General features: G+C 70.7%; 98 protein-coding genes (2 of these 98 cut by a window edge). 42 read left to right on the forward strand and 56 right to left on the reverse strand.

All coding sequences use genetic code 11. The annotated features are described in order from the left end of the window. Positions 1-179, reverse strand: partial view of an ATP-binding protein gene (locus AQJ27_RS30595; RefSeq protein ID WP_067375618.1) — the beginning only. It extends 241 nt beyond the left edge of the window; only the first 179 of its 420 coding nucleotides appear in the window; the start codon lies at positions 177-179; its stop codon lies beyond the left edge, outside the window. A gap of 158 nt (positions 180-337) precedes the next feature. Between AQJ27_RS30595 and AQJ27_RS30600 the strand changes: the two genes are divergently transcribed. Together AQJ27_RS30600 and AQJ27_RS30605 are read left to right on the forward strand one after the other, a co-directional pair. Continuing rightward, entirely contained in the window at positions 338-1,603 is a 1,266-nt protein-coding gene (locus AQJ27_RS30600) for an NsdA family TPR-like regulatory protein (RefSeq protein WP_483027181.1), read from the forward strand. After that, a complete protein-coding gene (locus AQJ27_RS30605; RefSeq protein ID WP_067375622.1) occupies positions 1,588-2,127 on the forward strand; it encodes a GNAT family N-acetyltransferase in 540 nt (179 codons plus the stop codon). Before AQJ27_RS30600 ends, AQJ27_RS30605 begins: the two co-directional genes overlap by 16 nt. Here the strand turns inward: AQJ27_RS30605 and AQJ27_RS56520 are convergent. Next, complete coding sequence (locus AQJ27_RS56520; RefSeq protein WP_159064423.1) at positions 2,099-2,668, reverse strand: hypothetical protein; 570 nt, start codon at positions 2,666-2,668, stop codon at positions 2,099-2,101. The genes AQJ27_RS30605 and AQJ27_RS56520 overlap by 29 nt on opposite strands. 195 nt (positions 2,669-2,863) lie before the next feature. Here AQJ27_RS56520 and AQJ27_RS30610 point away from each other — a divergent pair, with 195 nt between their 5' ends. Continuing rightward, on the forward strand, positions 2,864-3,337 hold the full coding sequence (locus AQJ27_RS30610; RefSeq protein WP_067375624.1) for a DUF4429 domain-containing protein: 474 nt from the start codon (positions 2,864-2,866) through the stop codon (positions 3,335-3,337). Positions 3,338-3,438: 101 nt separating this feature from the next. Here the strand turns inward: AQJ27_RS30610 and AQJ27_RS57960 are convergent, their stop codons facing one another. From AQJ27_RS57960 to AQJ27_RS30630, 4 genes are all read right to left on the reverse strand, one after another. Beyond that, the gene (locus AQJ27_RS57960; protein ID WP_201264432.1) at positions 3,439-3,990 is read right to left on the reverse strand and encodes a hypothetical protein; all 552 of its coding nucleotides are present in this window, start codon (positions 3,988-3,990) and stop codon (positions 3,439-3,441) included. 96 nt (positions 3,991-4,086) lie between these two features. Further along, entirely contained in the window at positions 4,087-5,025 is a 939-nt protein-coding gene (locus tag AQJ27_RS30620; protein WP_067375626.1) for a hypothetical protein, read from the reverse strand. A gap of 40 nt (positions 5,026-5,065) precedes the next feature. Further along, positions 5,066-5,635 (reverse strand): hypothetical protein, encoded by a 570-nt coding sequence (locus AQJ27_RS30625; RefSeq protein WP_067375628.1) that lies wholly within the window; start codon positions 5,633-5,635, stop codon positions 5,066-5,068. A 242-nt stretch (positions 5,636-5,877) separates the two neighbouring features. After that, the gene (locus AQJ27_RS30630; protein WP_159064424.1) at positions 5,878-6,213 is read right to left on the reverse strand and encodes a hypothetical protein; all 336 of its coding nucleotides are present in this window, start codon (positions 6,211-6,213) and stop codon (positions 5,878-5,880) included. Between the two features lie 169 nt (positions 6,214-6,382). Here AQJ27_RS30630 and AQJ27_RS30635 point away from each other — a divergent pair, with 169 nt between their 5' ends. The 4 genes from AQJ27_RS30635 to AQJ27_RS60870 all read left to right on the forward strand — a co-directional run bounded on the left by AQJ27_RS30635 (position 6,383) and on the right by AQJ27_RS60870 (position 8,606). Continuing rightward, positions 6,383-6,892: a hypothetical protein gene (locus AQJ27_RS30635; RefSeq protein WP_235613774.1), complete on the forward strand. Its 510-nt coding sequence runs from the start codon at positions 6,383-6,385 to the stop codon at positions 6,890-6,892. A 421-nt stretch (positions 6,893-7,313) separates the two neighbouring features. Next, a complete protein-coding gene (locus tag AQJ27_RS30640; RefSeq protein WP_235613775.1) occupies positions 7,314-7,721 on the forward strand; it encodes an abortive infection family protein in 408 nt (135 codons plus the stop codon). Between the two features lie 110 nt (positions 7,722-7,831). Next, positions 7,832-8,182 (forward strand): hypothetical protein, encoded by a 351-nt coding sequence (locus AQJ27_RS30645; protein WP_067375633.1) that lies wholly within the window; start codon positions 7,832-7,834, stop codon positions 8,180-8,182. Beyond that, a complete protein-coding gene (locus AQJ27_RS60870) occupies positions 8,154-8,606 on the forward strand; it encodes a trypco2 family protein (RefSeq protein ID WP_369693330.1) in 453 nt (150 codons plus the stop codon). The genes AQJ27_RS30645 and AQJ27_RS60870 overlap by 29 nt, the downstream gene beginning before the upstream one ends. On the opposite strand, the gene AQJ27_RS30650 is transcribed toward AQJ27_RS60870, so the two are convergent. Together AQJ27_RS30650 and AQJ27_RS57965 are read right to left on the reverse strand one after the other, a co-directional pair. Then, positions 8,527-8,763: a hypothetical protein gene (locus AQJ27_RS30650; protein WP_067375635.1), complete on the reverse strand. Its 237-nt coding sequence runs from the start codon at positions 8,761-8,763 to the stop codon at positions 8,527-8,529. The two genes, AQJ27_RS60870 and AQJ27_RS30650, sit on opposite strands and share 80 nt — an antisense overlap. Then, positions 8,760-9,989: a recombinase family protein gene (locus AQJ27_RS57965; protein WP_079065374.1), complete on the reverse strand. Its 1,230-nt coding sequence runs from the start codon at positions 9,987-9,989 to the stop codon at positions 8,760-8,762. Before AQJ27_RS57965 ends, AQJ27_RS30650 begins: the two co-directional genes overlap by 4 nt. Before the next feature lie 98 nt (positions 9,990-10,087). Here AQJ27_RS57965 and AQJ27_RS30660 point away from each other — a divergent pair, with 98 nt between their 5' ends. Continuing rightward, entirely contained in the window at positions 10,088-10,531 is a 444-nt protein-coding gene (locus tag AQJ27_RS30660; RefSeq protein WP_067375639.1) for an SRPBCC family protein, read from the forward strand. Positions 10,532-10,595: 64 nt separating this feature from the next. Then, positions 10,596-13,553 (forward strand): SpoIIE family protein phosphatase, encoded by a 2,958-nt coding sequence (locus AQJ27_RS30665; RefSeq protein WP_067375642.1) that lies wholly within the window; start codon positions 10,596-10,598, stop codon positions 13,551-13,553. Between the two features lie 48 nt (positions 13,554-13,601). On the opposite strand, the gene AQJ27_RS30670 is transcribed toward AQJ27_RS30665, so the two are convergent. The 5 genes from AQJ27_RS30670 to AQJ27_RS30690 form a co-directional block, all read right to left on the reverse strand. Beyond that, positions 13,602-14,753, reverse strand: coding sequence for an XdhC family protein (locus AQJ27_RS30670; protein WP_067375644.1), 1,152 nt, complete (start codon positions 14,751-14,753; stop codon positions 13,602-13,604). A gap of 54 nt (positions 14,754-14,807) precedes the next feature. Beyond that, complete coding sequence (locus AQJ27_RS30675; protein WP_060901053.1) at positions 14,808-16,265, reverse strand: NCS2 family permease; 1,458 nt, start codon at positions 16,263-16,265, stop codon at positions 14,808-14,810. A 110-nt stretch (positions 16,266-16,375) separates the two neighbouring features. Continuing rightward, positions 16,376-18,760 (reverse strand): xanthine dehydrogenase family protein molybdopterin-binding subunit, encoded by a 2,385-nt coding sequence (locus AQJ27_RS30680; RefSeq protein ID WP_067375646.1) that lies wholly within the window; start codon positions 18,758-18,760, stop codon positions 16,376-16,378. A 2-nt stretch (positions 18,761-18,762) separates the two neighbouring features. Then, a complete protein-coding gene (locus tag AQJ27_RS30685) occupies positions 18,763-19,347 on the reverse strand; it encodes a (2Fe-2S)-binding protein (protein WP_067375648.1) in 585 nt (194 codons plus the stop codon). Beyond that, complete coding sequence (locus AQJ27_RS30690) at positions 19,347-20,237, reverse strand: FAD binding domain-containing protein (protein ID WP_067375649.1); 891 nt, start codon at positions 20,235-20,237, stop codon at positions 19,347-19,349. The genes AQJ27_RS30685 and AQJ27_RS30690 overlap by 1 nt, the downstream gene beginning before the upstream one ends. Before the next feature lie 343 nt (positions 20,238-20,580). On the opposite strand from AQJ27_RS30690, the gene AQJ27_RS30695 reads away from it, so the two are divergent. Further along, on the forward strand, positions 20,581-22,308 hold the full coding sequence (locus AQJ27_RS30695) for a PucR family transcriptional regulator (protein WP_067375651.1): 1,728 nt from the start codon (positions 20,581-20,583) through the stop codon (positions 22,306-22,308). 149 nt (positions 22,309-22,457) lie between these two features. Then, on the forward strand, positions 22,458-23,231 hold the full coding sequence (locus AQJ27_RS30700; RefSeq protein WP_067375973.1) for a hypothetical protein: 774 nt from the start codon (positions 22,458-22,460) through the stop codon (positions 23,229-23,231). A gap of 89 nt (positions 23,232-23,320) precedes the next feature. On the opposite strand, the gene AQJ27_RS30705 is transcribed toward AQJ27_RS30700, so the two are convergent. Then, complete coding sequence (locus AQJ27_RS30705) at positions 23,321-23,620, reverse strand: hypothetical protein (protein ID WP_067375654.1); 300 nt, start codon at positions 23,618-23,620, stop codon at positions 23,321-23,323. Between the two features lie 132 nt (positions 23,621-23,752). Further along, the gene (locus AQJ27_RS30710) at positions 23,753-24,631 is read right to left on the reverse strand and encodes a GntR family transcriptional regulator (RefSeq protein ID WP_067375657.1); all 879 of its coding nucleotides are present in this window, start codon (positions 24,629-24,631) and stop codon (positions 23,753-23,755) included. Between the two features lie 156 nt (positions 24,632-24,787). Here AQJ27_RS30710 and AQJ27_RS30715 point away from each other — a divergent pair, with 156 nt between their 5' ends. Further along, complete coding sequence (locus AQJ27_RS30715) at positions 24,788-25,666, forward strand: (2Fe-2S)-binding protein (RefSeq protein ID WP_067375659.1); 879 nt, start codon at positions 24,788-24,790, stop codon at positions 25,664-25,666. A 318-nt stretch (positions 25,667-25,984) separates the two neighbouring features. Continuing rightward, entirely contained in the window at positions 25,985-27,034 is a 1,050-nt protein-coding gene (locus AQJ27_RS30720) for a DUF2637 domain-containing protein (RefSeq protein WP_067375661.1), read from the forward strand. A gap of 64 nt (positions 27,035-27,098) precedes the next feature. On the opposite strand, the gene AQJ27_RS30725 is transcribed toward AQJ27_RS30720, so the two are convergent. The 3 genes from AQJ27_RS30725 to AQJ27_RS58930 all read right to left on the reverse strand — a co-directional run bounded on the left by AQJ27_RS30725 (position 27,099) and on the right by AQJ27_RS58930 (position 31,875). Further along, the gene (locus AQJ27_RS30725) at positions 27,099-27,581 is read right to left on the reverse strand and encodes an ATP-binding protein (protein WP_235613776.1); all 483 of its coding nucleotides are present in this window, start codon (positions 27,579-27,581) and stop codon (positions 27,099-27,101) included. A gap of 458 nt (positions 27,582-28,039) precedes the next feature. Beyond that, the gene (locus tag AQJ27_RS30730) at positions 28,040-29,782 is read right to left on the reverse strand and encodes a pyruvate dehydrogenase (RefSeq protein ID WP_067375663.1); all 1,743 of its coding nucleotides are present in this window, start codon (positions 29,780-29,782) and stop codon (positions 28,040-28,042) included. An 83-nt stretch (positions 29,783-29,865) separates the two neighbouring features. Beyond that, on the reverse strand, positions 29,866-31,875 hold the full coding sequence (locus AQJ27_RS58930) for a protein phosphatase 2C domain-containing protein (RefSeq protein ID WP_235613777.1): 2,010 nt from the start codon (positions 31,873-31,875) through the stop codon (positions 29,866-29,868). A 476-nt stretch (positions 31,876-32,351) separates the two neighbouring features. Between AQJ27_RS58930 and AQJ27_RS30740 the strand changes: the two genes are divergently transcribed. From AQJ27_RS30740 to AQJ27_RS30750, 3 genes are all read left to right on the forward strand, one after another. Next, complete coding sequence (locus tag AQJ27_RS30740; RefSeq protein WP_067375665.1) at positions 32,352-33,332, forward strand: TrmB family transcriptional regulator; 981 nt, start codon at positions 32,352-32,354, stop codon at positions 33,330-33,332. 36 nt (positions 33,333-33,368) lie between these two features. Further along, positions 33,369-33,851, forward strand: coding sequence for a DUF456 domain-containing protein (locus AQJ27_RS30745; RefSeq protein WP_067375667.1), 483 nt, complete (start codon positions 33,369-33,371; stop codon positions 33,849-33,851). Between the two features lie 184 nt (positions 33,852-34,035). Next, complete coding sequence (locus AQJ27_RS30750; RefSeq protein ID WP_067375669.1) at positions 34,036-36,348, forward strand: glycosyl hydrolase family 95 catalytic domain-containing protein; 2,313 nt, start codon at positions 34,036-34,038, stop codon at positions 36,346-36,348. On the opposite strand, the gene AQJ27_RS30755 is transcribed toward AQJ27_RS30750, so the two are convergent. After that, positions 36,345-37,598: an SGNH/GDSL hydrolase family protein gene (locus tag AQJ27_RS30755; RefSeq protein ID WP_067375671.1), complete on the reverse strand. Its 1,254-nt coding sequence runs from the start codon at positions 37,596-37,598 to the stop codon at positions 36,345-36,347. The genes AQJ27_RS30750 and AQJ27_RS30755 overlap by 4 nt on opposite strands. A gap of 196 nt (positions 37,599-37,794) precedes the next feature. On the opposite strand from AQJ27_RS30755, the gene AQJ27_RS30760 reads away from it, so the two are divergent. After that, the gene (locus tag AQJ27_RS30760) at positions 37,795-38,163 is read left to right on the forward strand and encodes a PPOX class F420-dependent oxidoreductase (RefSeq protein ID WP_067375673.1); all 369 of its coding nucleotides are present in this window, start codon (positions 37,795-37,797) and stop codon (positions 38,161-38,163) included. A gap of 36 nt (positions 38,164-38,199) precedes the next feature. Beyond that, positions 38,200-38,940 (forward strand): Type 1 glutamine amidotransferase-like domain-containing protein, encoded by a 741-nt coding sequence (locus tag AQJ27_RS30765; protein WP_067375675.1) that lies wholly within the window; start codon positions 38,200-38,202, stop codon positions 38,938-38,940. 25 nt (positions 38,941-38,965) lie between these two features. On the opposite strand, the gene AQJ27_RS30770 is transcribed toward AQJ27_RS30765, so the two are convergent. From AQJ27_RS30770 to AQJ27_RS30845, 17 genes are all read right to left on the reverse strand, one after another. Then, positions 38,966-40,333 carry a bifunctional transcriptional activator/DNA repair enzyme AdaA gene (locus tag AQJ27_RS30770; protein WP_067375677.1) on the reverse strand — a complete coding sequence of 456 codons (1,368 nt, stop codon included), beginning with the start codon at positions 40,331-40,333 and terminating at the stop codon, positions 38,966-38,968. A gap of 667 nt (positions 40,334-41,000) precedes the next feature. Beyond that, the gene (gene rsgA, locus AQJ27_RS30775) at positions 41,001-42,155 is read right to left on the reverse strand and encodes a ribosome small subunit-dependent GTPase A (protein ID WP_067375979.1); all 1,155 of its coding nucleotides are present in this window, start codon (positions 42,153-42,155) and stop codon (positions 41,001-41,003) included. Between the two features lie 232 nt (positions 42,156-42,387). Further along, entirely contained in the window at positions 42,388-45,105 is a 2,718-nt protein-coding gene (locus AQJ27_RS30780) for a SpoIIE family protein phosphatase (RefSeq protein WP_079065375.1), read from the reverse strand. 73 nt (positions 45,106-45,178) lie between these two features. Next, positions 45,179-47,386 (reverse strand): hypothetical protein, encoded by a 2,208-nt coding sequence (locus AQJ27_RS56530; RefSeq protein WP_159064425.1) that lies wholly within the window; start codon positions 47,384-47,386, stop codon positions 45,179-45,181. After that, positions 47,383-49,518, reverse strand: a complete 2,136-nt coding sequence (locus AQJ27_RS30790) for a protein kinase family protein (RefSeq protein ID WP_235613779.1) — start codon at positions 49,516-49,518, stop codon at positions 47,383-47,385. Before AQJ27_RS30790 ends, AQJ27_RS56530 begins: the two co-directional genes overlap by 4 nt. Positions 49,519-49,576: 58 nt before the next feature. Further along, positions 49,577-52,180, reverse strand: coding sequence for a hypothetical protein (locus AQJ27_RS30795; protein ID WP_067375681.1), 2,604 nt, complete (start codon positions 52,178-52,180; stop codon positions 49,577-49,579). Then, positions 52,177-55,686, reverse strand: coding sequence for a tubulin-like doman-containing protein (locus AQJ27_RS30800; RefSeq protein ID WP_067375683.1), 3,510 nt, complete (start codon positions 55,684-55,686; stop codon positions 52,177-52,179). The genes AQJ27_RS30795 and AQJ27_RS30800 overlap by 4 nt, the downstream gene beginning before the upstream one ends. A gap of 136 nt (positions 55,687-55,822) precedes the next feature. Further along, complete coding sequence (locus tag AQJ27_RS30805; protein ID WP_235613780.1) at positions 55,823-58,096, reverse strand: VWA domain-containing protein; 2,274 nt, start codon at positions 58,094-58,096, stop codon at positions 55,823-55,825. 99 nt (positions 58,097-58,195) lie between these two features. Then, complete coding sequence (locus AQJ27_RS30810; protein WP_067375687.1) at positions 58,196-58,744, reverse strand: Pycsar system effector family protein; 549 nt, start codon at positions 58,742-58,744, stop codon at positions 58,196-58,198. Further along, a complete protein-coding gene (locus tag AQJ27_RS30815) occupies positions 58,741-59,838 on the reverse strand; it encodes a hypothetical protein (RefSeq protein WP_235613781.1) in 1,098 nt (365 codons plus the stop codon). Before AQJ27_RS30815 ends, AQJ27_RS30810 begins: the two co-directional genes overlap by 4 nt. After that, positions 59,831-62,353, reverse strand: a complete 2,523-nt coding sequence (locus AQJ27_RS30820; protein ID WP_067375689.1) for an ICP22 family protein — start codon at positions 62,351-62,353, stop codon at positions 59,831-59,833. The genes AQJ27_RS30815 and AQJ27_RS30820 overlap by 8 nt, the downstream gene beginning before the upstream one ends. A 5-nt stretch (positions 62,354-62,358) precedes the next feature. Beyond that, complete coding sequence (locus AQJ27_RS30825) at positions 62,359-63,195, reverse strand: hypothetical protein (protein ID WP_067375691.1); 837 nt, start codon at positions 63,193-63,195, stop codon at positions 62,359-62,361. 114 nt (positions 63,196-63,309) lie between these two features. Beyond that, on the reverse strand, positions 63,310-64,023 hold the full coding sequence (locus tag AQJ27_RS30830; RefSeq protein WP_067375693.1) for a Crp/Fnr family transcriptional regulator: 714 nt from the start codon (positions 64,021-64,023) through the stop codon (positions 63,310-63,312). Between the two features lie 412 nt (positions 64,024-64,435). After that, the gene (locus AQJ27_RS30835; RefSeq protein ID WP_067375695.1) at positions 64,436-65,959 is read right to left on the reverse strand and encodes a cellulose-binding domain-containing protein; all 1,524 of its coding nucleotides are present in this window, start codon (positions 65,957-65,959) and stop codon (positions 64,436-64,438) included. 280 nt (positions 65,960-66,239) lie between these two features. Then, a complete protein-coding gene (locus AQJ27_RS30840) occupies positions 66,240-67,586 on the reverse strand; it encodes a radical SAM protein (RefSeq protein WP_067375697.1) in 1,347 nt (448 codons plus the stop codon). A gap of 82 nt (positions 67,587-67,668) precedes the next feature. After that, positions 67,669-67,818, reverse strand: coding sequence for a hypothetical protein (locus tag AQJ27_RS56535; RefSeq protein WP_159064426.1), 150 nt, complete (start codon positions 67,816-67,818; stop codon positions 67,669-67,671). A gap of 761 nt (positions 67,819-68,579) precedes the next feature. Next, entirely contained in the window at positions 68,580-69,587 is a 1,008-nt protein-coding gene (locus AQJ27_RS30845) for a hydroxyacid dehydrogenase (protein WP_067375699.1), read from the reverse strand. 239 nt (positions 69,588-69,826) lie between these two features. Here AQJ27_RS30845 and AQJ27_RS30850 point away from each other — a divergent pair, with 239 nt between their 5' ends. The 10 genes from AQJ27_RS30850 to AQJ27_RS30895 all read left to right on the forward strand — a co-directional run bounded on the left by AQJ27_RS30850 (position 69,827) and on the right by AQJ27_RS30895 (position 82,479). Beyond that, entirely contained in the window at positions 69,827-71,077 is a 1,251-nt protein-coding gene (locus AQJ27_RS30850; RefSeq protein ID WP_067375702.1) for an FAD-binding protein, read from the forward strand. Between the two features lie 93 nt (positions 71,078-71,170). Continuing rightward, on the forward strand, positions 71,171-72,406 hold the full coding sequence (locus AQJ27_RS30855; protein WP_067375983.1) for an ROK family transcriptional regulator: 1,236 nt from the start codon (positions 71,171-71,173) through the stop codon (positions 72,404-72,406). Between the two features lie 207 nt (positions 72,407-72,613). Next, positions 72,614-73,876 carry an ABC transporter substrate-binding protein gene (locus AQJ27_RS30860; RefSeq protein WP_067375705.1) on the forward strand — a complete coding sequence of 421 codons (1,263 nt, stop codon included), beginning with the start codon at positions 72,614-72,616 and terminating at the stop codon, positions 73,874-73,876. Positions 73,877-73,905: 29 nt separating this feature from the next. Continuing rightward, a complete protein-coding gene (locus AQJ27_RS30865; protein ID WP_067375707.1) occupies positions 73,906-74,868 on the forward strand; it encodes a carbohydrate ABC transporter permease in 963 nt (320 codons plus the stop codon). After that, a complete protein-coding gene (locus tag AQJ27_RS30870; protein WP_067375709.1) occupies positions 74,865-75,746 on the forward strand; it encodes a carbohydrate ABC transporter permease in 882 nt (293 codons plus the stop codon). The genes AQJ27_RS30865 and AQJ27_RS30870 overlap by 4 nt, the downstream gene beginning before the upstream one ends. Before the next feature lie 42 nt (positions 75,747-75,788). Beyond that, positions 75,789-78,656, forward strand: coding sequence for a glycoside hydrolase family 2 TIM barrel-domain containing protein (locus tag AQJ27_RS30875; protein WP_067375711.1), 2,868 nt, complete (start codon positions 75,789-75,791; stop codon positions 78,654-78,656). Then, the gene (locus AQJ27_RS30880; RefSeq protein ID WP_067375713.1) at positions 78,649-79,818 is read left to right on the forward strand and encodes an MFS transporter; all 1,170 of its coding nucleotides are present in this window, start codon (positions 78,649-78,651) and stop codon (positions 79,816-79,818) included. Before AQJ27_RS30875 ends, AQJ27_RS30880 begins: the two co-directional genes overlap by 8 nt. Beyond that, positions 79,815-80,810, forward strand: a complete 996-nt coding sequence (locus AQJ27_RS30885; RefSeq protein ID WP_067375715.1) for an ABC transporter ATP-binding protein — start codon at positions 79,815-79,817, stop codon at positions 80,808-80,810. Before AQJ27_RS30880 ends, AQJ27_RS30885 begins: the two co-directional genes overlap by 4 nt. Positions 80,811-80,881: 71 nt before the next feature. Continuing rightward, positions 80,882-81,616: an ABC-2 family transporter protein gene (locus tag AQJ27_RS30890; RefSeq protein WP_079065397.1), complete on the forward strand. Its 735-nt coding sequence runs from the start codon at positions 80,882-80,884 to the stop codon at positions 81,614-81,616. A 20-nt stretch (positions 81,617-81,636) separates the two neighbouring features. Beyond that, positions 81,637-82,479, forward strand: coding sequence for an ABC transporter permease (locus AQJ27_RS30895; RefSeq protein WP_067375985.1), 843 nt, complete (start codon positions 81,637-81,639; stop codon positions 82,477-82,479). Here the strand turns inward: AQJ27_RS30895 and AQJ27_RS30900 are convergent. Then, the gene (locus tag AQJ27_RS30900; RefSeq protein WP_235613782.1) at positions 82,469-83,812 is read right to left on the reverse strand and encodes an MFS transporter; all 1,344 of its coding nucleotides are present in this window, start codon (positions 83,810-83,812) and stop codon (positions 82,469-82,471) included. The genes AQJ27_RS30895 and AQJ27_RS30900 overlap by 11 nt on opposite strands. Positions 83,813-84,204: 392 nt before the next feature. Between AQJ27_RS30900 and AQJ27_RS30905 the strand changes: the two genes are divergently transcribed. Beyond that, positions 84,205-84,414, forward strand: coding sequence for a hypothetical protein (locus tag AQJ27_RS30905; protein ID WP_067375719.1), 210 nt, complete (start codon positions 84,205-84,207; stop codon positions 84,412-84,414). A gap of 404 nt (positions 84,415-84,818) precedes the next feature. On the opposite strand, the gene AQJ27_RS30910 is transcribed toward AQJ27_RS30905, so the two are convergent. Beyond that, positions 84,819-85,838, reverse strand: coding sequence for a thaumatin family protein (locus AQJ27_RS30910; RefSeq protein WP_079065376.1), 1,020 nt, complete (start codon positions 85,836-85,838; stop codon positions 84,819-84,821). A gap of 190 nt (positions 85,839-86,028) precedes the next feature. Between AQJ27_RS30910 and AQJ27_RS30915 the strand changes: the two genes are divergently transcribed. Then, positions 86,029-87,942, forward strand: a complete 1,914-nt coding sequence (locus AQJ27_RS30915; protein ID WP_067375721.1) for a sigma-70 family RNA polymerase sigma factor — start codon at positions 86,029-86,031, stop codon at positions 87,940-87,942. A gap of 52 nt (positions 87,943-87,994) precedes the next feature. Here AQJ27_RS30915 and AQJ27_RS30920 read toward each other — a convergent pair whose 3' ends face one another. The 5 genes from AQJ27_RS30920 to AQJ27_RS30940 form a co-directional block, all read right to left on the reverse strand. Continuing rightward, positions 87,995-89,014, reverse strand: coding sequence for a thaumatin family protein (locus tag AQJ27_RS30920; protein WP_079065377.1), 1,020 nt, complete (start codon positions 89,012-89,014; stop codon positions 87,995-87,997). 385 nt (positions 89,015-89,399) lie between these two features. Next, on the reverse strand, positions 89,400-89,705 hold the full coding sequence (locus AQJ27_RS30925) for a hypothetical protein (protein WP_159064427.1): 306 nt from the start codon (positions 89,703-89,705) through the stop codon (positions 89,400-89,402). Positions 89,706-89,989: 284 nt separating this feature from the next. Continuing rightward, a complete protein-coding gene (locus AQJ27_RS30930) occupies positions 89,990-90,568 on the reverse strand; it encodes a hypothetical protein (protein WP_067375994.1) in 579 nt (192 codons plus the stop codon). Further along, the gene (locus tag AQJ27_RS30935) at positions 90,565-92,289 is read right to left on the reverse strand and encodes a PHP domain-containing protein (protein ID WP_067375725.1); all 1,725 of its coding nucleotides are present in this window, start codon (positions 92,287-92,289) and stop codon (positions 90,565-90,567) included. The genes AQJ27_RS30930 and AQJ27_RS30935 overlap by 4 nt, the downstream gene beginning before the upstream one ends. Positions 92,290-92,423: 134 nt before the next feature. After that, the gene (locus AQJ27_RS30940) at positions 92,424-92,861 is read right to left on the reverse strand and encodes an ATP-binding protein (protein WP_067375997.1); all 438 of its coding nucleotides are present in this window, start codon (positions 92,859-92,861) and stop codon (positions 92,424-92,426) included. Positions 92,862-92,975: 114 nt separating this feature from the next. On the opposite strand from AQJ27_RS30940, the gene AQJ27_RS30945 reads away from it, so the two are divergent. From AQJ27_RS30945 to AQJ27_RS30955, 3 genes are all read left to right on the forward strand, one after another. Beyond that, on the forward strand, positions 92,976-93,812 hold the full coding sequence (locus AQJ27_RS30945; protein WP_067375726.1) for a helix-turn-helix domain-containing protein: 837 nt from the start codon (positions 92,976-92,978) through the stop codon (positions 93,810-93,812). Continuing rightward, positions 93,809-94,072: a DUF397 domain-containing protein gene (locus AQJ27_RS30950; RefSeq protein ID WP_067375727.1), complete on the forward strand. Its 264-nt coding sequence runs from the start codon at positions 93,809-93,811 to the stop codon at positions 94,070-94,072. Before AQJ27_RS30945 ends, AQJ27_RS30950 begins: the two co-directional genes overlap by 4 nt. Before the next feature lie 450 nt (positions 94,073-94,522). After that, the gene (locus tag AQJ27_RS30955; RefSeq protein ID WP_235613783.1) at positions 94,523-95,023 is read left to right on the forward strand and encodes a hypothetical protein; all 501 of its coding nucleotides are present in this window, start codon (positions 94,523-94,525) and stop codon (positions 95,021-95,023) included. Between the two features lie 135 nt (positions 95,024-95,158). Here AQJ27_RS30955 and AQJ27_RS56540 read toward each other — a convergent pair whose 3' ends face one another. Further along, positions 95,159-95,830: a maleate cis-trans isomerase family protein gene (locus AQJ27_RS56540; protein ID WP_159064428.1), complete on the reverse strand. Its 672-nt coding sequence runs from the start codon at positions 95,828-95,830 to the stop codon at positions 95,159-95,161. A 503-nt stretch (positions 95,831-96,333) separates the two neighbouring features. On the opposite strand from AQJ27_RS56540, the gene AQJ27_RS30960 reads away from it, so the two are divergent. Next, positions 96,334-96,699, forward strand: coding sequence for a transposase (locus AQJ27_RS30960; RefSeq protein WP_483027182.1), 366 nt, complete (start codon positions 96,334-96,336; stop codon positions 96,697-96,699). A gap of 29 nt (positions 96,700-96,728) precedes the next feature. Here the strand turns inward: AQJ27_RS30960 and AQJ27_RS30965 are convergent, their stop codons facing one another. Beyond that, positions 96,729-97,358, reverse strand: a complete 630-nt coding sequence (locus AQJ27_RS30965; RefSeq protein ID WP_067375730.1) for a TetR/AcrR family transcriptional regulator — start codon at positions 97,356-97,358, stop codon at positions 96,729-96,731. Between the two features lie 70 nt (positions 97,359-97,428). Here AQJ27_RS30965 and AQJ27_RS30970 point away from each other — a divergent pair, with 70 nt between their 5' ends. After that, complete coding sequence (locus AQJ27_RS30970; RefSeq protein WP_067375732.1) at positions 97,429-98,298, forward strand: ketopantoate reductase family protein; 870 nt, start codon at positions 97,429-97,431, stop codon at positions 98,296-98,298. Positions 98,299-98,402: 104 nt separating this feature from the next. On the opposite strand, the gene AQJ27_RS58935 is transcribed toward AQJ27_RS30970, so the two are convergent. Continuing rightward, complete coding sequence (locus tag AQJ27_RS58935; RefSeq protein ID WP_235613789.1) at positions 98,403-98,735, reverse strand: hypothetical protein; 333 nt, start codon at positions 98,733-98,735, stop codon at positions 98,403-98,405. On the opposite strand from AQJ27_RS58935, the gene AQJ27_RS58940 reads away from it, so the two are divergent. Then, complete coding sequence (locus AQJ27_RS58940) at positions 98,652-98,825, forward strand: DUF397 domain-containing protein (protein ID WP_235613788.1); 174 nt, start codon at positions 98,652-98,654, stop codon at positions 98,823-98,825. The genes AQJ27_RS58935 and AQJ27_RS58940 overlap by 84 nt on opposite strands. On the opposite strand, the gene AQJ27_RS30980 is transcribed toward AQJ27_RS58940, so the two are convergent. The 3 genes from AQJ27_RS30980 to AQJ27_RS30990 form a co-directional block, all read right to left on the reverse strand. Then, the gene (locus AQJ27_RS30980; RefSeq protein WP_067375735.1) at positions 98,747-100,084 is read right to left on the reverse strand and encodes an MFS transporter; all 1,338 of its coding nucleotides are present in this window, start codon (positions 100,082-100,084) and stop codon (positions 98,747-98,749) included. The two genes, AQJ27_RS58940 and AQJ27_RS30980, sit on opposite strands and share 79 nt — an antisense overlap. Then, entirely contained in the window at positions 100,081-100,752 is a 672-nt protein-coding gene (locus AQJ27_RS30985; RefSeq protein WP_079065398.1) for an ArsR/SmtB family transcription factor, read from the reverse strand. Before AQJ27_RS30985 ends, AQJ27_RS30980 begins: the two co-directional genes overlap by 4 nt. 71 nt (positions 100,753-100,823) lie before the next feature. Next, positions 100,824-101,918 carry an alanine racemase gene (locus AQJ27_RS30990; protein WP_067375736.1) on the reverse strand — a complete coding sequence of 365 codons (1,095 nt, stop codon included), beginning with the start codon at positions 101,916-101,918 and terminating at the stop codon, positions 100,824-100,826. A 136-nt stretch (positions 101,919-102,054) separates the two neighbouring features. Here AQJ27_RS30990 and AQJ27_RS30995 point away from each other — a divergent pair, with 136 nt between their 5' ends. Both AQJ27_RS30995 and AQJ27_RS31000 read left to right on the forward strand, forming a co-directional pair. Further along, complete coding sequence (locus AQJ27_RS30995) at positions 102,055-102,648, forward strand: TetR/AcrR family transcriptional regulator (protein WP_067375738.1); 594 nt, start codon at positions 102,055-102,057, stop codon at positions 102,646-102,648. Continuing rightward, complete coding sequence (locus AQJ27_RS31000; protein WP_067375740.1) at positions 102,641-103,489, forward strand: alpha/beta fold hydrolase; 849 nt, start codon at positions 102,641-102,643, stop codon at positions 103,487-103,489. Before AQJ27_RS30995 ends, AQJ27_RS31000 begins: the two co-directional genes overlap by 8 nt. A 21-nt stretch (positions 103,490-103,510) precedes the next feature. On the opposite strand, the gene AQJ27_RS31005 is transcribed toward AQJ27_RS31000, so the two are convergent. Beyond that, positions 103,511-104,017: a CAP domain-containing protein gene (locus AQJ27_RS31005; protein ID WP_067375742.1), complete on the reverse strand. Its 507-nt coding sequence runs from the start codon at positions 104,015-104,017 to the stop codon at positions 103,511-103,513. A gap of 418 nt (positions 104,018-104,435) precedes the next feature. Between AQJ27_RS31005 and AQJ27_RS31010 the strand changes: the two genes are divergently transcribed. Next, positions 104,436-105,083, forward strand: a complete 648-nt coding sequence (locus AQJ27_RS31010; RefSeq protein WP_067375744.1) for an HD domain-containing protein — start codon at positions 104,436-104,438, stop codon at positions 105,081-105,083. Positions 105,084-105,265: 182 nt separating this feature from the next. Here AQJ27_RS31010 and AQJ27_RS31015 read toward each other — a convergent pair whose 3' ends face one another. The 3 genes from AQJ27_RS31015 to AQJ27_RS31025 all read right to left on the reverse strand — a co-directional run bounded on the left by AQJ27_RS31015 (position 105,266) and on the right by AQJ27_RS31025 (position 107,346). Further along, a complete protein-coding gene (locus AQJ27_RS31015) occupies positions 105,266-105,790 on the reverse strand; it encodes a CAP domain-containing protein (protein ID WP_159064429.1) in 525 nt (174 codons plus the stop codon). A 248-nt stretch (positions 105,791-106,038) separates the two neighbouring features. Continuing rightward, positions 106,039-106,830 carry an isocitrate lyase/PEP mutase family protein gene (locus AQJ27_RS31020; RefSeq protein ID WP_067375746.1) on the reverse strand — a complete coding sequence of 264 codons (792 nt, stop codon included), beginning with the start codon at positions 106,828-106,830 and terminating at the stop codon, positions 106,039-106,041. Positions 106,831-106,887: 57 nt separating this feature from the next. Then, on the reverse strand, positions 106,888-107,346 hold the full coding sequence (locus AQJ27_RS31025; protein ID WP_067375748.1) for a hypothetical protein: 459 nt from the start codon (positions 107,344-107,346) through the stop codon (positions 106,888-106,890). Between the two features lie 106 nt (positions 107,347-107,452). On the opposite strand from AQJ27_RS31025, the gene AQJ27_RS31030 reads away from it, so the two are divergent. After that, positions 107,453-108,853, forward strand: coding sequence for a hypothetical protein (locus AQJ27_RS31030; protein WP_067375750.1), 1,401 nt, complete (start codon positions 107,453-107,455; stop codon positions 108,851-108,853). Here AQJ27_RS31030 and AQJ27_RS31035 read toward each other — a convergent pair. Both AQJ27_RS31035 and AQJ27_RS31040 read right to left on the reverse strand, forming a co-directional pair. Beyond that, positions 108,798-110,513 (reverse strand): DUF2264 domain-containing protein, encoded by a 1,716-nt coding sequence (locus AQJ27_RS31035; protein WP_067375753.1) that lies wholly within the window; start codon positions 110,511-110,513, stop codon positions 108,798-108,800. The two genes, AQJ27_RS31030 and AQJ27_RS31035, sit on opposite strands and share 56 nt — an antisense overlap. Positions 110,514-110,591: 78 nt before the next feature. Beyond that, complete coding sequence (locus AQJ27_RS31040; RefSeq protein ID WP_067375755.1) at positions 110,592-111,638, reverse strand: rhamnogalacturonan acetylesterase; 1,047 nt, start codon at positions 111,636-111,638, stop codon at positions 110,592-110,594. Positions 111,639-111,827: 189 nt separating this feature from the next. Here AQJ27_RS31040 and AQJ27_RS31045 point away from each other — a divergent pair, with 189 nt between their 5' ends. Next, positions 111,828-113,498, forward strand: coding sequence for a rhamnogalacturonan lyase B N-terminal domain-containing protein (locus AQJ27_RS31045; protein ID WP_067375757.1), 1,671 nt, complete (start codon positions 111,828-111,830; stop codon positions 113,496-113,498). 2 nt (positions 113,499-113,500) lie between these two features. Here the strand turns inward: AQJ27_RS31045 and AQJ27_RS31050 are convergent, their stop codons facing one another. Then, positions 113,501-114,910, reverse strand: coding sequence for an RICIN domain-containing protein (locus AQJ27_RS31050; protein WP_067375759.1), 1,410 nt, complete (start codon positions 114,908-114,910; stop codon positions 113,501-113,503). A 159-nt stretch (positions 114,911-115,069) separates the two neighbouring features. Between AQJ27_RS31050 and AQJ27_RS31055 the strand changes: the two genes are divergently transcribed. After that, positions 115,070-115,343, forward strand: partial view of an autotransporter gene (locus tag AQJ27_RS31055; protein WP_067375761.1) — the 5' portion only. It continues 1,844 nt past the right edge of the window; only the first 274 of its 2,118 coding nucleotides appear in the window; the start codon lies at positions 115,070-115,072; the stop codon falls past the right edge of the window.

Raw genomic sequence — 115,343 nt, forward strand, 5'->3', positions numbered from 1 at the left:
GCGTTGGAGACTAACTCGGTGATCAGGTTCAGGGCGTCGTCGACCATGTCTTCCTGCCCCCAGGCGGTGAGCGCGGTACGGACCAGGCTGCGAGCAACGCCCGCGCTCTCCGGTACGCGTTCGAGAGTCTGCGAGTAACCGGGGTGCCCCGTGGGGCGTGGCGTTGCCGTCACAGTCATCAGGACCTCAGGGGGTGCGGGTGTGAGTGGCCTTACCTGAGTGAACGGCTCCTGGCTGCTGAGGGGCAGGAAAAATCGGTCGGCTGTGCATTGAGCTGGACCGGAAATTTCTGTGCGTTCCTGCTTACGGACAGAGACTCACTGCCTACCGTGGGTATGTGGACGGCAATGAGCGCCTCATCAGCGCGATGGACGAGCGGGGTATGACCCAGGTCGAGTTAGTGGACGCGATCAACGCCCGCTTGATCTGTGCCGGACACGAGGGGACGGTCAGCGACCGGACCATCCGCAACTGGCGGACCGGAAAAACTAGGTGGCCTCACCCCAGTCAACGGCAGGCGCTGGAGGCAGTATTCGGATGCACGGCCGAGGGGCTGGGGTTCAGCCCTCCGGCCCGAAGACGATGTCCCGCCAGCGAACCGGAGCCCCCTGTGGACCGCAGGAACTTCCTTACCGCCACCGCCGGCACGACGGCCTCCGTGGTCGTCCCCTTCGTCGGTGCCCCTCCCCAGGTCGGCACCTCCGACGTCATCCGGCTCCGTAGCGGGCTGGACGCCCTGATGGCGCTGGACCGCAACAGAGGAGGCCACGAGGGCCTGGAGAGGGCCGCGTTGGCCGGGGCGGCCGAGGCCCTGGAGAAGCAGAAGCTCGGCGCCACCCAGCGCATCCGCCAGAGGCTCTTCTCGGTGTCCGCCGACTACACCGCCACGGCCGCCTGGAGCGCGATCGACGCCCGGCAGATGGATCGTGCCTCCCAGCTCCTGGGCCGGGCCCTGTACCTGGCCGGGATGGCCAAGGATCCCGTCGCCGAGATGCGGGTCTGGAACTCGTATGCGATGCTCGCCCACCACCGGGACGAATACGCCGAAGCCGTCGATGCCGCCTACGCGGCCCAGGGGACAGCCATCGCCCGGCGCGAGCCCCTGTACAGCTCCCTGGCCCACGCCCGTACGGCCATCGGCCACTCGAACCTGGGCAACCGTCAAGCCGCCCTGCGCTCCCTGGGACACGCCCAGGAGGCCCTGGGCAAGGCAGAGACGGCCGAGCCCAGGCCGTCGTGGATCGCCTTCTACGGGCTGTCTGAGCTGATGGCCATCACTGCCATCGTCCGGGACCGGATCGGGGACTCCGCCGAGGCGGAGGCCGCCTCCCACAAGGCTCTCGGGGCGATCCCGAAGGCGTTCCGCAGGAACCGGGCTCTGGCCACCGCGCGGCTCGCCCTGGCCCAGCTCCACCAGCGCGACGTCGACCAGGCGTGCACCACGGCCTCCACGGTCTTCAAGCTGATGGCCGGCCACCCGATCCCTGGACGGATTCGGTCTCTGCTCGGTGACTACTACCGGGACTTGATCACTCTTGCACCAGACGCCACGATCGCCCGAGAGTGGGGCGACCGTTACCGATCCGAATGGAGCCGACTGTGAGCGCCGCTGGGCTGGAAATCCGCCGCTTCGGGCATGACGACCTGCCGCAGATCCGGCAGACGATCATCGATCTGCACGCCGCAGCGGCGGGCCCCGACCGGGACGACGACTTCAAGAAGAAGTTCCCCTGGTTCGTGGACCACTGGGGCGGTAACGCCGACTTCGCCTGTGTGCTCGCGTACGACGGTGACGAGACGGTGGGCTTCGCCTACGGCGCTCCTGCGGTCCCTGGCCGTGAGTGGTGGCGCGAGCACCTCGACCAGGCGCCGGAGAAGGCGGTGACCTTCTCGTACTCCGAACTGGCCGTCAGCCCGAACTGGCGGAAGAAGGGCGTGGCGGACCTGCTCTCCCGGGCTCTTCTGGAGGAACGGGACGAGGACCTCGCCGTCCTCCTGGTGGACGTCGAACACCCGCGGGTGCAGGCCCTGTACGAGGACTGGGGCTTCCGCAAGGTCGGGGAGCGCCAGCCCTTCCCGGACTCCCCGGTGTACGCCGTCATGCTCGCGGAGCTGCCGTTGAGGTAGGGCCCTCATGTGGGTGGCCCTCGTCCTCCAGCGCTGTCCGTGCCGCCTTGGTGAAGGCGTCCAGCGGACGTTCGAGTTTGTGCTTGTGGTTGAACGGGTGGCCACGAAGAGCCCCGTGCGCCAGTCCGTTTCTGAAGTCCCTTACCTCGTCGGCGAACTCCCCGGCGGCTCTCACTACGGACTCTGGCCCGGCGATGGCGACGTGCGATCGGCGCATGCGGATGTTTGCCTGAAGGGCTTCGAATGTGGAGAGGAAATCCTGCTGGCCCCGCCCGTACAACGAGTCGATTAGCTCTTGGCCAGCGGCGACGAAGTCCGCGTACGCCTGTGAGCGCGGTCCGCGCCTCTCGGTGAGACTCTCGAAGCGCCGTTGCCGAGCAGCTTCCGACTCCTGGAACTGAAGCTGAAGACGAGCTGTTCGGAGACCGAACAAGCCTGTCCCGACAGCCGTGAGCCCCGTCAGACCTCCACCGATGGCCGCACCCAGGACGGCCGCAACTCCTGCATCCACGGCGAGATTCTCACTCTTCAAGCCGATCAATGCGGGGGGAATGCAGAAGAGCCCCCCCGCCGGATCCTAGGGGGCGCTTCGTGGTACTGGTCGGGAGGGCCGAAGGTCGTCGATACATGGGATGGGCACATTTTTGCCACATGTTGGCCCCGCGCTCTCCACATCAAGGGTTTGACCTGCCACGATGGCGCCTCCAGCAGCACCATCGTGAGAAGAGAACGCCACGTGATCGAGGTCCAGGGCAAGGGCGGACAGATTCAGTTCGACGGCCAGTACGTGACTATCACCCGCAAGGGGCTCCTGGCCCGAGCCATCGTCGGTAAGGGCGAGAAGCGCCTTCACATCAGCCAGATCGCCAGCGTCCAGTGGAAGCCTGCCGGAGCCATCGTCGAGGGCTTCATCCAGTTCGGACTTCCCGGCGGCGTGGAAAGACGGTCCAAGGCCGGAACCCAGACCCAGAGCGCCAGGGGCGACGAGAACTCAGTGCTGTTCACGAAGAAGCAGATGCCAGCGTTCGAGGAACTCCGCAAGGCCCTGGATGTCGCTATAGCCCAGCAGCACGCACCGCAGCAGCCCACCGGAGCACAGTCTCCGTCCCTCGCCGACGAGTTGGCCAAACTCGGGCAGTTGATGCAGCAGGGCATTCTCACCCAAGCCGAGTTCGAGCAGCAGAAGGCGCGCCTCCTCGGCGGCCAGTAGCACCCCAGAACACAGAAAAGCGCCCCTCACCTCCCGAAGGAGATGAGGGGCGCTTTGTGTGTCCTGCCAGAGACACAAGGGGGTCGATCGTACTGGTGTGATCAGCCCTTGAGGACCTTCAACTCGGCCCAACTCGCTGGGCCCGGAGGCCAGGTAGCGGCCGAGCCGGTGAAGCCCAGATTGCGCTGGAACGCCTCGTACGAGGCGACGTCGCCGGAGCCGATGGTGTCCTTGTTCGAGGTGCTCTGGTATCGGCTGCCCTCCGCCACGAGGCGGTCGTGCATGCGGGCCACGACCGGGCACTTACGGCCCATGGAGAACCAGGGGCCCGGGAGGGGTTCGTACTGCTTGGCCGGCTGGGTGCCCTCGGGGCGGGGAGCGCCCTTCTTCACCCAAGCGTAGAGCGGACCGCCGGGGCACTCGGTGGCGTACCCGTCATGGCGGCCGAGCTTCTCGAAGGCCTCGCGCCAGTTGTCCTTCTCGCGGGTCAGGGCGTGCATGGCCCACTTGGGGACGATGACGCCGATGATCAGCAGGACCACCATCAGGCCGATGAAGCAGTGCTGGACGAAGCTGCCGATCATCTTGCCGATGTCGGGCCCTGCGCCCGCCTCTTCGGCTGCGGCCAGGGACCTGAGCAGCTCAGATATCAAGAGGACCTCCTTGCGGGGGTGTGCGCAGGAAGGTCCGACGCGGTTCTGGACATGCGAAAGCCCCGGCCGGGGAACCGGGGCTTCGAGTGGGCCTAGTCAGCCCGTGCGGGTCTCACCGAGGCGGACGGCTGAGCGCCTCGCGTAGGCCTCGGCCAGGGGTGGTATCGAGACCAACTTCCTGCCGACGCTGGCCAGCTCGCCGCAGGCGGCCATCTCCTCACGGCCCTGCAAGTTCAGACCGCACAGGTGGCAGATGAATCCCTCTGGGACGAAGTTAGGGCGGGGGACCATTCTGTCGGTCGGCACAAGGGTCATCATGGCGGTTGCGGTGCAGGCGGGGCATTTTACCTGGGACATAACGAGCAGGACGTCGTCCCCATTCAGCACGGTCATGTCGCCGACCCAGAACCGTCCGTTCTCTGCCGGAGGGACGCCGAGGACTCCATCTTTTGCTCCATCAGGTAGGCCCTTGAACCTGTCGTCGAAGAGGTGCCTCGCTTGCTTGATCTTGATCTCCACTTCGCGCTGAATCTCGTCGCGCTCCTTGTCGACCGCCACATTCACCGCGCTGGTCCAGCGGCCCCAGAACGCGTCCATGGGCTGTCCAATGTGCTTCAAGAGCGTCTCGACGTTCTCGGCGAGCGTGGGGAGCAGGGCCTTCGCCTCATCGCCGACAGTCGTGTGCGCTGTGCCGTTACGAAGGGCGATCAACTGATCGAGTTGTTCATCCTGCGGGAGCACCTTCATGCGCCGGAGCCGCGCAATGGCTTCCGAGGCGCCGACGGTACGAACCTTCTTGGCGTCCAGATCCACGTCACCGCAGAGGTACAGCAGCATGTCCGAGTTGCCGTTGCGCATTTCGACCAGGTAGGCCGGGTTCTTCGAGACGAGGACCGCTTTGGCGAGCTTCTCGAAGGCGACACCCCCGTGAAGGGCGAACTCGTCGTACTCGCCACGCGCGTGGTCGTCCATGGCCTTCTGGGCGGCAGTTCTGGCCGCTGCAAGGAAGCTCTCGAACGAGAGCGAATCGTCCATGGACGGACGGTAGCGGCGCCTGTACTACAAACGCGACGGGTTATGTGCGGTTCGTAAGCGTTGCCGGACGCGCCCACTGAATCGGCAGAGTGGTTGGGCGGGCGATGGCCGCCATGTGGTCTGCTGGCAACTGCCTCGGCGGTGGCCACGTCAGCGCAGCGCCGACAGGCCACAGTGGATGGAACATGGGATGAGGATCGAAGGGCGCAAGGATCTGATCGTCATCGAGGGACCCGGCCCGGACCAGCTGGATCAAAAACCAGCCGATCCTCAGCGTCGAGACATACGTCGGGTTGGCGGTAGGGGTTGGCCAGCTGTACTGAGGGCAAATAAATTCGATCGTGGCTGAACCCTCATCGCCTTTCCAGGGCTCCATGGCACCGATTCTGGCGATCATGAAGCGGCTGGGCTCACGATCGCGATAGAAGGCGGCGCAGTCCTTCAGCGGCAGCATCTCCAACCTGGGATGCTTGTTCTGGCCCGCGAACATGAACATGGTCTTGAGGGACCAAGAGGCCAGCGCTTTCTGGTCATCTGGGGTCAGTTCGGCGTCTCGTCCGTTGATCAAGTCGGGCAGGAACGAACGCACCTCGTCTTCGAGTCTGTTCATCCATCCGTTGTTGCAGGACGCACAAACGATCTTGACTGTGGAGTTAACCGCCGATGCGACGTGTTGATCCCGGGTTGATTCTGTCTCTCGGACGTGGAGGGCCCGAGAGCCGCCTGGCGGCAACACAGACTTGAGCCACTTGGGAAGTGTGTGCTCCTTCGTCAGCGGAGTGGCGCCACAGAAGACACAGGTACGAGCCATGCCGGGACGGTAACCGCCCCTGTGGTACAGGGTGATGGAATTCAAAAAGACTCGGCCCCAGGGCGAACCACACCCAGGAGCTCCCGGGGCCGGGGGCTTGTGTCAGTCCTCGTGGGGGTGCGCGTGGCGTTCACCGCGCTGTGGGTGTGGACCGTCCACCGGAAATAGTTGGTAAAGGTGCTGGTCCCGATCAGGAACTCCAGACGGTCCAGGTGCGTGACGTCGTCGACCTTCAGGATGAGCCGGATCAGCTTGCCCGTGAGATTCATGGCGGACCCGGCGAGCTTGCGGACCTCCCTCTGCGGAACTTCCTCCCGCGGATGGCCTGTTGCGTTGCGGCCCGACAAAGCCGCTGCGGCAAGGGACCGAAGAGCCATCAGAGGATCCGTCGAGGGCAGGCGCTTAGCCCTCAGGCAGCAGGGATCGGTACACGCTTGACCTTCGCCCGGGTGGCCATCTCGGCCCTCGCGACGTCGAGATGGCGGAAGAGCGGTCAGGAGCTGACGGTCGTCAGGCGCTGCTTACGGTCAAGATCACAGTTGTGGCATGAGTGTAGACCCCATGAAGATTTTGGGGATAGCTTGCGCTGCCCGACTCTTCGCGCACGGTGTCGTTGCCGGTCAGGGCTCTGAGGGGGTTGCCGTGAATCGGGTTCGGTACCGGTGGCGGGATGAGTACGAGGGTGATCCGGAGTACCAGCGCATCCTGGCGGCGGTGGAACGACCCTGGTGGAAGCGGCCGGTGACCATCATCGGAGGCGTGGTCGCTGTCACCGTCGCTTCGTTCCTCCTGGGTGGCGCGCTCATGGGCTCTGGGGGTAGCTCGGGCACATCTTCGCCGGACCCCTGGGTGCAAGGGCAGGGCGACGGCCAGTCGCAGAACAACCAGCAGCAGAACAATCAGCCTGTTGGGATGTCCGCCGCGCAGAAGTTTCAGCTTCTGAACCAGTTCTGCAATCAACAGGCTGGCGGCCCAACCAACGTGGACGAAGCCGCGCTCTTGGAGTGCAACAACAGCTACTACGTGACGGATCAGGGCCAGGTCCTGCCGAAGTAGCCCAGGGCCCCAGGGGCAGGCAGCAGGGACCAGCACGCGCACTTGGCCTTGGTTCGGGTGGCCATCTCGGCCCTAGCGACGTCGAGATGGCAGAAGAGCTTCTGGCCTCGGTGATCGAGGTACTCGACTTCAGATGTTTTCGGCGGACCCACGAATAGACCGTCACGGTGCTGACGCCCGTCAGCTTGGCGGCCTTGCGGGCGGTCAGCCAGAGTTCGCCCTTCACTGAAGCCCTCCCGAACATGCGAAAGGCCCCGGTCCGCCAGTGGCGTCGGGGCCTGCATGAGGACGTACGCGTCCTGCTGATCGCGATCAGGCGGTGCACTAGACAAAGTGCAAGCACCTGTTCTGACGGGCGTCATGACGCGGCTTCGGCCTCGTCAGCCGACGGCTGCGCAGGATGCGGGATGCGGGATGCGGGATGCGGGATGCCGAGGTACTCCCGGATCTTCCGGGCTTCCTCCTTGCCCTCTTCATCCAGTTCGCCACGCTCCGCTTCGAGGTTGAGCGAGTCCAGCTCCTTCCGTGCTCGCTCGCGGTTATCGGCACTGTCCACAGGGAGCTGAAGCTCGACGCCGCTTCCGCTCCGGAAGGCCCGGACGGCAGCAAGGCGATCAAGAAGATCCTGTCTGGTGCTGTCAACATCGCCGCGGGTGTCGCCGAGCTGCGTAACCAGGGGTTCGGCAGCAGTCACGGACAGGCGAGTGTGCCGTCAGGACTCGGGGTCCGCCATGCACGACTGACAGTCAACGCTGCTGTGACGTGGTGTGAGCTGATTCTCGACACTCTGGGCGACCCTGCTGCCCCGTGGCGCAAGGGCAAGGCGTGATCACTTGCGGAGGAGTTGATCAAGATCGCGATGAACGCCACAGAATCCCCGGGTTGAGCTGATCACCCCAACTGCCTGACACTGTCAGTCCGCCAGGGACGAGGGGCATCGTGGGCGACGCGCAGTACCACCAGCAGAACCTCCACCAGCTCTATGACGACATGGCGCACGATGATCTGGCAGGGGAGGGGATCTTCGCCTCCGGCGGATCCAGCACCCGGAGATGGCCCTATGCCGAAGAGGGGCCAGCGAACCGGGACAAGATCTGGAATCACACGGAGCGCAAGGAAGCCCAGGAGCGGGCCCACGAGTTGCTCTTGAGGAGCTTGACCGAGGAGCAGGCGGACGCGCTGTTGATCTGTTCTATGGACAAGGACGTTCTGGATGACCTGATCGGGGCCCTCTGGAAGCAGTACCAGCGCGGCGTCATTGATGGAGCCCCCAAGATCGTGGGCACGTAGGTCACTTCCAGAAGATCCTGACAGTGCAGGTGGAGGCAGCGCCGTGGCGAAGATCGGACTCAAGGAAGCCATCCAGGCCGCATACGACGAGTTGTACGCAGCGATCACGGAGATCCCTGTCCGTCACGGTCTGAACTTCGAGTACCAGGCGATCGACATGGAGTTCACGGTCGAGATGGCGGAGTCCAAGGAGAGGTCCGGAGGCGTGAAGGTCTGGGTGGTAGAAGGGGCGGCCAAGGGCGCGACCGAGGAGCGGACGACCCACACGATTCGTCTATCCATCGCCCCGCGAGGCCCCGGGTGGGAAGGGTCCGACTTCGCGGATATCGTAGTTACCGACGAGATCACTTCCAGAGGATCTCGACCCGGTCCGGGTTCCACACGTCGAGGAGCCGGATCGCAGGGTGAACCAGGATCTCTCTGATCAGGCGCCGGTACACGGACTGCTTCCGGGCCACGGAGCAGTCCTTCCACTCCTTGCGGAGCTGGGCCGAACTGATCTCGGATAGGTTGGCCTTGACGCTGTACTCCGCCATCTCCCGACGGATGTCCGCCATCCGCATGTTGAGCTTGTCGATCACGTTCTGAATCTCCCGAGCCGGATGGTCGCCGTCCAGGAGTTCGTCCTCCAGCTCCTTCTTCCGCTTCTCGTCGCGGACGAGCTTGGCCTCCAGAGCCGGCCGGGGTCGTTGACGTCCTCCTCGTCCGCCACCTCGACCTCCTCCAGCCGCTTGAACAGCGGCTTCTCCACGAGGGGTTCGAGGTCAGGGATCTGGATCGTCCGGCCGCCACAGCCGCCCCCGTCCTTCTTGCACGTATAGATGGCCATGTCCTTGTCCCCGCGCTGGCCCGTGCTCACCTTGTGGTGCTGCGTCCTCTCCTTCTTGCAGGAGCAGGGCTGGCCCACGACGTGCGGGACCTGCCAGGTGCACCGGAGCAGGCCCGAGTGCGGGTACTTCAGGGCCGTGGCGTCGAGCTCCCCGAACTCCGCCTTGCACTCCTCGGACCGCTCGCCCAGCAGGGCCCGGAGGGCGTCGCTCTTCTCCGACGAGATGATCGCGGGCCAGACGGCCTTCCCCTTGATGACGCCCTTGTGCTCCTTGCGGCCCGAGATCCGGGCGGACATGAGCATGGCCCGCGTCCCCTGATACGAGAAGTCGCCCCCGGTGGTGGTCTTCACGCCGTTGTCGATGGCGTCCATGACCGGGCTGTACAGCTTCTCGCCCTCCAGGGCCCGGTCCGCCCAGCGCCCGATCCACTTCGCCTCCCACTCGTTGACGGTCTCGTGGGTGATCTTTCGGCGCGGGCCCTCACCGTCGAAGTGCCGGTCATGACCGAAGGCCCGGTGGCCGGAGTTGTCGATCTTTCCGGCGGCCACCAGCTCCTCGGCCTTGCGGAGGATGCGCTCCTGCTTGTGTTCCACCTCGTACTTCGCGATGGCCCCGAGCATCCGGGCGACCAAGCGGCCCGTGGGGGTGCTCAGATCGAGATCGCCCGCATTGACGGTCGCGATCTCGGTCTTGTGGTCCTCCACGATGATGATCAGATCTTCCAGCTCTGCGGGCCGGCGGTACATGCGGTCCGGGTGCCAGGTCACGATGGCGTCGATGTTGCCGGACTTCACGTCCTCCAGCATTCGCAGGTATTCCTTGCGCTTCTTCCGCCGGTCAGCGGCGGTCGTGTCGTCGTCCTTATAGAGGTCGACGAACTTCCAGCCGAGCTTGGCGATCTCCTGTTCGCAGTCCTCCCGCCGGCGCTTCGTACCAAGCCCGCCTCCCTCACGGTCATCTGAGATGCGGACGTAGATCCCGACGCGGCGGCCCCCTTCATGCCGTCAAGGTTGGGCGAGTAGATGCCCTCCAAGGAAGGTGCGACACGGCCGCTCAGGCCGCCTACGATCCGTTCGTGGTCCTCTTCCAGCTGGAACGCGTGTCCCCTTCTTCCGTCGAAGAGAGCTGGCGTCGGCTCACCGACTGGCCCCGGCATGCGGCCGTCGTCCCGCTGACCCGGGTCACCGTGCGCACCCCGCCGCCGACCGGCGAGGGCACGGTGTTCGTCGCGCGGTCGGGGGTGGGTCCGTTGGTCTTCGACGATCCGATGGAGGTCGTCATCTGGCGGCCACCCCAGGACGGGGGCGCGGGAAGGTGCCGGCTGGTCAAGCGCGGCACGTTCGTCACGGGGTGGGCCGAGATCGAGGTCCGTCCGGTGGCGGGCGGGGGCTCGCGGGTGCTCTGGCGGGAGGACCTGGACGTACGGTGGCTGCCGCGGTTCTTCGACCGGCCCCTGGGGTGGGCGGGGCGGTGGATGTTCGGGCGAGCGGTGGGAGGGCTGCTGCGGCCGGAATCCTGACGCTCCGTGCGCGCGGCGGGTCGCGCACCTATGTGTGAAACGGGAGAATTGTAGTCTTTACATCATGAATACACGGCTGGCTCTGCTCAGCGCGGTGGACCCTGGTGTCACGGAGAGTGAGATCTTCCGGCTGGCGCTCCAGCACGCGGTGGGGGAGCTGGGTGCCCTGGGGGGAATGATCCATCTGCGGGGCCCCATGTCCGCGCTGCGCCTGGTGTCGACGACCGGCCTTCCCGCGGTCCTCACCCGGCCCTGGGAGATCATCGACCAGGAAGGCCCGCTGGCCCCGGCCCGGGCCCTGCACCAGGGCCGGGGTGTGTGGATCGCGCCGGGATCCGGCGAACAGCCCGGATCCGGTGCGGTCTCATGGCCCGGGACCGGGCTGGCGGCCGTGCCGGTGTTCAGCGGTGACCGCGGTATCGGCGCGCTCACCGTGGTGATGGGCGGCCAGGGGGAGCCGACCGTCGAGCAGTGGGGTTTCCTCCAGGCCGTGATCGCCTGGACCGAGGAGCGCATGCAGCAGGCACCGCCGCCCGCTCGGCCGCCCCGGGAGGAACTGAGCGGTGACCGGCTGCGGCAGGCTCTGGAGGAGGTCCGGGTCGGCTCGTGGGACTGGAACGTCGAGACCGGCCAGCTGGTCTGGGACGAGGCCGCCCTTGAGCTCTACGGCACCAGGCCGACCGAGTTCACCGGCAGGATCGAGAACTGGATGAGGATCGTCCACCCCGACGACCTGGCGCCGACCCTGGGGGCGGCGCAAAAGGCGCTCCGGGACCGTACCGTGTTCGAGGCCGAGTACCGGGTGCGCCGCCTGGACGGCACCTACGGATGGACCCAGGCCCGCGCCCGGGCGACCTACAACGCTCAGGGCGAGCCCGTACGGATGATCGGCGTCGGATGGGAGAGCAACGAGTCCCGCTCCGCCCGCGACGCGCTCAGCCGCGCTCTTCGCCACATGAGCGACGGCTTCCTCGCCGTGGACGACCGGTGGCGGATCACCTTCCTGAACCTGGCGGCCGAGCGCATGCTGGGCTCCTCCGAGGAGGAGCTGTTCGGCCGCGTCCTTTGGGAGCTTCCCTCCGTCCGGCAGGTCCCCGATCTGGAGAAGCGCTGCCGGGAGGCCGCCGCCGCGCAGCAGCCCGCCGGCTTCGACATGGACACTCCGGACACCGGGCGCCGCCTCCACCTGCGGCTGGTCCCGGGACCCGACGGCCTCACCCTCTACTTCACCGACGTGACCGAGATCCGGCGGCACGAGGACGAACGGTCCGCCGCCGAGCAGGCCGCCGCCGAGCGCGCCGCCCGGATCGCCGAGCTGACCGCGTCCCTCGCCAAGGCGACGACCTCCCGGGACGTGGTGGACGCCGTCGCACGGCGCGTGCTGCCGCCGTTCGGCGCCACCGGCCTCGTGGTGCAGGCCATCGAGGACGACCGGGCGTACAACGTCGGGGCCGTCGGCTATTCGCCCGCCTTCCTCGACACGATCGACGGCCGTGCGCGGGTGGCCCGCGACCCGGTCTGGGACCCGATCCTGAGCGGCGAGCCGCTGTTCCTCTCCTCGCGCGCCGAGTACGTGGCCCGCTACCCCGAACTCGCCGCCCGGCCGCCCCAGGCGGGCAAACAGGCCTGGGCGTTCATGCCGCTGACCGCGTCCGGGCACACGTTCGGGGTGTGCGTGGTCTCCTTCGACCGGCCGCGCCGTCTCAGCGACGAGGAGCGCACCCTGCTGACCACGATCAGCGCCCTCGTCGCACAGGCCCTGGAACGGGCCCGGCTCTACGACGCCGAGCACACCCGTTCCCAGGAACTCCAGCGCAGTCTGCTCCCCAGCGGCCTGCCCGAACTGCCCGCGTGCACCGCTGCCGCCCGCTATCTCCCCGCCGGACAGGGCATGGACGTCGGCGGCGACTGGTACGACATCATCCCTCTCTCCGGCGGTCGGGTCGCCCTGGTCGTCGGTGACGTGATGGGCCACGGGCTGCCCGAGGCGGCCACCATGGGGCGGCTGCGCACGGCGGTGCACACCCTGGCCGACCTCGAACTTCCCCCCGACGAGATCATGAGCCACCTCAACGACATCGTCGGCGGCATGGCGGAGGAGTCCTACGCCACCTGCCTGTACGCGCTCTACGACTCCACCACCCAGATCTGCTCCGTCGCCCGCGCCGGACACCCCCCGCCCGCCGTGGTCCACCCCGACGGCAGTGTGCACTTCCCCGGCCCCGCCCCCGATCCGCCGCTCGGCGCGGCGGAGCCGCCCTTCGAGACCTTCGAGATGGCGGTGCCGGACGGGAGTCTGCTCGTCCTCTACACCGACGGCCTGGTCGAGTCGGCCACCCGCGAGATCGACGACGGCATGGCCGAACTCGCCCGGCTGCTGCGGGCCGCGCACGAGGGCCCCGGTGACGTGGCCGCCGACCTGGAGCGCCTCTGCGACACCGTCACCGCGGGACTGCTCCCCGCCGAGCACTCCACCGCCGACGACGCGGCCCTCCTCATCGCCCGCCTCCACGCACTGACCGCCGACAACATGGCTTCCTGGCTGCTCCCCGAGGACCCGCGAGCGGCCGGGCAGGCCCGCCGCCACATCCGCGAGCAGCTCCACACCTGGGATCTGGACGACCTGACGCCGACGACGGAACTCCTCGCCAGCGAGCTGGTCGGCAACGTCGTGCGCCATGCGAAGGGCCCCGTGCGGCTGCGCCTCCTGCACGGCCCCGAGCTGGTCTGCGAGGTCTTCGACGGGAGTCTGACCATGCCGCGCATCCGCCGGGCGTCGGAGACCGACGAAGGCGGACGCGGACTCCAACTCGTCACCGCGCTCTCCCGGCGCTGGGGCACCCGCTACACGGCGACCGGAAAGTGCATCTGGACCGAGCAGCCACTGTTCGGCCCGGAGAGCCCGACCGGCCTGCCCACCGACGTCCTGGACCTCCCGTTCCTGGACACCGAGGAGTTCGCCCGCGACCTCGACGCGCTCACCTCCGGGGACCAGGAACTGCCGGGCCCGGCCCCCCAGTAGCCGACCGGCGGCCGCATCACCCCCGCACTCCCCCGACACCGAACCGGCTCAGGCCACCGACCCGATCCGCCGCGCCGGGACCGACGTCGCGTCGTGGTGGATCGGCGTGTGTGCCCCCGTGAGCGACACCCCGCTCCCCCCGCGCCGGTTGGCCACGATCTCCGAGGCGATGGACAGGGCCGTCTCCTCCGGAGTGCGGGCGCCCAGGTCGAGGCCGATGGGGGACCTGAGGCGCGCCAACTCCAGCTCGGTGACGCCGACTTCGCGCAGACGGTCGTTGCGGTCCAGGTGCGTGCGCCGGGAGCCCATCGCGCCGACGTACGCGACCGGAAGCCGCAGCGCGAGGCGCAGCAGCGGTACGTCGAACTTGGCGTCGTGGGTGAGGACGCACAGGACGGTCCGGGCGTCCACCTCCGTGCGCTCCAGGTACCTGTGGGGCCACTCGACGACGATCTCGTCGGCGTCGGGGAAGCGGGTGGCGGTCGCGAAGACCGGGCGGGCGTCGCACACCGTGACGCGGTAGCCGAGGAACTTGCCCATGCGGACCAGCGCCGACGCGAAGTCGATCGCGCCGAACACGATCATGCGCGGGGGCGGCACGGACGACTCGACGAGAACCGTGAGCGGCGCTCCGCAACGAGAGCCCTGCTCTCCGATCTCCAGGGTGCCGGTGCGGCCCGCGTCCAGGAAGGCGCCCGCCTCGCCGACCACCGTGCGGTCCAGCTCGGGATGGGCGCCGAAGCCGCCCTCGTACGAGCCGTCGGGACGGACGAGCAGCGCCCGGCCCCGCAGTTCGGCGGGACCGCCGACGATCCGCGCGACCGCGGCTGCCTCCCCCCTCGCGGCGGCGGCCAGCGCGGAGCCGAGCACCGGCCGGGCGGGGTCGCCCGCCCGGACCGGCGTGACGAGGATGTCGATGATGCCGCCGCAGGTCAGACCGACGGCGAAGGCGTCCTCGTCGCTGTATCCGAAGCGGTCAAGGACACTCTCGCCGTCCTCGAGCGCCTGCCGGCACAGTTCGTAGACCGCGCCCTCCACGCACCCGCCGGAGACCGAGCCGATCGCCGTGCCGTCGGAGTCGACGGCGAGTGCGGCGCCGGGCCGGCGGGGCGCGCTGCCGCTGACGGCCACCACGGTGGCCACGGCGAAGTCGCGTCCCTGCTCGACCCACCGGTGCAGCTCTTCGGCGATGTCCAGCATGTCTCGGTCTCCTTAACAGGGGTGCGTGGAGGGTCGTCGGCCGGAAGGGGCGTGTCAGTGCACGCCCATCCAGCTCTCGATCGGGTTCAGGGCGAAGAAGACGAGGAAGATCGCCGCCAGGCCCCACATGAACGCCCCGATCTCCCGGGCCTTGCCCTGGGCGATCTTGATGGCGACGTACGACAGCACTCCGGCCGCGACGCCCGCGGTGATGGAGTACGTGAACGGCATGACGACGACGGTCAGGAAGACCGGGATCGCGGTGGCGCGGTCGGCCCAGTCCACATGGCGGGCGTTCATCATCATCATGGCGCCGATGACGACCAGTGCCGCCGCCGCGACCTCGCCGGGGACGATCGCCGTCAGCGGGGTGAAGAAGAGGCAGGCCGCGAAGAACAGGCCCGTGACGACGGAGGACAGGCCCGTACGGGCGCCCTCGCCGACCCCGGTCGCGGACTCGACGAAGACCGTCTGGCCCGACGCGCCCGCGACCCCGCCGACCGCCCCGCCCGCGCCGTCGATGAACAGCGCCTTGGACAGGCCCGGCATCCGGCCCTGCGCGTCGGCGAGCCCCGCCTCCGTGCCGACGCCGATGATGGTGGCCATCGCGTCGAAGAACCCGGCGAGGACGAGCGTGAAGACGATCATGCCGACCGTCATCACTCCGACGTCGCCCCAGCCGCCGAACTCGACCTTGCCGAAGAGCGAGAAGTCCGGCATCGAGACGGCGCTGCCGTGCAGTTCGGGGGCGCCGCTCGCCCACTGCTTGGGGGCGATGACGCCGAGGGCGTTGAGGACCACCGCGAGTACGGTGCCGCCGACGATGCCGATCAGGATCGCGCCGGGGATGCCGCGCGCCTGGAGCATGAAGATGGCGAGCAGCGTGGCGGCGAAGAGCAGGACCGGCCAGCCGGCGAGTTCACCGGCCGGGCCGAGGGTGACCGGGGTGGACTTCCCCTGGTGCACGAAACCGGCCTTGTAGAAGCCGATCAGCGCGACGAACAGGCCGATGCCCATGGTGATGGCATGCTTCAGCGCCAGCGGGATCGCGTTCATGATCATCTCGCGCAGGCCGGTGACGACCAGGAGCATGATGACCACTCCGTAGATCACACACATGCCCATGGCCTGCGGCCAGGTCATCTGCGGGGCGACCTGCGAGGAGAGCACTCCTGAGACGGAGAGTCCGGCGGCGAGGGCCAGGGGCACCTTGCCGAAGAAGCCCATCAGGAGGGTGCTGAAAGCCGCCGCGAACGCGGTCGCGGTGATCAGCGCGTTCTGGCCGAGTGTGTGACCCGCCGCGTCCTTGCCGGACAGGATCAGGGGGTTGAGCAGGAGGATGTACGCCATCGCCATGAAGGTGGTGACGCCGCCGCGCACCTCACGCGCGACCGTGGATCCCCGCTGGGATATGTGGAAGTAACGGTCGAGCCAGGACCGCCCGGCCGGGACGCGGGTACCCGCACCCGCGTCGTCGGCGACGGTCCTGGGCTCCACTGACTGCTGGGTCATGGTGCCATCTCCCAAGGTTCACAGGGGCACCCGCGTCAGCAACCACGGTGGTTGCTGCGGGATTTGGGATGTGCACGACCCGGGGGACGGCCCGAGACGAACAGAGGGTGTTACTTGCCGGTCAGGTGCTCGGGGCGTACCGGCGTCCTGTTGAGCTCCAGACCCGTCGCGTTCCGGATCGCCGCGAGGACGGCCGGGGTGGACGACAGGGTCGGGGCCTCGCCGATGCCACGGAGCCCGTACGGGGCGTGGTCGTCGGCGAGTTCGAGCACGTCGACCGGGATGGTCGGCGTGTCGAGAATCGTGGGGATCAGATAGTCCGTGAAGGAGGGGTTCTTCACCTTCGCGGTCTTGGGGTCGACGATGATCTCCTCCATGACCGCGATGCCCAGACCCTGGGTGGTGCCACCCTGGATCTGGCCGAGGACGGACAGCGGGTTGAGGGCCTTGCCGACGTCCTGGGCGCAGGCCAGCTCGATGACCTTGACCAGCCCGAGTTCGGTGTCGACCTCGACGACCGCGCGGTGCGCGGCGAACGTGTACTGGACGTGGCCGAAGCCCTGTCCGGTGCGGAGGTCGAAGGCCTCGGTCGGGCGGTGCCGCCACTCGGCCTCGATCTCGACGGACTCGTCGCCGAGCACGTCCACCAGGTCGGCCAGGACCTCGCCGCCGTCGGTGACGACCTTGCCGCCCTCCAGGAGCAGCTCCGCGGTCGCCCAAGCGGGGTGGTACGTACCGAACTTGCGGCGGCCCAGCTCCAGGACCTTCTCGCGGACGAGCTCGCAGGAGTTCTTGACGGCGCCACCGGTGACGTACGTCTGCCGGGACGCGGACGTCGAACCGGCGCTGCCCACCTGGGTGTCGGCCGGCTGGATGGTCACCTGGGCGACGCCCAGCTCGGTGCGGGCGATCTGCGCGTGGACGGTGACACCGCCCTGGCCGACCTCGGCCATCGCGGTGTGCACGGTCGCGACCGGCTCGCCGCCGACGACCTCCATGCGGACCTTGGCCGTCGAGTAGTCGTCGAAGCCTTCGGAGAAGCCGACGTTCTTGATGCCGACCGCGTAGCCGACACCGCGTACGACGCCCTCGCCGTGCGTGGTGTTGGAGAGGCCGCCCGGCAGCTGCCGTACGTCGGCGGCCTCGCCGGCGGTGAGCCACTGCTGCTCCGGCGGCATGGGCATCGCCTTGACGCGGCGCAGGAGTTCGGCGACCGGGGCCGGCGAGTCGACGACCTGCCCGGTCGGCATGACGGTCCCCTGCTCCATCGCGTTGAGCTGACGGAAGGCCACCCGGTCCATGCCCACCTTGTCGGCGAGCTTGTCCATCTGGGCCTCGTAGGCGAAGCAGGCCTGGACCGCGCCGAAGCCGCGCATGGCGCCGCAGGGCGGGTTGTTGGTGTAGAGGGCGATGGCCTCGATGTCGACGTCGTCGACGACGTACGGGCCCGCGCCCAGCGAGGAGGCGTTGCCGACGACCGCGGGGGAGGCGGAGGCGTAGGCGCCGCCGTCCAGGACGATCCGGGCCTTCAGGTGGGTGAGCTTGCCGTCCTTGGTCGCCCCGTGCTCGTAGTAGAGCTTCGCGGGGTGGCGGTGGACGTGCCCGAAGAAGGACTCGAAACGGTTGTAGACGATCTTGACGGGCTTGCCGGTGCGCAGGGCGAGCAGGCAGGCGTGGATCTGCATCGACAGGTCCTCGCGTCCGCCGAACGCGCCGCCGACGCCCGAGAGCGTCATCCGGACCTTGTCCTCGGGCAGGCCGAGGACGGGTGCGATCTGGCGCAGGTCGGAGTGCAGCCACTGGGTGGCGATGTAGAGGTCGACGCCACCGTCCTCGGCGGGCACGGCGAGACCGGACTCGGGGCCCAGGAACGCCTGGTCCTGCATGCCGAAGGTGTACTCGCCCTTGACGACGAAGTCGGCCTTCTTGGCGGCCTCTTCGACGTTGCCGCGGACGATCGGCTGGCGGTGCACGATGTTCGGGTGCGGGACGTGGCCGATGTGATGGTCGTCGCGGCCCTCGTGGATCAGGATCGCGTCCGGCGCGGTCGCGGACGCCTCGTCCGTGATGACCGGCAGCTCGCGGTACTCCACCTTGATCTTGGCGGCGGCGCGGCGGGCGGTCTCCGGGTGGTCGGCGGCGACGATCGCGACCGGCTCACCGTGGTGGCGGACCTTGCCGTGCGCGAGGACCGGGGTGTCCTGGATCTCCAGGCCGTAGTTCTTCACCTCGGTCGGCAGGTCGTCGTACGTCATGACGGCGTAGACGCCGGGCGTCGCGAGGGCCTCGCCGGTGTCGATGGAGACGATCTCGGCGTGGGCGACCGTGGAGCGCAGGATCTGGCCCCAGAGCATGTCCTCGTGCCACATGTCGGACGAGTACGCGAACTCGCCGGTGACCTTGAGGATGCCGTCCGGGCGGAGCGTCGACTCGCCGATGCCGCCCCTGGTCCTGGAGCCCTGCGTGAGGTTGGTGGGTGTACCCGTGGTTCCCATGGTCAGACCGCCTCGGACTGCCGGGCGGCCGCGAGGCGGACCGCGTCCATGATCTTCTCGTAGCCGGTGCACCGGCACAGGTTGCCGGAGAGCGCCTCGCGGATGTCCGCGTCGGTCGGCGTGGGGTTGCGCTCCAGCATCTCGTCGGCGGCGACCAGCAGACCCGGGGTGCAGAAGCCGCACTGGACGGCGCCGGCGTCGATGAACGCCTGCTGGATGGGCGAGAGTTCTCCGCCCTCGCCGGTGTGGGAGTCCTGGGGCTTCGACTCCCAGCGCCTGGCCTCGTCCAGCGAGGTGCCGCAGGAGCCGGTCGCGCAACCGCCGTGCTCCGCGCGCTGCTTGGCGAACTCCGCGAGGCCCTCGACCGTGACGACCTCGCGGCCCTCGACCTGGCCGGCCGCGACCAGACACGAACACACCGGCACACCGTCGAGGCGGACCGTGCAGGAACCGCACTCGCCCTGCTCGCAGGCGTTCTTGGAGCCGGGCAGGCCCAGGCGCTCGCGCAGCACGTACAGCAGGGACTCGCCCTCCCACACGTCGTCGGCTTCCTGCGGACGGCCGTTGACCGTGAAATTGACGCGCATTACGCGACTCCCTCCGTGTGAGCGGCGGTGCCGCGGTACGACTCCCAGGTCCAGGTCAGGGTGCGGCGGGCCATGATGCCGACCGCGTGGCGGCGGTAGCTCGCGGTGCCCCGGACGTCGTCGATCGGGTTGCAGGCGGCGGAGCAGAGGTCCGCGAACTGCTTGGCGACCGACGGGGTGATGATCTTGCCGTTGTCCCAGAAGCCGCCCTCGTCGAGCGCGGCGTTCAGGAACTCCTCGGCGGCCTTGGCGCGGACCGGCGTGGGCGCGGCGGAGCCGATGCCGGTGCGGACCGTCCGCGTCTCGGGGTGCAGGGCCAGGCCGAAGGCGCAGACCGCGATCACCATGGCGTTGCGGGTGCCGACCTTGGAGTACTGCTGGGGGCCGTCGGCCTTCTTGATGTGGACGGCGCGGATCAGCTCGTCGGGCGCGAGCGCGTTGCGCTTCACGCCGGTGTAGAACGCGTCGATCGGGATCAGCCGCGTGCCCCGTACGGACTCGGCCTCGACCTCGGCGCCGGCCGCGAGGAGGGCGGGGTGGGCGTCGCCGGCCGGGGAGGCGGTGCCGAGGTTGCCGCCGACACCGCCGCGGTTGCGGATCTGGGGAGAGGCCACGGTGTGGGAGGCCAGGGCCAGGCCGGGAAGCTCGCCGCGGAGGTTCTCCATGATCCGGGTGTACGGGACGGAGGCGCCCAGGCGCACGCTCTCCTCGCCGACCTCCCACTCGCTCAGCTCGCCGACGCGGTTCAGGTCGAGGAGGTACTCGGGCCGGCGGTGATCGAAGTTGATCTCGACCATCACATCGGTGCCACCCGCAATCGGCACAGCGGTGGGGTGCTCGGCCTTCGCGGCGAGCGCCTCCTCCCAGCTGGCGGGGCGAAGGAAGTCCATGAGTGGCTCTCTTCTTCGTATCGTGGGTCGTTCTGATCAAGCCAGATCGTGTGCGGCGGCCCGGGCTCGTTCATGAGTTGTTCACGTGGAGTGAGGTCAGTACACCGCGCTGTCGTCCACCGGGGTCAGTCACCGAAACCATGAAGGAGTTGGCTGGCCAGGGCGGTCATCTTGTAGATTCGTATGAACGGAGGTCATCAGTAACCTCCTCGTTTTCCTAATGGAAACGACAGGAAACATCCAGCACACGCTGGGACCAGGGAGTACGGCTCGCGGATCCGCTCGCCCATTGCTCACCTTCAGATCCATCGTAGATTTCGAGACAAGAACGGCGGCGACGAGAATGCGGCTGCGCGCACTGCTGGACACCGACGCGCTGGGCCTGCGGCTGCTCGGCGGCGAGGACGAGCTGGACCGCACCGTACGCGGTGTGATGACCACGGACCTCAAGGACCCCAGCCGCTACCTCTCCGGCGGCGAACTGGTCCTCACCGGCCTGGCCTGGCGGCACGGCGCCGCGGACTCCGAGCCCTTCGTACGGATCCTGGCGGCCGCCGGGGTCGCGGCCCTCGCCGCCGGTGAGGCGGAGCTCGGCGACGTCCCGGAGGACCTCGTCCTGGCCTGCGTGCGGCACCGGCTGCCGCTGTTCGCCGTGCACGAGTCGGTGGCGTTCGCGACGATCACCGAGCATGTCGTACGACAGGTCTCGGGCGAGCGCGCCGGGGACCTCGCGGCCGTGGTGGACCGGCACCGGCGGATGATGACGTCCGGCCCGGCGGGCGGCGGCCCCGACGTGGTCCTCGACCTGCTCGGCACCGACCTGGACCTGCGGGCCTGGGTGCTCTCCCCCACCGGCCGCCCCATCGCCGGTTCGAAGCTCGCCGGGGCCGCGCTGCCCGCCGACGTGTCCGCGAAGCTGGCCGCGGAACACCTCGCGGCGGCGCGCACCGGGCGACGCGGACCACACCGGGCGCTCGTGGGCACGACGACCTACTCCCTCTTCCCGATCCGCTCCTCCGGGCGCTCCGCGGCCGCCTCCCGCGATGTGCGCGAGACCGTGCTCTCCGACTGGCTGCTCGCGGTCGAGGCGGACGCCGGGGACTGGCCCGCGGAGCGGCTCGACCTGCTCCAGGGCGTCACCCAGCTGATCGCGGTCGAGCGGGACCGGCGGGACGCGGCGCGCACGGTACGGCGCCGGCTCGCGCAGGAGGTCCTCGAACTGGTGCAGACGGGGGCTGCCCCCGCGGAGATCGCGGCCCGGCTGCGCGTCGCCGCGCCGGTGCTGCTGCCCGGGCTCGGCGCCGCACCGCACTGGCAGGTGGTGGTGGCCCGCGTCGAGTGGGAAGAAGTGGGGGGCGGGCCCGCAGGGCCCTCGGTCGAGGGTGGTGGCGGGAGACGGGCGGGCGGGATCGAGGGCGGGCCGGTCACCCAGTCGCTCCTGGAGGAGATCCTCGTCGACCCGCTGACCAGCGGCCCCGAGCACTCCGACCGGATCGCCGTCGCCCATACGGGTGAGGAGGCGATCGCGCTCGTACCTCTCCCGGCGGTCTCCGCGGAACACGACGGCTCCGAGTCGGGCATCCTCGCGGACACCCTCCTGGAGGCCGTACGCGACCCGCTGTCGGCCGGCCTGAACGACGACGGGCGGCTCACGCTCGGCGTCAGCGCCGCCGTGCACTCGGCCGAGGGGCTGCGCGGCGCCCTGGAGGAGGCCCGGCACGCGCGCCGGGTCGCCGCCGCCCGCCCCGGCCGGGTCTGCGCGGCCGGACACCAGGAGCTGGCCTCGCACGTCCTCCTGCTGCCCTTCGTGCCGGACGACGTACGCCGCGCCTTCACCGCGCGCCTGCTCGACCCGCTCCGGGACTACGACCGCCGCCACCGCGCCGAACTCATCCCCACCCTGGAGGCGTTCCTCGACTGCGACGGCTCCTGGACGCGCTGCGCCACGCGGCTCCACCTGCACGTCAACACACTGCGCTACCGGGTGGGCCGCATCGAGCAGTTGACGGGCCGGGACCTCTCCCGCCTCGAGGACAAGCTCGACTTCTTCCTCGCGTTGCGCATGAGCTGAGGTCACGGGTCCGTGCGGCGCGTGTCAGCAAGTGCCGCACCAGTCCCACGACTTTGTGAAATCCTTCACCCACCCCCTTGGCCGGGTACCGCGATCCGTGCTGAGATGCCACCACTCAACAGCTCAATGGCGTGCTCGGGGAGGGCAACGTGGCGCATACCGCCATGTCTGGTTCCGGAACGAACGCAGGGGACGATCCACTCCAGACCGCGGTATGGCGGCTGCGCTCGCGCGCCTGCTGGGTCGACGCGGCCGCACTGCTCCAGCCCGGGACGGCGGGTCCCGCACTGCAGAGAGCCTCGCTCCTCGTCGAGCGGTGCCTGTACACCGAGCAGGGCTGGGCCGAGGCGGAGGACGCGCTGCGGACGGCGGAGGCGGTGGCCCAGAGCGACGACGAACGCGGGGCGGCGGCCTGTGAGCGCGGCCAGCTCGCGTACGCGGCCACACTGCTCGGGGTGCGCGACCGGGCGGACGAGGCGCGGGCCGCGCTCGGGCGGGCCGCCGCGCTGATCGCCCCGGGGGCGCCGGGGCGGGCGCTGCTGGACTTCCGGCGCGGGCTGCTCGCCGAGAACCTCGCGCAGTCGCCGCAGGCCGCGCGGGCCGCGTACCGGCGTGCCCACGCGGGCGCTGTCGCCCAGGGCGACCCGCTCCTGCTCTCCTTCACCTGGCGGCACCTCGCCGGACTCGCCCTGCGGGAAGGGGAGTTGGCGGAGGCCCGGCACGGGTTCGGTGAATCCCTGCGGATTCGGGAGGAGTTGGGGTACTTGGTGGGCACGGCTCCGGCATTGGCCTCGCTCGCGGATGCCGAGACCGAGCCGGAGGCGACTCGATTGCGGGCGGAGGCGGGACGGTTGTTCCGGTTGCTCGGGGGTGTGCCGACGTGGCTGGCGCGGCAATTGACCCCGCCCGCCGCGACCGCTTGAGGTTGTGCGGAGGGAGCGGGTGAATCGTGGCTGGTCGCGCCCGCGCGGCGGAGCCGCATGTGTCACGGCCCCGCGTTCGCCGGACCGGGTCAGCTGCTCTGGACGTGCGCCAAGAGGTTGCGGGCGAAGTTCCCCACCGCGGTGCGCAGTTCGGGGTCGTGGGCGACGTAGACCACGACCCCGACGATGATGATCAGGACCAGGAGGCCGCGCAGGCCGCCGCCCCGGGCGCCGGTGTGCGGCACGGGGCGGTGCGTGTGGGGTGCGCCGGTGTGACGGGCGTGGGCCCGGGCCATGTCGTGCGCCGCACGGTGGTGGCGTACGTGGTTCTGGTGGATCTGCTGGGCCTGCTGCGCTTGCTGCATCGCCTGCCAGGACGGGTCGGGCATCGTCTTCTCCCCCGGTGTGCTGCTGGTACCGGGGGACACGCGTGCGGGGCCGTCCGGGTTCCCGGCGACGCGTCCTGTTGCCCGGCGTCCACGGAGCCGTGACGTCCGTCAGGGGAAGGGCACGTACCGGACCTAGCTGTCGGCGAAGTGCTCTCGTACGAGGGACTGGACGGCCGGGAGGTCCTGGGCGGTCAGGGCGTCCAAAAGGGCGAGGTGCTCGGCGGCGTCGGCCATGAGGTCCGCGCGGCCGCGCGGGACGGGGCCGCCCACGAGGGGCCACTGGGCGCGGCGGTGCAGGTCGTCGGCGATCTGCACGAGCTGGTCGTTGCCGGCGAGGGCGAGGATCGCGTGGTGGAAGGCGCGGTCGCACTCGGCGTAGGTGGCACGGCACCCCGCGGACGCGGCGCGCGCCGCCGCCTCGGCGAGCGGGCGCAGTTCGGCCCAGCGCGCGGCGGGCACCGTGCGGGCGAGGCGCAGCACCACCGGGACTTCGAGGAGGGCGCGGATCTCGGCGAGTTCGGCCAGCTCGCGCGTCCCGCGCCGGACGACCCGGAAACCCCGGTTCGGTACGACCTCGACGGCGCCTTCGAGGGCGAGCTGCTGCATCGCCTCGCGTACGGGTGTGGCGGACACCCCGAAGCGTTCGCCGAGCACGGGCGCCGAGTACACCTGGCCGGGGGCGAGCTCGCCCGCGACGAGGGCGCTGCGCAGGGCGTCGAGGATCTGCCCGCGGACCGAGGCCCGCTGGACCACGGGGCGCGCGGTCTCCACGGGGCGGCCCGTCTCCACAGGGCGCGCCGTCTCCACGCGGGGGTGCGGGATGGGCGGCTCGCTGTGGGTGTGCTCGCCACGGGCCCCGGAGGCGGACCGGGACTCGTCGGAGGCGACGCCCCGCTCCCGCTCGACGTCCGCCGCCCGCGCCTGTGCGGGCACCCGGACGGACGCCGTACGGATGTCCGGGGCCGCCGACCCGGTGGAACCGCGCGCGCCCAGCGAACCGGCCTGCTCCACGGGGTCCTCCTCCGGGCTTGGTGGTACTTGGGGGTCATTGCGGCGGTTGTTACCCGTCCGTCAAGCACCATAGGCGCACATGGCCCCAGTTCAAACATCCGATATTGAGGGTAAGGTAAGCCTAACCTTTCAACGATCGTGAAGCGGGGTACCCGTATGTCCGCTCCCGCCCTGGCCACAGGCGCCCCGGGCCTCGCCGACGGCCACCCCGCCCGCTCCGCCGTCACGGACGCGTACACCCGGCTGACCGAGGTCTTCCCGGAGCTGAGCGTGCGGGAACTGGGACACGGGGAAGCGGCCCCGCAGGGCGACGGCTGGGTCGGCGCCGCCGGGCTCGCGGCGGGCGGGGCGGACCTCGACACCTTCCTCGCCTGGGACGAGGCGCAGGTCATCAGGGACTACGGGCAGCGGGCGCGCCCGGACGTGGTGGCGAGCTTCGGGCTGCACCGGTACGCCTGGCCGGCCTGTCTGCTGATCACCGTCCCGTGGTTCCTGCTGCGCCGGGTGCCCCGCCTCCCTGTGGAGCGCGTCACATTCCAGCGCACACTCGGCCGGATGGCGGTGCGGGTCGAGGAATTCGCCTGCCTGCCGGGCGACCCGGCGGCCCGGCTGCCCGGTGCCCGGGTCGTCCCGGACGAGGAGGCACTGCGGGCCGAGGTGCGGGCGGCGGCGGCCGAACACCTGGAGCCGGTCCTCGGCGGCTTCGGCCCGCGCATGCGACGCCGCGGCCGGGCCCTGTGGGGCATGGCGACCGACGAGGTCGTCGAGGGCCTCTGGTACGTCGCCGAACTGCTCGGCGAGGAGCGGCGCGCGCGACGCGAGCTCGAGCTGCTGCTGCCGGGGGCGACCCGGCCGTACGTCGGTTCCGCCGCGTTCCGGGAGCTGAGCGGCCCGAACGGGGAGTCCCTGCCCACCCGCGACCGGGCGAGCTGCTGCTTCTTCTACACCCTGAATCCCGAGGACACCTGCGTCAACTGCCCGCGCACCTGCGACACGGACCGCATCGCCAAGTTGACGGCCACCGCGACGGATTGAGCGCCGGCACCGCCGTACGGACGGGCCTCCCGGGTGCTCTAAGATCAACTCCGATAGAGACTCCCGACGGGTGCCCGACAGATGACAGGCACTTCACAACTTCCTCACTTGTCGCAGGAACTTTCCGTAGAACCATCCGTACGGGTAATCTTATTCGCACTCAGCTCCCGTCCCTCGCGCGGCAGTTCGAGCAGAATGTCGCCCTGCGCATCCCCTTGCACTCTCTTGGCGGCCTCTTGCCCCGAAACCCCCTGAGGGTCGACGGGCGTGGGCCAATATGGCGGGCGTTACGCCCTATCCCAATGCAAGGGACCCCAGATGAGATTGACCGACATATCGCTGAACTGGCTGCTTCCGGGCGCCGTTTTGCTCCTGGGACTGCTGGCGGCGGTGGCGGTGCTCGCGCGCAGCAAGCGGTCCGGGGAGAACACGAGCAGCAGCAACGACGACTCGTGGGAGCGCAGCGAGGAGCGTCGCAGGCGTAAGGAAGCCGTCTACGGTACGGCCTCCTATGTGCTGCTCTTCTGCTGTGCCGCGGTCGCCGCGGCGCTCTCCTTCCACGGCCTCGTCGGCTTCGGCCAGCAGAACCTCGGACTCACCGACGGCTGGGAGTACCTCGTCCCGTTCGGTCTGGACGGCGCGGCCATGTTCTGCTCCGTCCTCGCCGTGCGCGAGGCCAGCCACGGTGACGCGGCGCTCGGCTCCCGGATACTCGTGTGGACCTTCGCCGGTGCCGCCGCCTGGTTCAACTGGGTGCACGCTCCGCGGGGTGTGGACCACTCGGGCGCTCCCCAGTTCTTCGCGGGCATGTCCCTGTCGGCCGCCGTGCTGTTCGACCGGGCGCTGAAGCAGACCCGCCGTGCCGCGCTGCGTGAGCAGGGCCTGGTTCCGCGTCCGCTGCCGCAGATCCGTATCGTCCGCTGGCTGCGCGCGCCCCGTGAGACGTACAGCGCCTGGTCGCTGATGCTCCTGGAGAACGTCCGCACGCTGGACGAGGCGGTCGAGGAGGTCCGCGAGGACAAGCGCCAGAAGGAGCAGAACCGCCTGCGTCGGCGGAACGAGGAGCGGGTCGAGCGGGCGCACCTCAAGGCGCTCAGCCGCGGTCACCGGGGCCTGCCCGGCCGTGGTGGCGGCGGCGGTGGCCGGCAGCAGCTGGAGACGACCGTGGAGCGTGCTCCCGCGCAGGCCACCGCGGAGCCTGCCATAGCGCCGGAGCTGCCCGTACGCTCACGGCCCTCCCTTCAGCCCGTCCGCAAGAGTGGTGACCCGATCACCGTCGATCTCACCGCGGAGGACGACACCATGGCCCTGCCGCGACTCGACTCCCTGGAGCGCAAGCTCAAGGACCTGGAGCAGCAGTTCGGCTGAGACACCGGGGTGGTCCGGCCGTTGAACGGCCGGACCCCGGACAGGAATCACGGCGGCGCGGTGACTACACCGCGCCGCCGTCCAGTTCGAACCAGACCGACTTGCCCACGCCGTGGGGGCGTACCCCCCAGGCGTCCGCGAGGGACTGGACCAGGACGAGGCCTCTGCCGTGCGTACCGTCGTCGGCGATCGGTACCCGCAGTCTGGGCCTGCGTCCCACGAAGTCCCGTACCTCCACGTGGAGTCCGCGGGGTCCGACGGTGGCCGTCAGGACCGCGTCGTGGTCGGTGTGGATGAGGGCGTTGGTGACGAGTTCGCTGGTCAGCAACTCGGCTATCTCGGACTTCTCCGGCTTCCCCCAGTGCCGTAAGAGTTCCCTCAGCGCTCTGCGGGCCTCTGGCACCGCCCGCAGATCGGCCCTGGCCAGCCGCCGCCTGAGCTGCGCGGCGGCCGGGTCCCTCGTGCCGTCGGTCGCTTCTTCCTCCACTGCCTGTGCCGAGGAGGCCCCGATGGCCACGGGACCGCCCCCTCGTACCTGCCTCTTCATGACCCCCGCCTGCATGCCGATGTCGGGTTCCCCTCCTGATCGAACATGTTCACGGGAATCCATGCCCCATCGGGGACGCGGCAGTCATGTCGAATGGTCAACCACCAGCCAATCCCGAGCGGAAGCACGGCGTCGCGCCGAGGCGGTGGCTCGTGGGGCGCCTCAGCCCGTACGTCGGGGCTCTGCGGGGCCGGCCCGCGCGACGGCGATCCGCCCCGTGGAAAGCCCTGCTTGCCCTGCTCAACGCCTGTTGAGGCGCACGGCTGGGCCCCGGCGCACGGAGGCGGCGCGCCCGGCGGGACCGCACCACCCGGCGCCTCCCCTCCCGGGCGACGTGTTGACCGCGGGCGCTCGGTCCATCTACCGACACTCGGCTGCGGGTATGGCCGTACTCGACGGGGAGTCGGCACCGCGGTCCCCCACCCGCCGCGACGGCCGGGCCAGGAGACGGTCGGCGGTCAGGGACGCGGCACGTTGCGCAGGTTGGAGCGGGCCATCTGCACCATCCGGCCGACGCCCCCGTCCAGGACCATCTTCGACGCCGACAGGGCGAACCCGGTCACCATCTCCGCGCTGATCTTCGGAGGGATGGACAGGGCGTTGGGGTCGGTGACGATGTCGACGAGGGCGGGGCCCTTGTGCTTGAAGGCGGCCTTCAGGGCGCCGGTGAGGTCCTTGGGCTTCTCGACACGCACGCCGTACGCCCCGCACGCGCGCGCGACGGCCCCGAAGTCGGGATTCTTGTTCGTGGTCCCGTACGAGGGCAGCCCGGCGACCAGCATCTCCAACTCGACCATGCTCAGTGCGGAGTTGTTGAAGAGGACGACCTTCACGGGCAGGTCGTACTGGACGAGGGTGAGGAAGTCGCCCATCAGCATGGCGAACCCGCCGTCTCCGGACATCGAGACGATCTGGCGGCCCCGGTCGGTGAACTGGGCCCCGATCGCCATCGGCAGCGCGTTCGCCATCGAACCGTGCGAGAACGAACCGATGACCCGGCGGCGGCCGTTGGGCGAGATGTAGCGGGCCGCCCACACGTTGCACATCCCGGTGTCGACCGTGAACACCGCGTCCTCGTCGGCGAGTTCGTCGAGGACGGAGGCCACGTACTCGGGGTGGATCGGCACGTGCTTCTCGACCTTGCGCGTGTACGCCTTGACGACACCCTCGAGCGCGTCCGCGTGCTTCTTCAGCATCTTGTCGAGGAAACGGCGGTTTCCCTTGGGCTTCACCCGGGGCGTCAGACAGCGCAGGGTCTCCTTCACATCGCCCCACACCGCCAGATCCAGCTTGGAGCGGCGGCCCAGGCGCTCGGGCCGGACGTCGACCTGGGCGATCTTGACGTCGTCCGGGAGGAAGGCGTTGTACGGGAAGTCGGTGCCGAGCAGGATCAGCAGGTCGCACTCGTGGGTGGCCTCGTAGGCGGCGCCGTAGCCGAGCAGACCGCTCATACCGACGTCGTACGGGTTGTCGTACTGGATCCACTCCTTGCCCCGCAGCGCGTGTCCGACCGGGGACTTGATCTTCTCCGCGAACTCCATGACCTCGGCGTGCGCGCCCGCCGTGCCGCTGCCGCAGAAGAGCGTGATCCTGTCGGCCTCGTCGATCATCGCGACGAGCTTGTCGATCTCGGTGTCTCCGGGGCGGACAGTGGGCCGGGAGGTGACGAGGGCGGTTTCCAGGGTCTTGTCCGGGGCGGGCTCGGAGGCGATGTCGCCGGGGAGGGAGACGACGCTGACGCCCGACTGGCCCACCGCGTGCTGGATGGCGGTCTGCAGCAGCCTCGGCATCTGCTTCGGGTTGGAGATCATCTCGTTGTAGTGACTGCACTCGCGGAAGAGCTGGTCCGGATGGGTCTCCTGGAAGTAGCCGAGGCCGATCTCGCTGGAGGGGATGTGCGAGGCGAGGGCGAGAACCGGGGCCATGGAGCGGTGGGCGTCGTACAGGCCGTTGATGAGGTGCAGGTTGCCGGGGCCGCAGGAGCCGGCGCAGGCGGCGAGCTTGCCGGTGATCTGGGCCTCGGCGCCCGCGGCGAAGGCAGCCGTCTCCTCGTGCCGGACGTGGATCCAGTCGATCGCCGCGTTGCGCCGGATCGCGTCCACCACCGGGTTGAGGCTGTCGCCGACGACGCCGTACAGGCGCTTGACGCCCGCGCGGACGAGGATGTCGACGAACTGCTCGGCGACGTTCTGCTTGGCCATGCTGCACGCACCCCTTTGTGATCCATGGATCCCGCGGGTCCCTTGGTTCGACCTTTGGGTCCATGAATTCACACGGCGCGCCCTTACGCCTCCCAAACGGCCGCGACGGTCCGGTCGTCGGCGTATCCCTTGACCCGTACCTGGGTGTCGGCGAGGAACGCGGCGAGGCCGGGCGGCTCGCCCGCCGACCACCGCGCCGTCAGGTGCTCGCAGAACTGCGGTTCGCCGCGCAGGGGCTCCGCGAGGCCGCCGGTGCACAGCAGCAGCGTGTCACCCGGTCGGGCGACGGAGGCGCGGAAACGGAAGGGTTCGCGGGGCGGTTCGGTGGGGGTACCTCCCTGGTCGAGCGCAGCCGAGAGCTTGGGGGACGGTTCGTACGGGCTCGGGGGCGTGGTGATGCCCAGGTCCATGGTGAGCCGGTCGCCCTCGGGGGTCTCGTGCGGCAGCGATCCGAAGCCGACCACGGCCTCGCCGGTGGTCTCGGCGACCCGCGGCTCGATGTCCTGCCACTCGCCGTCCCGCAGCCGGAACAGACCGCCGGCGCCGACTCCGAAGAAGACGCGTGTACGGCACTCGGGGTCCCCGGTGAGCAGCAGGCAGCGCAGTCCGGCGGTGTACTCCTCGGGTTCTATGCCCTGTTCGGCGGCGCTCGCGCGCAGCTTGCCGAGAGTGCGGTCGGTGAGCCGGTGCAGGCCCGACTTCAGGTCGCCGCGACGGGCCGCCCTTATGTCCTCGGCCAGCCGTGCGTGACTGCGGCCCACGGCACGCCCGATCCAGTGGCACGCCTCGGCCGCCGCCCGGTGCGCGCCGGGGGTCGCCCGGGCGCCGGTCGCCATCGCCACCAGCACCAGCGCGTGCTCGCCCGCTCCGAAGCGGGCGGTGAGCAGGGAGTCGCGGCGGGGCTCGCCCCTGAAGCGCGCGGAGTCGCCGCGCACGGAGGCCGCGCGCAGGGTGCTCGCCCCGTAGCGCGCTCCGTCCAGGACGGTGTCGGCGACCAGGTCGTCGAGGTCGTCCGGATCGGCGGGCGGGAGGGAGGTGGGCTCGGCGTCGTAGGTGGGCGGGCCCGAGCCGAGGTAGTCGACGGGGGGTGGCTGGTGGGGGACGGTGAGGACCGGCTCGGGGAGGGCCTCCACGGGGGCGGCCGCGCCGGGCGGGGCGGGATCCGGCGGCGCGGTGGGGCGCGGCGGCACCGCCGCGCCGGGCGATTCCTCGGACGTACGGTCACGGAGCGACTCGGGGTGGAACCCCGGCGGCGTCGGTCCCGGCGGGAAGATCGCGAGGGTCGGCGGTTCGGCGGGCGGGGGTTCCCAGGGAGGCAGGGGCTCTTCGCCACCCCCCGCGGAGCGCGGATCCACACCACTGCGAGAGAGGCCGGTGGCCTCGCTGCTCCACCAAGGAACGGGCTCCGCATCCACCGACGAGGAGCCGGGATCCTCCCCGCTCGCCGAGGGCCCCGGGTACCCGCTGCTCCACGAAAGGCCCGGGTCCCCGTCACCCCACGCAGAACCCGGGTCCCCGTCACCCCGGGATAAGCCGGAGCCCTCCCCGCTCCCCGGGAGACCAAGGTCCTCCTCGCCCCGAGAAGAAGCCGAGTCTCCGCCACTCCGCGAGGAGGCGCGGCCCCCGCCGCTCCACAAGGGTCCGGAATCCTCCCCGCTCCCCGAGCGGCCGGAGTTCACCCCGCTCCCCGAGGGGCCGGAGTTCACCCCGCTGCCCGAAGGGACGGCGTCCTCGGGCTCCGAGGGGCCTGGGGCCGCGTCCGCGCTCGTCGAGGGGGCCGGGTTCTCGGCCGGCCGTGTCGGGGCGAGGAAGCGGTCCGGTGGGTCGGACCGGGGCTCGCGGTCCCAGCGGGCGAGGCGCCGGCCCAGTGCCTCGCCGCGCGGGGTGGCGCCGCCGCCCCGTTGCTCGGGGACGACGGGAGGCCCGTGCGGCTCGGGTGGCGCGGTCCCCGGTCCCACCGTCCCCGCGGCCGACGCGAAGCGGTCGTCGAGGGAATCGGCCGCGGGCGCGGGCCCCGTGTCCCCGGTGGCGTCGTACAGCTGCCCCCACCAGTCGTCCTCGTGACCGGTAGGCCTCTCCCCCTGCTGACTCATGCCCCTAATTGTCCACCGCGAGAGCCGGATGAAAATGGGGCATCCGGAAAAACCGGCCACGGGACTGGTAGTCGAACGGCATATCGGGTGACGTGTCGAACGGCCGTATGGGCGTGGAGGGTTGATGAAAGGTCGGACGCCGCGTCGAAGTGGACGCCACGTCGAAGCCGCCGGACGATCCCACCCCCCACGGGAGAACCGCCCGGCGGCGCCCTGAGTGTGACCTGCTTCCCTGAGGTTCCCCTGTGACGCGCGCTGCCGCGCTCCCCAAGGCGCCACTCCCAAGATCACTCCGCCCGCGTCCACGCAGGCCGGTCTGACCCAAGCCGGGCATTACGGGCGGCTGTTGCTGCCGCGGTGCCGTGAGCTTGGCAGAGTTACGGGTGCTGCGGCGATGATGTGCCGAGGCGGGTTTGCGCCGTGGCCGATTTCCGCCAGGTCACGGCCGGAACGGGATTTGGGGAGGGCATCGCCGCATGCTGGGAGCGATAGGTCTGGACGAGACGCACGAGTCGGCGTACCGGGCACTGGTGTCCGTGGGCGCCGCCGACGTGCCCGACCTCGCGCGGCGGCTCACGCTCGGCGAGCACGACACCGAGCGCGCCCTGCGCCGACTGGAGCGGCACGGTCTCGCGGCCCAGTCCTCGGGCCGCCCCGGACGCTGGGTCGCGGCGCCGCCCGGCGTCGCCCTCGGCGCACTGCTCACCCAGCAGCGGCACGAGCTGGAGAAGGCGGAACTGGCGGCCGCACTACTCGCCGAGGAGTACCGCGCCCAGGCCACCGAACCCGCCGTGCACGACCTGGTGGAGGTGGTGATCGGAGCGGCGGCGGTCACCCAGCGGTTCCTCCAGCTCCAGCTCGGCGCGGCCACGGAGGTGTGCGCGCTGGTCACCGGGAACCCGATGGTGGTCTCCGGGATGGACAACGACGCGGAGGAACAGGCCGCGGGACGGGGCGTCGGCTACCGCGTGGTGCTCGAACGCGCCGTCCTCGACCAGCCCACCGGCCTCACCGAGCTGTCCGCCGCGCTCAGCCGCGACGAGCAGGTACGGGTCGTGGACAAGGTGCCGACCAAGCTGGTGATCGCCGACCGGACGCTCGCGATGGTGCCCCTCACCTCGCACACCGCGGAGCCCGCCGCCCTCGTCGTGCACGCCAGCGGGCTCCTGGAACTGCTGTCGGGCCTGTTCGAGTCGGTGTGGCGGGACGCGCTGCCGCTGCGCCTCGGCAGCCGGGGTGTCATGGAGCAGGAGCCGGACGGCCCCGACGTCACCGACCTGGAGATCCTCTCCCTGCTGCTGGCCGGGCTGACCGACGCGAGCGTCGCCAAACAGCTCGACCTGGGCCTGAGGACCGTACAGCGCCGGGTGAAGCGGCTGATGGAGCTGGCGGGCGTCACGACCCGGCTCCAGCTGGGCTGGCACGCCTACGAGAGGGGCTGGGTGGCCCGCGACTGACCTGCGCTTTCGCGCTCGCTCAGTCACCCTGGGCAGATGGGAGCGTGGGAACTCCTGCTGGTCGGCGTGGTGATCGTGCTCGGCCTGTGCGGAGTGCTGGTGCCCGGCGTGCCGGGGTCGTGGCTGGTCTGGGCCGCGGTCCTGTGGTGGGCCCTGACCGACCCACGGGCCCTCACCTGGGGCGTGCTGGTGGGCGCAACCGTGGTCCTGGTGCTGGCCCAGGCGATCCGCTGGGGGCTGCCGCCCCGACGGCTCCGGGAGGCCGGCGCCACTCCCCGCATGGGCGTGTACGCCGGGGTCGGGGCGCTGCTCGGTTTCATTCTGCTGCCGGTGGTCGGCGCGGTCCCTGGCTTCCTCGGCGGGATCTATCTCCACGAGCGGACGCGGCTGGGCGGGCACGGACCGGCGAAGGCGGCGGTGGGGACGGTCATGCGGTCGGGCGGCTGGAACGTCCTGACGGAGCTGTTCGCCTGCCTGCTGGTCACGGCCGCGTGGCTGGCCACGGTGATCTGCGGCTGACCAGCGCTGCCGGCGGAGCCAACACTTCGGACGAAGCCAGCGGAGCCAACGGAGCCAACACATCGGATCTCTCCCTTCATATTGACGGGCTCCAGCCACTTCTCTACGTTGCATCGCGGGATAGCTCCGATGAATCGACGAATCACCCGAAGTGCAGTCGCTAGAGCCGCCTGGAGGCACCCGCATGCCCAGCCCGTCCAGACGTACCGTCCTCGCCACCGGATCCGCCCTCGGCGGCACCCTGCTCGCCGGAGGCCTGCCCGCCCAGGCCCGGGCGGCCGAGCACGCGGACACCTCCGACCCCTGGCGCAGCGTCCTCGACGACGCCGATCTGGTCTGGCAGCGGATGCCGAAGACCTGGTACGAGGGCCCGTACCTCGGCAACGGCTTCCTCGGCTCCGGGATCTACGCCGAACCGGGCGCGGAGACCGGTTCCTTCTCGGCCGTGCGCTTCAACGTCCAGCACTCGCAGGTGCAGGACCACCGCCCCGAGTTCGGCTCCCTCTTCGGCCTCGCCCGGCTGCCCATCGGCTGGTTCACGCTGGAACCGGTCGGCGCGATCACGGGCCTGGACTGGCGGCTCGGCCTGCGCGACGCCGAACTGACCGGCACGCTCACCACGGACAAGGGCACGCTCACGCTCCGCGCGCTGGTGCACAACTCCCGCTCGGTCCTCGCCGTCGAGGTGACCCCCAGCGAGGGCGAGCGCGACTTCCGCTGGGTCTTCCACCCGGCGGACGCGATCAGCCCGCGCGCCGCCTTCAAGCCCCTCCCGGACGGCTACCAGGGCAACCCACCCGCCGAGGTCGCCACACACGACGGCGTCTCCACCGCCGTACAGCCCCTGCTCTCGGGTGGACAGCATGTGACCGCGTGGCGGGAGCGGACGCGGGGCAGAACACGATGCCTGTACGCGCATGTCGCGCACTCGTATCCCAAGTCCACGGCGCTGGGCCGGGCGCTCGCCACCGTGCGCGGGGCTTCGGCGCTGCCGTACGACCTGCTGGCCGGAACCCATCGCGCCTGGTGGCACGCCTACTACCGGAAGAGCTTCCTCTCCCTCCCCGACGCGCGCATCCAGCGCTTCTACTGGATCCAGCTCTACAAGACGGCGTCGGCGGCCCGGCGGGACGCGCCCGTCATGGCGACCAGCGGCCCCTGGCTGGAGTCCACACCCTGGCCCAACACCTGGTGGAACCTCAACGTCCAGCTGGAGTACTGGCTGATCCACGGCTCGAACCATCTCGAACTCGACGCAGTGACCCGGGCGTTAAGCGAGTTCCGGGGCAACCTCTCGAAGGAGGTGTCGGACCGGTACCGCGCCGACTCGCTCGGCATCCCGCGCACGACGGACCCGCAGCTCGTCAACGGCGCGGCGGGGACCCTCACCGGCTACGGCGTCGGCATCCCCGGCCAGGACCCGCCCACTCCCGAGGTCGGCAACCTCACCTGGGCCCTGCACAACGTCTGGCTCAGCTACCGCCACACCATGGACGAGTCGATCCTGCGGGACGTCCTCTTCCCCCTGCTGCGCAAGGCGATCAACTACTACCTGCACTTCCTGGAGCCGGGCACGGACGGGAAGTTGCACCTGCCCGCCACCTTCTCCCCCGAGTACGGCGGCAACTCGCGCGACTGCAACTACGACCTGATGCTGCTGACCTGGGGCTGCCGCACCCTGCTGGAGTCGGCCGAACTCCTCGGCATCGAAGACGAGTTGGCGCCGCGCTGGCGCGAGGTACTGACCAGGCGGGTGCCGTACCCGACCGACGCGAACGGCTTCATGATCGGCGCGGACATCCCCTTCGCGAAGTCGCACCGGCACTACTCGCATCTGCTCGCGGTGTACCCGCTGTACGAGCTGACCGGCCGCACCCCCGACGAACTGGCCCTGATCGAGAAGTCGTTGGCGCACTGGGTGGGCTTCGAGGGCGCCCTCCAGGGCTACACCTTCACGGGCGCCGCCTCGATGTCCGCGCTGCTCGGCAAGGGCGAGGACGCTCTCAAGTACCTCGGTCAGCTCATGACCCGCTTCATCCAGCCCAACACCATGTACAAGGAGTCGGGCCCGGTCATCGAGACCCCGCTGTCGGCCGCCCAGTCCCTGCACGACATGGTCTGCCAGTCCTGGGGCGGCGTCGTCCGGGTCTTCCCCGCCCTGCCCGCCGACTGGGCGGACCTGACGGTCCACGACTTCCGCACCCAGGGCGCCTTTCTGCTCAGCGCGGTACGGAAGGGCGGCGTGACCCGCTGGGTCCGGCTGGTCAGCGAGGCGGGCGCGCCCTGCGTCGTACGGCACGGCATCGCGGGCGCGATCGACGTGCGGGACGGGCGAGGACGGCCGCTGCGGTACGAGACGGTGGGCGACGGGACGATCCAGGTCACCCTGCGCCGCGGCGACTCTGCGCTCATCACCGCCAAGGGCGACCGCCCGGACCTCACCGTCACGCCGGTACGGCCGAACGCGGACGCTCCCCGGTGGGGGCTGCCCGCCTAGAGAAGGAGCGTGTCCAGGTCGATGTTGTCGGCCAGCGCCTGCATTCCCGTGTCGTTGAAGTGGAGATGGTCGCCGGGGTCGTAGGCGGGAAGGATGCGGTGCGGGTCGGCCGGGTCACGGACGACGGCGTCGAAGTCCACGACTGCGTCGAAGAGATCGGCGTTGCGGATGAAGGCGTTGACCGTCAGCCGCACCGCCTCGCGGGACTCCGTATAGGCGCTGTACCCGCCGTACGGGGTGATCGTGGCACCGACGACCCGGATCCCGCGGGCGTGCGCGCGCTCCACGATCCGGCGGTATGCGTCCTCGATGGCGAGGGGATCCTTCTGCTCGGGCGTGCCCTTGATGTCGTTGATGCCCTCCAGCACGATCACCGCGCGCACCCCGGCGCGGGAGAGCGCGTCGGCGTCGAGGCGGGTCAGGGCGCTCGGGCCGCCGCTCCCCAGCAGGAGGCGGTTTCCGGAGATCCCCGCGTTGAGGACACCGAGCCGGCGGTGCGCGGGGAGCGCGCGGAGACGGGCGGCGAGCAGGTCGGGCCAGCGGCGGTTGGCGCTGGACGTCGAGCCGGTGCCGTCGGTGAGGGAGTCCCCGAGCGCGACCACGCTGCCCGCGGCGGGAGCGCCGAGTACGTCGACGCCGGTCACGTAGTACCAGTTGTCGAGGGTGACGGTGTACGCGGTGCCGGGCTCGTCGGCGGTCCGGTCCCCTTCGCGGGCCAGGAAGTTGGCCTGGAATGCGGAGCGGTGGTAGGTCGCCGGGCCGGAGTCGGCGGGGGTGTGGACCGAGATCAGGAGGTTGGCGTCGGCGGGGATCGGGAGGTCGACGGGGTCGCTGACCATGTCCTGCCCCACGGGGACCGTCACGGATCGGCGGCCGGCGAACGTGGCGACGCGCAGCGACCCCGGCGCGGCGTTCGGGCTCATGGGCCTGCCCCACTCCTGCAACGCGACCGTGACGGCGTCGAGTTGGAGGGGCGCGGTGCCGAGCCGGTTGGAGACGCGGACGCGGGCGGCGCTGCCGCCGACGCTGGTGTGCACGACGTTGCGGATCGAGGCGCCCGGCAGGGCGGGGGCGGTTCCGGAAGGGGCGCTCTCCCAGGTGCCGGTCCAGCGGGCCTGGTCGTTGTCGTGGCCGTGACCGTGGCCGGTGAGGGGGGTGGACCCCGCATCGGCGCTCGCGGCCGGCGGGACGAGCGCCAGGACGGTCACCAGGGCGGTGAAGAGATGGCGAGCCTTGATCACGCGGGTCATGCGGTATCGCTTCCCTGCCCCTGGGGGCGGTCAACGAAAGGTCACACCGTTGGCCGTGCCCACTCACCCGCACCACTGATTCGTAGGACCTATCGTTCGATCGTCCCGAACAGAGCGACGTCCGAACCGCTTTGGGGCGGGAGACCTAGGACCAGGACCCGATGCGGTCCGCGCACGGGCGTGTTTGGCTGCGTCCATGACCGAATTCAGCGAGAAGGAACGCGCCTACCTCACCACACAGCGGCTGGGCCGGCTGGCCACCGTCGACGCCCACGGGCAGCCGCAGGCGAACCCCGTCGGTTTCTTCCCGCAGGACGACGGGACGATCCTGATCGGCGGTTACGCGATGGGCACCACGAAGAAGTGGCGCAACCTGCGCGAGAACCCGAAGGTGGCGCTCGTCGTCGACGACATCGTCAGCCACCAGCCGTGGAAGGTGCGCGGCATCGACATCCGGGGGGAGGCCGAACTCCTCACCGGCCCCCACGACTTGGGGCCGCACTTCAGCGAGGAGCTGATCCGTATCCGTCCCCGGCGTATCCACAGCTGGGGTCTGGAGGACTGACCGTAGCCCCGGCGGCGCTTGGTAGGGTCACCGACCATGACCGCCACGGAACCCACCGTCCTGGCCACGTCGGGTGGTCACCGCGTCGGCGGCCGCACCTGGCTGACCTTCGACGCGCTCGTCCACCACGCCGTCGAACTGTCGGGCGTGCACGGGCGCCGACCCCGGGTCATGTACGTCGGTACCGCGATCGGCGACGCCGAGCACTTCGCCGCCCGGATGAGCGAGGCGGCTCGCGTGGCGGGCTTCGACCTGACGCCGCTGCGCCTCTTCCCCATGCCCAACTTCGATGACATCGAGGCGGCGGTGCTGGAGCAGGACGTGGTGTGGGTGATGGGCGGTTCGGTGGCGAACCTGCTCGCCGTATGGCGCGTGCACGGACTGGACGCGATCCTGCGTCGCGCGTGGCAGGCCGGGGTCGTCCTCAGCGGGGTGAGCGCCGGATCGATCTGCTGGTTCCAGGGCGGCACCACCGACTCCTTCGGCCCCGAGCTGCGCCCGCTCACCGACGGTCTCGGCTTCCTGCCGTACGGCAACGGCGTCCACTACGACACCGACCCCGGCCGCCGCCCCCTGGTCCACCGGCTCGTCGCCGAGGGCACGCTGCCGCTCAGCCACTGCACCGACGACGGCGTGGGCCTGGTCTACCGCGGCACCGAACTCGTCGAGACCGTCAGCGAGACACCGGGCAAGGGGGCGTACGTCGTCCGGCGGGAGGGGGACCGGGCGGTCGAGGAGCGTCTGGAACCGCGCCTGCTCCCGGCGCCGCGACACTGACCTTCCCGACGGCGGTCCGGGAGCTTCACTCCAACTCCCCGGCCGCCCTGAGGTGTTGAACGGCGTACGAGCGCCACGGGCGCCACGCGTCCGGCACATCCACCCCCGGCGGCACCACGTCGGGGTCGCCGAGCGCGCGCGTACGGATTTCGGCGGCGGTACGGCCGTCCAGCCCCGGCAACGCCAGCAGCGCCTCCTGCGCCTCGTCGCGCTCCGCGCCCGCGTCCAGCCGCAGGGTGCCGTCGGCGAGGGCGGTGGTGAGCGCGCCGAGGGGGCCGTCCGGCTCGGCCTCCGCGAGGACGGCCGGCTCCGGGAACACATGGGTGAGCGTGCCGCTCGGGGCGTCCAGCGCCTTCCCGTACCGCCGCACCAGCCGCTCGGCCTCCGCCCGCCCCACCAGTGCGCGCACGGCGAGCTCGTCCGGATCGGCGGCACCCGGCGAGCGCAGGCCGGGGCGCGCGGCGACCAGCGGGGCCAGCCGGGGATCGGCGCCCAGCCGCTCGTCGACGGCGTACGGGTCGGCGTCGAGGTCGAACAGCCGGCGCAGGCGTTGGACGGCGGTGGTGAGGTCGCGCAGGTCGGTGAGGTGGAGCCGGGCGTCGAGCCAGCCGCGCGAGCGTTCGTCCACCGCGACGATTCCGGTGCCGTACGGGAGGCGGAGGGTGCGGCGGTACGTACGACGGCCGGGGGTGCCGTCGATGTCCTCCACCCCCGGGACCGCCTCGCGGGCGAGCAGGTCGAAGACGGCGGTGGACTGGTACGGGCCCCGGTGGGCGAGACGCAGCGGGATCCCGGCGGTGGGGGTGACGGTGCGCCGGGCTCCGGTCCCGCCCCGTGGTGCGACGGCCGCGCGCAGTTCGCTCGGCGTCGAGGCGTACACCGCGCGGATCGTGTCGTTGAACTGCCGGACGCTGGCGAAACCGGCCGCGAACGCGATCTCCGTGATCGGCAGGCCGGTGGTCTGGAGCAGGACACGGGCGGTGTGGGCGCGCTGGGCGCGGGCGAGGGCGACGGGGCCCGCGCCGACCTCCGCGGTGAGCTGCCGCTGCACCTGGCGGGCGCTGTACCCGAGCCGGACGGCGAGCCCTCCGACCCCCTCCCGGTCGACCACGCCGTCCCCGATGAGTCGCATGGCGCGGCCTACGACGTCGGCCCGCACGTTCCACTCCGCGGAGCCGGGGACGGCGTCCGGGCGGCATCTGCGGCAGGCTCGGAAGCCGGAGCTCTGCGCCGCGGCGGCCGTCGTGTAGTACCGCACGTTCTGCCGCTTCGGCGTCACCGCCGGGCAGCTGGGCCGGCAGTAGATCCCGGTCGTCTCCACCGCGAAGAAGAACTCCCCGTCAAACCGGGCGTCCCTGCTCCGCACCGCCTCGTACCTGGTCTCCGCGTCCATCACACCCACCAGTCTGCGCCGCCGCCCACCCCCTCGACCGGCGGCTTTCAGACACAGCCCTCAACCCAACCCCTGCTCCCGCCCCCGCCGCCCCTACCCAACCCATCCCCAGGGGCTCCGCCCCTCCAACCCCACCGGGGCCCAGGCCCCCGCCCCCCCACGGGACCAAGCCCCCGAACCCCCGCGGGGCTCCGCCCCCTGCACCCCCATGGGGCTCCGCCCCAGACCCCCGCATCGGCCTGAACGGCCTCGTCCTCAAACGCCGGACGGGCTGAAGATGTGCGCAGCGCCCCCTCAGGGGCGCGGGGAACTGCGCGACCAACCCCCACCGACCCGCAGCCAAACGAACCGGACAGGCGGGGGATGCGGGGCGAAGCCCCCGCCTTGGGGGCGCGGGGAACTGCGCGACCAACCCCCACCGACCCGCAGCCAAACGAACCGGGCGGGCGGGGGATGCGGGGCGAAGCCCCCGCCTCAGGGGCGCGGGGAACTGCGCGATCGGCCCCCACCGGCCGTCAGCCAAAGAACTTCGGGCGAAGGGGGACGGGGGGCGTAGCCCCACCCCCAGGGGCGCGGGGAACTGCGCGATCGGCCCCCTCCCGCCCGCAGTCGAAGAACACACGCAGGGGGCCTGGGGCGCAGCCCCGGAACGCCGTTCCGTGTGGGCTCAGTGCCAACGACCCCGTTTGGCGTCCATCGCCGCCCTCCCCTCCGCCCCCTTCCGCTTCCAGTCCCGCCGAATCTCCGCCCGCACCCGCGCATCCGTCTTCGCGACGATCCGCTGGTTCTCCCGCAGCAGCTTGCGATAACTGGCGAGGCGGCGTTCGGGAAGGACCCCGGAGTCGAGGGCGGCGAGCACCGCGCAGCCGGGCTCCGCTTCGTGCGCGCAGTCGTGGAAGCGACAGTCGGCGGCGAGTTCCTCGATCTCGGAGAAGACCTGGCCGACGCCGGTCTCGGCGTCCCAGAGGCCGACCCCGCGCAGTCCGGGCGTGTCGATGAGGACACCCCCGCCGGGGAGGGCGAGAAGGTTGCGGGTCGTCGTGGTGTGGCGGCCCTTGCCGTCCACGTCACGCGCGGCCCGTACGTCCATCACGTCCTCGCCGATCAGCACGTTGGCAAGGGTCGACTTGCCGGCGCCGGACTGTCCGAGGAGGACGGACGTACCGCCCGACAGCACCGCCGCGAGTACGTCCAGCCCCTCCCCGGCGCTGGAGCTGACCGGCAGCACCGGGACCCCGGGCGCCGTCTTCTCGACGTCCTGGACGAGGTGTCCGAGCGTCGCCGCGTCGGGCACGAGGTCGGCCTTGGTGAGGACGACCAGGGGCTGCGCACCGGACTCCCAGGAGAGTGCCGACTTATGCAGCAGTGCCTCACCACTGGAGCAGGACATCGCGAGCGCGAGGAACCGCTCGATGCGCCCGAGGTCCAGTTCAAGCGCGAGCGACACACAGATGACGACGTAATCGATGTTGGTGGCCAGCACCTGGCCCTCGGAACGCTTGGACGAGGTCGAGCGTACGAAGGCGGTGCGGCGAGGCAACAGCGTCCGCACATACCGCGGATCGTCACCTTCGGGGTCGACGGCGACCCAGTCACCCGTACACACGACCTTCATCGGGTCACGGGGCACAACGAACTCGGTATCGGCACGGATGACGCCTGCCGGAGTGACGACATCGCACAGACCACGGTCGACCCGTACGACACGGCCGGGCAGCAGACCCTGCTCCGCGTACGGGGCGAACTCGGCCTCCCAGTCCGTATCCCAGCCGTACAGGGCGAGAGGATGCGAAGCAGGGAGCTGAAAGGAGGAGAAAGACAAGGGGTGACCCTTCACAAGGGTGGCCCCGGCACCGCGCTCACTGGCGCGGGAAGAGAGAGGTCAGCCGGAGACCACGGGGGTGGACTTGATGAACTTCCGGATGCGGGCAGCGCCCATCTCAACGACAGCCATCGGTCACACCTCCCGAACAAGTCAAATCACCCGCGGCAACCCGAGGTCGCCGCTCGAACGGTTCCGACTCTAGAGGTACGCGGACCACGACGCCATCGATTTACGGCGCACCCGACAGCCGTCCCGGGCCGGGCTGGCCGGTGGTCCGCGGCAGTGCCTGTTCGGCCCAGATCACCTTGCCCTGGGGGGTGTACCGGGTGCCCCAGCGCTCGGCCATCTGCGACACCAGGAACAGGCCCCGGCCTCCCTCGTCCATGGTCGCCGCGTACCGCAGATGCGGCGAGGTGCTGCTGCTGTCGGCCACCTCGCAGATGAGCGTACGGTCGTAGATCAGCCGTACGTGGATCGGCTCGGAGCCGTAGCGGATGGCGTTGGTGATGAGCTCGCTCAGGATGAGTTCCATGCTGAAGCCGAGCTCGGACAGGCCCCACTCGTCGAGCTTCTGGGACACGGTCTCGCGCATCCCGGCGACGGCCGCCGGGTCGAGCGGCACGTCCCAGTCGGCGATCCGGTCGGGCGGCAGCCCCTGGGTGCGGGCGATGAGCAGGGCGACGTCGTCCTTGGGGCGGCCTGGCAGCAGTTCGTCCAGCACGGCCTGGCAGCTCTCCTCCGGCGACCGGTCGGGGTGCCCCGCCAGTGCCTCGCGGAGCAGTTCCATGCCCACGTCCAGGTCGCGCCTGCGGTCCTCGATGAGGCCGTCGGTGTACAGCACGAGCTGGGCGCCCTCCTCGATGTCCAGTTCGGCGGTCTGGAACGGCAGGCCGCCCAGGCCGAGGGGAGGCCCCGTCGGCACGTCCACGAAGGTGACGGTTCCGTCGGGGTGGACCAGCGCGGGCGCCAGGTGCCCCGCACGTGCCATGACACAGCAGCGCGTCACGGGGTCGTAGATCGCGTACAGGCAGGTGGCGCCCACGACGCCCGCGGCGGCGTCCGTGTCCCGCTCGTCCTGGTCGATCCGGCCGACCAGGTCGTCCAGATGGCTCAGCAGCTCGTCGGGGGGCAGGTCGAGGGTGGAGAAGTTGTGCACCGCGGTCCGCAGCCGTCCCATCGTGGCGGCGGCGTGCAGCCCGTGGCCGACCACGTCGCCGACGGCCAGCGCCACCCGGCTCCCCGGCAGGGGAATCACGTCGAACCAGTCCCCGCTCACGCCCGACTGGGCGGGCAGGTAGCGGTAGCCGACGTCGAGGGCGCTCTGCTCGGGCAGGGCCCGCGGCAGCAGGCTGCGCTGGAGGGTGACCGCCAGCGCGTGCTCGCGGGTGTAGCGGCGGGCGTTGTCGATGCTGACCGCGGCACGGGCCACCAGTTCCTCCGCCAGCGACAGCTCCTCCTCGTCGAAGGGCTCGTGCTGCTTGGCGCGCCAGAAGTTGGCCACGCCCAGCACGACACCGCCGGCCTGGATCGGGGCGGCGATGAGGGAGTGGATGCCGTAGTCGATGATCTCCTTGGTGCGCTCCGGGTCCTGCGCGTGCCAGCCCGTGGCGGTCGACAGGTCCGTCACCAGTTCGGAGCGGCCGCTGCCGTAGCCGCGCGCCTGGGGCGTGGAGGGCACGAAGTCGATCAGTCGGCCCCTTTCGTAGAGCGGATGGTCGTTCCGCAGGCCGCACACGGCGATGCGTCGCAGGTCCGTGGCCGTGGGGGCCGGCTCCTCGCCGTGCAGCACGGCGTCGGCCAGGTCGACGGTGACGAAGTCGGCGAAGCGGGGGACGGCGACCCGTGCCAGCTCGTCGGCGGTACACCGCACGTCCAGGGTGGTGCCGACGCCGAGTCCGGCGTCGTACAGCAGCTTGAGCCGCTCCCGCGCGACCTCTGCCCTGCCGGTGACCGCCTGGAGCTCGGTGGAGTCGCGCAGCGTCACCACCGTTCCCTCGACGCCTCCGTCACGCCCCGTGGGCCGCTGGTTGACCGCGAGCAGCCGCTCCCCGGCGAAGTGCACCTCGTCGGTGGCCTCGCGCCCGGAGACGAGCAGCTCCACCATCTCGGGTTCGAGGTTCGACAGCTGCGACACGAGTCGTCCCTCGGCGTCGGGGGGCAGCTCCAGCAGCCGTCTGGCCTCGTCGTTCGCCAGCAGCAGCCGCCCGTCGCCGGCGACGATGAGCACTCCTTCGCGTACGGAGTGCAGCACCGTGTCGTGGTGGTCGTACATGCGGGTCATCTCGTCCGGGGCCAGGCTGTGGGTCTGCCGTCGCAGCCGCCTGACCACCAGTGACGTCACCCCGGTGGACACCACGAGTGCCCCGGCCCCGGCGCCCAGGATGATCGGTAGTTGCCGGTTCACCTCGCTGGTCACGTTCTTGACCTTCAGACCGGCCGACACCAGGCCCACCACCTTGTCCGCGGTGTTCTTGATGGGGACGGTGGCCTGTACCTCGTGGCCGAGCGGGCCGTGGACGCTCTCCGTGTAGACCTTCCCCGCCAGCGACGGCCCGATGGTGCCCACGAACCGCTTTCCGATCAAGCCCGGTATGGGGTGGGTGTAGCGGATGCCCTTGGTGTTCATGACCACGATGAAGTCGACCCCGGCGGCCTTGCGGGCCGCCTCGGTGGCCGGCTGGAGGATCTTGCTCGGGTCGGGGGTCCGCAGTGCCGCCACGACCCCGGGAGCGTGCGCGAAGGTCTCCGCCGTGGCCACGGAGCGGCGCTTGGCCTCGGCGGTGGTGTCCCGCTCCGACTGCAGGGCAAGGGCGAACACGCCACAGGCCACGAGCAGCACGATCAGGGCCACCTGAAGTACGAACACCTGCCCGGCTACGCTTCGCGGGCTCCTGCTGACCAGTGGCCTGAGTGAAAAGCGTCGAGAACCGGCGAAACGATTCGCCATGTGACCTTTCTAGCACTGGTGATCCCGAGCGGCCATGGCCCACCCTCGCGGTGACGCGCGGGTGGGCCTGCGCTCACAAAGCGATCAGGACGATGGTGAGGAGCACGGCGATCACCGCGAAGCCGACTCCCATCACACAACCCGGGTTGTTCGTCAGGTCGGAGAGCCGGGACGTGAGCGTGGGGGGTCTCGGCGGGGTGGAGGAGGGTTCCGGGGCCGTCGTGGGGGCCGGGACGATGTAGGGCGACTGGGAGGCGGGGGGCGGCTGCGGGGCGGAGGGCGACTGGGAGACGGAGGGCTGCTGGGGGACGGAGGGCGACTGGGGGACGGAGGGGGCTCGCTCGCCCCGGCTGAGCACGTCGCGCAGGATCTGCTGCCACAGGACCGGCGGCAGGTCGGGGACCTGGCCGTTCGGCGGGGCGATGATGCTCTGGCGGAGCCAGTTGCCCCCGGTGGGGTGGCTGTCCCGGGTCATACGGTGGAGCAGCTCACGCAGATCGCGCAGATAACGTTCTTCCCGGGCCAGCGGGGCGACGGCCCAGGTGAAGAGGTCGGCGGCCCGGCTGACCATGGCCGTCCTGGAAACGGGTTCCGGTCCCTGTCCGTACGGCGTGAAGTACAGGCCGTTGTGGAGCACCTCCGCGCACAGGTCGTGCCGCATCTGCGGTCGGCGCTCCTGGACACGGCGGTCGTTCCCCAGCTCGTCGAGCAGGAGTTCCACGGACTCCGGTGGCAGGTCGGCGGAGCGCAGCTCGCCCAGGAGCAACTCGTCGGGCAGGGTGTGCAGACGCGCCGCCAGGAGGCCGCGTTGCCTGTGGTTCGCGCGCCGATGGTCACGGAGGTCCTCGTGGAGCCCGTACTCCTCGTGGGCGGGAGTCCGGACCGGCGCCTGGCCCGGCGTCCGCAGCGGCCGCGGAGGGGCCATGGGGGGAGAGTCCTCGGGTGCCGGGGCCGCGTAGGTGTCCGGATACGGGTCGGCGTACGAGTCCGGATACGGATCGGGATACGAGTCCGGATGCCGGTCGGTATACGAGTCCGGATGCGGGTCCGAGTACGCATCCGGGTGTGGGTCGAGGTACGGGTCGGGGTACGCGTCCGGCTTCGGGGGCCGCGGCGGGGGCGTCGTCTCGGCCCGCTCCTTGTCCTCGTTCCCGTCCCCCTTCCCATCCCCATCCCCGTGCCCGTTCCCGTGCCCGTTCCCGTTCCCGTCCCCGATCGGGCCCGGTTCCGGAGAGTGGGGCGCCTGCGCGTCGGTGCGCGGGCCGGTTCGGCGGTCGGTGCTGAGGATCTCGTTCAGCAGGACGCGCCGCCGCGCCCACTCCAGCCCCGCGCCGTCGGCGAGCTCATCGACCAGCTGGGGCACCCCGGCGGCCGCGTCGGGGTGCGCGAGGTGGTGGTCGAGAAGGTGGTCCACCAGTCGGGCGGCCGCCTTGTGCTCGAACCGGGGGGTGACCCGACGGCCCGTGACCCGGGCCAGCGGACCGGCCCCGCCCGCGTCCGGCTCCCAGCGCGGGACGCACATCAGACGCAGCTGATGGGTGTCCACCGTGTCGTGGGTGGCGAACGTCCACTCCTGCCCCAGCCAGCGCCCGAAGAGCAGGAACAGCCCCAGATACGCCACCGGCACGGCATCCTGGTCCGGCCAGCCGGGCTGCCCCTTCTCCTCCGCGAGCAGCGACACCCGCTGCGCCGGATCGCGCAGCCACTCCGCGGCGACCAGGATCAGCGCGTGCTTGACCGCCGGCAGCAGTTCCAGCATGGCCGGGAGCCGCTTGCGTGCCACCGCGTCGAGCTGGGCGCACTCGATCACGCGCAGGCGTCCGGAGGCCTTCTCGGCGGACTCCCGGCTGCCCCAGCCGCCGTAGGAGAGGCCGAGGCACTGGCGGGTCTTCAGGGTTGCGGGGTCACCGATCAGGACATGGCTGATCGTGCTGGGCCGGCCGCCGCGGTCGGTGGTGGGCCAGCGCTGGACGAGCATGACGTCGCCGTCCTGGGACACGGTGCGTACGACGCTCTGCCGTGCGGCGGCCGCACCGGACACCCACAGCAGCGGACCCAGTTCCCGGCCCAGTTCCTCGGCGCGTTCGGCCGGGCAGGAGTGGGCGACGGCCTTCATGCCGGTGCCCTGGCGGCCCTGGTTGCCGTCCCACCGGAAGACGACCTGGTGCACCGAGCCCCCGGCGCCGCCACCGCCCGGCCCCTGCGCGCCGGCCTGGTCCCCGTGGGCGGCCGGACTCCTGCGATCCCGGAAGTCGCTCACTCGATCCTGGAAGTCGCTCACTTCGCCTCACCTCGCGCGGATCCCACAGCTCCCACCGCTCCCCCGGTTCCTCCGGCCCTCCCCGACGGCACCGCCTCGAACGCGGGCGCCTCTCCCACGGCGAACGCCTCCGCGCCGCCCGGCACTTCGACCATCCCGTGCAGCGCCAGCAGCGCGAGCAGCGGCTCCAGCACCCGTCGGGGCCCCGCCCCCGCCGGATAGCGGCCCTGGTCCTCCTGGCCGCCGGTGGCCGACGCGACATGCAGGGTGCACCGGCGGATCGCGTCGAAGGGACGCAGCCAGGCCGCACCGGCGTGCTGCCGCAGCAGCCCGTACACGTCCCGGCTCTCCTCACGCGTCCGTTCGGGGTCGAGGGAGGTGGCCGGTGCCCGGCCGAGCCACCGGTCGACGGGCGGCTGGAACCGCAGGAGGTCCGCCTTGCCGAGCACCATCGCGGCGGCCACGTCCAGATACGGTCCGTTCTTCGGCAGCCGGTCGAGGACGGTGCCGAAGGCGAGGTCACCGTCCCGGTTCACCTCGACACCCCAGCGTTCCCTGGCGTGGTCCAGGTGTGGCAGCGGAAGGGCCAGCGCCGGGTCGACGACGAAGATCAGGGCGTCGATCCCGAGCAGGAAGCGCAGCGCGGCGTCGGTCCGTACGAGGTCCTCGCCGCCGAGGTCGAAGAAGGCGACCGGACGTACCTGCCCGTGGACGTCGGTGATGAGGAGGGACTCCACGAAACGCGCGAAGCCGTCCAGGCCCAGGGCGCCGGTGTGGTCGAGGACCTTGCCGTTGCGCAGCGGCTGCACCCGTTCGCGTACGAACCGCGCGTGCTGCTCAGGGTTGACGGACTGCCACTTCAGGCCGAACGGCTCCAGGCCGCCGTCGGTGATCTCCGCGATCATCTGGGTCAGCAGATGGCTCTTGCCGGTGGACGACTGGCCGACCATCGCGACGGTCAGCGGGCGGCCGTAGGTGAGGTAGGGCACCGGGATGAAGTGCTCGGGGAAGTCCCGGTCCGCGGTGCACTTCTGGACGGCACCGCGCATGACGTCCTGGCGGCGCAGGGCGTTGCCGATCGTCGAGACGTCCAGCGGCTTGTACTGCATCCTGCTGTCGGTGACGAAGAGCTGGGCGAGGTCGAGCTGGATGTTCTCCAGGCAGTACGGGCACAGCACCTGGCCGTCGCTGCTGCGCCCGGCCGGTGTCCCGGGCCCCTGGTGGGTGACGGGTGCCTGCCGTTTGAGGAGCAGCGCCTGCTCGAACGCCTCCCGGTGCGCGCGGGTCTCGTCGGCGGGCACGGTGAGCGTGACGCGCCGGGCGGCCCCCGGCGCCAGCAGGTCGAGCAGTTGGGCGGGGGTCGGCCGGTCGGCCGCCAGCGGGGCGAAGGCGCCCCGCAACGTCTCGGCGAGCACCCGGTGTTCGCCGAGGTCGGTGGGTGCCCGGTCACCGGGGCCTGGCCGGCCGGTCACCAGCTGGTAGAGCACCTGGGCGGCGCTCCACACCGCGTCCCGGGGGTCGACGAGCCCCTCGCCCCTGCGCTGTTCGGGCGAGCAGTAGGGCGCCCGGCCCCACCGGGTCCTCGGCCGTCCGGTACGGGCCGCCCCCTCCAGTCCCCAGAGCTGGACCGAGGCGCCGTCCCAGAGCACGGTGGCGGGTGAGATGCCCCGCAGCACCAGTTCCTGGCTGTCCAGCAGGCACAGGGCGAGCATCAGGTCGCGGGTGAGGACCCGTTGGTCGGTCGCGGACATCACATGGGTACGCGCGAGGGCGGCGCCGCGTGGCGCGGCGTACAGCAGGAACGGCTCGGCCGCGTCCAGTTCGTAGCCGACGATCCTCGGGAAGAGCGCCGTGTACTCCGTGTCGTCGAGCGCCCGGTGCAGGTGCAGGGCGGTGCCCGCCTCCGCGTCGAGCAGGGCGCGCGCGGCCGGGTTCGCCGCGTCGGCGGCGTTCAGGCGGACCTGGACACACTGCTGCCCCTCGTCGTCGAGCAGTCCGTTGCGGATCAGCTGGGGCAGCAGCGGATCGCGGCGGGACTCGGGGCCGAAGCGGACGGGGGCGACCCGGCGCCGGCCCGAGGGGACGGTGAACGCGAGCGTCTTCCAGCGCGGACCGTCCGGCTCCGTCAGGCGGGGGTGCGAGGTGCTGGTCACCAGCGGTTGCCGTCCTCTCGGTCGTACGGGTGCGCCGGGCCGGGATGCGGGGTGCGGGTCACCAGCTGTCGCCGTCCTCACGGTCGTACGCGTTCTCGCGGCCGTACGCGTCCTCGCTGTCGTACGGGTGGAGGCCGTCCGCCGGGGAGTTCTGGCGGGAGCGGACGGTGTCCACCACGCCCATCCGCAGCGGGGTGAGCCGGACCAGGCCGGCGTAGCGTCCCGACGAGGTCCACAGCGTCTGCTCCGGCGGTACGCAGCCGGTGGTCCGCCAGGTCTTCTCGACCTCGTCGCGCACGGCCTCCGGCGCGAACCTGATCCACACCGCGGCCGCCGGGTCCCGGCTGAGCAGCGTTCCCTGCTCGGGTGAGGAGAGTTGGACCACGGCCTGCCGGTCCGCCTCCATGCCGACCAGGTCGGCCACCCGGCGCGGGTCGGTGCCCAGCAGGTTCGCCGAGCCTGCCCGGGTGCGGTGGTCGGCGGCGAACGGGGGTGGGGCCAGTACTCCGTTGTGCTGGAGGTGGCGGCGGGCCGTCGAGAGCAGGTCGCGGACCCGTTCCTCGGTGCGCCGGACGGCGAGGGCACCGGCCTGGCCGCGCTCGACGGCACCCCAGTAGGGCTCCATCGCCACCATGGCGGCGTCCGTCAGATCACCGGCCAGGACGGCGACGAGCTCCGGTCCGCCCTCGCCGTTCTCACGGTCCAGCCAGCGCGGAACCCCCGCGGTGCGGTCCGCCCACGGGTCGGCGGGCCCCGCGGACTCGCCCTGCCCGCCGGGCTCGCCGGGCTCGCTCCAGGAAGCCCCGTCCTGCCAGGCGTACGCGCTCGCCCAGTCGCTGTCCCCGTCGTCGGGCACCGCGAACGCGTCCGTCTCCAGGACCGAGGTACTGGCCAGCCAGTCGTCCGCGTCGAGCGGCTCGGGACCGAGCGCGCCGGTGACCGTGGGCCGCTCGGGCTCGGGCACCGCCTCGGCGGCCGCGGCGGCGGCCGTCGCCCGCAGCATGCCGGCGACGGACCGGGCGGCGTCGGCGCAGTGCAGGCGCTCCTCGACGGCCCAGTGTTCACGGACCGCCTCGGCCAGCAGCGCGTCGAGCCCGGCCAGGGCCTTGCGCAGCGCGGCGGTGGCGTGGAAGGCCGCCCAGGAGTCGATCGCGGCGCGCCACAGCCGGCGTGCCGTCTCCACCGCGACACCGAGGCCCACCAGGAGACCGACGGCGCTCAGCCAGAGCGGGGGCCCGACCGCGTACGCCACCGCCACACCGGCCGCGGCGCCACCGAGTGCCGCGGCCCGGGGACCCCAGCCCCAGCGGGCCGGGCGTCCCGCGCCCCGCAGCCTGGACGCGCCGAGCAGCGCCACCGCGACGAACACCAGCGGGACGGCGATCGCCAGCACCGCCAGGGGCCCCCGCCACAGGGCCCCGAGCAGCCCCGCCACGGCCGCCGCGGGCAGCGCGCCGCGCCCCGTGGCCACGGGGCCGTTGCCCACGGCGGGCCGCCGGGACACCGCTTCGGTGGAGTGCTCGGCGAGTTTGCGCACCAGTGCCGAACCCGGTACGGGCTCCACCCGCCCGGCCAGTCCGGTGAAGCGCTGGGCCACGGACCGCAGGGCGAGCCCCTGTCCCAGCAGCTTTCCGGCGAACTCCCGCAGGCCCTCGCCGATCCGCTCCCCCATGCCCTCGGCCGAGGGCACCCGCAGGCCGAGGGCCCCGAGCCGGGCCGCCGTCTCGGCGGCGGACGGCGCCGTACCGGAGCCGCCGCCGCGCAGGGCCGTGCCGACGAGGTCCCGGTACTCGCCGAGCGCCTGGTGCGCCTGGTCGAGGTCCGTCTCGAACGCCTGCCTGCGGGAGGCCCACAACAGCCCGGGCAGGGAGCGCAGTCCGGCCAGCGCGTCCTCGGCGTAGTCGAGGGCCCCTGCGCAGGCGGCGTAGGTGCTGTCCGCCACGCCGCCCGGCTCCCGGTGCCGTTGGTCGCGGCCGCCCCGGCCCGCCACCAGGCTCCGCAGCGGCTCCGGCAGATCGGCGCCGGAGGAGGCGGTCACCAGCAGGTCGGGGGCGAGTTCGGTGTCCTCGCCCGCGAACCTGAGGAGCGCGTCGCGCCAGGCCCGGTCGCGCACCTCCAGCGGCAGGTCCTGCTCCAGCAGCCGCACGCCGGGCGCGGCGACGGCGTCGGGCAGCGCCCCGAGGCCGTCGAGGACCTTCAGGTAGACGTCCGGGACCGACAGCACGTCCACCAGGACGGCGAGCGCCTCCGGGGCGTCGGGCTCGGGCTGTTCCAGGGCCGTGCGCGCGGAGCGCAGATCGCCCGCCCACAGCAGGGCGGTGCCCGAGGCCCGCAGCACCGCGGGCCGTACCAGGCGCCGGTCGGGCTGGAAGGCCTCGTCCTCGCCCGCGTACGAACCGGGTGCGCTGCCCACCAGCAGGACCAGGATCCTGACCTCGCCCACGGCCCGGTAGGCGGTGAGCAGTTCGTACTGCCGCTGGTGGTCGGTCAGCCCGGCCGGGGTGTCGACCACCAGGAACAGCGGGTCGTCGGGTTCGGGCAGCCCGGCCCTGCCCAACTGCCGGGCGACTCCGGCCCGCAGGGCCTTGGCCGTGTCGAGTTCCGCCGCGCCGCTGCGCAGGTCCAGCTGGATGACGGTGCCGAGGTCTTCGGACGTCTTCACTCCGGGTCACCGTCCCAGGGGTTGCGGCGGGGGCGTTCGCGCTCGCCGTCGTCGCCGTACGGGCCGGGGTCACCGGGTTCGTCCCAGGGCACGGACGGCCGGTCGGCGCCGCCGGAGCGCCCGTTGACGCGGTCGCCCCGATCACCGCGATCACTCCGATCAACGCGGTCACTCCGATCACCGCGGTCGGCGTCGTACCCGTCGTCGTAGTCGTCCACGGACGCGCGGCGAGAGCGTTCCTCCGTGCCGCTCGGGTACTTGTCGAAGGAGGCGCGCGGTGCGGTGCCCCAGTCGTCGTCATCGGGCACGGCACGCCCGGGTTCGGGGAACTCCTTGCGGACGCGCGGCGCGGGAGTTCCGCCGCGTACGTGCTCCAGCAGCGTGCGCAGCGTCGGCTGGACGGCGCGCTGGTCCCCGAACTCGGTGTCCAGCGCGGCCGGCAGTGTCTTCGCCCAGAACTCCCACAGCGGGCGCACCCATCCCTCGACCCGCTCGCCGCCGCGCTCCCGTCGCTCGGCCAGCAGCTCCAGCTGACGCGGGGCGGTCTTCTCGACGAGTTCGACGAAGAGCGGATGCGGTTCGCTCACGCTCCTGGCCAGACCCAGCGGCTGAGCCCCCATCAGTTGACTGCAGTACTCCTCCACGGTCCGTTCGTCGTCGAGGACGGTCCAGCGTTCGTAACTGCGCAGCAGCTCCGCCCAGCTCGACACCCCGCCGGGGAAGTCCCCCAGCCGCAGCCGGACGCCGGGCACATGGGCGCCCTTCTCGGGGAACAGCCGCAGCCTCAGCCGTTCCGGCGACGACGGGTCGCCGTCCACCACGTCGACCTGGCCGTTCCACATGCAGCACAGCAGCCGGTGCAGGATGACGCGGCGGTCCTCCTCGCTGCTGACCATCCAGCTGTCCCGGTAGCCGAGCCGCTGCCGCCAGCGCAGCACGTCCTGGGCCTGCTCGGAGTCCTTCGCCCTGGCCCACTGACGCAGCACCTTGCGGGCCTCGGGGACCTGGGTGAGGCTCATCTCGCTGCGGAAGAGGACCACGGTGACGGAGTCGCTCTCCACTCCCCGGTACTCCACGGAGTTCTTGGCGTCGGACGGCAGCCGCAGCGCCTTGCCGAGGTACTCCTGCACCTCCTCCACGGCCTGCACGCGCGGGTGGGTGACCAGGACCCGCAGCGGTCCGGTGCCCTCCGGGGTGAAGCCCACCGGCAGCAGCCCGGTCAGCTTGCGGCCGAACAGGTCGAGCGCCTCCTTGCTGACCTGGTCGGCGGCGTCCGCGTCGCCCGCCGCGGCGGCCAGCAGGGTGCCCATGGCCGGCAGCAGCGGGCGTTCCTCCAGGTGTTCGCCGCTCTCCGCGAACAGCCGGGTGATGCGGCCCTCCAGCTGTGCCTTGACGACCGCGACCGCGTTGTCCGGATTGCGGCGGCTGAGGGTGTGGACCTCGCGCCAGATGTCCCCGTCGATCATCCTGAGCAGGAGCGCGGCCTCGTCGTCGTTCTCGCGCATTCCCTCCCGGCGGATCAGCCGGGTGACCACGTCCTCGTAGAAGTGGTTGAGGGTGCGCTGCGGCGGCAGCAGATACGAGATCCCGGTGCGGTCCTCGTACAGTTCGAGGCCCTTCTGCGCGGAGATCTTGCGTTCCTGGTCGGAGTGTTTGCGGAAGGCGTTGACCAGGCGTCCGAGGTCGGCCCCGGCGGTGGCCGCCGGGGGCTGCCACTGCTGCTGCTGTTCCCGCCAGGCCTCGTGCCACACGGTCCGGCTGCGCCACTGGTACCAGAGGTCCTGCTCCTGGAGCGCCGCCTGTACGTCGTCGTCGCCCCAACGGGCCGGTGACATACCGGCCAGCCGCCCCTTGATCCTGGGCGTCTTGGGCGGCTGATCGGTCACGCCCGGCGGGCGCTGGGGGGCGCGGGAGCGGCTGTCGAGCATGCCGAGGAAGCCGATCCGGGCGATCGCCTCGTCGCTGCCGGGGACGCCTCTGACGATGCGTTCGGCGAGGAAGGGGTCCACGGTCTGGAGGAGTTTGTCGATGGCGGGGCGCGGGGCGAAACGGTCGGCCATCGAGGCGGCCTGGCGGTCGGCGAGGGACTGGAGGTCGGACAGCAGGCGCTGCATGTCCGCGACCCGTTCGCCGAGCGCCTGCTCGATGGCCTTGCCGCCGCGCGGCAGCGGATCGGGTTCCGGGACGGCCAACTGGGCTCGTTCCCACAGCTCTTCGAGGTGGGAGTCGGCGAACAGCTGCCGGATCAGCGGCACCGCGTTGTCGCGCAGCGCGGTACGGGGCCGCTCCACGAGGTCGGTGACCGCCTCCCGCAGCAGTCGGCCGGCCACCAGGTCGGCCAGTTGGTCCATGGGGGCGGTCATGGACGCCACCAGGCTGGTGGAGACGCCCTGCCGGCCGATGCCGGTGGGGGACACGGCGCTGCGGTGCACACCCCGGTTGATGAAGCTGGCGGCGAAGGTCTGGAAGTCGTCGTCGGTCGCCGTCGCCCGGCCCCTGGGGCGGCTGTCGCCCAGTTCGGTGCCGATCAGCGACATCACCAGGGAGACGATGGAGCGGCGCAGGTCGTCCTGGCGGATGCCGGCGGTCGGGCTGAACAGGAAGGCGGTGGGCAGGATGCCGCTGCGCAGCCGGATCGGTGTGGTGCCCGGGTAGCGGATGCCGAGCCCGGAGTCGAGGTCGAGGTCCAGGTCGCCGATCTCCGTTCCCTCGCTCGGCGCGTTCTGCGCGTCGACCAGCCGGAACAGGTCGACCAGCGCGCGGGCCGCGTTGAGTTCCGCCTCCCGTCCGCCGCCGCCCGCCGAGGAGAACGAGGACGGCATGACGACCAGCGGGTAGATCTTCACCCCGTCGAAGCGGCGCAGCTGGAAGGCGTGGTTGATGAGGTGCAGATAGTCCAGGAAGATCCCGGCGCCGGTGCCTCCGGCCACCGAGAACGCGACGAACACGTCGCAGCCGTTGACCTTGCCGCCGCCCAGCTCGGCCAGTTCACCTGCCGACTTGGCGATCGCGTCGATCGCCTGGAGCAGCGGCTCCAGGACCGGGGCGAGGCTGTGCCGGAGCGTGGCGAACAGGGCGGCCCGTCCGACGGTGGGCAGTTGGCCCGCGCCGTTGTGCAGCGGGGTGACCTTCGGTTCGTCGACGCGCGGCGGCAGCCAGTCGGCGACCTCGTCGCGCAGGCTCGCCCGGAGCATCTTGGTCAGTTCGGGTGACGCGTCGAAGTTCGGCAGCAGGTTGTGGGTGGCCCGTGAGGTACGGGAGTACGCGGCCCGCAGCGAGGGGTCCACGTTGAACTGGGGCAGCCGCTGGAGGTCGGACTCGCTGTAGTCCGCGTAGACGAACTGGAGGCAGTCGGGCAACTGGTAGGGGGCGTGTCCGCTGAGGTGGCTGAGCGCGACGCCGTCCGGCCCGCACAGCTCGGCGCGCAGTTTGCGTTCCAGTTCGGCGCCGACCAGGCCACCGGTGCCGCCCAGGCCGACGAAGAGCATCGGCTGGAAGATCTTCATGGGTTTCCTCCCCGCTTGCGGCCGTCGCGGCGGCCGGTTCGTGCTCGGTACGTCCGTGGAGTGCGCGCGGCACGGCGGCCGGACCGCGGTGCGGTGCGCGGGGGCGGCCCGGTGACGCGTCGGGCCGCCCGTGGCGTCACAGGTACGACCCGTACGAGCTCCCGCTCTCGCCGGTACCGGTCGCGGAGGTGGTGGAGCCCGCGGTCGTCCGCGCGGAGGGCCGCGGTCGGCGGACCTTCGAGGCGCGGGTGTCCTCACCGAGGGCCAGGCTCAGCGTGTCGGTCAACTGAACCTGGCCGCGGGCGGGCAGCGGGGTCCGGCCGCCGCCGCGCTTGCGCAGGACCGCTCCGCCCTCGGGGCTGCGCTGGACGGCGTACGGGCCGTGGGCGCGCCGTTCGATGCGCGGGCTGCGGTGGGGTTCGACGACGGCGAACTCGTACCACTGCTTGTGTCCGTGTCCGGCGAGGTGCTCCCCGAGGACGTTGCCCTCCGCGGAGACCAGCCGCAGCACCAGGCCGAACGGGTCCCTGCGGGTGCGGCGCTGGCGCAGCCAGGCGAGGACCGCCGCGGTGGCCAGCGCGATCAGTGCGGCGGCGGACACGAACGCCCACCAGAACTTCGCCCAGATGCCCGGCTCGGGTGTCACCCGGACCGAGAGCGGGGTGCGCACCAGTGTCCGGTCGTGGTCGGTGGTGTCGACCACGGTCACGGTGCCGCCGAGTCGCAGCCCGCCGTCGCCGAGGCGGTCGCCGAAGACGTCGCGGGGGGCGACCTCGACCGTGACCTTCCGGGTGCCGGACTCGCCGGGCTTCACCTGGATCTCGGCCGGGGTGACCGTGAGCAGCCCGGACTTGAGGTCGGCGACGGACAGCCGCAGGGTGTGCGGGGTGTCGCTGGTGTTGTGGACGGCCAGCGTGCCGGTGACTTTGGAGCCGGGGTGGGTGTTCGCGGTGGGCAGTTCGAGCGCGGTGGTGACGGGCAGTGCGCCGGGTGCGATCTGGCCGCCCTCGCTGCGGGTGTCGGCGCTCAGCCCCGAGGCCGTCAGCGTGCCGCTCACCTTCAGTGCCCCGTCGGCGCTCTTGGGGATCCCGACGGAACCGGTGAAGGAGCCGTCGCTCGCCTTGGAGTCGGGCCCCTGGCCGTCGTCGGTGAGGCGCAGCGCCAGCGGCTCGAAGCCGTCGCCGGTCAGTTCACTGCGGACGCGCAGCCCCTCGTAGTCGCGCGCGTCCTTGATCTCGTAACCCTCGCGGGTCTGCAGGCGCATGGTCACCGTGACCTTCTCGCCGGCCTGCGGGGACGGCGGGTCCATGGTGATGGCGCCGCGCAACTCGCCCTGCCACAGCACGCTGACGGCGACGGGCACCGAGCGGTGGCCCTCCGGCGCCTCGGCCTTCACGCGCCAGGTGCCGGGCACCGGATCGACGATCTTCAGCGCCTCCACGGTGCCGCTGCCGCCCGCCAGCTCGAATCCCGACTTGCGGTACGTCCCCGTGGTGGGGACCTGGTGGCCGTTGGGGTCGAGGTAGGTGATCTTCACCTGGGGGTCGCCCTTGTCGACGACGATGCTGCCCACGGTCGCCAGCGGGGAGATGCCGATCTCCAGGGTGGCGGGCGGCCGCTTGCTGGGGCCCTGTTCGTGGCGCAGGCAGTGGGCGGCGGCGAAGATCTTCTCCAGCATGGGGCCGACGTCCTTGGCCCCGGAGACCTTGCCCGCACTCGGGCGGGCGGAGGGCAGTTCGACGCAGCCCTTCTGGTATCCACCGGCGGCGATCCGGTCGAGCTGCGCCTTGTCCGGGTCGGGTCCGAAGCCGAGCGGCCAGATCTGTACGTGCTGGGCGGCGGCGTTCTCGAGTTCCTGCGTCAGCTGCTGTTCGCCCTCGTCCTTGCGGTGCGCGGGGTCGCCGTACTTGGGGCTGTCCTGGACGTCCAGCTTTCCGTCGGTGAGGAGGAACAGCACGCGGGGCTGGGAGGGGTCGGTGCCGGTGGTGAGGTCGTGGACTCCCTGGCGTATCGCGCTCGGGAAGTCGGTGCCGGTGCCCTCGTTCTTCGTGCGGCCGCGCAGCTTGCCGACGCAGGTGCCGATCGTCTCGCGGCCCGCCGCGTCCAGCGTGGTGCGCGGGCAGACGGGGTCCACCGCGCGCTGGGCGCCGGACTCGGCGGCGGCGAAACCGAAGACGGTGGCGTGGGAGGACGAGGAGACGTCGCCGAGCGCGATGCGTGCGGCGGCGGCCTTCTCGGCCTTCATGTCCTCGGGCGCGAGGCTGGCGGACTCGTCCACGGCGATGGAGTAGTTGACCGCCGGGAAGGCGGGTTCGGAATCCGCCGCCGGCACCGGATCATGACCGGCGGGTGCCAGCAGGGACACGAGCACCGCCATACCGCCGAGCGCGCCGACCGCGGCGCGGCGCACCCGGCCCCTTCCTGTCTGCCGTCTTCCCGTGATGCTTTCCACGGCCGTCCCCCTGGTTCCTTGGTTCGTCTCTGTGTCGTGTACGTGCTGTGCCGCGTGTCAGCGGGCGGTCAGGCTCCAGGCCAGCGCCAGCGCCGTGGAAGGGGCGAGCGAGCCCACTCCCCAGCGGATGGCCCGGTACTTGGCGGACAGGATCGAGCTGACGTCCACGGCCTGGACGAGCAGCCATCCGGCGGTGTCGCGTCCGGCCTCGGTGACGTCGGCGGACAGCCCCGCGAGGTCGCGGGGGGCCAGCAGGTCGCCGAAGTACGTCACCCCGTCCCGGCCGCGGACCGTGCGGGTGCGCGGCATGAGCGCCCCGACCAGCGCGGTCACCGCGACCACCCAGAGCACGCTCGCGAGGATCAGCGTCACGTCGGCGAGCCCGCGCCAGTCGGGCGGGCCGTGCCGCCCGATCAGGAACGCGGGCAGCGCCAGCGTTCCCGAGAGCAGTACGGCCGCTTTCGCGTCGGCCCGGCCGAGGTCCTCCCTGACCGTGCTCAGCAGCCGTTCGGCGATGCGCTCCCCCCGGTCGGACCCGTGCGGACCCCCGTCCGGCACGGGCCCGACCGGGTCGCAGGAGGTGCGCGCCGGGCCGTCGCCGGTCACCGGTCCTCCTCCGCCCAGGACCATCCGTCGTCCCGGGAGCGTGTGCGGCGGCGCGGCGGTTCGGGTTCGGCGTCCTGGGGGTCGCCCGAGTAGGGCTCTCTCGCGCGTGGTCCCCGGTCCGCCCGGGAGGGCGGTTCGTCCGCCACCCAGTCCGGCGTGAACGGCTCGTCGGCGGCCGGCGCCAGCTGCGGTGTCTCGCGGCGGGCGGGCAGCGAGCCGATGGGCCCCTGGAGGGGGTGGCGACCCTGGTTGAGGAGGTTGAGGGCCTGTGTCTCCATGTCGTTGGACTGGATCTGGCCGCTGGCGACCATGGCGAAGAGCCGGTCGACACGTTCCTTCTCGTCCTGCCGCCCCTCCTGGCGGATCTTCTCCAGGAAGTCCTTGGCCGCCTCGGGCTCGGCCGCCAGCATGTAGCTGAGCTGTTCCAGCTCACCGCCCTGCAGCATCTTGCGGAACGCGGCCTGATGCACCCGGGTCACCTCGGCCGAGGCGTGCGCGTCCCGGATGCCGTCCATGTGCTCGATCGTCCGGTCGTCCACCCGCAGGCGGACGTACAGCCTTACCCGCAGGCCGAGTTCGGTGCCCAGCTCGGCCCAGCGACTGCCGGCGCACTCCAGGGTGATGGCACGGTCGGCCTGTTCGGCCTGGGTCACCCGGTAGGCCGAGGACACCTCGCGCAGCCGCTCCAGCACCGGGGCGGTGAGCCGCTGGGCGACGTCGGTGACGACCTCGGTGGCGGCCAGATGGGGATCGGTCACCGTCCAGTGGATGTCCACCTCGGCCTTGAAGAAGGTCGTCCCACCCGCGGCGGGCAACTCCATCTGAAGCGTCGTCACATAGGTGCCCAGCGCGATCTCGCAGACGGTGTACGGCCGGGCCAGCGCCCGCTTGTCGACGTGCCGGACACCGGAGACGGTGACCACGCTGTAGCCGCCGTTGCGGTAGAACAGCACCGAGGCCTTCTGGGCGCTCACCTGCGGGAACCCGCCCGTCGGCGCGTACTCCCGCAGGAAGGGACCCACCGGCCCCGCGGCCGCCTTCCGCGCCCTCAGCCGCTCCCTCGCCTTCGCCCTCGCGTCCTGGTCCTCAGCCATGGCTGTCCTCCTCGCCCGTCCTCTCCCGCGTCGGGACGGCGAGCCACCACAGGGCACGCGCAGAAGCGTCGGGGAGCGGATTCTCCGGATCGTTCATCATTCGGCGCAGCAGCCAGTCCAGCCGCCGCCGGTCGTTCTCCTCGGTCGCCAGCGCGGGCAGCAGCGCCGCCAGCCCCGGCCGGGTCCCCTCGGTGCCGTCCCCGCGCACCGCCGAACGCAGCAGGGACTCCAGCGCGTCCAGGGCCACATCCTTCGAGCGCGCCGTGTTCAGCGCGCTCCACATCAAGTCGGCCATGGGGAGCACGAGTTCGGGGCGGGGGACGGCGAGGGCGAGCGGCAGTGGCCAGTCGGCGCGGTCGGCCAGCGGGGAGTCGGGCTCGTCGGACAGCACCTCGTCCACCGAGGTCACGGCGAGCCGGACGGTGGTCACCAGACCGAGGTCCTGGTACTCCGCGCGCTTGTGGTGGGTCCAGTCGGCCATCCGTCGCAGCACCTTGGCACCGTCCGGGAGTGCCAGCAGCCGTACGGCGTTGAACGAGGCGACCGCCAGCTGCTCCCCGTCGTCGCGGACCCCGATGCGGGCCAGGGCGTCCAGGGCGTCCTCCGTCGTGTCCGCGGCGTTCCCGTATCCCAGTGCCATCGCCGCGGTCCAGCGCAGCGACTTCGTCCCGTACCTGCTCCAGTCGTCGACCAGCTTGCGTACCGCCTTGCGGTGCGAGGCGTGACCGGCCGCCTGGTCGAGCGTGGTGGCCGCGAAGATCCTCCGGCGGGGCGTGGCCGCCTCGGCGAGCGGCCGGATCAGCTCCGCGTATCCGTGGTCGAAGTCCCGTGCGCACAGCTCCCCGGCGGCCACCGCTGCGCGCATCCACACCTGGGGGCGTGGATCGTCCGCGAGCAGCCGCAGCCAGCGCACGATCGGTGCCCGGACGGGGAAGTGCCGGTCCCAGATCTCGGTCAGCACCGCGGAGGGCAGGGCGGATCCCCGGTACCAGATCAGCCGGGCCGGAACCTCGGTCCCGGCCACCTCGAGCCGGCCGTCGGTCAGTTCGGCTCGGGAGAGAGCGAGATCGGCTTCCGGGTCGTCGCAGAACAGCGGGCGGGCCGGGGTGTGGTCCGGATCGCACTGCACGGACAGTTCCCAGGTCAGCAGGTGGGCGGCGGCGGCCACGGCGCTGTGCGAGGCGCCGCCCAGTACGGCGAGCGCGATACGGAACGCCACCGGGTGGAACAGGGCCGCCGTACCCGGCCGTCCCGCGCCGCCCTCCGGCTCGGTGGGAGGTGCCGTCAGCGCCCGGTCCACTCCGGCGAACCACTCCTGGGCCTGGTCGGCGGCGAGGCTGCGGCAACCGGCCAGCAGCTCGTCCCGGGAGACCTCCCCCAGTTGGTGTGCGGCCAGCAGCGAGGCGAGCAACTCGGCCTCGGCGGGGCGCAGGTCCTTCAGTCCGACCGCGTCCGTGACGTCCTGGCGGACCGCCAGTTCCTCCGCCCCGGCGAGCAGGTCCGCCAGCCGGACCTCACCGTCCGGGGCGGCGGCGACATGCTCCTCCAGCCGTTCCCGTAACCGGGTGGTGAGCAGTTCCTGGGTGGGTGCGGGAGGGCAGAGCCTGCCGTACCGCCCGGCCAGCAGCGGGTTGGCCGCCGACCCGACCGTGACGACGACCACCGCGTACGACGCGCACCGGGCCAGGGCCGCGGCGAGCCCGTCGAGGTCCATCTCGTCCGGGGGCAGCGCACCGGGCCCGGTGAGGGAGAGCTCCAGCAGGTACCCGGTGCCGCGCCGCGCCTCCTCGCCCTCGCCGGCCAGGGAGCCCGCCAACTTCCGCACCCCACCGTCCGGATCGACCCGGCGCACCCGGGATCCGGCCCCGGGCTCCGTGCCCGTGGCGTCCGCCGCGAGGCCGGTGACCTCGTCGAGGAGCGAGAGCGCGGTGCTGGTGCGTCCGGTGCCGGGGGCGGCGCCGAGCACCAGCAGCCGACGGGCGCCGAGGGCGTTGCGCAGCTGTACGTATCCCTGCGGTTCCACATGGACGCGGCGGAGCCTGCGCAGTTCCTCGTCGGGCACGGGTCCGCTGCGCATCCCCGCGCCGGAGTGGCGGGCGTCCATCCGCAGGTGGATGTCGCCGATGTGGGCGCTCTGGAAGTACGAGCGGTCGAAGCTGTTGAGGTCCCGGCCGGTGTCGAACAGCATCCGGGTGGCGCGGCGGGCCCGCGAGGCGGCGGCGAGGTCGGTGGTCCCGTCCTCGCCCTGCTCCTCGGCGAGCGGGTCGCGGGTGTGCTCCTTGAACCGCCCCGCGGCGCGCTCGCGTTCCTCCTCCTGCTTCTTCCCCTGGTCCTTCTTGGCGTCGCCCTCTTCCGGGGCGTCGTTGCCTGCGGCTCCCTCGTCGCCTTCGGCCTTGCCCTCGTCGGCACGGGGCGGGTCGTTCCTGGCCTTCCCGTCGGCCTCGGGCGCACGGCCGTCGGCCCCCTTGCGGGGTGCGGGCTCGGCGCCGCCGCCCGCTTGCTGATCGTCGGTCACTGCGATCAGCCCTTCCGTCGGCCGGCGTCGCCGGTGGTCCGCCCGATGTGCACGGGCTGCTGGTAGACGTTGTCGCTGTGCTGCGACATGTCGCCGTGGACGGTGTAGCGGGCACCAGGGCCGTCGGCCGGGTCGTCACACTTGACGTCCTGGACTTCCTGGACGTCATCGGCGCGACCGGCGGTCGTGTCCGCGTTGGGCGGCGGGTCAGCGGCCGGTGCGGCAGGCGGTACGGGTGCGGCGGGGATCTGCGGAGCGGGTCGGCCTGGAAGGTGGAACCAGGCGGTGACCTCGCCCTCCTTGAGCTCCAGGCGGGCGGAGGAGTAGTGCGCGGGCTCGATGAACTTGCCGCCGCCGCTGACCACGTCCTCGTAGAGCGACTGGGAGGTCACCAGCACGAGGTCGGCCCGCTCGGCGTCCAGCAGTCGCCGGGCGAGCGGCGAGTCGGCCAGCCGGCAGGCGAGGTCGACCGCGCGCCCGCTGATGCCCCGGCCGTCGTGCCGGACAGGCCCGACGTGCATGCCCACCCGAAGCCCGAGGGGGACACGCAGGCCGCGGTTCTCGTCCCGCAGATTCTCGTGCACCTCGACCATCCACAGGCCGAGCAGCCGGGTCACCGCGATCCGGCCGACCACCGACAGCAGCACACCGTCGCCGCGGTCCTCCATGTGTACGGCGTCGCGCGCCACCTTGGCGTGGGTGAAGGCCGCCTCCAGCACCCGGTAGATCCGCTCGCGCATGCGCTGCTTGTCGACGTCGTCGTACTCCCCGGAACGCCGGGCGTCGACGCTGATCACCAACTCGTAGCGTGCTTCGGTGAGATCCATCGCGTCGTGGTCCACCCCGTGCCCCCTTGCTCTCTCCACTTGCCGTCCCCCTCAGCGTCGGGCCCGGGGACGAGGGCCGTCTGTAGCCGTTTACACACGACGAGGCGTGGGTTACGACAAGGCGTGGGTCTACTCCTGATGACCGTCCGCGAGGAGTGCGAGCAGTTCGGGGTCGAGAATCTCCACCATCCGGTTGCCGGTACGCACGACGTGCTGGGTGCGCAGCAGCTTCAGTGCCTTGGCGACGGCTTCCCGGGTGGCTCCGATGGTGGCGGCCAGTTCGTCCTGGGCCAGTTGGACGACGGTGCCCGTGTGCGTGGCGCCGCCCGGTACGGCCGGGTGGTAGGGGCCGGAGGGCTCGGCTCTCGACAGTTCGGTGAGCCGGCTGGCCAGCCGTTGCAGCACGGTGAGCGAGGCGAGCGCGGACCGCTCCTGGTCGGCGCTGCGCAGCCGGAAGGTGAGCTGGCGTATCACCAGACCACTGACGCGGGGGTGCAGCGCGAGGAACCGGCGGAACGCGTCCCCGGAGATGACCTGGGTCTCGGTCGGACCCAGCGCGCGCACGGTGGCGCTGCGGGGATGCGGGTCCAGGGCGGCCATCTCGCCGAGCAGTTCACCGGGACCCCGCAGACCGAGTATCAGCCGCGTGGCACCCCGGTCCGTCGCCACGGAAACGGTCACCCAGCCCCGAATGATGATCAGGACGTGACTGGACCGGTCGCCCTCCGTCAGAAGATGGGCATCGGCCGCGTAGTGCTTCCGGCTGCCGAGAGCCATCACGCTCTCGCGCTCCTGAGGGGTCAGAGCGCGTGCGAAAGCCAGCTCATTGCCGAGCAGCCCCATGGCCACGCCCCCCGCCGCAATCGTGCCGCCTGACTTTTCAGAGGCGTTGATGGTGGCAGAGCGAAGCATTGAGACGAGTGAATTACGCCAGATCGGCCGTACTGGTCGGTAAGTGGCGAAGTGCCAGGTGGGTCGCCCGGGCGTGCCGTCCCCTCATGACACCCCACCAGCGGTGACCGCGGCCGGACCGTCCGCCTCCGCTCCCGCCCCACCGACGACCTTGAGGTCAGGACCGGCGCCGAACGGCCGGCCCCCTCGATACGGGGAACCGGCCAGGGCGGCGGACTTGGCGAAAAATCAGGTTTCCGCCGCCGCAGGGGTGGTGGGGAGGTGGTGACGGGGTGAGGGGACGGTGTCCGGTTCTTCGCGCGTCACACCGGCTCTTCGCGCGTCACACCGGTCGGCCGGATGCTCAGCCGACGGCCTGGCAACTGGCCGTGTTGAGGGTGAAGTCGCGCGCGGCCGAGTTGGCCCCGGTCCAGGAACCGACGAAGCCGAAGGTGAAGGTGCCGTTCGCGGTGACGGTCTTGTTGTAGTCGGCGGCGGTGGCCGTGACGTGGGAGTCGTCCTGGGTGAAGGTACCGTCCCACATCTGGCCCACGTGCTGGCCGTCCTTGAAGGTCCAGCCGAGGCTCCAGGTGGCGAGGGCCTTGGTGGAGGTGACGGTGACGGTGGCCTGGAAGCCGTCCGGCCACTCGCTCACGATCTCGTACTTCACCCGGCAGTCCGGCGCGGCGCTCTTCGGCGAACTCGTCACCCCGCCCTGCTTCCCGGCGGGCGACGAGGACTCGCCCTGGGCCTCCTGATCGGAGTTGCCCGCCGGACGCGAGGTCGAGTCCGCCACCGCGGGCGAGCCCGCCGTCGCCGTCCCCGATCCCGAACCCGAACCCGAACCCGACTTCGTCTTCGAGCCCGAGGGGAGGGAGGGGCCCGGGTCCGCAAGGGACTGCCCGTCCGTCGCCTCGCCCTGCGCGGCGTTCGCGTCGCCGCCCTTCGAGCCGCCGAAGGGCATCAGCGAGACCGTGAGCGCGAGTGCGGACACGAGGACGGCCGTGACCAGGATCCCGGTCCGGCCGATCCGGGGCCGGACCGGCTTGCCCTCGTCCAGCCCCGTGTCCACCGCCGCGTCCGTGCGTCCGCCGATCATGCCGGCCTCGGCGGCCCGGCGCCGCCGTTCGAGATACGCGAGGCCGCCCCAGCCGATCACACCGCTGGAGAGCGCCGCGGGCAGCCCGCCGCCGTGCAGCCGCAGACAGGCGGCGGCCTCCGCGCACTCGACGCAGCGCGCCAGGTGCCGGGAGAGGTCCTCGGGCGTCTCGGCGCTGGGTGAGCGGGTGACCGCGTCGAGGAGCCGCGCGTAGCTGCGGCAGTAGGCGTCCATCGGCGTGTCGAGGTGGTTGCGGTGGCAGCGGTCCCGGAACAGCACCCGCACCTGGGCGAGTTCGGTGGCCGCGGCCGCCGGATCGAGACCGAGCCGCCGGGCCACCGCGGACATGGGCAGCGACTCGACTTCGGCCAGCCACAGCAGAACGGCGTCCGGCTCCTGCATGTCCCGGAGGCCGCGCAGCGCGAGCGGGCGGTGCAGCGGCGGTCCGACGTAGCGGGCGGCCTTGTCGGAGTGGAGCCACAGGCGCAGGTCGGGGTCGAGCCGATGGCCGAGCCCGTTCGTCTCCCAGGCGGCGGCCACGGTACGGACGGAGGCCAGCAGCAGCGGAATGCGGGGCAGCCTGAGCGCCCGGCGTCCGGTACCGGTACTCTTCGATGCCGCGGTGGCGGCGCGCAGTTCGTCGATGCCGTGTGTGAACGCCTCGGTCGCCAGCTGCGTGGCCGAGGCCGAACCGGACGTGCACAGATCGGCGTACGACAGGACCGCGTCCCAACACTCCGAGAGCAGCGCGGCCTCGGCGGCGTTCTGGGGGGTCGGCAGGTCAGGCATGGGGGGCTCCTGCATCAACTGCTTCCAGGTGCAACGTCTAGAAACGTCTGAACAACGTGATCGTCAACTCACCCTCTGTACAGGGGAGTTGAGGCCGTCTCAACGACGGGGCCCGAGCCTTTCACGCTTTCCACACAACTGACAAGCGAGGTATTCAATTAGCGTGGCAAGCGGTTGCGGCGCCGTGCGTCCGAACGCGCGCAGCCTCCCTCCCGCCCTATGGAAAGGGATACGGAAGGGAGGCCGATACGTCTCGATCGCCGTCGACTTTTGAGAGGTTCTACGGAACCTTCGGTCCGGCCGCTTCCGTCACCGCGGGTTCCCGCGCCGGGAGGCTGTCCATGAAGGAGCTCACCGAGAAGACCGCCTGGCCGGGTCCGGGCGGGCCGTATCCGGGCGGCGAGGACAGCCCGAAGTCCTCCATGGTCGACCGGTAGGCCTCCAGCAGCCGGATGTGGTACTCCAGCGGCGCGCCCTGGGGGTTGGCCTTGCCGAGCGGGGTCGTGGGCTCCGGGCACCAGGTGGTGAAGCGGGGCGTGATGCCGTGCGACATGAAGAAGCGCAGCCCCTCGGTGGTGGAGGCGATGGCCTCGTCGACGGTCGTGAAGCCGAACGGCTCCGCCATCTCCACGCCGGCCACGAAGTTGGGGATCACGTTGCGCGCGCCGAAGACCTCCGCGGAGTCGAGGATGCGCTTGTGCCACTCGTCGCGGCCGACATAACGCTCCTTGCCCGGGCAGTACAGCTCGAACAACCGCCGGTCCCACACCTCGTAGTTGGGGTGGTAGATCTGCACGCCGTAGTCCTTGAACCGCTGCACGTCGTCGCGCGGCAGCGCCTGTGCGACGACCTTGCCGATCCAACGCCCCGGGAAGCGCTCCTCGATGGCCTTGGCGTAGTGGCCGTAGAAGTCGGCCTCGTCGCGCCCCTGCAGCTTCGAGGTGATCGCGCCGCCGGTGAGGGTGTACGCGGTGGAGGCCTTCGCCGTGTCGTACCGGTCGATGATCTCCAGGGCTTCGAGGACCTCCTCGACGTCCTTCACCCCGGTGTACGGGCGCCCCGCCGCCTTGTGCTGGCGCCAGTTGTGGTTGATGTCGCAGTACTGGCACTCCTCCTTGGCGCCGAAGTACTGGCAGACCCGGAAGACGGTGAGGTAGATCAGATAGCCCCACTGGATGGTGGGGGCGACCTCCATCACGGACTTCCCGTTGGAGAGCGTGTGCCGGTAGTACTCGGGCATCGGGGGCACGCCGACGTCGGCGATCCGCTTCCCGTCGAGGTAGAGCCCGAGCACCCCTTCGTCGTCCGCGGCGACGCGATAGGGCGAGGCGGGATTGACCCGCACGGACACCACGGTCCGCCGCAGGTCGTACGGCCCACCCGTGAGGATGATCTCCTCGGGCGGGCGGCGCAGGGCGGCCTCGCCGAGTTCGGGCAGGGTGCCGTGGTCGAAGGAGAAGATGAAGTACGACTTCGGCTTGACGTCACCGTCCTCGTTGTCGGAGAGCGCCGACTCGTCGAAGGCCACACCTCCGCGGAGCAGGTCCTCCTTGAAGACGGCCTCCCGCGGTACGTGCGGGAACCGCTCCATCAGATCCTCGACCAACGCGGTGCGGCTGCCGACCATCCCGTTCTCCTCGCTCCCGACCCGTTCCCGACTCGTTCAAGTCCCCGTGCTCGACTCCTCACGGTATGCCCCTGCCTGTACGTCAGCCGTGCCGGGTCCCCTCGCGGCGCGCGATACGCACGTCCGACGGCAGCGCCGGGCCGGGTTCGGCCGCACCCCAGGCGACCGCGAGCGGCACGGCCCCGACCCAGACTCCGAGGGCCCCGCCGGAAACGCCCGTACGGATCTCCACCCCCCGAAGCCCCCTCCGAGAGACAGCACAAGCAGCGCCGTCGCGCCGAGTCCCCCACGGGCGCCCCGAAACGGGCCCCGAGCACAGACCCAGGTGCTGGCGCGCCCCAGAGCCCCAAAAGCCACTCCGGGACACAGCCCCGAGCGTGTACCCAACGGGCAACCCCCGAACACGGGCCGACGCACAAGCCCGGGAACAGGCCCGGGGCACAGCCCTGGGTGCGGGGCGGGGGGCACAGCCCCGGGTGGGGGCCGGGGGCACAGCCCCGGGCAGGGGACCAGAGGCACACGCCCAGGTAGGGGACCAGGGACACAGCCCCGGGCAGGGAACCGGAGGTACAGCCCCAAGGGCGAGCCCAGGGCGCAGCCCCAAGTGGAGGTCTCAGGGGCACAGGCCCAGGCAGGTGGCCGGGGGCACAGCCCCGAGAGCGGCTCCGGGGCGCATCCCCAAGCGGGGCTCCCAGGGTCAAGTCCCGAGCGCGGGCCCGGGGCGCAGCCCCAAGCGGGGATCCCGGAGACGAGCCCCGAGCGCGGGACCGGGGACGCAACCCCGAGCAGGGATCCCGGAGACGAGCCCCGAGCGCGGGACCGGGGACGCAGCCCCAGGTGGGGGTCCCAGGGGCGCAGCCCCGGATGGGGGTCCCAGGGGCGCAGCCCCGGATGGGGGTCCCAGGGGCGCAGCCCCGGATGGGGGGCCGGGGGCGCAGCCCCCGGGGATGGGATGGGTAGGGGCGGCGGGGGCGAGGAAAGTCCGGGGCCGCGTCACGCCTCCCGTTCCAGCACCCCCACATCCACCCCGAACTCCACCCCCTCCCCCGCAACAACCCGCTCCGCCTCCGAGAGAACCGTCAGACCCAGGCGGGTGAGTTCGTTGCCCTGGGAGCCGGCGAGATGGGGGGTGATGAAGGCGTTGGGGAGGTCGTAGAGAGGGGAGTCGGCCGGCAGTGGCTCGGGGTCGGTGACATCGAGGATCGCACTCACCCGCCCGGCCCGCAGCGCGTCGATCAGCGCGTCGTGGTCGACAAGCGAACCCCGCGCGGTGTTGATGAGGACCGACCCGTCCGGCATCAGACCGAGTTCGCGGCGGCCGATCAGATGCCGGGTCTCAGGGGTCTGGGGGGCGTGCACGGTGACGATGTCGCTGGTGGCCAGCAGGTCGTCGAGCGGGAGGAGAGGAACCCCCAGCCCGGCCGCCCCGCCCTCGTCGACATACGGGTCGGTGAGGCTCACCCTCAGATCGAAGGGGCGCAGCAGTTCGATCACACGGCGGCCGATACGGGACGCTCCGATGACGCCCACGCGGCGCCCGTAGTTGCCGATGCCGGGAACGAGGGCCCACCCGGGCAGTGAGCGCCGCGCGCGCATCCGGTCGCGGTGGGCGAAGACGTCCTTGCCGGCGAGAAGGATCATCGCGAGGGTGTATTCGGCGACGGGGCGCGCGTTGGCGACGGCGGCCGAGGACACCAGAAGTCCGCGATCCCAGACCGCCGGTGTGGTGACGCCCTTCACCGAGCCCGCGGAGTGCAGCACGGCACGCAGTTTCGGCGCCGCGTCCAGCGTGGCCGCGTCCAGCCGCGGGCAGCCCCAGCCGGTGATCAGGATCTCGGTCCCGGCGAGCGCCTCACGGACGCGAGGCTGTGAGAAGTCCTCGGCCACCAGCGCGGGTTCGATGTCCACGACCTCACGCAGTCGGGCCATGACCTCGGACGGAAAGATCTGCGGCACGTTCTCGGCGGACATGGCGAACATCGCCACGGGACGCTCGGGCAAGGAGTCAACCCTCCGGCTCGGTGACTACGGGACAGCGCGACACAGCGACACAGCGACACGGCAACACGGCAAACACGGCCACACAGCAAGCGCTCTCTACCGCCTTTACCGTAACCGCGGCCCGCCACGCGCGACAGGGGACGGGGCCGGAACACCGGACCGACCAACCCCCGAGGTAGTTTCCAGCAGTGGCCACCGCACGGCCGCGCACGGCAACTCCCCGGGGAGGAACGACAGGGATGACAGAAACCCTGACCAACTGGGCCGGCAACATCACGTACACCACCAAGGAACTGCACCGCCCGCACACGCACGACGCCCTCGCGGCGCTCGTCGCGGAGAGCGCACGCGTCCGAGTACTCGGCAGCGGGCACTCGTTCAACACGATCGCCGAGCCCGGCGACGACGGCGTACTGCTCTCGCTCACCGCGCTGCCCCCGACCGTGGACGTCGACTCGACCGCCCGTGCGGTACGGGTCGCGGGCGGCGTCCGGTACGCCGAACTGGCCCGCCGGGTGCACGAGCACGGGTTCGCCCTGCACAACATGGCCTCTCTCCCGCACATCTCCGTGGCGGGCTCGGTGGCGACCGGCACCCACGGCTCGGGCGTCACCAACGGCTCCCTCGCCTCCGCCGTGCGCGAGGTCGAGATCGTCACGGCGGACGGCTCGACCGTCACGATCGGCCGCGACGACACACGCTTCGACGGCGCCGTGACCTCCCTCGGCGCACTCGGTGTCGTCACCGCCCTCACCCTCGACCTGGAACCGGACTTCGAGGTGAGCCAGCACGTCTTCACCGAACTTCCCCTCGCCGGGCTCGACTTCGAGACAGTGGCGGCGACCGCGTACAGCGTGAGTCTCTTCACCGACTGGGGGCGTCCGGGCTTCCGGCAGGTGTGGCTCAAGCGCCGCACCGACCAGCCGCTGCCCGACTTCCCCTGGGCCGCGCCCGCCACCGAGGCGATGCACCCCGTGCCGGGCATGCCCGCGGAGAACTGCACCCAGCAGTTCGGGGTGCCCGGACCGTGGCACGAGCGGCTGCCGCACTTCCGGGCGGAGTTCACCCCGAGCAGCGGGGCCGAGCTGCAGTCCGAGTACCTGCTGCCGCGCCCGCACGCCCTCGCGGCACTGCACGCCGTCGACGCGATCCGCGAGCACATCGCGCCGCTGCTCCAGATCTGCGAGGTGCGCACCGTGGCCGCCGACCGGCAGTGGCTGAGCCCCGCCTACGGCCGGGACACCGTGGCCCTGCACTTCACCTGGGTCGAGGACACGGCGGCCGTCCTGCCGGTGGTGCGCCGGGTCGAGGAGGCGTTGGAGCCGTTCGACCCCCGGCCGCACTGGGGCAAGGTGTTCACCACGCCCGGGGAGGTGCTGCGCGGGCGCTACCCGCGGCTGGACGACTTCAGGGCCCTGGCCGAAACCATGGACCCGGCGGGCAAGTTCACCAACACTTTCGTGCGGGACTTTGTTCACCCCCTTTCCTAACCCCTTGTCGAACCTCCTCGCCAGGCCATAGCCTTGCGCCGCGCCGGGCCCTAGCCCCGCTGTGCGGTACGGAGGACCGAGGTGGCAAAGCAGGTGAAGCGGACGTCGCGCGACATCCGCACCGCGAACCGCTACGAGGTGCTGCGTCAGATCATCGCCGCGTCCCCCACCTCACGACAGGAGTTGGCGGCGGCGACCGGGCTGAGCCTGGCCACGGTCGCCACGCTCGTCGGTGAACTGCTCGACCTCGGAATGCTGACCGAGGTCGGGTTCGAGGACTCCGCGGGGGGCCGCCCCCGGGGACTCGTGGCCGTCAACGCGTCGGGGGGCGCGTTGATCGGCGTCGACATCGCGGAGACGTACGTCCGTGTGGAGCTGTTCGACCTCGCGCTGAACGTGCTCGCCCGCGCGACCGAGGACATGCGCCCCGGCGAGAGCCGCCCGGAGCAGGTCGTCGGGCATGTCGCCGCGGCCGTCGGCTCGGTGGTCGCGCAGGCCGGGGTCGAGGGCGCGCGCGTCCTGGGCGTCGGGGTCAGCGTGCCGGGCCAGGTGGACCGCGACACCGGCATCTCCGAGTACGCGCCGAACTGGGACTGGCACGACGTGCCGCTGCTCGATCTGCTGGCCGAGCACATCGCCTACCCCCTCCACCTCGACAACCCGCTGCGCGCCTGCGCGGTCGCCGAGCTGTGGTTCGGCGCGGCCCGTGGTCGCGGGGACGCCGTCGTCGTCAATCTGGGCACGGGGGTCGGTGCCGGGCTCGCGCTCGGCGGCGGGCTGCACCGCGGGGTGAGCAACAGCGCGGGCGAGTGGGGTCATACGACGCTGGTCCTCGACGGGCGGCCGTGTCACTGCGGCAACCACGGCTGCGTGGAGACGTACGTCGGGGCGCCCGGAATCATGCGGAACCTGCGGGAGTCGAGCCCGCGGAGCCCGCTGCTGCATCCCGACGACCAGACCGCCACCATCGACGCCCTGTCCCGTGGGGTCGCCGCCGGCGACCCGGTGGCGCTCCAGGTCGTCCGGGACACCGCCCGCTATCTCGGCGCGAGCATCGCGGACCTGATCAACCTCCTCAACCCCGAAGTCGTCGTGCTCAGCAGCTGGGTGGCCGCCGCGCTCGGCGAGCCGCTGCTGCGCGAGGTGCGCGAGGCCGTCGCCCGGCACGCGCTGCGGCGGCCGCTGGCCGCCACCGAGATCGTCCTCTCCCCCATCCCCACCGACCCGGTCTGCCTGGGCGCCGCGACCTTCGCCCTGGAGGGCGCCCTGAACCCGGTGGGCCACAAGCCCGCCGGCGGCAGGTCCGTCCCGCGCCGCACCGCCCTCTAGACCACACCGCCCTCCAGAGGGGCGTGGGCCGCCGGACTGACGGTCCGCCAACTCGCCCTGCCGACACCCCTGTTCGATCCACCGAACCGCAGACAACACTTCGAACAGACTTCGTCCAACCCCTTGCCGAAGCCTTAACAGAAGGTTAGCGTCCCGCACCGCACAGCGATTTCGAGCCGCAGCCGTACAAGAGACAAGGACGTCACCATGTCGGCAATGAGCAGCAACTGGGACCGTCGATCCGTCCTGCGAGCCGCCGCGGGGCTGGCCGCGCTGGGGCCGCTGGCCGCGTGCGGAAGCAACAACGGGCGTTCCGGGGGCGGGAGTTCGGGCAAGTCCATCAAGCAGTACTTCCACGCGTACGGGGAGGCCGGCGTCGAGGACGCCCTCAAGCGGTACGCGAAGGGCTACGACAAGGCCGCGGTGAACACGCAGTGGATCACCAGCGCGGACTACGAGAGCAAACTCTTCTCCGCGCTGCTGACCGACAACGCCCCCGACGTGTTCGAGTTCCACCCGCAGATCCAGCTCATCAAGAGCGGTCAGGTGGCGGACCTGAGCGACATCATCGATCCGGTCAAGTCCGACTTCAACCCGGCCGACATCGCCTCGCACACGGTGGACGGGAAGATATACGGCGTCCGGATGATCGACGACCCGCAGTTCTTCTTCTACCGCAAGTCCGTGCTGGAGAAGGCGAAGATCCAGCCGCCGACCACCCTCGACGAGCTGATCGAGGCCGCGGCGAAGCTCACCACCGGCAAGGTCAAGGGCCTGTTCATCGGCAACGACCTGCACGCCGTCATCAACCCGCTGATCTGGTCGTCCGGCGCCGACACCCTCGACGCGAAGAACCAGATCGCGTACCACACGGAGGGCGTCAAGGAGGGCATCAAGAAGATGCGCCAGCTGTTCACCAGCGGCCACCTTCTCCTCGACGCCCCGACCGACTACTGGGACCCCTCCGCCATCGTGCAGGGCCTGACCCCCATCCAGTTCTGCGGTATGTGGGCCATGCCGGTCATGCAGAAGGCACTCGGCGACGACCTCGGGATCTTCCCCTTCCCGAAGGTCACGGACAGCGGCAAGCAGTCCGTGACCAACGGCGGCTGGTCGATGTTCGTCAACGCCAAGGGCAAGAACGCCGACCTGGCCAAGGAGTACGTGAAGTGGCTGTGGATCGAGCAGAAGAAGTACCAGGAGGACTTCGCGCTCTCGTACGGCTTCCACATCCCGCCGCGCACCTCGATCGCCGCGACCGCCACGAAGCTCAAGACGGGCCTGCCCGCCGAGGGCGTCAAGCTCTTCAACGACTTCGGGCACTTCGACAACATCGGCTGGACCCAGGCCATGATCACCGCGCTGGAGGACGTGTTCGCCAACTGCGTCCGCAAGAACGGTGACCCGGAGGCCGCGCTCGACCAGGCCGACACCACCGTCAACCGCGAGCTCAAGAAGCTCTTCGGATAGCCGGCGGAGACCGACGGACGGGTTTCGACATGTCGACCACCACCACGCGCGGTGTCGCGCGCCCCGCCTCGGCCAAGGCCTCACCGGCCAGGCCGCGGCGGGGGCTGCGGGGCAGCAGCACCTTCAACTTCTGGCTCTTCACGAGCCCCTTCCTCATCGGCCTGACGGTCTTCGTCTATGTGCCGATCGGCTGGAGCCTCTGGCTGAGCTTCTTCGAGGCACGCTTCACGGTGACGCCGAGCAAGTTCGTCGGTTTCGACAACTACTGGCAGATGCTGCAGGACAGCAAGTTCACCGGTTCGCTCGTCACCTTCACCGTGTTCGCCGCCTTCATCGTGCCCGCCACCTGGGCGCTGTCGCTGGGTCTCGCCCTGCTGGTGAACCGGCTGCGTTTCATGAAGGCGTTCTTCCGGTCCGTCTTCTTCCTGCCGACCGCGTGCAGTTATGTCGCCGCCGCGCTGGTCTGGAAGATGTCGATGTTCAGCGGGGTCCGCTTCGGCCTGATGAACACGATCCTCGGCTGGTTCGGCGTCGAGAACATCGCCTGGCTCGCCAACCCCGATCCGCCCTGGTACTGGCTGGTCATCGTGACGCTGCGGCTGTGGCTGCAGGCCGGTTTCTACATGATCCTGTTCCTCGCGGCGCTGCAGAACATCCCGCCCGAGCTGTACGAGGCCGCCGCCATCGACGGTGCCAAGCCCGGCTGGCAGACCTTCCGCCACATCACCCTGCCGCAGCTGCGGGCCACCTCGACCGCGGTGATCCTGCTGCTGGTCATCGCCGCCTACCAGGCCTTCGACGAGTTCTTCAACCTGCTGGCGAAGACGACCTGGGGCCGGCCGCCCCTCGTCGAGCTGTACTACACCGCGCTCGGCGAGAGCCAGGACTACGGCGAGGGCAGCGCGGGCGCGGTGATCCTCACCCTGCTGATCCTCATCGTGACACTCGTGCAGGGCAAGTTCCTGGGCTTCGGAAGGGGTGACGACAAGTGACCGCCACCGTGCCTCCGGTCGCTCCGGTCGACAGGCCGCGCCGCGTCAAGCGCGGCAGCGTCATCGGCAACACCGGCCTGTACGTCTCCATCGGCGTCGCCGCCCTGCTCTTCCTCGTCCCCTTCTATCTGATCGTCCGCAACGCGCTGTCGACGGACCCCGAAATCACCGGCGAGAACTGGAAGTTCTTCCCCGCGAACCCCCAATGGGGCAACTTCACCGAGCTGTTCCACGACACGACGGTCGACTTCGGCCGTTCCCTGTTCAACTCCGCGGTCGTGGCCGTCCTGATCACGGTGGGCACCCTGCTGGTCTGCTCGCTCGCCGGCTACGGCCTGGCCCGTATCCCGTACAAGCACGCCAACAAGATCTTCTACATGGTCCTGGGGACCCTGATGGTGCCGCCCGCCGTCACCTTCGTGCCGAGCTTCGTGCTGGTCTCCTCGCTGGGCTGGGTGGACAGTTACCGGGGTCTCGTCATTCCGGTGCTCTTCAGTGGTTTCGCCTGCTTCCTCTTCCGGCAGTACTTCCTGGGGTTCCCCAGGGAGTTGGAGGAGGCGGCGCGCGTGGACGGGCTCGGCTACTGGGGCGCGTACTGGCGCATCGTCGTACCGAACTCGCTGAACTTCTTCGCCGCGATCGCGACCATCACCTTCATCAGCGGCTGGAACGCCTTCCTGTGGCCGCTGGTCATCGGCCAGGACCCGAGCGCCTGGACGGTGCAGATCGCGCTCTCCTCGTACATGACCAACCAGGTCGTCAACTTCCATCTGATCTTCATGGCGACCGCCATCTCCATCCTGCCCCTGGTGTTCGTGTTCCTCTTCCTCCAGCGCTGGCTGGTGCAGGGGGTCGCGCAGACGGGCATCAAGGGCTGATCGACAAGCCAGACGGGCACCAAGGGACGATCTAGGAGACCGATGTCTTTCCGCACGACTTCCGCCATTGACTACGTCGAGGACGTCTCACCGGGCAGCGGGTCGCTCCCGCCACGCGCCCGGTACGCGTCCTCGGACGCGCGGTCCTTGTCACTGAACGGCAGTTGGCGCTTCCGTCTGTCCCCCACCGCCGACGCCGAGGACGACTCGTTCGCGGCGGAGGGGTTCGATGCCGGGGACTGGGCCGAGGTGTCCGTCCCCGGCCACTGGGTCCTCCAGGGGCACGGCTCACCGATCTACACCAACCACCTCTACCCGTTCCCGGTCGACCCGCCGCGCGTGCCGACCGGGAACCCGACCGGCGATCATCGGCACACCTTCGACCTGCCGTCCCACTGGCCCTCGGACGGCGGGGCGGTGCTGCGCTTCGCCGGGGTCGAGTCCTGTGCCCGGGTCTGGCTGAACGGCACCGACATCGGGGAGTTCAAGGGGTCACGGCTGCCGCACGAGTTCGCGGTCGGCCATCTGCTCAAGCCGGGCGGCAACGTGCTGGCGGTCCGTGTCCACCAGTGGTCGGCGGGCTCGTACCTGGAGGACCAGGACCAGTGGTGGCTGCCGGGCATCTTCCGGGACGTCACGCTCCTGCACCGCCCGGCGGGCGGCGTCCTCGACTTCTTCGTGCACGCCTCGTACGACCACGTCGAAGGCCTCGGGACCCTGCGCGTCGACTCCGACGTCGACGGCCGGGTCACCCTGCCCGGCCTCGACATCGATGTCGCGACCGGCGAGTCGGTCACCGTCCCGGTGCGGCCGTGGACGGCCGAGACACCCCAGCTGTACGACGGTGTGCTCGCGACCGAGGGCGAGCGCGTCGCGCTGCGCGTCGGCTTCCGCACGGTCGCCCTGGAGGACGGCCTGCTCAAGGTCAACGGCACGCCCCTCCTCTTCAAGGGCGTCAACCGGCACGAATGGCACCCGGAGCGGGGCCGCGCCCTGGACCTGGAGACGATGCGCGAGGACGTGCTGCTGATGAAGCGGCACAACATCAACGCGGTGCGCACCTCGCACTATCCGCCGCACCCCGCCTTCCTCGACCTGTGCGACGAGTACGGCCTGTGGGTCGTCGACGAGTGCGACCTCGAGACGCACGGCTTCACCGAGCAGGACTGGCGCGACAACCCCGTCGACGACGACCGCTGGACCCCGGCCCTGCTCGACCGGGCGGCCCGCATGGTCGAGCGCGACAAGAACCACCCCTCCGTCGTCGTCTGGTCCCTCGGCAACGAGGCCGGCACCGGACGCGGGCTGACCGCCATGGCCGAGTGGATCCGCGGCCGCGACGACTCACGCCTCATCCACTACGAGGGTGACATCGACTGCCGTGACACGGACGTCTACTCGCGGATGTACGCCGACCACGCCGAGGTCGAGACGATAGGCCGCGGCCTTGACGGCGGCACCCACAAGCGCCGGGGACTCCCGTTCATCCTCTGCGAGTACGGGCACGCCATGGGCAACGGTCCCGGCGGCATCGCGGACTACCAGCACCTGTTCGAGTCGTACGACCGCATCCAGGGCGGCTTCATCTGGGAGTGGATCGACCACGGCATCAGGGACGAGCGGTACGGGTTCGCGTACGGCGGCGACTTCGGCGAGGAGCTGCACGACGGGAACTTCGTCTGCGACGGGCTGCTCTTCCCGGACCGGACCCCGTCCCCGGGGCTGATCGAATACAAGAAGGTGATCGAGCCGGTCCGGATCGTCGGCGACGGGGCCGACGGGACCGTGCGGGTCACCAACGGCTACGACTTCGCGGATCTCTCCGCGCTGGCCTTCCAGTGGTCCTACCAGGTCGACGGGGAGACCGTCGAGGCGGGCGTCCTGTCGGTGCCGGAGCTCGCCCCGGGCGAATCGGCGGACGTGAAGCTGCCGGATCCGCCGACCGGTCCACGGGGTGGGGAGACCCAGTGGACGGTACGGGCGACGCTCGCGGCCGACACCGCCTGGGGGCCGAAGGACCACCTGGTGGCCTGGGCGCAGTTCCCGCTCTCGGCGCGGCCCCTGACCGCCGTGGCGCAGAGCGACGGTCCGGTCCTCGGCGAGGGGCAGATCACCCTGGGCCCGGCGGCCTTCGACGCCCGTACGGGTGCGCTGCGGTCGATCGGCGGGGTCGATGTCAGGGGGCTGCGTCTGGACGTGTGGCGTGCGCCGACCGACAACGACAACGGGGCGGCCTGGCAGCCGGATCAGCGCTTCGGCCCGCTCTGGCGGGAGCTGGGCCTGCACCGGATGCAACACCGGCTGGACTCGGTTGAGTTGGGCGACGACGCCCTGACCGTACGGACCCGGGTGGCGCCCGCCGCCCGCGAGGTGGCCCTGCGCACGGTCTACCGGTGGACGTCCGACGGGACGCGTCTGCGGCTGACCGTGTCCGTGGCGCCCGAGGGCGACTGGAGGCTGCCGCTGCCCCGGCTCGGGATCCGGCTGGGGCTCGCGGGCTCGGTGCACGGGGCGAGGTGGTTCGGCGGCGGCCCAGGCGAGGCCTACCCGGACACCAAGTCGGCTTCCATGGTGGGGCGCTGGGAGTCGACCATCGACGGGCTCCAGACGCCGTACGTCCGTCCGCAGGAGAACGGCGCCCGGGCCGACGTCCGCTGGGTGGAGATCGGCGGGCTGCGGGTCGAGGGCGAGCCGGAGTTCTGGTTCACCGCGCGCCGCTGGACGTCGGAGCAGCTCGACGCGGCCGAGCATCCGACCGATCTGTTGGCCGGCGACACGGTCTGGGTCAATCTCGACCACGGGCAACAGGGCATCGGCTCGCAGTCCTGCGGTCCGGGCGCGCTTGAGCAGTACCAACTGCGGCCCGCGCCCGCCGAATTCACGTTCCACTTCTCGGAGATCCATGGCTGACACCCTCACGAGGACCGCGGCCGGTCGGCTCTTCAGCCGACCGGCCGCGGTCGCGTCGTGTATCGGATTCGTCCTCATCGGCATGCTGCAAGCGCTCTACGGCCCGGCCGTCCCGGGCCTGCGCGCGCAGTACGGCCTCTCCCCCTCGGCGGCGGGCCTCGGCCTGAGCCTGCACTTCACCGGTGGCGTCGCGGGCGTCCTCGCCTTCAACGCAATCCATTCCAGGATCTCCAACAGGGCGCTCCTGTCGGCCAGTTACGCGCTGATGGCGGCGGGCGGCGCGGGCTTCGCGCTCGCTGCGAACTGGCCGCTGGCGCTCGCCGCCGCCTTCCTCGGCGGCCTCGGCTTCGGCGGCATCGACTACGGCCTCAACCAGCTGTTCGCGGTCGGCTTCGGCGACCGTTCGACGGCCATGCTGAACGTCCTCAACGCACACTTCGGCATCGGTGCGGTCCTCGGCCCGGCGCTGGTCGCGTGGCTGGGGCCCGACGACTACCCGTACGCCTTCGGTACGTGCGCGGTGCTCGCGGGGGCGCTGATCCTGTGCACGGGAGGGGTCCGCAGCGAGGCGCCGCCCCTCTCCCCGGCCGAGCGGCCCGCCGCTTCCGGTGGTCTGCTCTCCCGCGTCCTGGTGGGCTTCCTGCTCCTCTACATCCTGAACGTCGGCGTCGAGGCGGGCGTCGGCGGCTGGGAACCCACCCATCTGGAGACCGTCGGCTACAGCGCGACGGTCGCCGCCTCCGCCACCTCCGTCTACTGGCTGATGATGACCGCGGGCCGCTTCCTCGTCGTCCCGGTCACCCTGCGGTACGCGCCCGAGCGCATCCTCGCGGTCTGCGCGGCCGGGATGACCGCGTGCCTGCTGCTGGCGCTGATCCCCGGAGCGGCGCCGGTGGCGTACGCCGGTGTGGGCCTGTTCATCGCGCCCGTCTTCCCGACCGGCCTGCCGTGGCTCAACAGGGCCCTCCCCCAGGCGAAGAGGGCCGGGGCCTGGGTGATCGCGGCGTCGATGATCGGCGGGGTGGCGGCTCCTGCGCTGCTCGGCGTGGGCATCGAGGCGTCGGGGATCCACGCCGTCCCCTGGCTGCTGACCGCCCTGTCCGCGGCCTCGCTCGTGGCCACCCTGTGGCTGATCGCACTGACCCGGAAGGCGTCCGTATGAGCGGCAGCATCCAGGTCCGGGGGTTGTCCCGGACCTTTCACACCACCGTGCGCCGTCCGGGCTTCGCGGGCGCGCTCAAGTCCCTCGTCAAGCCCGAGCGGGTCGCGAAGGAGGCCGTCTGCGACGTCACCTTCGAGGTGGCGCCCGGCGAACTGCTCGCGCTGCTCGGCCCGAACGGCGCCGGCAAGTCCACCACCATCAAGATGCTCACCGGCATCCTCACCCCGACCTCCGGCGAGGCGCGCGTCGCGGGCGTCGTCCCGTACCGGGAGCGCGAGCGCAACGCGCGCAACATCGGGGCGGTTTTCGGGCAGCGCACCCAGCTGTGGTGGGACCTGCCGGTGCGTGAGTCCTTCGCGATCCTGCGGGACATCTACGGGGTGCCGGAGCGTGAACACCGCGTCCGGCTCGGCGAGTTCGACGAGCTGCTCGCCCTCTCCTCCTTCTGGGACACCCGCGTACGCCATCTCTCCCTCGGCCAGCGGGTGCGCTGCGACCTCGCCGCCGCGCTGCTGCACGACCCGCCCGTGGTGTTCCTCGACGAGCCCACCATCGGCATGGACGTGGTGGTCAAGGAACAGGTGCGCGGCTTCCTCAAGCACCAGGTGGAGGAGCGCGGCCGGACCGTGCTGCTGACCACGCACGACATGACGGAGGTCGAGCGGCTCGCCGAGCGGGTCGTGCTCATCAACCATGGGCGGCTCGTCCTCGACGGCACCCTGGACGAGATCAGGCGTAGGTTCGGCTCGACCTGGCAGGTGCGGGCCACGCTCGCCGATCCACAGGCGGCGATCGCCCCGCCGCCGGGCATCGCACTGCTGCGCCGCGAGGGTCCCCAGGTGGTGTTCGGACCGGACGGGCCCGGCGCCCCGACGGTCCACCAGGCGCTCAAGCAGGTCGTCGAGCGGTACGAGGTGACCGACCTCGCGATCGACGAGGCGGACCTGGAGGACGTGATGCGGGCGGCGTACGTCCAGGCGGAGGCCGCGTGAGCGCGACCGTCCCCGGCGGCTGGCGGGCCGCCCGGGTCACCCCGCTCGGCGAGCTGCACACCCCGCCCCGGATGACCGCCGCGCTGCTGCGCCTCGTCGTGCAGGTGGTGCTGGTGGCCTCGCTGTGGCGCGGCCTGTACGCGACGACCGGCACCACCGCGGGCCTCACCCGCGACCAGGCCGTCACCTACGCCGTGCTCGCCGTACTGGCCACCCGGATCAGGGCGTTGGACCAGTACTCGGGCCGGGACACCGTCCAGCAGCACATGCACTTCGGCACCATCGTGTACTGGTATCTGCGCCCGCTGCCCCCGCAGCGCTACTACGCGTTGCGGGCGCTCGGCGAGCAACTCTACGGATTCGTCTGGGCGTTGACCGGATACGCGGTGTGTCTGGCCGTCGGGTTCGTCCAGCCGCCCGGGTCGGCCGTCGCGGCGGCGGTGTTCGGGCTGAGTGTGCTGCTCGGCCAGTGGGTCCTGTACTACGTGATGCTGGTCATCGACCAGCTGTGCTTCTGGACGCTCCGCAACGGCGCCGCGATCCTCATCCTGGTCTTCGCACAGAACCTGCTGTCCGGGGTGTACGCGCCGCTGTGGTTCTTCCCCGACTGGTTCATCACGCTCAGCCGCTTCCTCCCTTTCCAGGCGACGCTGAGTGTGCCGCTGTCGCTGTACGTCGGCCGGATCCCGGTGTCGCAGGCGGGCCCTCAACTCGCCCTGCAGGCCGCGTGGGTGGTGGCCCTCGCCCTGTTCACCCGGCTGCTGTGGCGTCGCGCCGCCCAGCGCGTGATCTCGCAGGGAGGCTGAGCATGACGGACGGACTGGACATGCCGCGCAGGCCGAACACGACAGACAGGCTCGGCACATCACTGAAATCCCTGCGGATCGTGTGGCGCATCACGCGTCTCAACTTCCGCGCGCAGCTGGAGTACCGCTCCGAGTTCCTGCTGATGATCGCCATCGGCGCGATCTGGCAGGTGTCGGTGATCGTGTTCGCTACGGTGCTGCTCACCCGGTTCACCGGGATGGGCGGCTGGGCGAGCCAGGACGTGCTGCTGATCGCGGCGACGCGGATGCTGGCGCACGGTCTGTTCGTGCTCTTCCTGGGTCGGGTGCACGGACTGGCCCGGCACATCCAGGAGGGCGTGATCGACACGTATCTGGTCCGCCCGATGCCGGTCCACCGGCAACTCCAGCTCTCCGTCTTCCCCACGAACGCGATCGGCGACCTGACGGTGGCGACCGGGCTGATGGTGGGCGCGCTGACCCGCAGCCAGCTGGACTGGAACGCGGCCCGGATCTCGTACCTCGTCGTCTGTGTGCTGGGCGGGATGCTCCTGGAGGCGGCCCTGTTCACGGCGGTGGCCTGCGCCTCGCTGCGCTTCCCGGCCGCCGACTACTGGGGGCGCTGGCTGGAGGAACTGCTCGGCACGTTCGGCAGCTATCCGCTCAACGTGCTGCCGCGCGCGGTCGGCGGTTTCCTCACCTTCGGGCTGCCGCTGGCCTTCGTCGCCTACTTCCCGGCCGCCGTACTGACCGGACACGGCGGCGACTCGGGGGTGCCGTACTGGCTGGCGGCGGCCTCACCGCTGGTGGGGCTGCTCGCCTATCTGGGCGCGCGACTGCTGTGGCGCTGGAGCCTCGGCCACTACTCCGGGGTCAACGGCTGACGACCGGTGCGCCGGCCCCGTCCGTACGGGGCCGGCGCACCGGGGTGAGCAGGGCCAGTACGGCGACGAGCACGCAGCAGGTGCCCGCGACCACGCCCACCACCGCCGTGCCGTGGCGCCCCGCGGCCCAGGTGAGGACGGCCGCGCCGGCCGGGGCCGCCGAGTAGTGCAATGTCCAGAACGCCGAGGTGACCCGCCCGAGCAGATGCTCCGGAGTCACCTCCTGCCGCAGCGACATGGAGCACGTGCCCGCCACGCTCCCGAAGCCCAGGAAGACCGCGGTCAGGGCGGCGACGGCCGGCACGCTGCGGGCCCAGCCCAGACCCGCCAGCGCGCATCCGCACACCGCCACCGAACCGATCCAGGTCGGGCCGAAGCCCAGGCGTCGGCGCACCCGGGCGACCATGAGCGCCCCGGCGATCGTGCCGAGCGCGCCGACCGCGAACACGGTGCCGACCGCGGCGTCGTCGCGGCCGAGATCGTGCTTGAGGTGGTAGATCAACAGGTCGTTCAGTCCGAGTGTCAGGAAACTGAAGAAGGACAGCAGGACGGTCAGCACGCGCAGCACCGGATGCCGGACCAGGAAGGACACCCCGGCGAGCAGATCCGTCCACAGCCGCCGGACCGCTCCCGCTCCGGCCACGGGTCCCGGTGCGGGGCGTGTGGTGCCCTTGAACCGTACGAAGCCGACGCAGACGGCCGACACACCGAAGCTCGCCGCGTCCACGCCGACGGCGGCGGCCGGCCCGAACCACGCCGCCACCAGCCCCGCGCACACCGGACCGGCCACCCCGGCCGCCGCCGCGGTCGCGTTCAGCCTGCCGTTGGCCTCCGTGATCCGCTCGACGCCGACGAGGTTGCGGACGACGGTGACGTAGGCGACGGAGAACAGCATGCCGACGGCCTCGCACAGCGGCAGGACCACGTAGAGCAGCCAGATCCGCGGTCCGAAGACCCAGACCAGCGGAATCACCGCGTACAGCGCCATGCGGACCAGATCGCAGGTCACCAGCAGTTTCCTGCGGTCCACCCGGTCGACGACGACCCCGGCGAAGACCCCGGCCACGACCGAGGCCGCCCCGCCGACGGCCGTCAACAGGCCCATCTGCGCGACGGATCCGGTCGCGTGCAGCACGAGCAGCGGCAACGCGATCAGGGCGAAGGAGTCCCCGAGGACCGAAAGGGTCTGCGCGACCCAGAAGACACCGAAGTCACGGTCCCGCCGGAGCGGTTGCGGGGGCTCCTCGCCAACAGCGGCTTCCGCGGCCCGCTCCGAAGGCCTGGACTCTCTCCCGCGCCGCGCCCTGTACGTCACCGTGTCGGCCCCCGTCACCCGATCCACTCGGCGACCAGCCTAGACGGGACTGGATCTGCACAGCGAATGCGCAACTGCGGCACGGGTGCGTTCCGTTGGTACGGAATTGTCTTGTTCGGAGCTGCCGTGGCAATAGCTGTCGGCTTCCTGTGCGGGGCTACATGTAGAGAAGCCGCCCTCAATTCGTGTGCATGCGTGCATGGATGAGTAGCCGAACGTTTCAACTGCCGTGCCGGGAACAGCGACCGACTGGATGCCGGGCACTCTCCGTGATTTGATCCTTCGCGCCGACGGGATCGCGCCAAGACGTCCGGAAACGGATGGCGCGCGCCTGCGGTCGCGGCCCATCGGCTATCCCCAGCTTGGCCGCTCCCCCCTTGTGGAACATCCATACGAAGGGCAGATTCTTCATGAACTCCGCTCCCCAGGTTCAGACCCTTGAAATCTCTGACGCCGAGCTCGACACCGTCTCCGGCGGCCTGAGCCCGCAGGTCGGCATCGCCGCCGGCCCCACGGCGATCAGTAGCTCGGACCTCGTGGGTCAGTTCGGCGCAGTCAAGGACGAGGTCCTGGACACCGCCGGCCAGTACCACCAGGTCGGCGTGACCGTCTCCTTCTGATCGTCCGATCGCGGGACTTCCTCATCTCGGGATCGCTGACTCCGGCAGCCTGACCGCCGATCGGCGTCCACAGCGACAAGCCCCCTACCCGCGGATCTTCGCTGGTAGGGGGCTTGATCGTTAGGGGTTGCTTCTTCTTTCCCTGGGTCTTGTCAGGGATCTTGGTGACCTGGGTTTTTGCAGGTCAGGGCGGCACTGATCAGCTTCGATCGCACATCTGCAGGTCGAGCCGCCAGGTGGTGTCTTCACCGAGCCCGACGACCACGGCCTCGGACGCTCTCGGGGCGGACTAGCGCCACCGCGCGGTCGCCACGAGATGCGACAAGCTCGCCGTCCGCTACGAGACAACCGTGCTGGTCCCAGCCATCAACGAGTGACTGTGACCAGCACTTTCGAAACGCACCCTAGGTGCCGTTCGTCGTGCCGAAGGTCACCCGGTAGTAGCAGGCTCCCTTGCAGGGCATCGTCGCCCCGTCGTCGAAGGCGTAGGAGTAGGCGTAGGACTCGGCGCGCTTGAAGACCTGGGTGTAGTCGACCGGCCACTTGGACGGCACGCAGTTGTCGCGGCCCGCCCAGGCGCCGCGGCAGCAGTACGTGTCGCCGCCGAACGCCGCGCACGGCGGTTTGCAGCCGATCTCCCGGCCGCCCGCGAGGGCCTGCATCGCCTTGGGGCAGTTGACCTCCGAGGTACAGACGCCCTTGTAGCAGCCCGCGGAGCTGACCGGGTCGGTGGTCGTGGTGTGGGAGATGTTGATCCACATGGGCAGGTTGGAGCCGTCGACCATGCTGACGTCGTAGAAGTCCATGCCGGCGTACGCGTCGAAGGTGAACTCGCCGAGGGTGGTGGGCGGGTTGCCGCCGCTGCAGACGCTGGTGCAGTCGCCGGTCGCGCAGTAGCCCGCGGCCGTCCCGGTGCATCCGGTACGGCCCCAGATACGGCCGCCCCAGTTGTTCGCCACGGTCAGCGAGAGGCTCTGGCCGGGGGCGAGCTTGCGGCCCGCCGGGTAGACAGAGGTGTTGGTGACGATGGCCCAGACCGTCTTCTGGGTCTTGTTGACGACGGTGATCAGGCGTTTGCCCGCGGGTGCGGTGGCGGGCTGCTGGGTCTGGACCGGCTTGTCCGTCGCGGTGGTCGTCGGCTTCGGGGTGTTCTTCGGCGACGCCTTGGGCTTGGCCGAGGCGGAGGGCGAGGCGCTGTGGCTCGGCGAGGGCGACGGGGAGGGCGCCGAGGTGGTCGGTGTGCCGGACGGGAGGGCCGCAGCCGTCTGACGGTCCACCGTGCCCGCGGCGCCGATTCCGGACGACGGTGTCCACATGCCGTAGGTGATCAGTACGGTGACGGCCGTCGCGAGGGCGGCCGTGCCGGCGTACCACCAGCGGCGTCGCGGTGGTCTCGCGCCATGTCTCCTGCGTCCTCGTGCCATCCTTGTGCCTTCCTCGGGCTGTGCCAGATGTGTGCCTGCCTTTCGGTGACCTGGTCGACGAGGGCCGTACAACATAAATTGCGGAGCCGAACAGGTTTCGACGTCGGCCCGCCGGTTTTTCTGTTGTCCTCGTGTGCGTCGGGGGGTCTCCGTTCCGACAGCCCGACCCTGCACGGAGGAACAGACCCATATGCCCAAGATCCACCGGAGTGGACCCGGCCCAGGCGTGGTGACGGCCGCCCGCGCGGGTGACAGACCGGCCCTGGAGCACCTGGTGACCCAGTGCCTGCCGCTGGTCTACAACATCGTCGGCCGGGCCCTGAACGGTCACGCCGATGTCGACGACGTCGTACAGGAGACGCTGTTGCGCATGGTGCGGGGGCTGCCGAAGCTGCGGGATCCGTCGGCGTTCCGGTCATGGCTGGTCGCGATCACGATCCGGCAGGTACGGAACCGGGAGCAGTCGCGGGCCGCGGACCGGGACCGCAGGGCGCATCTGGACGACGCGGAGGCGATCACCGATCCCGCCCTGGACTTCGCCGGGCTGACCATCCTGCGGCTGGGTCTGACCGAGCAGCGCCGTGAGGTCGCCGAGGCGACGCGCTGGCTCGACCCGGACGACCAGGAGCTGCTGTCCCTGTGGTGGCTGGAGGAGACCGGCGAGCTGGAGCGCGCCGAGCTCGCCGGTGCGCTGGGGCTGTCCGGTCGGCATGCCGCGGTGCGGGTGCAGCGGATGAAGAAGCAGATGGAGGTCTCGCGGTGTGTGGTGCGGGGACTGGGGGCCGACCCGCGCTGTGCGGAGCTGGACGAGATCGCCTTGCCGTGGGACGGCACGCCGAGTCCCTTGTGGCGTAAGCGGTTCGGCCGTCACGTACGTGGCTGTGGGGTGTGCGAGGGCCTGGAGCGGGGGCTGCTGCCGATGGACCGGCTGCTGAGCGGCCTTCCGCTGGTGGCAGTGCCGGCCAGTCTCGATCCGGCGCGGGTGCTCGCCATGGCCGCCGGGGGTTCCGGTACGGCCACCGGGGGGCCCGGCTCGGCGACCGGGGGTTCCGGCTCGGGCGGTGCTCGTCGCCGACGGCACGGGCGTACCGGCAGGCGGGTGGTGAGCAAGCATGTGGTCGTGGGTGGCTCGGCGGCGGTCGCGGTCGTCGTGGCGGCCGCGCTGGTCGCCGCCCGGCTGACGGCCGGCCCGGCCACCCCGGTCGCGGAGACGGCCGCGCCGCCGACGCCGGTGGCGATCACGTCCGCCGGCCCGAGTCCCAGTCCCAGCCCGAGCCGTACGCAGTCGCCTTCCCCTTCGGCGTCCCCGAAGCGGACGGTGAAGCCGAGTCCCTCGAAGCACACGGCGGCCCCCGTGCAGGTCGCCTCCGGTGCCAAGAAGGGCGTCGGCGTGTGGACGTTCGGCGGGGTGAGCCAGGCGCTCGCCGCGAGCGGGGCGAGCTGGTACTACACCTGGAACACGCAGCACCAGGGCGTGACGACCCCGGGGTCGGCCTCCTTCGTGCCGATGATCTGGGGGGCCTCGTCCGTGACCGACGCGTCGCTGGCGCAGGCGCGCGCGGAGGGGCCGTACCTTCTGGGGTTCAACGAGCCCGACATGGCGCAGCAGTCGAACATGACCGTCGAGCAGGCGCTGGGGCTGTGGCCCAGGCTGATGGCGGCGGCCAAGGTGCTGGGCAGCCCTGCGGTGGCGTACGGCGCGGACACGGCCGGCGGCTGGCTGGACCGGTTCATGTCCGGGGCGAAGGCGAAGGGGTACCGGGTCGACTTCATCACGCTGCACTGGTACGGCGGCGACTTCCGCACCCCGCAGGCCGTGCAGCAGCTGACGTCGTACCTGTCCTCGGTCTACGAGCGGTACCACAAGCCGATCTGGCTCACCGAGTACGCGCTGATCGACTTCTCCCAGGGGACCCGTTTCCCGTCCGCGCAGCAGGAGGCGGACTTCGTCACCGCGTCCACCAAGGCGCTGGACGCGCTGCCGTACGTTCAGCGCTATGCGTGGTTCGGGCTGGGCGCGGACCCGGCGAAGCCGAGCAGTGGGCTCTTCACGAACGGTACGACGGCCACGGCGGCGGGCCGGGCCTTCCAGTCCGCGCGCTGAGCGGAGGGGGCTAGGGCCGGTGCGGTGGTCACCGGCCCCAGCCCCCTCCGGGTCATGGGCTGACGCCCCAGGTGACGCGGTAGCCGCACTCTCCGGAGCAGGTGAACACGCTGGTCGCGTCGTCGTTGACGTAGGAGTAGGCGTTGGGGTCGGCCGTCTTGAACACCGCGGCGGAGTTGACGGGCCACGAGGACGGCACGCACTGGGGGCGAGCGGCGTAGGCGCCGGTGCAGCAGGTCTGGTCCGTGTTGAACACCAGGCAGGCGCTCAGGCACGCGACGATGTGGCCGTCCCGGATGCGCTGCAGTTTCTTCGGGCAGGTCGCGTTGGTGTCCTTGACGCACCCTGCCGCGGTGCAGCCGTTGGCGTCGATCTTGTCGGTGGAGGTGCCGCCGTAACTGTTGATCCACATTGGCAGGTTGTAGCCCTCGACCTGGCTGACGTCGTAGAAGTCCATGCCGTTCCAGGCGTTGAGGTTGAACTCGGCGAGGGTGGAGGGGAATTCGCCCCAGGTCGAGCCGCACTGGAAGTGGCCGCAGCCGCCACTCAGGCAGTTGCCGTTGCCGGCGGCGTCGAAGGAGCAGCCGGTGCGGGCCCAGAGGCGGACGTCCCAGTGGTCGGGGATGGCGAAGCTCAGGCTGGCGCCGGGGCGCAGCACCCAGCCCGTCGCTTCGACGGGGTGTTCGGGGTCGGCGGCGATGGCGGGCCAGACGGTCTGGTTGAGGCGGTTGATGAGGGTGATGGTGCGTTTGCCGGGGGTTCTGGCGGCGGTCGTCGGCTGCTTTGCCGTGCGGGAGGGGGAGGCGGTGGCGGAGGGCGATGTGCGGGGCGTGGAGTGCGGGCTCGCCGAGCGGGACGGTGACGTCTTCGGCGAGGAGCTGCTGAGCGGGGTGGCGGTGGCCGTCGTACGGGGCGTGGCCGAGGGGTCGGCGGCGAGGGCGCGGTGTGCCGATGCGGGGCCCGACTGCATACGGGCCAGCACCACGCCGGTCACCAGGGCGAGGCACGTGAAGAGTACGGCGGCGGTGGCGGCCAGGCCGGAGAACCGGCGGCGCCGGCGGCGGCGATGCATGTCACAAGACTCCTGTCCGTTCCCACGGGCGTGGGGCTTCCATAGGGGAGACCGGAGTGGTTCGTGCGGGATAACGGAAACGGGTGTGGCTGGCGGAGCTGCAGCCGGCGGAGCTTTGCCGTGCCGCTTGAGGGCGTGCCGCCTTGAAGGGCCGTGCTGCTGGAGTACGGGACCGGTTGCTGTGGTTGCTGTACTTCGCTGCTGTACCGCCGCCTCAGGGCCTCATCCTCATCGGGTCGATCATGCCGGACCTCCGTCGTCGGCCAACCGGCTTCGCACCTCGGCTGATTGTGCGCTGAGGTTCAGCGTCGAACGCCCCTGTTCGCGCGTGTTGGTGTCAGCCACTGGTGTCAGCCGCCGCACGCGGCCCTGACAAGCATTGCCGTCACTCAGCGGATGGCCCGGAGCCGGCCCGACGCCTCGCCTGTACAACCAGGACCAGCGCCGCCGTGACCACCAGCACAACATTCAACGAGTCAGCAACCATGACAACGGCGAAGGGTGCGCCGACCATGTGCGGCACCTTGGCGACGAGCATGCCAAGACCCATGAGCAGGGGAAACCATATCGAGTAGAAGCGCACGCCCTGGCGGGGGCTCGCTCCTTTGCGAATCTTCGCCTGCTCCCACCAGCGGTAGCCGAAACCGAGAAGAACCAGCAAGCAGCCCATCACGACGACGGACCAGTCCATGAACCTGAGCATCGATACCCCTCGTCGGCACGGATCTGCCCTACGTGTCGGTTGTGTGTGCTGTCCATCGGTGCCTAGGGGGCGCGCGGAGATGCGATGGGCCTGCGCCATGGGAAGGGCAGCCGGCCACGCAAGATCACTGCGGCGCGTTCCCGCAGCGCAGAGAGCCTGTCAGGCCAGTCATACGACGGGAATGAACCGCTCAGGTTCTTAGCGCGATCTTTGCCCTCCTTGCAGACGTTGCGGAGTGTCCTGTCCGACCGCCCTCGATCGTCCTCGTCGGGTCAGTGGTCCGCGCAGCACGGGGTCGGGTCCGGGACCTCGAACGGGACCAGTGTCCCGCCCGCGGCCGGCATCGCGGCCAGGACCAGTCGTCCTTCGCGCCACTCCGGTCGTACGTGATCGCGGGTGACGATCCGCTGGTCCGGGTCGGGGCCGTCGGGCGCCCCGAGGACGACGATCCGCTCGACCGCGGAGACGGCCAGCAGCCGGGCGACGGTCACCGTTCCGGTGAGGGCGTCGGCCCCGGCGTACCGCACGGCACGTCCCCCGGTGCGCGCGAGGTGCTCCGCGGCGGCGTGCGCGGCACCGGCGGCCAGCTCGTCCGGACCGTGCCGCTCGGCGCCCAGAGCGGCGCCGAACTCCCGTTCCCTGAGCTCCCGCCAGGCCGCGCGGGCCACCCGCTCCGAGGGCGTGGAGAAGGACAGCGCGGTGTGCCGCCGTCCCTCCCGCACATGGTGCGTGCAGCCCACCACCCCGTCGTTCAGGCCGAGTTCGGCGGCGAGGTCGAGGAGGAGATGGTCGGCCGCCCGCAGGGTTCCGGACAGGCCCGTGTCGACCCCGACGACGTACCGTTCGGTCACGACGGCAGGATCCACACCGGGTTGGAGTAGAACCACAGGTCCTTCCACGGGTCCGCGTCGCCGACGACGTCCACGGCCGGGCCCGCCGGGTCGACCGCCGCGCCCATCAGACCGGTGGCGGAACGGTTGCCGTCGGTGCCGCGCAGCCGGACGTACACCGGGCGGTCGACCGCGCCGAGGGAGTACGACAGACGCACCACGCCCGTGGACTTGTTCACCTCGTACGACCGGACGACCTTCGCGGTCGGCGCGGTGAAGGTGTCCTTGTCCGCGACGGTGCCCGTGACATCGCCCTGGATGACGTCCACGCGGGCCAACTTCGGTACGAAACCAGCCCAGTTGGGCCCGTCGGCGAGTGCGATGTCGACCGTCAGCGTGACCTTCTGCCCCTTCTTGACGTGCAGCGCGCCGCCGAGGGTCGCCCAGCGGCTGCCGCCCGCCACCCGCGCGTCGAGGCCGCTGATGAGCTGCCCGTGGTCGACCCACACACGCCCGGCGCGGATGCCGTCCATGACGGCGGCGTACGAGAAGCCGTCGGCACCGACGTGGGTACGGCTGTACTGGCCGGGCCAGTAGTCGCCCTGGGTGACGTCGATCTTGCCGCCGTAGACCGGGTCGGTGTGCCTGCCGTTGGCGGTGAAGTCACTGTCCGGGCCGCCGCGGACGGCGGTGTCCGTGTACACCTGGTGGGAGTCGGAGTTGGCGGTGATCCACCAGGGCTTGCCCTCGGCGAGGAGGCTGTCCCACAGACCGCCGACCGTGGCGGTCATCCAGTCGAAGCCGCCCCAGGTGCGGTAGCTCTCCAGCGGGTAGCCGGCGAAGGAGTCGGCGCTCGGGTTGTTGTCGTAGATGCCCCGGGCGCGCCCCATGCCCAGCGGCGTGGCGATGCCCGCCGCCTGGTGGCCCGGCGCGCCCTCGAAGCCGACGGCGATCTGACGGCCCGAGCCGGTCGCGTCGCGCCAGCCGCGGATCTCGTGCGGCGAGTCGACACCGCGCCGCGCCGGGTGGTTGGCGAGCATCAGCGCGTCCTTGACCTTGCGCCGCCGCACCTGCTCCGCGAGGAAGTTGAGGCCCGCGACGGCGAGCGCCTCGTTGGCGGGCGAGGACCCGCTGGTACCCGTCACGCTGCCGTCGTAGGACGTCTCGAACGCCTTGAGGACGCTGACCTCGTTGTTGCCGGGGTGCACGAACACGGTGCCGTGCTCGGCGCCGGGTATGTTCCACTCCAGCCCCTGGAAGACGAGCGTGTCCTCGTACTTCTCCCGGGCCTCCTTGATGTCCGGGTTGACCTTGTCGACACCGATCTTGGCGTGCGTCTCGCTGCCGTGGTCGGTGATGACCATCCAGTCCAGACCGTGCCGGGCGCCCTGCCGGACCTGGTCGCCGACGCGGTACTTGCCGTCGCTGCTGTACTGGGTGTGGATGTGGTGGTCACCGGACAGCCAGAGGAACCCGTTCCGTCTGCGACCGCTCGTGGCGCTGGAGGCGTACGCCGGTGCCGCCGCCCCCTGTGCGAGGACGCCACCGGCGGCCAGCCCCGCGCCGAGCAGACCCGCACGGCGCAGCAGCGAGCGGCGCGACTGCTGCTCGGGGGTCAGGGCCTCGTCGGGCACGGAGGCGTCGAACGCGGCGGGAAGCGACTCACTCTCCTGGCCGTGACCGTGGTCGTGACCGTGACTGTGGTCGTGCTGGTGACCGTGGTGGTGATGCCCGTGCCCCATGCCTGCCTCCTGAGTCGTGCGCCGCGAGTGCGACAGCGCGCCACGAGGAGATTCGGTGCGGAACGTGAACACCGGACGGCGGGCGCGTGATCGGAGGGCGATGGGGGCGAGTCGACTCACCACTTCCCCCTCAACTACCCACCCAGGCCCACCAGTAGCTCCGCCCACACCACCTTGTGGGCCATCCCGATCCGGGGCTCCACACCCCACCGCTCGGCCAGCGCCGCGACGAGCACCAGCCCGCGGCCGCCTTCGTCGTCCGGCTCCCGCAGCACCGGCAGCCGCTCGGTCCGCCCGTCGGCGACCTCCACGCGTACGACGGCGTCGCGCAGCACCAGCCGTACTCGGAAGCTGCGCCCGCGCACGCTCCCGTGCCGTACGGCGTTCGCGGCCAGCTCGGCCACGACAAGGCTCACGTCCTCGTTCGCCTCACTGTCGTACGCGAATCCCCACGCGTCCATCCGGTTCGCGACCAGCCGCCGAGCCAGCCGGGCGCCTCGCGGCGTGGAGCTGAAGAGCTGCGTGAACGTACGTACGGTGACCGGTTCTTGGGCCCGGATGTCTCCTTGCATGGCCCAACGGTCCCGGGTGTCTCGGGCGTCGACCAGCGACGCCACTCGTACGCCGGGATCTGTAGGAGTTCACGCTGTGGACAGTAGGGGTAACCGTCCGTGACCATACCTGGCATGACCAACAGCACCACGAACGAGCCCGAACCGTCGGACAGTCTGAAGACGTTCGGCCTGGTCCACAAGGCCTGCCGCAAGCGGGCGGGGCTGACGCAGGAGGAGTTCGCTCCCCTCGTGGGGTACCAGCCGTCCACGGTGGCGTCGATCGAACAGGGGAGACGACTGCCGCCACGGGCCTATGTGGAGCGGGCGGAGGAGGTGTTGGATGCGTTCGGTGTACTGAGGGCGGCGGCGAAGTATGCGACACGGCAGCCGGGGTTGGCGTCCTGGTTCCGCGAGTGGGCGGAGCTGGAGGAGCAGGCGATCAGTCTCTATACGTACGAATGCCGCCTGGTGCCGGGCCTGTTACAGACGGACGGGTACGCGCGGGCGGTGATGTGGAACGTGCCTCAGCGGCCGACCGACGAGCAGGTAGAGCAGCGTGTGGCCGCGCGCTTCGCGCGACAGGAACTGCTCGGTACGAGCCGCGAGCGGCCCACGGCGTTCAACTTCATCATCGAGCAGGCGGTGTTGGAGCGGCACACGGGCAGCGAGGAGGTCACGCGGGTCCTGATCGACCACCTGCTGGAGGTGACCGAGCGGCACTGGAACGTCGAGATCCAGTTGATGCCGCTCCGGCAGCCGGTGCACGCGGGTCTTGACGGCCCCATGCACCTGCTGGAGACCCCGGAGAACGAGTGGCTTGCCTACGCCGAAGGCCAGAAGACCGGGCACCTGATCAGTGACCGTAAAGCGATCAGCGTGCTCCAGCAGCGGTATGCCAAGATGCGCTCACAGGCTCTCACCCCAGAAGACACAGCGAGCCTGCTCCGGGAGATGCGAGGAGCGCTATGAGCACCACTGAACTGGCCTGGTTCAAGAGCACGTACAGCGGCAGCGAGGGTGACGACTGCGTCGAAGTAGCCCTCTCCTGGCACAAGTCGACGTACAGCAGTGGAAGTGAAGGCGACTGCGTCGAAGTAGCCACCTGCCCCACCACCATCCACATCCGCGACTCCAAGCACACCCCCGGCCCTCAACTCGCCCTCTCCCCCGCCCCCTGGACCGCGTTCGTGGAGTTCGCCGCACGCGAGGGCGTGGACCGGTCCCGCTGAATCCACAGCACGGCGCCCGCCAGCAACGCCGTGCCCCAGCAACTTCTGATCTGCGACGGCTTCGGCACCCCGCCTTAGTACTCCACTCGCGGCTCTCCATTACCTCTGGTCAGAGGCCTTGTTTGGAGTGTAGTTGGCTGACGCCCTGTCAGGGCGGTGGCCGCGGCAATGACTCGGTGGCTTCGGCGACAGTAGGACCAGTGGGGCCGGTGTGAGGGTGGCTGGAGCCGGGTCGTCGAGGAACGGGCAAGATCCAGGAGCCGATGGGCTGCACCAGCGTCAACCCGCCCGCGCGACTCGTCCGGTCGGGCGGGCCGCCTCTCGTCCCGGATTGGTCCGATTGATCGGATCCGCCGGTGGGTCGCGCCGGGACGTTCCGGGCGGCGGCAGAGCCGAGGTTATGAATGCGTCACCTGACCATCCATGAGCATCAACCTCAGGAGCCACACGATGCGCCCCATCAGAGCGGCCTGTCTCGGCACGGCCACTGCGCTGGTTACCCTCCTCGCCTGCGCCCCTGTCGCGGCCGCCGCCGCGACGGACACCGATTCCGCCCACGCCAAGGGCGGAGGCCGGGTCATCACACTCATCGGCCGGCTCGCGCAGCAGACGCGCTTCCCCGTCAACCCCGGCGGCGCCCCCGCCCAGGGCGATCGGACCGTCTTCCGCTCGATCCTCTTCGACCAGCACGGCAACCAGGTCGGCGGCACCTGCACCACCACCCGGGTCGACAACAGCGGAGCGGAGGAGTGCGTCGTGACCTACAACCTCCCGGGTGGCCAGATCTCCGTGCAGGGGATGGTCTTCGGCATTCTCAACCCGGGCCCTCCCCCTTCGTTCGACAACGGGATCACCGGCGGCACCGGGGAATTCGACCGGGCTCGTGGCTCGGTCCACGCCGACACGATCGCTCCGGGCACGAGGCGGTTCACGATCGACCTCGACCGCTGACTGCCCCTGCCCCGCCCGGCGAGAAGGCTGGCCCGTCCACGATGCAGGTCAGCAGCACTCTCCACCTATTTGATCAGGGGCCGGACAAGGCTCCTCGTGCAAGCCCGAGGCTAATTTCCTGTCCCTGCTTACTGACTAGTTTCTGAACAGTTGACCATAATCAGCCACTTGAGTAAGCACGCCTGACCGGCGCAATACGTCCCAGAGCGCCACCTGGTTCGCGGTGATCACGGGCAGACCACGATCCTCCTCCAGCGCCTCGATCACACCGATCGAGCGGAATCCGTTCCCAGCGATGAAAATGCCTTCCGCATCGGAAGGTACGTTCCTGCGTACCCACTCGTAAATCTCAACAGGAGATGCGATCGAACCCAGGTTCGGATGCGGAACTTCCTGAGGGGGATGCAGATGGCTGACATGAACCACATTGAATCCGTGTTCGCGGAAATAGTCCACCCCTTTCTGATCCAGCTCGTCGCTGAAAAACGGCGCGTGAACCAAGGCGATCCGCTCCGCTCCCAACGCGCGAAAAGCAGCTACCGCCGAGGTCGCGGGCATGCGGACCGGAATTCCGTTAGAACGTTTCTCGAGACGAGCCACGAGGTTTTGTTCTCCGGACTTTCCGACGAGATAGCTGCCAGCTGTGAAGGCGAAAACGATTGCCTGGAGCGGCAAGCGGGACAGTTGCGCCGTCGCGTTGTCAGGGCCGGGAGCATCGGCGTATGTTTTGAGTTCACTGAAAGGTACGCGCGCGGCGTGGATGGAAACGCCTTCGGGTGCCATTGTCGAGAACTCGGACTCGATCACGGTATTATCGTCGTGCGTCAGCACCCCGATCCGCGCACGCCATCCCAACCCGTCGGGCTTCCAAGTGCTTACATCTGTGCGCATGCGCACAGCCCTTCCCTTTGAAAACTCGCTTGGCATTCAAGGTGACATCCGCGCCGAACAAGTCGCGCAAATGCGATTCTCGCCTTCTGAACTTAGCACCCGGGTCAGGGCTTCGCGAATGGAACCTAGTGCCGCATCAACCAACGTTCGCCCTGTAGTGCCGCGCTATTTGAAGGACGTGGCCGACATTGGTCATCCGTCACGCTGTCCTCGTGGCTGAGCGTGTGCGGGTGCGGGTGCGTGAGATCCGTGATGCACAACTTCAACGCCGACGGCTTCGAGGCGCTCTACCCCAAGTACCGGGGCGGGCGCCCGAAGACCTTCACCCTCCTGGAACGGCGGGAGATCAAGAAGATCGCAAGGACCCCGGCCGCGAACCTCGACCGCGCCGCCGGGCCACCTACGCCCGCCCGCACGGCGTGCGCCACCTCTTCGCGGCCTACGACCTGGGCAAAGACCAGCTCTACGGCCACATCAAGAAGACCAGGAACCGTAGCAAGTTCCTGGCATTCTGCCGCTACCTGCGCTCGCTGCACCCGGCGGACGTACGCATCGCGATCGTCTGTGACAACTACTCGCCGCACTTGACGACCAAGCCCTGCCGGCGGGTCGGCGCGTGGGCGGCTGCCCATAACGCCGAGATCGTCCACACCCCGACCAACAGCTCCTGGCTGAACAGGATCGAGGCCCAGGGCAGTATGATCCGCCGACACATCATCTGGCGGAACAAGAACGCCGCCGACAAGCGCCTCACCGCCCTCGTCCATAGCGCGAACGCCGCCTGACCCGCGCCGCCGGCGTTTGTCTTGGGCCGTCAGGTCAGGGGCGGTGACGCACTCATCGCTGCCGTCAGGAACGTGATCGCCCATCGCCGGGCCGCCTCGCCCGCTACCGGGGACACGCAGCCAGGGGAGGGCTGCTGGTGGACCTGGAGGCGCTCGACGGCCGTCACGGCAAAGATCCCCCGCATCCGGAACCACAGCTCCTCCGGGGAAAGGCCGGGCAGTACGCGCGCGAAGGCTGCGAAGTAGCGCTCACGGACCGAGTCCTCGGCCGGGCCGGTCCAGCTGCGTGCCTCCTCGGCCGGGTCGCTGAGGATCGTCACGATCAGCCGGGACGTCCGGGCGCCGCCCTCGTCGCCGGCCGGCATCTCGTCGAACAGCGGCCCCGCGAATGCCTCCACCAGTTCGCTGACCGGTGGGTCGGGGGTCCGGGCGAGCAGTTTGTCGAGCCCGGCGCACTGGGCAGCGGTGATGGGCTCGACCACGCGGCGGACGACTGCCGCCATCAGCTCCGCCTTCGAGCCGAAGTGGTAGCCGACGGCGGCCAGGTTCGCTCCGGCGAGTTTGGTGATCGCGCGGACCGAGGTGCCGCGGTATCCATGCTCGGCGAAGAGGCGCTCGGCCGCGTCGAGGATCTGGGTGCGGGTGTCTGGGGTCGCCACACGAGGGACTCTACATATGTTTGAATGAAACGAACGTATGAATCAAACGAACGTATGAAAGAGGACTGTCATGAAGCTGCTCGTGTACGGCGCCGGGGTTTGCGGCAGCCTGTTCGCCGCCCGCATGCATGAGGCCGGCCACGACGTCTCGCTCCTCGCCCGGGGCGAGCGCCTGGCCGCCCTGGGCCGGCACGGAGTACAGCTCGCCGAGGAAGACGGCCCTGTCAGGCGGGTGCCGGTACCGGTGGTCGAGCACCCGGACGGCGGGTACGACCTGATCACCGTCTTCGTCCGCACCCACCAGGTGGATGCAGTGCTGGAATCACTCGCCGGTGTCCAAGGTGACGTGCTGTTCCTGCTCAACTGGGCAGCCGGCCCGGAGACGCTGGGTGCGGTGATCGGCCACGCGCGGGTGCTGCTCGGCTTCCCCACGACTGGCGGCACGATGGACGGCGACGTGGTCCGCTACCGCAAGAGCAATTTCATCACCCGCCGGGTCGCGATGCCGATCGGCGAGCCCGACGGCCGTACCACCCCGCGACTGGAACGGATCGTGGAGACGTTCCGTACCGCCGGGATCAACGCCAAGGCCGAGCCGCAGATGGATGCCTGGCTCAGGACGCACGCCGCCTTCGAGGTCCCGCTCGGGCAGGCGGTACACGCGGCGGGCGGCCCGATAGTGCTGGCCGACGACCCGGACGCGGTCCGCGGCATGCTCCACCTCATGCGGCAGAACCTCGCCGCGATGGAGACGCCGCCGGTACCTCGCGCGTTCGCCGCGTTGCGGGCTCTGCCGCAAGGACTCCTCGTGGCCGTGCTCCGGCGCTTCCTGAAAAGCCCGACGGCCGTACACAGCGGACTCAACGACCCCTCGCCTGCCGCGGCGGCCGAACTCACGCGGCTGGCCGAACAGATCCGTGCCCACGCGGGAGCCCGCTAGGCAACCCAGGACGGCGAAAGCGTCACCACGCACACCACCACGTCCTTCAAATAGCGCGGCATTACAGGGCGAACGTTGGTTGATGCGGCACTAGCCTCGATTCGTCAGCGGTGATCGCTGAGGCCGCGGGCCTTGTCGCAGCGCACCCGGTCCTCCACGCCGGCATGTGAGCGATGCAGAACATCAAGCGACTGTGCATGCTGCGACCCCGAAATTCCCCACACATGAAGGACGTTGGTGGCGGTGATCGAGTAACGCCGGCGCAGGAACATGGCAAGAGATTCGGTGGTGTTCCGCGCACCACGCCGCCAGCAGGTGACGCCGTAGTTCTTCTTGAACGTGGCCCGGGTGCCCTGTTTCTTGGATGCCGAGGTGATGATGGTGGCATCGAGGTCGCCACCTGCCCCACCACCATCCACATCCGCGACTCCAAGCACACCCCCGGCCCTCAACTCGCCCTCTCCCCCGCCCCCTGGACCGCGTTCGTGGAGTTCGCCGCGCGCGAGGGCGTGGACCGGTCCCGCTGAATCCACAGCACGGCGCCCGCCAGCAACGCGGTGCCGCCCAGTAGCCACGGCAGCGGCCCCGCCGGAAGCACCCCGACGACCAGACCACTGAGCGCCGCCACGAGTTGGAGGGCCAGGGACTGGACGGACAACGCCGTGGCGCGCCCGGCGCTGGGGACACGGCGGTGCAGGAGCTCGTTCCCGCTGGGCGCCCCCGCACCGATGCCGAGGTAGACGAGGGCGTAACCGCCGGCGGTGAGGACCGTGGCGCACGGTGCCGTGGACACCGCCGTGGCGCCGAGCAGAAGCAGCCCGCTCGCCCCGGCGCCGAGGCTCACCAGGACCGCGCGCTCACCGCTGCCCGCGAGCCTGGCCGTGAGCGGAGCGAGGTGGCTGCCGACGCCCGAACTGACGAAGCCGACGCAGGCGATGACGGCGTAGAGGACGGCGCCGGACTCCGAGGCGCCGGTGAGGGCGGCGGCGCGGCCGGGGGTGAGGAGTTCGAGCGCGGCCAGGGCGCAGCCGGTGGCCCCGGCGCTGAGGAACACGCGCCGGACGAGGGCGTCCCGTGCGCCCAGCCGCAGTCCGCCCACGACGGTGGCCGGGATGCCCTGGAGGACGTCGCGGAGGGTGGTCTTCGCGCGGGGCGGCTCACGCAGGGCGGCCAGGACGTACAGCACGAAGACGACCTCCACCACCGCGCCGAGGAGCAGCGGAACGGAGAGGGGCAGTACGAGCCCGGAGGTCGCCGCGTCCAGTCGGGCCCCGAGGTCGGGGCCGAGTCCGAGGAGCCAGGGCAGGGCGCCGCCGAGGAGCGTGCCGGTGGCGAGCGCGGCGGAGGTCGCGGAGCCGCCGCGGGCGAGTCCCGTACGGAGTTCGGCGTCGGGGCCGACATGGGCGTGGACGGTGTCGACGTACCAGGCTTCGGCGGGGCCGCTGGACAGGGCGCGGGCCGTGCCCATCAGGACCATGCCGAGGGTGAGGACCCAGGCGGTGGTGCCCAGCGCCTGAAGGGTCAGGGCGGTCAGGTTGAGCAGTCCGGCGGCGGCCAGGACGGCGCGGCGGCCCAGTACGTCGGAGAGTCCTCCGGTGGGCAGTTCCAGCGCGGCGGCGGTGAGGGAGTGGGCGGCGAAGAAGCCCGCGATCGCGGCCATGGTCATGCCCCGCTCGGTGAAGAGCAGGATGAGGGGAGCGATGGTCAGCCCCGCGGGCAGCCAGAAGAGGGCGCAGGCCGTGACGTAACGGCGGCGGGCGGTGTGTAAGTCCGGCGACGTGGTCATGACCCGGAACCACCCTCGGTCCCCGACCCTGCCGAACCCGGCTCCTCTCCACCCGGCTCCTCTCCTCCCGGATCCACGTCCGGCTCGCGCGGCGCCACCGGCAGCCCCGCGGCGACGAACACGACCCGCTCGGCCCGCGGATCCTCCGCGTCACGCGCGGTCAGTTCCTCCAGCTTGTGGTCGATCGACTCCCAGAGTTCGGAGAGCGACTCGGGAGTCAGACGGGGCATCAGGTCGGTGATCCCGGACGGTTCGACCCACTCCTGGCCCAACCGCCCTTCGGCGACGTCCGCCTCGTACCGTACGAGCGACGCCTCCAGGTGCGCGATCTGGCGCCTGCGCGACAGGCTCACGAAGTCGCGGCTGGCCGGAGAGTCCTCCATGGCCTTGTTGCTCCAGGAGGTCACGGAGTGCACCGCCTGCCAGCGGCGCTCCCGCCCGTCCCGGTGCGCGGCCTCGGCGACGAACGCGTACTTCGCCAGAACCCGCAGGTGATAGCTGGTGGAGGCGGACGACTCCCCCGTCCTGACCGCGAGTTCACTCGCGGTGGCCGGGCCGTCCTGCCGCAACATCCCGAGCAGCCGGATACGCAGAGGGTGGGTGAGGGCCTTCAGGGCCCCGGCGTCCCGCTCGGGATCGAGTACGCGTTTGTGCTCGTCGCTGACCATGACCGGAGGGTAGAACGCCCCGGACACTTTCCAAAAGTATTTTTGCAGAATTTATTTGGCAATCATGGCGATCAGGTGTTGGCGCCGCGTGCCGCCACCCGCCAGCGGTCCAGTTCCACGCCCTGGCGGGCGATCACCAGCTCGTCCGCGAGGTTCACCGGCTGGCAGACGTGGTTGGGGACGACGGCGAGTACCGAACCGAGGCGGGGGGCGGGTACGCCCTCCGGGAGGTGGACCACCGCGTGATGCTCCCAGAGGGCGGTGATCGTGGCCTCGGGGTACTGCGGGAGGTAGCCGTGGCCGGTCACCCACGCGGAGCGGTCCGCGCCGAGGACCTTGCTGCCCGCGTCGAGGACGAAACGGTCCGGGGCGGGGACACTGATGACCGTCGAGGCGGCGGCGAGGGCCAGGTCGTCGACACCGCAGCAGCCCATGGCCAGTTGCTGGGCGTCGTTGAAGACGTAGACCCCGGGACGGAGTTCGTCGACCGGGCCGGGGCGCCAGCGACCCGTCGTCGGAGTCGAGCCGCCGCTCAACACCCGGGGTTCCAGGCCCAGTTCGCGCAGAGCCTCCGCCGCCTCGAACAGGGCCCGCTCCTCGTCGCGGGCCGCCCGCTCCCGGGCCTCGGGGTCATGGCCGTATCCGTGTCCGGGGAAGGTGAACGCGCCGAGCACGCTCAGCCCGGCGTCCGACGCGGCGCGGGCCACCCGGCCCGCGTCCGCGGCCGGCACCCCGGTCCGTGCCGTCCCGCAGTCCACCTCGACCAGCACCTCCACCGCGCGGTCGCTCCCCCGCACCGCGTCCCCCAGCCGCCGCGCCGCCTCCACCGAGTCGACCCCGACCCGCAGCGCGACCACGTCGGCCAGTCGGCGCAGGCGCCGCGCCCTGCTCTCGTCCGGCCAGAGCGGATAGGCGATGAACAGGTCGTCCACTCCCGTCGCCGCGAACGCCTCCGCCTCGCTCAGGGTCGCCACCGACAGCCCGCGCGCACCCGCCCGGAGCTGCCGCCCCGCGATCTCCGCGCACTTGTGGCTCTTGGCGTGCGGCCGGAGAGCGAAGCCGCCGGCCCTGGCGGCCTCGGCCATGCGGGCGATGTTCCGGTCCAGTACGTCGGCGTCCACGACCAGCGCGGGCGTGACAAGCCCTTCGGGCAGTTGCTCAAGCATCACTACGTCCTCCCCAGTTCCCCACTTCGCTACAGCCTCCCACTCCCCACATGCCTGTGTATATTAGGCCCCAACCTAGGACCCCTAGGTAATCGCCAAGGCAATCCAGACACACCAGTGCCCAGAGGTGGTCCCCATGGCCCGTGCCGGACTGACGGCCGACCGCGTCGTCGAGGCCGCGGCCGACCTCGCCGACGAGGTCGGGTTCGAGAACGTCACCCTGTCCGCGTTGGCGCGCCGGTTCGGGGTGAAGGACGCGAGCCTGTACTCGCACGTCAAGAACCTGCAGGATCTGCGGACGCGGGTCGCCCTGCTGGCCGCGGGCGAGATGATCGACGGGATCGCCACGGCGGTCGCGGGGCGGGCCGGCAAGGACGCCCTCGTGGCCTTCGCGGGCGCCTACCGGACGTACGCGCTCGCGCACCCCGGCCGCTACGCCGCCACGCACACCCCGGTCGACCCCGCCGTCGGCGCCGCGTCCGACGCGTTCCGGCGTACCGCCGAGATCACCTACGGCATGCTCCACGCGTACGGCCTGTCCGAGCCGGACCTCACCGATGCCGTACGGCTGCTGCGCAGCACCTTCCACGGTTTCTGCGCTCTGGAGGCGATCGGTGGCTTTCACGCCGCCAGGGACGTGCAGACCTCGTGGGAGCGGGCCCTCGACGGCCTGCACACGGCCCTGGAGCAGTGGCCACGGAGCGAGCGGAAGGAAGAGGATCATGCTTGACAGGCACCACGACGGGCATCACGACGGGCACTACGACGTGCGGGGCAGCGGGCCCCTGCTGCTGGTCATTCCCGGCGGGGCCGGTCATCCCATGGGGCTGGAGGGCGCCGTCGCGCGCCTTTCCGAGCGGTTCACCGTGGTGACGTACGACCCGCTCGGGCTGTCCCGCGGCCCGCTCGACGGGCCGGTCGGGGACCAGCGGGTGGAGGCGTGGAGCGACCGCGCCCACCAGCTGCTCGACTCCCTCCTCTCGGACGGCGAGTCCGCCTGCGTCTTCGGGAGCAGCTCCGGTGGGATCGTCGCCCTCGACCTGCTGGCCCGGTACCCGGAGCGGCTGCGGCGCGTGGTCGCGCACGAGCCGCCGAGCATCGGCGTGCTGCCGGACTCGGCCCGGCAGCACGCGATGATCATGGAGGTGTACGAGATCCACCGTTCGGAGGGGGTGGTGGCGGCGATGGCTCGACTCAGCGCCGGCCTGGAGGGCCGGAGTTGGGAGTCCCATCCACGCCCCGTGTCGGCTGCCGCCGACGGCGGCGCGAGTACGCGGAGCGGGCAGAACGTGCCGGACTCCCGAGAGACGCAGAACACGCCAATGGACATCTTCCTCGGCCACGTCCTGCGCCCCTTCACCTCCCACGCCCTGGACCTGGCCGCCCTGAAGGGGCTGTCCTCCCGGCTCACGCTCGGTGCCGGAAGCGACTCCCGGGGCCAACTCCCCTTCCGCACCGCTGCCTTGCTCGCCGAACTCAGCGGCAGCGACTTCGTCGAGTTCCCCGGGGGTCACCTCGGCGTCCTCCAGCACCCGGTCGCCTTCGCGGACCGGCTGGCCGAGGCGCTCTGAGTCGCCCGGCAGAGGGAGGGATCAACCAGGCGCCGCGTAGAGCTGCACTGTGTACTTTCCGCTGACGGCAGTACCGGCGTCCGTGTACGAGCAGTTGACGATGTTGCCCTTGTGGCCCCCGCTGCCCATCCAGCCGTCAACGACCGCCTTGGCGTCGGGCTTTCCCCAGGACATGTTCTCCCCTGACGGCCCCGCGTTGTAGCCGGCCTCCTTGATGCGCGTCTGGGGCGTGGAGCCGTCGGAGCCCGTGTGGGTTGTCAGGTTGTTCTTCGCGGCGTCGTCCGCGAAGACCTTCGCGGCGTGGGTCAGCTGCGCGTTCTCGTGGAGGGCGGGGCAGCCGGCCTTTTCGCGTTCGGCGTTGACCAGTTGCAGGACCTCGCCGGGCGAGGTCTGCAGGGCGCGTGGCGCGGCGGCGGGGACGGTGACCGTCGCCGCGGCGCCCGCGGCGGCCGCTCCGGTCAGCACCAGCAGTGGGGCCGCACACGCGGCAACGCAGACACGACGTATTCGATTGCTCTTGGTTCGCACGGGATTCCCTTTCGTCAGGGGCGGTCGGCAGCTCCCCGACATCGCGTGCGACGCGACGCGAGGAACGTGACGGCACCCTCCCCGCCCTTGGCCGTCACCAGCCCGCGGCCTCTTTCGCCGCTCGGGTGAGGGGCATGACAACGCCTCCTCGTACAACATCCACATTAAGCCCCACCACGCGGGCTCACGACTCGGGCGCTCCCCCGGCGACACCGCGCAACCAACTTGCCTTCTCCGCACGTGAATTGAGAAACCGCGCCCTCACGTATGTGTGACGGACGCGGGGGCGGCGGGGGGCCATGTCGGTATCTGTGGGTCAGACGTCATGATCGCCATGGCGAGGCAGACACCGCCGGTGCCAACCTGGAGATGGCAGCGCCGACCGGACGGCGACACGCACCCAGGAAAGGCGGACAAGATGGGAATCGATCGTGCTGGGGCGGCGAACGTGGACGTGCCTGCGACGAAGCCGGCCCGAGAGGCGACAGAGCTGATCCGTGACACCACGAGTGAGCTCATCTACCACCACTCGCGCCGGGTGTACTTCTTCGGCAGTCTGCAGGGACGCAACCGCGGCCTGAGTTTCGACCCGGAGCTCCTCTACATCGCCGCCATGTTCCACGACGTGGGCCTGGGCGACACCTTCCGTGACAGCGGCCGCCGCTTCGAAGTGGACGGCGCCGACGAAGCGAGGCGGTTCCTGCGGGCGCACGGGATTCCGGAGGACAGTGTCCGCCGCGTGTGGACGGCGATCGCCCTGCACACCACTCCCGGGATACCGGAGTTCATGGAGCCGGAGGTGGCCCTGGTCACCGCCGGAGTGGAGTACGACGTACTGGGCATCGGATACGACGCGATCCCGGAGGCGGACCGGGCCGAGATCGTGGCCCTGCACCCCCGCCCCGACTTCAAGCACGGGATCCTGCAGGCGTTCCACGACGGTATCCGCCGCAAGCCGGAGACGACGTTCGGCAACGTGAAGGCCGACGTTCTGGAGCACTTCGAACCGGACTTCCAGCGCGGTGACTTCGTCCGTACGATCCTCGAGTCACCGTGGAAGGAGTAGTCCCGCCGGTGTCCGGCCACAGTCTCACGGTCGCCGTCGTCGCCTTCGACGCGGTCCAGCTCCTGGATGGCACCGGTCCGGTCGAGGTCTTCACGACCGCCAACGGCTCGTTTTCCTCGCTTCCTCGCCGGACCGGCCGGCCGAGGCACTCGCTCCCGCGACGGCGGCCGGGTAGGCCCCCGCTACATGGGAATCCCGAAGAGCTGGACCGCGTAATCGCCGGACGTGCCGACGCCGGTCTCCGTGAAGCTGCAGTTCAGCATGGTGCGCTTGTGCGCGGCGCTGCCGAGCCAGCCGTCGACGTGAGCCTTCGACGAGTGGTAGCCGGGTCCGGAGACGTTCTCGCCCCAGCTTCGCCAGTTGTAGCCGACGCGCTCGAGCCGGGTCTCCTCATTGGATCCGTCGGACCCCGTGTGACCGGTCAGATGGTGCGCGGCCATGTCGTTCGCATGGGTCTGGGCGGCCTGGGTGAGTTTCGCGTTCTCCTTCAGTGCCGGGCAACCCGCGTCGGCACGCTCCTTGTTGACCAGGGACAGGATCTCGCTCGCGGAACTCTGTTCCGAGACGCCGGGACGAGTGAATGGCGCGGTGCCTGTCGGCGTCGTCGCCGCGACGGCACCGGCTCCGGCCGCTCCGGTGAGCACCAGCAGAGGGGCCGCACACGCGGCAACGCAGACACGGCGTATTCGATTGCTCTTGGTTCGCACGGGATTCCCTTTCGTCAGGGGCGGTCGGCAGCTCCCCGACATCGCGTGCGACGCGACGCGAGGAACGTGACGGCACCCTCCCCGCCCTTGGCCGTCACCAGCCCGCGGCCTCTTTCGCCGCTCGGGTGAGGGGCATGACAACGCCTCCTCGTACAACATCCACACTAAGCCCCACCACGCGGGCCCACGACTGGGGCCGGCATGCCGGAGGCGTCGGTATCCGCGCAGGTCAAGAGGCTGAAGCAGGCCTAGGAGGTGCCGCGGCGGTCCTTCCCCGTGGAACCCTGCGCACTGAGTGCCTGCACCTCGTCGTACGTCGGCGCGGTGCCCCGCGGTGGGCGGCCTGAGCGGATGTCCGCCATCGCGTCCAGCGCCGCGCCCAGGGCCCGCCGGTAGAGGTACGAGCCCAGGCTGATCCTGCGTACGCCGAGGTCGGCGAGGTGGGAGACGGGCGGGCCCGCGGGCGAGTAGAGGATGTTCAGCGGTACGTCGAGGGTCTTGAGCAGGGCGGTGACGCGGGCCGGGTCGGTCAGTCCGGGGACGAACACGCCGTCGGCTCCCGCCTGTTGGTAGGCGTCGAGACGGCGGACGGTCTCCCGCTCGTCCGTACCGTCGCCGAGCCAGTGGGTGTCGGTGCGGGCGTTGACGAAGAGGTCCGGTACGGCCGCCTTGACCGCCGCGATCTTCGCCGCGTGCAGGTCGGCGGAACCGAGGCCGTCCTCCAGATTGATGCCGACGGCTCCGGCGGCGGCCAACTCGCGTGCCAATCCCGCGACTTCGGCCGGGTCCTGGCTGTATCCGTCCTCGGCATCGACGGACAGCAGATAGGGGGCGCCCCCGAGCTGCCGGGCGAGTCGCACGGTCAGGTCCCGGGTCGCCGCGACCCCGTCCGGCAGTCCGGCCGCCGCGGCGACACCGAGACTCGTCGTACCGATCGCCGCGAAGCCCTGATCGGCAAGGAGCGCGGCCGAGGCGTGGTCCCAGGCGTTGGGCAGCAGGAGGGGCGCGTCGGCGTGGTGGAGCGCGGCGAAGGGAGTCATGTCGACCTTCCGGTGCGGGGAGTCATGTCGACCTTCCGGTACGGGAGCGGCGGGCGATCACGTCAGCTTGCCGACAGCATCGGCGTAGTACGTCGATCCCTCGAGGTGTTCGGCCAGTTGACGGAAGCTCCACCCCTCTCCCGGGGAGTCGTCGAGCTGGTCCTCGGTCAGCGTGTCGAGCCGGTTCGCCCAGATACGGGCGAGGCGGGTGAGCCGGCTGCGCGCCTCGTCCAGGTCCTCGCGGGTGAAGGGCGCGAGGTCCGCCCGCGTCGTGCTCGCCGACGCGTGCCAGTGGTCGGACAGTGGCTCCTCGCCCACGAGCCGGGCCTCCAGCTCGGCCAAGTGGTCGAGGAGATGGTCGGCGACACGGCGGATCGCCTTGTGCGGGGTGTAGACACGGTCGTCGACGTGGGTGGGCCTGCCGTCCCAGGCGGTCCAGGTCGCCGCCAGATCGAGGACGTGGTCCACCATGGCGACGACGCCTTCGGCCGGTTTCCGGGGTGAGGAGTTGTCCATACCGGGAACGCTAGACGCGCGATCCTTCGGCGCCCGCCGAACCGTGTCCGGCGTCGCACCCCGAGAAGCGCGGCAACCTTTCTCCCCGCGGTGGCGACCACCCGGCATGACCAACGCAAGACCCACCACATCGCACCGCCGCCGCCACCTGGCCCGTAAGCCCCTGGCGGCCGGGCTCGGGGCCGTCGGTGTCCTGGCCGGTGCCTGGTACGCGACCGCCACGCCGACGACGACCACCACGGCCGCCGCCCCGCGACTCGCGGCCGTCACGAACACCACGGTGAACCTGGCCGCCAAGTTCCCGTACCTGTCCGCGGGGTACAACAACGCCCGCGAGTGGACGCGCACCGCGACCGCCGTCGCCCCGAACGGCACCCTCCGCGTGGCCTGGCCCGCGTCCGACGGTGTCCACGTCACCCCGCTGACGGCGGCCGGCAAGCGCTCCGGCGCGGACACGGTCGTCAAGGGCGCCAAGGAGGTCGGCGGCCTGGTCGCGCACAACGACGGCTTCGCGCTGCTGACCCGCGTCTCCGACACCAACAAGTGGAAGGAGACGGCGGCGGCCCTCATCCGCTACAAGAACGGCACGCAGGCCTTCCGTACGAAGCTCACGGGGACCGCCTCGCACGACACGGCTCCGCTGCTGGACGGCCAACTCACCTGGAACGGCACCAAGTACGGCACGTACTTCGTCGTGCACGGCGCGGGCGGCTTCGCGGACGGCCACTTCGGCGACAAGCTGAGCTACGTGAGCGCGAAGGGCGCGAAGCTCACGGGCGGCTGGAGCTGGGGGTGCAGCCACAACGAGGGCATCGCGCTGCACGCGGAGACGACCGGCGCGTTCACGTCCCTGTGCTTCGACGACTGGCGCTCGGGTCTGTTCGTCTCGACGGGCATCGGCGCCCCCGACAACGCGCCCGCCGTTCAGCGCGAGCAGTGCTGGGCGGGCTACTGCGGCGGCACGTTCGCGGGCCGCACCGGCGACCTGGTGAAGTCCTCGACGGGCCGGTACGCCACCGCCTTCGCCTCCCGGGGCGCCGCCTCCGCGGCCAAGAACCCGCAGGACGCGAGCGGGCGCGGCTGGACGGTGAAGCCGAAGACGCCGACCCACCAGGTGGCCGTCGCCTTCCTCAAGAACCGCAACACCCCGGCGGGCAAGCCGGACCGCCTCACCAGCGCCGCGGGCACCGAGAACGTCAACGTCCACATAGCCCCCTACGGCAAGGACCGGCTTCTCGTCTCCTGGGAGTCCCTGAAGAACGCCAAGTGCTCGGCCGGCACCTGCACGGGCACCTTCACCGGCACCCACCTGCGCCTGATCGACTGGAACGGCGCCCTCAAGACGCCGGACAAGGTCGTCCAGGCGCGTATCTCCGGTGATATCGCGACCCTCAAGGACGGCTCCCTGACCTGGGCGTACGCCCCCGTCACCCCGTCCTACGCGAGCGCCCTCACCGGGGCTTCACCGACCACGACGACGCTGAAGGTCGCCCGTCTGAAGCCCTGAACCGGAAGCACGTCGAGGGGCCCGAGGGCCAGCTCACGCGGACGTCGTACTCCCCCTGCCCCTGCGCCCCCTCCACCTTCACGGACACCGACTCCGTGAGGGGCAGGGGGTCCGGCTCGCCGGTGAGCCGGGCGAGGGCGACGAAGAGGGTGGCGCCGGGTCCCGTGACACCGGCGGAGTCCAACAGGTTGTGTGCGGGCAGGAGTTCGGCGTGGACGCCGTCGTCTTCCGGCCATCCCGTGACGCGTACCGGCGTCCCCGGGTCCGCTCCCACCACCAGGTGGGCCCGCACCTCCACCGCTCCCCGCGCGACGACCAGGTTCACGACCCGCGCTCCCCCACCCGCCGTGTGCCGGGAGGCCACCCAGCCGTCCCCGGCGCCCAGCGGCTCGATGTCCGTCCGGCTCGGATCGTCACCGACGATCACACTGTTGTCGTACGACGTCGAGGGCGCGGTCGCGGTCGAGTACGCGAGCCGCGTGTAGTAGGGGTCGTAGCGGACGTCCTCGCTGCCGTGGTTGTGGAGGCGGACCAGGCCGTCCGAAGTCGTGCTCTGGAGCAGCCAGTTGGGGGGTCCGACGGGGGTGACGGCGTCGGCGCGGTCCGTCGGGCCGGGCTCCTCCCGCGCCGTCCACACCTCGTGGTCCGTCGGGAGGAGCAGGCCGACGAAGGCCTTGCTCGCCCAGTACGGGGAGGCCGGGCCCGAGTAGCCCTGCAGCACCGTCTCGTCGGGGCCGTGCCAGCCGAGGGTGAGCAGGCCCCGCTCGTCGACCGCGCCCCGGTCGAGGAAGTGGCGCAGGGCGCCGGACGCCAGGCGCCGGGTCTCGCCCGGCGACAGCGGCGTACGGCCGGTGAGGGCGCCGAGCCACAGCGGGGCGGTCGTCGCGAAGCGATAGGTGAGGGAGCGGCCCTGGCGCATCGGAGCGCCGTCGCCGCCGAACAGCCGGGCATAGTCGGCGAGATGGCGGGAGAGCCGGCCGCCGTACAGGTCGAGGAGCCGGGTGTCGTCCGCGAGATGGGCGTGCAGCACCGGGTACAGGTGCATCGCCCAGCCGTTGTAGTAGTCGAAGGCACGGCCGGGGCCGTCGGTGTACCAACCGTCGCCGACGTACCACTCCTCGATCCGCTCCAGCCCCCGGTCGATCGCGGCCCGCGACGCCTCGGGCTCGTGACCGACCTCCGCCAGGAAGCCGCCGACCGTCACCGGGAACAACTCCCAGTTGCAGGGCCAGGGTTCGGCCGTCAGCGCGTCGCCGAGCCAGGCCGCGGCCCGCTGCCGCACACCGTCGTCCAGGCGGTCCCACAGCAGTGGCCGGGTGAGCCGCAGCGCGAGGGCGATCGACGCGGCCTCGACGAGGGGCTGACTGCGGTCCGCCACGCGCGGCCAGACGCCGGCCGTACCGGCGGCTAGTCCCTCGGCGTACCGCTCCAGGACCTTCTCGTCGCGGCGGAAGGCGGCCAGGAGCAGGGTGCGGGCGTAGCCCTCCAGGCCGTCGGAGAGTCGGCCCGACCAGCTCGTGTGCTCACCGGGGAGGTGGTAGAGGGCGCCGTTCTCGGTCGCGTACGGGGCGACCGCGGCGAGCAGGGAGTCGGCCGCCGCCTCCCAGTGGGCGCGGGTGTAGCCGGTGTACGGGCTGAGGGTGCGGTCCTCGTCGGGCATCAGTGGCGCTCCGTGGTTCGGCGGCTCGGTCGGGTGGTACCTGGGGCGCCCCGGTTCCGGACGGGACGCCCCAGGAGTTCATCCCACCCTCACCTGGCGCTCGGGCACCAGATGCTGGGCGAGGAGTTCGTCGCGGACGAGGCCCGCGTAGACCGTGGCGCCGTGCACGGAGGTGTGGGTGTTGTCCCGCTTCTCGTTGTAGAGGTAGATCGCCTTGGAGCCCTCGACGCCCAGCGACTCGACCAGGGCCTTGGTCTTGGCCGTCAGGTCGATGAGGGGCACGTCCTCGGCGGCGGCGACCGAGCGGATGACGGCCGGGTGGTTCACACCGAGGCCGTTGACCAGCAGCGCGGTGTCGTTGTCCAGGGTGCCGTCCGCGTTGAACCAGCGGCGGACGACGGGGGTGACCAGGACCGGGTCGCCGCCCCGCGCGCGGACCCCGGCGACCAGGGTCTCCAGGTTCGCGCGGTACGTCGGCTCGTCGGTCGTCTTGTCGTTGTGCGCGAGCTGGATGAGGACCAGGTCGCGCTGCCGGATGAGCGGCTGGACGGTCGGGAAGAGCGCGGGGTTCTCGAGGTAGGTGACCGTGCTCTCCCCGGAGTCCGCGTAGTTGGCGACCGAGACGCCCTTGCGGAGGTACTGGGGCAGCTGCTGGCCCCAGCCGGTGTAGGGGTCGCCTGGCTGGTCGCAGACCGTGGAGTCGCCGACCAGGAAGATCTGGCGGGTGCGGGGGACGGCCGGGGTCACCCGGATGTCGGCCAGCGCGGGCGCGGAGCCGCCGAGGGCCAGGTCCAGGCCGGGGGTGCCGTCGGGGCCGGTCGGCTCGCCCTCGGGGGTGCGGACGTTCACCGTGAAGCTGCGGGTCACGGGCTTCCCGGCCGCCGTGGCGGTCTCGGGCAGCAGCGCGCGGCGCGTCTCACCGCTGACGCTCGTGCTCGCCGCCGCCTCCCCGCCGAGCCGTACGCGCACGTCGTACGTGCCCGGCGCGACGTCGAAGTGGCAGGCGGTCGCGGTGCAGTTGTCCAGGCCGAGGGCGCGGGGCCCTCCGTGCGCCTGCGCGGGTGTGACCGACAGCGCGGTGGCAGCGGCCACCGCGGCCACCCCGGCAGCGTTGAAACGTCTCATTGCGGCTCCTCCAACAGGACGACAAGACCTGGCGGCAGGACCGTACCTCTACCCGCAAGCGCTTTCTAGTGCTCGGCGCGTTTTCACATGATTGCCAACTCCCAGGCGGCGAAAGCCCTTTCGCGAAATCGATTCAACTGTCAGTCTTCCGGACACCCGCACACCCCCACCTCCGAAGGAGGCACCCCCATGTCCGGATCCACCGGCAGATCCCTCGGACGCCGCACCTTCGTCCTCGGTACGACCGCGGCGGCCGTGAGCGCGACGGCCCTCACCCCGACGGCCGCCGCCGCTAGCTTCGGCTACACGGACGACGGCTCGAACTACGTCGTCGACACCGGCGCGAACCTGGTCTTCAAGGTCAGCAAGACCAACGGCGACCTGACCTCGCTCGTCTACCGCGGCACCGAGTACCAAGGCTACGGCGGCAAGAACTCGCACGTCGAGTCCGGCCTCGGCACCTCCACCGTGACCATCGCGCAGTCCGGTTCGACGATCCTCGTCTCCGTCGCGTACGGCACGCTCAAGCACTACTACGCGGCCCGCAGCGGCGAGAACAACGTCTATCTGTGGACCAACAAGGCCGACACCTCGGTCAGCGCCACCCGATACATCGTGCGCGTCAAGGCGGGCCTCTTCCTCAACGACGAGCCGGACTCCTACACGTACGCGCCCACCACCATCGAGTCCGCGGACGTCTTCGCGAAGTCCGACGGCCAGACCCGCTCCAAGCACTACTCGAAGCTCCGGGTCATCGACTACAGCTACATCGGCTGGACCACCGGAAGCGTCGGCCTGTGGATCGTGCGCAGCAACCACGAGAAGGCCTCCGGCGGCCCGTTCTACCGCTCCCTGCTGCGGCACCAGAGCGCGGACGGCGGCGGACTGTACGAGATCCTGTACTACGGCGAGAACCAGACGGAGTCGGAGCGCTTCGGCCTCCAGGGTCCCTACGTCATCGCCTTCACGGACGGCGGCGCGCCCTCCTCCTCGCTGTACGCGGGGAACCTCACCACCTCCTGGGCGGACTCGCTCGGCATCTTTGGGTACACGGCCGCGAGCGGCCGGGGCCGGGTCGCGGGCGTAGGTATCTCGGGGCGCGACACGGCGTACGCGTACACGGTCGGGCTCGCCAACTCGGCCGCGCAGTACTGGGGTTCGGCGCGGGCCTCGGACGGCTACTTCTCGATCACGGGTGTGCTGCCGGGGTCGTACACCCTCACGGTCTTCAAGGGCGAACTCGCCGTGTACACGTCGTCGGTGACGGTCACGGCGGGCGGGACCACGACGCTGAACAGCATCGCGATCCCCTCCTCCAACGACCCGTCCAACGCGAGCGCGATCTGGCGGATCGGCACGTGGGACGGCACGCCGGGCGGGTTCAAGAACGCGGACCTGATGACGTACGCGCATCCGTCGGACGTCCGGGCCGCGTCCTGGACCGGCAACGTGGTCGTCGGCAGCGGCACCGAGACCTCGGCGTTCCCCTGCTATCTGTGGAAGGACGTCAACAGCGGCATCATCGTGTACTTCAAACTGACCGCCGCCCAGGCCGCCGCCGCGCACACCCTGCGCATCGGCGTGACCACGGCCTACGCGAACGGCCGCCCGCAGATCGTGGTCAACGACACCTGGACCTCGGCCGTCCCCTCGCCGCCCACCCAGCCGAGCACCCGGTCGCTGACCGTGGGCTCCTACCGGGGCAACAACTACACGTTCACCTACAGCGTTCCCGCGTCCGCCTGGCTGACGGACACCAGTGCGTACAACACGCTGAAGATCTACGTGGCGAGCGGCTCGGGGTCGACGTCCTTCCTCAGCGCAGGCACCTCCATCGACGCCGTCGACCTACTGACCTGACGTCATGTCCCGCGCGTCCACTGCTGGTTGGTTCCACCGTTGCAGGTATAGGTGATGATCGCGGCGGAGTTGGCGGTGGACGCGCCGGACACGTCCAGGCACTCACCGCTCGCCCGGGCCTTGACCAGCACATAGCTGCCGGACGTGGTCAGACTCCACTGCTGGGCGGTGGCGCCGGTGCAGTTCTCCTGGGTGACACTGGCGGAGTTCTCCTGGAGGCACAGGGAACTGCCCCGGCCCATGAGTTCGTAGTAGCCGGTGCCCAGGTCCTTGAACCACCACTTCTGGTTGGTGCCGCTGTTGCAGGTGTACTGGCTGATCGCGACGCCCTGCCACAGCGACTGGCTGGGGACGTCCGCGCACTTGGCGCTGGACCGGCCGACGAGGGTGTTGTACGTGGCGCTCGTCCCCGCGATCGTGCCGGCGGTGGTGTCGACCGAGACCTCCGGGTACCAGGACATGGACATCGAGGTGGAGGTCGGGAAGGTCAACGGCAGCCAGACGTAACGCGAGTCGTTGACGGTCCCGCCGAAGGAGTTGCCCCAGCGGTCGCCCATGTACAGGTACGAGGTGCCCGAAGTCCCCTGGACCGGAAGGACGTACGCGGTCTGCGAGTTGTACGTCGTCGAGTCGCCGACGTCGGTCATCGCGGTCCAGGGGCCGGCGAGGCCGGTCGCGGTGGCGTACTGCTGCTGGTTGGCGTTCCAGCCCGTGGCTGCCGAGGTCAGCATGAAGTAGACGCCGCCCCGCTTGAACAGCGCCGGTGCCTCGCGGTGGCCGCCCACCCACGGGTTGGCGACCAGGCTGTCGATACCCGTGTAGTCGGGGTTGAGCTTGTAGATCTGCAGGTCGTAGTTCTCGCGGGCCGCCGACACCATGTAGCCGGTGCCGTCCGTGTCGACGAAGGTCGTGATGTCACGGGACATGTACTGGCCGAGCGGCTGGAAGCTGCTCTGGTAGGTGTAGTTCCCGTCGACCGTGTCCGAGACGGCGACGGCGGCGCGCGCCTCGCTGTAGTCGACGCCGTTCTCCTTGTGCATCCACATCACGAACTTGCCGGTGGACGCGTTGTAGATGACCTTCGGCCGCTCGATGTAGGCGGTGCCCAGCTCGGAGGCGCTGGACTGGGTCAGCACATGATTGCGGAACTCCCAGTTCTTCAGGTCGGTGGAGCGGTAGGCGTCCACGTACTTGAAGGTGTTGTCGGCGTTGCGGTCCTCGCCGAACCAGTAGTAGTAGCTGCCAACCTTGATCACCCCGCCGCCGTGCGCGTGCACGGCGTTGCCCGAAGTGTCGCTGAACTGCGTGCCGTTGGTGATGGTCTGGGCCGCCGCCTGGGCCGGTCCGGCGGTCGCCAGTGCCGCGGCGAGGGCACAGCACAGGGCGACAAGGATTGCGTACACACGTCTCATCTGACGCCTCTCGGAGGGGGTTCGAGATTTCGTACGGCATCTGTCATTACGAACGCCGAAAAGGTAAGGGTGTGTTACGGGAAGGTCAACGGGTCGCGCGTGACAAAGATGGATGCGAGATTTCTGTTATCGCCGCCGTCCGCGTACGTCTCCGATGACGTGCGCAGCCATACCCACAAGACAGCAGCCGCCGTTGGCGCCCTCGCGACCGTCGCCTTCCTGGTCACCGCGCCTCCCTCTTTCGGCTCCGTTCGCGCGACGGCCTCGGCCGTCGGCGGCCGTGACGCCACCGCCGACGTCCTCGCGGACCGGGACGTCACGCTCACCGGCGACACGGTGGTCACCGTGCCGTCCGGCACGACGACGTACGACGGGGTGTTCCGCGGCCGGGGCACCCTCACCGTACGCGGCGGCGGCACGCTGATCCTCACCA

Origin of the sequence: Streptomyces olivochromogenes (genome assembly GCF_001514115.1) — a bacterium.
GTDB lineage: Bacteria > Actinomycetota > Actinomycetes > Streptomycetales > Streptomycetaceae > Streptomyces > Streptomyces olivochromogenes.

Excerpts from the sequence above, each read along its gene's own strand:
- AQJ27_RS30605 (WP_067375622.1), top strand. The coding sequence starts at position 1,588 with ATGGAGCCGACTGTGAGCGCCGCTGGGCTGGAAATCCGCCGCTTCGGG.
- AQJ27_RS30620 (WP_067375626.1), bottom strand. The coding sequence starts at position 5,025 with ATGGACGATTCGCTCTCGTTCGAGAGCTTCCTTGCAGCGGCCAGAACT.
- AQJ27_RS30625 (WP_067375628.1), bottom strand. The coding sequence starts at position 5,635 with ATGAACAGACTCGAAGACGAGGTGCGTTCGTTCCTGCCCGACTTGATC.
- AQJ27_RS30630 (WP_159064424.1), bottom strand. The coding sequence starts at position 6,213 with ATGGCTCTTCGGTCCCTTGCCGCAGCGGCTTTGTCGGGCCGCAACGCA.
- AQJ27_RS30635 (WP_235613774.1), top strand. The coding sequence starts at position 6,383 with ATGAGTGTAGACCCCATGAAGATTTTGGGGATAGCTTGCGCTGCCCGA.
- AQJ27_RS30640 (WP_235613775.1), top strand. The coding sequence starts at position 7,314 with ATGCGGGATGCCGAGGTACTCCCGGATCTTCCGGGCTTCCTCCTTGCC.
- AQJ27_RS60870 (WP_369693330.1), top strand. The coding sequence starts at position 8,154 with ATGGAGCCCCCAAGATCGTGGGCACGTAGGTCACTTCCAGAAGATCCT.
- AQJ27_RS30665 (WP_067375642.1), top strand. The coding sequence starts at position 10,596 with ATGAATACACGGCTGGCTCTGCTCAGCGCGGTGGACCCTGGTGTCACG.
- AQJ27_RS30670 (WP_067375644.1), bottom strand. The coding sequence starts at position 14,753 with ATGCTGGACATCGCCGAAGAGCTGCACCGGTGGGTCGAGCAGGGACGC.
- AQJ27_RS30675 (WP_060901053.1), bottom strand. The coding sequence starts at position 16,265 with ATGACCCAGCAGTCAGTGGAGCCCAGGACCGTCGCCGACGACGCGGGT.
- AQJ27_RS30680 (WP_067375646.1), bottom strand. The coding sequence starts at position 18,760 with ATGGGAACCACGGGTACACCCACCAACCTCACGCAGGGCTCCAGGACC.
- AQJ27_RS30685 (WP_067375648.1), bottom strand. The coding sequence starts at position 19,347 with ATGCGCGTCAATTTCACGGTCAACGGCCGTCCGCAGGAAGCCGACGAC.
- AQJ27_RS30690 (WP_067375649.1), bottom strand. The coding sequence starts at position 20,237 with ATGGACTTCCTTCGCCCCGCCAGCTGGGAGGAGGCGCTCGCCGCGAAG.
- AQJ27_RS30695 (WP_067375651.1), top strand. The coding sequence starts at position 20,581 with ATGCGGCTGCGCGCACTGCTGGACACCGACGCGCTGGGCCTGCGGCTG.
- AQJ27_RS30705 (WP_067375654.1), bottom strand. The coding sequence starts at position 23,620 with ATGCCCGACCCGTCCTGGCAGGCGATGCAGCAAGCGCAGCAGGCCCAG.
- AQJ27_RS30715 (WP_067375659.1), top strand. The coding sequence starts at position 24,788 with ATGTCCGCTCCCGCCCTGGCCACAGGCGCCCCGGGCCTCGCCGACGGC.
- AQJ27_RS30720 (WP_067375661.1), top strand. The coding sequence starts at position 25,985 with ATGAGATTGACCGACATATCGCTGAACTGGCTGCTTCCGGGCGCCGTT.
- AQJ27_RS30725 (WP_235613776.1), bottom strand. The coding sequence starts at position 27,581 with ATGAAGAGGCAGGTACGAGGGGGCGGTCCCGTGGCCATCGGGGCCTCC.
- AQJ27_RS30730 (WP_067375663.1), bottom strand. The coding sequence starts at position 29,782 with ATGGCCAAGCAGAACGTCGCCGAGCAGTTCGTCGACATCCTCGTCCGC.
- AQJ27_RS58930 (WP_235613777.1), bottom strand. The coding sequence starts at position 31,875 with ATGAGTCAGCAGGGGGAGAGGCCTACCGGTCACGAGGACGACTGGTGG.
- AQJ27_RS30740 (WP_067375665.1), top strand. The coding sequence starts at position 32,352 with ATGCTGGGAGCGATAGGTCTGGACGAGACGCACGAGTCGGCGTACCGG.
- AQJ27_RS30745 (WP_067375667.1), top strand. The coding sequence starts at position 33,369 with ATGGGAGCGTGGGAACTCCTGCTGGTCGGCGTGGTGATCGTGCTCGGC.
- AQJ27_RS30750 (WP_067375669.1), top strand. The coding sequence starts at position 34,036 with ATGCCCAGCCCGTCCAGACGTACCGTCCTCGCCACCGGATCCGCCCTC.
- AQJ27_RS30755 (WP_067375671.1), bottom strand. The coding sequence starts at position 37,598 with ATGACCCGCGTGATCAAGGCTCGCCATCTCTTCACCGCCCTGGTGACC.
- AQJ27_RS30760 (WP_067375673.1), top strand. The coding sequence starts at position 37,795 with ATGACCGAATTCAGCGAGAAGGAACGCGCCTACCTCACCACACAGCGG.
- AQJ27_RS30765 (WP_067375675.1), top strand. The coding sequence starts at position 38,200 with ATGACCGCCACGGAACCCACCGTCCTGGCCACGTCGGGTGGTCACCGC.
- AQJ27_RS30770 (WP_067375677.1), bottom strand. The coding sequence starts at position 40,333 with ATGGACGCGGAGACCAGGTACGAGGCGGTGCGGAGCAGGGACGCCCGG.
- AQJ27_RS30780 (WP_079065375.1), bottom strand. The coding sequence starts at position 45,105 with ATGGCGAATCGTTTCGCCGGTTCTCGACGCTTTTCACTCAGGCCACTG.
- AQJ27_RS30800 (WP_067375683.1), bottom strand. The coding sequence starts at position 55,686 with ATGAAGATCTTCCAGCCGATGCTCTTCGTCGGCCTGGGCGGCACCGGT.
- AQJ27_RS30815 (WP_235613781.1), bottom strand. The coding sequence starts at position 59,838 with ATGGCTGAGGACCAGGACGCGAGGGCGAAGGCGAGGGAGCGGCTGAGG.
- AQJ27_RS30830 (WP_067375693.1), bottom strand. The coding sequence starts at position 64,023 with ATGGGGCTGCTCGGCAATGAGCTGGCTTTCGCACGCGCTCTGACCCCT.
- AQJ27_RS30835 (WP_067375695.1), bottom strand. The coding sequence starts at position 65,959 with ATGCCTGACCTGCCGACCCCCCAGAACGCCGCCGAGGCCGCGCTGCTC.
- AQJ27_RS30840 (WP_067375697.1), bottom strand. The coding sequence starts at position 67,586 with ATGGTCGGCAGCCGCACCGCGTTGGTCGAGGATCTGATGGAGCGGTTC.
- AQJ27_RS30850 (WP_067375702.1), top strand. The coding sequence starts at position 69,827 with ATGACAGAAACCCTGACCAACTGGGCCGGCAACATCACGTACACCACC.
- AQJ27_RS30860 (WP_067375705.1), top strand. The coding sequence starts at position 72,614 with ATGTCGGCAATGAGCAGCAACTGGGACCGTCGATCCGTCCTGCGAGCC.
- AQJ27_RS30865 (WP_067375707.1), top strand. The coding sequence starts at position 73,906 with ATGTCGACCACCACCACGCGCGGTGTCGCGCGCCCCGCCTCGGCCAAG.
- AQJ27_RS30875 (WP_067375711.1), top strand. The coding sequence starts at position 75,789 with ATGTCTTTCCGCACGACTTCCGCCATTGACTACGTCGAGGACGTCTCA.
- AQJ27_RS30880 (WP_067375713.1), top strand. The coding sequence starts at position 78,649 with ATGGCTGACACCCTCACGAGGACCGCGGCCGGTCGGCTCTTCAGCCGA.
- AQJ27_RS30885 (WP_067375715.1), top strand. The coding sequence starts at position 79,815 with ATGAGCGGCAGCATCCAGGTCCGGGGGTTGTCCCGGACCTTTCACACC.
- AQJ27_RS30890 (WP_079065397.1), top strand. The coding sequence starts at position 80,882 with ATGACCGCCGCGCTGCTGCGCCTCGTCGTGCAGGTGGTGCTGGTGGCC.
- AQJ27_RS30895 (WP_067375985.1), top strand. The coding sequence starts at position 81,637 with ATGCCGCGCAGGCCGAACACGACAGACAGGCTCGGCACATCACTGAAA.
- AQJ27_RS30905 (WP_067375719.1), top strand. The coding sequence starts at position 84,205 with ATGAACTCCGCTCCCCAGGTTCAGACCCTTGAAATCTCTGACGCCGAG.
- AQJ27_RS30910 (WP_079065376.1), bottom strand. The coding sequence starts at position 85,838 with ATGGCACGAGGACGCAGGAGACATGGCGCGAGACCACCGCGACGCCGC.
- AQJ27_RS30915 (WP_067375721.1), top strand. The coding sequence starts at position 86,029 with ATGCCCAAGATCCACCGGAGTGGACCCGGCCCAGGCGTGGTGACGGCC.
- AQJ27_RS30920 (WP_079065377.1), bottom strand. The coding sequence starts at position 89,014 with ATGCATCGCCGCCGCCGGCGCCGCCGGTTCTCCGGCCTGGCCGCCACC.
- AQJ27_RS30925 (WP_159064427.1), bottom strand. The coding sequence starts at position 89,705 with ATGGACTGGTCCGTCGTCGTGATGGGCTGCTTGCTGGTTCTTCTCGGT.
- AQJ27_RS30935 (WP_067375725.1), bottom strand. The coding sequence starts at position 92,289 with ATGGGGCACGGGCATCACCACCACGGTCACCAGCACGACCACAGTCAC.
- AQJ27_RS30940 (WP_067375997.1), bottom strand. The coding sequence starts at position 92,861 with ATGCAAGGAGACATCCGGGCCCAAGAACCGGTCACCGTACGTACGTTC.
- AQJ27_RS30945 (WP_067375726.1), top strand. The coding sequence starts at position 92,976 with ATGACCAACAGCACCACGAACGAGCCCGAACCGTCGGACAGTCTGAAG.
- AQJ27_RS30950 (WP_067375727.1), top strand. The coding sequence starts at position 93,809 with ATGAGCACCACTGAACTGGCCTGGTTCAAGAGCACGTACAGCGGCAGC.
- AQJ27_RS30955 (WP_235613783.1), top strand. The coding sequence starts at position 94,523 with ATGCGCCCCATCAGAGCGGCCTGTCTCGGCACGGCCACTGCGCTGGTT.
- AQJ27_RS30970 (WP_067375732.1), top strand. The coding sequence starts at position 97,429 with ATGAAGCTGCTCGTGTACGGCGCCGGGGTTTGCGGCAGCCTGTTCGCC.
- AQJ27_RS30980 (WP_067375735.1), bottom strand. The coding sequence starts at position 100,084 with ATGACCACGTCGCCGGACTTACACACCGCCCGCCGCCGTTACGTCACG.
- AQJ27_RS30985 (WP_079065398.1), bottom strand. The coding sequence starts at position 100,752 with ATGGTCAGCGACGAGCACAAACGCGTACTCGATCCCGAGCGGGACGCC.
- AQJ27_RS30990 (WP_067375736.1), bottom strand. The coding sequence starts at position 101,918 with ATGCTTGAGCAACTGCCCGAAGGGCTTGTCACGCCCGCGCTGGTCGTG.
- AQJ27_RS30995 (WP_067375738.1), top strand. The coding sequence starts at position 102,055 with ATGGCCCGTGCCGGACTGACGGCCGACCGCGTCGTCGAGGCCGCGGCC.
- AQJ27_RS31000 (WP_067375740.1), top strand. The coding sequence starts at position 102,641 with ATGCTTGACAGGCACCACGACGGGCATCACGACGGGCACTACGACGTG.
- AQJ27_RS31010 (WP_067375744.1), top strand. The coding sequence starts at position 104,436 with ATGGGAATCGATCGTGCTGGGGCGGCGAACGTGGACGTGCCTGCGACG.
- AQJ27_RS31020 (WP_067375746.1), bottom strand. The coding sequence starts at position 106,830 with ATGACTCCCTTCGCCGCGCTCCACCACGCCGACGCGCCCCTCCTGCTG.
- AQJ27_RS31025 (WP_067375748.1), bottom strand. The coding sequence starts at position 107,346 with ATGGACAACTCCTCACCCCGGAAACCGGCCGAAGGCGTCGTCGCCATG.
- AQJ27_RS31030 (WP_067375750.1), top strand. The coding sequence starts at position 107,453 with ATGACCAACGCAAGACCCACCACATCGCACCGCCGCCGCCACCTGGCC.
- AQJ27_RS31035 (WP_067375753.1), bottom strand. The coding sequence starts at position 110,513 with ATGCCCGACGAGGACCGCACCCTCAGCCCGTACACCGGCTACACCCGC.
- AQJ27_RS31040 (WP_067375755.1), bottom strand. The coding sequence starts at position 111,638 with ATGAGACGTTTCAACGCTGCCGGGGTGGCCGCGGTGGCCGCTGCCACC.
- AQJ27_RS31045 (WP_067375757.1), top strand. The coding sequence starts at position 111,828 with ATGTCCGGATCCACCGGCAGATCCCTCGGACGCCGCACCTTCGTCCTC.
- AQJ27_RS31050 (WP_067375759.1), bottom strand. The coding sequence starts at position 114,910 with ATGAGACGTGTGTACGCAATCCTTGTCGCCCTGTGCTGTGCCCTCGCC.